We start from the raw sequence: 115,343 nt of genomic DNA on the forward strand, positions 1-115,343 counted from the left end.
ATGCTAAAGTTTGCTTTTCCTGTAGTTGTTGTTTTAAAGTTATTATCTCTTGCATTGTTTGGTAAATAGAACCCACCTTTAATTCTTACGCGTTTATTAAAGTTTTTAAAACCAGGAATTGTAGCTTCAATCTTATTACGAATTAAATCGTAGTTATTAGTTAAATCTATCCAATTTGTGGTTGAATTCTTTAAAGTAACATTAGCCAAATTTGCTACAATGGCAGTTTCACTCATTAATTCTTTAGAACAGGGTTTTAGGTGTCCTTTAGATTGATGCACAACACCCATTGAATTTTCTACAGAAACAAATTGTGCTCCAGAAGTTTGATAATCTTTTTCTGAACGTCCTAAACAAGGTAAAATCAGTGCTTTTTTACCCGTGATTAAATGACTTCGATTTAATTTTGTAGATACTTGAACTGTTAAGTTACAGTTGCGCAAAGCATCTGCGGTAAATGTGGTATCTGGAGTTGCAGAAATAAAATTTCCTCCCATTCCAAAAAATACTTTTGCCTTTTTTTGAGACATCGCTTCAATTGCTTCAACAACATCAAAACCATATTTTCTGGGAGCTTTAAACTTAAATTCTTTTTCTAAACTGTCTAAAAAAGAAGCTTTCGGTCTTTCCCAAATCCCCATAGTTCTGTCTCCTTGAACATTTGAATGTCCACGAACAGGACAAGTTCCTGCACCTTTCTTTCCGATACTTCCTTTTAAAAGTAGAATATTTACAACTTCACGAATATTATCAACGGCATTTTTATGCTGTGTTAAACCCATAGCCCAACAAATAATCACTTTATCATTATTGATAATGAGCGATGCAGCTTCTTTTATTTTTTCTATGGATAGCCCAGTTTGTGGTATTAAATAATCAATCGAATAGGTGTCTAAATCTTTTAGTAAATCATCAATGCCAGCTGTTTTTTCTTGGATAAATTGATGATTAAATACAGAATTTGGTTCAGCATCTTCTTTTTCTTTCATCAATTTTAAGATGATTTTTAATAAAGCAACATCACCATTTATTTTTACTTGTAGAAATAAATCTGTTAAATCTTGCCCCTTTCCAAACCATTTTAGAGGGTTTTGTGGATCTTTATAATTCATTAAACCCACTTCTGGAAGTGGATTAATAGTCATGATTTTTCCGCCTCTTTTTTTCGTTTCGCTTAAAGCAGTTAACATTCTTGGATGGTTTGTTCCAGGGTTTTGCCCAATTACAATTACCAAATCTGCATGATTAAAGTCATCTAGCGTAACAGATCCTTTTCCAATTCCTAAAGTTTCAGAAAGCGCAGCTCCACTCGATTCATGACACATATTAGAGCAATCTGGTAAATTATTAGTTCCGAATTGCCGTACAAAAAGTTGATACAAAAATGCGGCTTCATTACTTGTTCTTCCAGAGGTATAAAAAATAGCTTCATCAGGAGAGTTTAACGTATTTAATTCTTCAGCAATTAAATGAAAGGCTTTACTCCAAGAAATTTCTTCATAATTATTTTTTCCTTCTGGGAGATACATTGGATGTGTAATTCGTCCGCTTTTTCCGATTTCATAATCTGATAATTCAGATAATTCTTGTATCGAATTTGTAGCAAAGAATAACGGAGTAACTTTATTTTTAGTTGCTTCTTCAGCGACTGCTTTTGCACCATTTTCGCAATATTCAGCTAAAAAAGCTCTTTTCTCATCAGGATCTGGCCATGCACAACCGGGGCAGTCAAATCCATTTTTTTGATTTAAATTTTTTAATAAACTAATGCCTTTTACGATGCCAACCTCACTCTTTACGTGCGTTAATGCAGATAAAATTGCTTTAATACCCACAGATGTTTCAGGAACTTTTGTTAATTGAATTCCCGTTAATTTTTCTGGTGGTTGTTCTTTAGGGTTTTTAGACATGATGACCGATTTATGTTTTAACAAAGGATGGGTTTGAGTAAATAGTCATTTTTTGCTCCCTAGTAAACCCGATTAAACAGATTCCAAACTCTTTGGCAAAGTCAACGGCTAAGGAAGAACAAGCTGAAACCGCAACAATTATTGGTATTTTTGCGATGAATGCTTTTGAAACAATTTCGTAAGAAACGCGTCCACTTACAAAAAGGTAATGTGCCTGTTTTAAATAGTCTTTAATCAATAAATCTCCAATGACTTTATCAACGGCATTATGTCTTCCAATATCTTCTTTAATCGTTAAGAATTCTTGTTTTTTATTAAAAATAGAAGCAGCATGACTACCTCCAGAATTTTTAAAAGTATTTTGAAGACGATTCATTGTTATAAACATTTCATGTAAAATCTCACTTGAAAATGAATTAATTTGAACTAATTTTTCTCCTTCAACTTTTATGTCTTTGAGCTCTTTTTTACCACAAATTCCGCAAGAAGAAACTGATAATAAAGTTCTTTTATTGAGGTAACCTTTTCCTAATAAATCTTTTGAAATCGTAACGTTTATGATAGAAGTAATGCCACTATTTTCTTTGTCAATTTGAAAAGTTAAAGTTTTTTTACTCTTATAAATATCTTCCGCAAATAGCAAACCTCTTATTAATTCTTTATCATTATCAGGTGTCCTCATGACAACCGTGTATGGTTCATTATTAATATTTATTTGCAATGGAGCTTCTAAAACCAAAACATCTTGAGTAGACATCTGTGTGTTTTGATTAATTTTTATTGCCTGATATGTAATCGTTTGCATGAATGGAAAGTTACGCTTTCTATACAAACTTAATGAAAAAAATAGTTGTTAAAAAACAAAATTGCTGAATGTCTATTTGGGACTTCTTTTTTGAGGTCTTAAGCGTAAAAGAATTATGTTTTTTTGTTCTGCACGCCATCCAGTTTTTTTACAACAAATAACCACTAATTTATTGTTTTTAAGCGTGGTGAAAAATAAATAAGAATTACCACCATCTTTAATTTTTGTTTCTTTCCTAATTTGATTAACAGTTTTCGGGAAGTTTCTTATCGTAATATTCGCTTGGTCATCGGATAGAAAATTTTTGATTTTCTTTTTATGATATGGAATAACATTTTCAACTTTAAAAACTCTTCCAGGGAAATCAATTATTTCGTTTGATGTGTATAGATGTGAATGTTGATGTACTTTAAATACATTTAATTGTTTTGATACTTGATGAAATGCGCCAGATTTTAAAATGGCTGCATTCGGTTCATATAAATAGGAGAGTGGTGCCGAATAATTTGAAGTTACGGTTTCTTTTAATTTAAAATCAAATCTTTGAAAGTCTTCTTTTCGAATGTTGATTGTCTTTATTTGAATCTCTTCTTTGTAGTTTTTTTCTAATAAAAAAAGTACTTCTTTCACTTCGTTTTGCAGAGCAATTATATGCACCTCTTTTACAAAATTTAATTCTGAGATAACACTCGAAATATCTAATATTGGGGAGTTTTTTAATAGAATTTGTGCTGTTTTTGTGAATAAAAAATCAATATTTTCTGGTACATTCGGTAGACAATCTTTTAGTAAAAAAACTTTTCCCTTCACCTCATTTCTTCTTGAAGGGTCTATATAAATGCAATCAAAAGTTGTGTCTGTATTTTTTAAAAAAGTTATGCCATCATCACAAACTGTCTGAATGTTTTTTATGTTTAATTGTTGATAATTGTGTTTTACAATTGTTGATAGGTCTTCGTTAATTTCACAGTGAATTACCTTTTTAAATTGCTTAGAAAAATAGCAACAATCAACTCCAAAACCACCAGTAATATCAATGATGGCATTTCCAGAAATAAATTTTGATTTGTAATCTGCAGTAATTTCTGATGATGTTTGTTCAATGCTGAGTTTTGGCGGATAGTAAATATTTTTAGCAGAAAACCAAGTTGGTAACTTTTGTTCAGATTTTTGTTTTGCAATAATCTGATTTGCCAATTCTTGTATAGAAATCAAATCAAAAGGGCTCCCTTTTAAAATCAGTTTAGTGATGTTAGATTTTAAATTGTTAGCAATAAATTGCTGAACTTTCGGATGTAATATGGCAGTATTCAAAGATTTTCTAAATATCTTTTGTGATAGATTTTACAATTTTATTATCTGACAAAAACTCTTTTAAAATCACTTTTAAGGCCGTGTATAAGGGAATAGCAGTAATCATTCCAACGACTCCAAAAAGTAATCCACCGATAATAATAATTAAAAATATTTCTAAAGGATGGGATTTTGTTGTTTTTGAAAAAATAAGTGGTTGACTCACAAAATTATCAATGAATTGAGCAATTAAATACCAAAACATAATCCATAATGAGGTCGATAATATTTGGGTTTGAAAATCTAATCCAATATTACTTGTCATTGATAAAACAAACATAATAACAGCACCAATCATTGGACCGACGTAGGGAATTAGGTTTAATAACGCACACAAAAAGGCAATAACTACGCCATTCTGAATATCAAAAGACAATAATATAATTGTGTACAACACAAATAAAATTGTAATTTGAAATAGTAATCCAATAAAATATCTTGAAAGTAAATCATTAATGGTTTCTAGAGACTTTGAAAACCTTCCTTCTGTTTCATTGGGTATAATTGTCATTACACCTTTTTTTAGTAATTGGCTATCTTTCATAAAAAAGAAAGAGATAAATAAAACAGAGAATAAACCAACACTTAAAGATCCAACAGCACCTAATACAGAATTTAATAAATTAGGAATTTCTTTAAATTGAGACATAAAATCAACCTCCTTTAATTCACTTAGAACATCAATTCCTTTTGACGAAAAATAAGCTGTAGTTTGACTAAATATTTGTTGAACATTTTGCTGTAGTTTATCGACTTCTAGCAAGGATAAACTTTTTCCTTGTTCTGCAACTAAAGGTATAAACATAACAATTAAACCTGTTAAAAGGCCTAACATTAAAGCCATTGTAAATATTACAGCGATGGTATTTGGGAATTTTAGTTTTCTTCTTAAAAAAAGAATAATGGGTCTTGCAATTAAAGATAAAATTCCTGCAATAATTATGTAAACGATTACAGATTGAATTATGTACAGAAAGTAAACAAATAGTAAAATTCCTAAAACAATTCCTATGGCTCTTAAAATTCCGTTTGCGATGGTTCTTGAATTCATTATTTATAGGCTTTTACGTCTCCCATACTTAATTTGTTTCCACTAGAAAATGCATGATTTGTAGGCAATAAAGTGCCACTTTCTGTAAGCTTCCAATCTTCCCAAGTCGCTGAGATTCCATTCAATTTCATACTTGGCACAAACATTTTAAAACTGTTAGGAACATAATTAGTATCTAAAACCCAAAGATAAGAATCTCCAGGGGTTGTTCCTCCAGTTGTATATTTTACTAAAAGAGCCTCTTGGGTATCTACTTTTTGAATACTCCTAATAATTCCGTTTTCGAATAGTTTATGCGGTGCAACTAGCCAAAAAGAATCGTTATTAAAAATATCCCAAGCTTTTTTTACAAGCGAGGAGTCCGCAATTTCTTGTTTTTTATTATGGAAATAAACAGCACTATTTTCTCTATTTCTTGTATGTAAATTTACGCGAATAGTATCCCAAGTAACTTCTGCTATATTTTTTTCTTTATCCCATTTAAAATGTCTTCTACCTCCAAAACTCCATTCTAGATATCGTGTTTTTCTATATGCTTCGTGATGGATAGCTTTTAGAATTTTAGAAGCAAGTTGATCTGCTTTTGGATTATATGCTTTTACATCTCCCAGATTTAACTTCATTCCAAATAAAGAAAGTTCATGTTTTGTGGGTAGTTTTATGCCTGCTGAAGTATTTTTCCATTCAGACCATGTTGCAGAAACACCACCCATAGGAATTATGGAAGTCCACATTTTAAATGATGTTGGAAAATAGTTTTCGTTTAAAATCCAGAGGTAAGAATCTCCTGGAGTTGATCCCCCTGAGGTATAGGTGATTAAAAGAGCATCTTTATCATTATACTTTACAATACGTCTTTCCGTACCAGCATCAAAAATTTTATAGGGTGCAACCAACCAAAAAGAATCATTATTAAAAAAATCACTTGCTTTTTTTAATAATTCTTGATTTTCTACTTTTTCATTATCAATAAAAATTTTAGATTCGGAAGGCTTACTGGTGTGTAAAATGACCTTATTTTTATCCCAAGAAACTTCAACAATGTTTTCTTGTTTGTGCCATTTATAAAAGTGTTTTCCTCTAAAACTCCATTCTAAAGTTTCCGATTGTAAAAAGGCATCATTGTTTAATGCATTCAACATTCTAATGGCTAAAGCATCTGCTTCTTTTCCTTTTTCTCCTTTAGGTAAAGGTTCGTGGTTTACGAAATAATAAATTCCGAGTGCTATAACTAATAGCAGTAAAAGAATTCCAATAAATTTAAAAAGCTTCTTCATTTTTTTACATTAAAAAATCTGAAGCTAAAATATCATTTTTTAAATGAAGAAACTATTTGTTCTACTCATAATAATCTAATATGTGTTTTTATGACCTCCGTTTTTATATTATTCTCGAATTTAAGTTTTTAAAAATCTGGAAAAATAGTTGTAAATTTTTTAGGATTTTCTTTGGTGATAGAAATTGTATCTTTTGTAAAAGGATGTATAAAATCTAGTGCAGATGCATGTAAATACAAACCTCTTCCGTTTAAAACAAGTCCTTCCTTAAAATATTCTTTGTCTCCTAAAATCGGATTTCCAATGGAAGATAAATGTTTTCTAAGCTGATGTTTTCTGCCAGTCTTTGGGCTAAGTTTCACCAAATTTAAAAAAGTGAAGCGTTTAGAAACTACCGTTCGCAAAACATCAAATTGCGTTAATGCTATTTTTTCATCAATATGAAAATTCATTTCACCATTTTCTTCCATTTTCCCAATCGTAATTGCAAAATATGTTTTTTGAATTTCGTTATTTTTAAATAATGCACTTAGTGCATTTATGGATGAACTTGTTTTTCCAATTAATAAAAGCCCACTTGTTGGATAATCTAATCTGTGAATTGGTTGCGGTCTTACAGCATCGAGTTGATTGCTTTTTTTTAAGTTTTGAGTTAATCCATTTGCTATGGTTACAAACTTATTTCCACTAACTAAAATACCTGCAGGTTTGTAAATAATGGCTAAATAATCATCTTCAAATAAAACTTCTAAATTTAGCTGTAATCTCTCAAAAATTGGTGAATTTTCAGCTTCAAAAAGCTCAATTTTTTCCCCGCCAGAAATATATTTTGAGGTTGTTGCTAAAACTCCATCAATAAAAATAAACTCTTTTTTAATAGCCTTTTTAATACCCGATTTTGTGGGAATAGTTTTAAAAACACCAACTCCATATTCTTGAAAACGAATCGGTTTTTCTTGTTTAATTGCATAATGAGTTTCCGCTAATTGCATTATTTAGCAAATAACTGACTCATATCCTTAAAAGCTTTAAACTCTAGTGCATTTTTTTCGGGATCAGTAAAAAACATTGTTGCTTGTTCTCCTACCTTTCCCTCAAAACGAATGCAAGGTGCTATTTCAAATTTTGTATTTTTAGCTTTTAATTGATTTGCTAAAGAATGCCAGTCTTCCCAAGTTAAAACGACTCCAAAATGCGGTACAGGAACATCGTGTCCATCAACAGGATTGGAAATTCTCTCTGGGTTAAATCCATCTTTCTGATGAATAACTAATTGATGTCCAAAGAAATTAAAATCTACCCAATGTTCAGAACTTCTACCTTCTTCACAGTTTAAAATATCTCTGTAAAACGTTCTACACTTTTCTAAATCTTGCACTGGAATTGCTAAATGGAATGGTTGTATCATTAGTTTAATTTAAAATGTTTTTACCATATTTATTTAAAAGTGAGTTTATTTGACTTTGTTTAATTATAAATTGATAATCTCCTAACTCATCAAGTGCTCTTTCTGCGTGATTGGAACATCTTTCTGAAGTTAAAACTATTGTTTTGTCTATAATTTTAAAGTCGATAAATTCTAAGGAATTAAAAGGCAAACTGTTCAAACAATTTTTATAAAGTTCTATTGTTTGGTTTAATCTATTTTTATCCTGCTTTGAAACAACTTCGTTGTTGATTTTTAATATATAGCTTTCTATTTCTTTTCTTTTTTCGCTTGAAATTAAAAGGAGTAATTCTTTTTTACCTTTTTTACTAAAAATGGAATCTAAATAAATCCGATGACCATTTGATAAATCATAATTATAAGTAGTTGAGAAAAATTCGCAATATGCACCACAGCCATCTGCATTTAGAGTAACGGAATACATTTTTTTATTAAGTGTGTTTATACTGTACGTTAAATCAGAAAGTATAGGAATAGAATTTTCTTTTGTTCCCCAAACGTTTTCAAAAATACTTTTGTGCTCTTTATTGATGTCTATATCAAGAAAATCTTTAAAAATTTCAGAATTTATTTTTTTAGTTATATGTAAAGGTTTACCTACTAATAAAGGAAAATCATATTTTAATTTTGGAGAATTTGGTTTTGTTTCCTCAATTTTTTTTACACTAAAATTTTCATCAGAACTACAACTGAAAAATATTAGAATTAAGAGTAAGTTTAAAATGTTTTTAATCATAGTTTCTATTTATAAAACCTAAAAACCAACAGCCGTGTCATCTCCGCGTTTATCTGCTCCACCCTCTAATTTTCCTTCTGGCAATATCAAAATAGCAGAAACTTTACCAATAATTTTAGAAGAAGTTTCGTCAATTAAATAATTAAGGTTTTTTAACTCCGCAATTACTTCTTTATTAAAACTATTAGGTTCCATTTTAATAACATCTGGTAACCATTGATGATGAAATCTTGCAGCATTTACAGCCTGCTGCATTCCCATTTTATATTCATGCACGTTTAGAATAGTCTGTAAAACAGATGTGATAATTGTTGATCCTCCAGGAGTTCCTACAACCATAAAAAGTTTTCCGTTTTTTTCTACGATTGTTGGTGTCATAGAACTTAACATTCTTTTTTCTGGAACAATTTCATTGGCTTTTGCACCAATTAAACCAAACATATTTGGCACACCAGGTTTGCTAGAAAAATCGTCCATTTCATTATTAAAGAAGAAACCTAATTCAGACGAATATAATTTGGAACCATAAGCGCCATTTAAAGTTGTTGTTACGGAAACCGCATTTCCAAATTGATCTACAATAGAGTAATGTGTGGTTTCATCACTTTCAATAATTTCGACATTACCATGAGAAACTTCAGAAGATTTAGTAGCTTTTTCAAAAGAAAAATTAGCCATTCTTTTTTCAGAGTATTCTTTAGAAATTAATTTTTGTTGCGGAATTGTTACAAAATCAGGATCACCTAAAAAGTAACTTCTGTCTGCATAAGCGCGTCTTTCTGCTTCTGTAATTACTTGAATTGACTTTGCACTATTATGCCCAAATTCATCCAAGTTAAAAGGCTCAATCGCTGTCATAATTTGAGCTAAACAAATACCTCCACTAGAAGGAGGAGACATAGAAATTACTTTTAAATCGTCATACTTAAAAGTAACGGGAGTTCTCCATTTGGCTTCATATTTAGATAAATCTTCTAAGGTTATAATTCCTCCGTTTTCTTGAATAAATTTCACCAAACGTTTTGCAGTTTCACCATTATAAAACTCCTCTTTTCCGTTCTGTTGTATTCTAGTTAAAGTTTCTGCTAAAGCAGGATATTTTATTGTGTCATTTTCTTGCCATTTTTCACTAAAAATAATAGAATCTTTATTCGCTTTTAAAAATAATGGTTGAAAGTATTTAATTCTTTTTTCTTGCTTTTTGGTAACGATTACACCGCGTTTTGCTAATTCAATTACTGGTTTTAGTATTTCTTCAATAGAAAGTGTTCCAAATTTTTTATGTGTTGCAAAAACTCCTGCAATTGTTCCAGGAACACCTACAGCCATTGCTCCAAGTGTACTTTTTCCTTTAATTACATTTTCTTTTGCATCCAAATACATGTTTTTGGTTGCAGCTAAAGGTGCTTTTTCTCTATAATCTAAGGCTCCAATTTCTCCGTCATTTTTTCTATAGACCATAAAACCACCACCACCAAGATTTCCTGCAAAAGGATATGCAACCGCTAAAGCTAATTCTGTACCAACCATTGCATCAAAAGCGTTTCCTCCTTTTTTTAAGATATCCGAACCAATTTTAGAAGCTTCTTCTCTGGCGGCAACAACCATGGCTTTTTGAGTTACCAATCCTGTTGTTTTTTCCTTATTTATTGCTGTTTCACAGTTTATAAGTAATAAAGATAGTGCGATAAGTAAACTGATTTTTCTCATAATTCTAATTGATTTCTTGAAGTTTTTGTACCGTAAAATTTTGTAAATCTTTAAAGAAAATGGTAAAGTCATTTTCAAATTCTTGATGTAAAATAGTTAAATCTTCGATGGCTAAATTCATTTGAGATTTTCCTTTTGTTCTGGTATTCATTCCGTTTAAAACACGTTCTATACCATCTTTAAATTGATAATTGAAAAGGATGTTATACTGAATCATGTATTTAATGAAATTCTGAGATTTTAAAGGCAATTCAGGTGAAATTTCATAGAAAAATTTATTAATGGAGTCTGTGTAAATATCTAATGGGATTACTGAATAATCTGCCCAGTTTTTTGCTAGAAAATAATCATAAAAAATATCTATAATTACACCATCGTAGTGCCTGTAGCGCTCGTGTAATCGTCTTTTACTTTTTCTAACAACTTCATGAGCGTCTGTAAATGTATCTATTTCTCTGTGCAAAAAAACACCTTGCTGAATTTCTTCCGAAAATCCATCGTAATTATTACCTTTAATATGATCTGCAATAAAATTTCCAATCATAATATTGGTATTGTTTTCCGATAAGTAGAGATGCGCTAGAAAATTCATTCGTTAAAAGTAAACAAAAAACAATAAGAGAGTAAAAAAAATATAAACTCTTTATTTCCTTTTAGAGACCAAAAGTTCTTCTAAACCAATTTTTTCTGGACGATAAGAATTTACAATATGATCACTTGGGTAGCCAAAAGAAAGGCCACAAACTAATTCATATCCTTTTGGCACATTGAAATGTTTATCTACTGGTTCTCTCCATAAATTTAAAGCTCCTTGTGCGCAAGTCCCTAAACCTTTACTCGTGGCGGATAACATTAAGTTTTGCATAAATAAACCTGCATCAACTAATGAAGTATACCCCATTTTTGGGTCTACAAAAATCCAAATACCAACAGGAGCATCAAAAAAAGTAAAGTTACGCGCCAAACTAGCAGCTCTTGCTTTTTTATCCTCTCTTTTTATACCAAGTACTTTATACAAACCAAAACCAGTTTTTACTCTTCTTTCTTGAAAAATTTCTGGATATTTACCTTGTATGGTCTTATACACTTTATTCACATTCAGTTTATATTTATGGGCAGTGTAAATTTTGCTGAATATGTTTAGTTTTCTTAATTTTTGGCCAGTATTGTACTTAAAAGTAAGATCTTCTCCTATTTTTTTTAGTATATCACCTTTTGCAACAACAACTTTAAAAGGTTGTGTATTGGAGCTTGAGGGAGCCTCTAAAGCTTCTTTTAGAACTTGATTGATAATTTCATCAGAAACGGGTGTGTTTTTAAAATCTCTAATACTTCTTCTGTTTTTATTTGTTTCCTCGAAAGTCACTGGCTAAAAGTTTAATTATTGTTAAAAGTAACTAAAAAACCACAACTAAAAAGTTGTGGTTTAGAGTATTAAATATGTTTTTTATTTTAATTATTTAACATTACAGGCATTACCAACATAGTAACTTTTTCCCCTTCATCTGTGCCGTCAATAGGTGTCAAGATTCCTGCTCTGTTTGGCAATGACATTTCAATTAAAACATCATTAGAACTTAAGTTGTTTAGCATTTCACTTAAAAAACGTGAGTTAAAACCAATTTGCATGTCATCTCCTTGGTAGTCGCAGCTCAATCGCTCATCCGCTTTGTTAGAAAAATCTAAATCTTCCGCAGAAATATTTAATTCTGTTCCTGCCATTTTTAATCGAATTTGGTGTGTAGTCTTACTAGAGAATATAGAAACACGTCTTACAGAGTTTAAAAAAGAAGCTCTATCAACTGTTAATTTATTTGGATTTTCTTTAGGAATTACAGCTTCGTAATTAGGATATTTCCCATCAATTAAACGACAAACTAAAACCACGTTATCAAAAGTGAATTTTGCATTTGCGTCATTATATTCAATTGTAACTTCGCTATCAGAACCACCTAAAATTCCTTTTAATAAATTTAAAGGTTTCTTTGGCATAATAAATTCTGCTGTCTGATCTGCAGTAACATCCGTTCTCGTGTATTTCACTAATTTATGAGCATCCGTAGCAACGAAGGTTAAGCTTTGTGAACTAAATTGAAAGAAAACACCACTCATTACCGGGCGTAAATCATCATTTCCTGCAGCAAATATTGTTTTAGAAATTGCCGTACCTAAAATATTTGCAGGAACCACTGTTTTACTTGGTGAAGGTAATGAAACTGCTTTAGGGAATTCATCTCCGCTAAAATAAGCCATATCATACTTCCCTTGATCAGAACTAATTTCAATCGTATTATCACCTTCTGTTTTAAATGTTAAAGGTTGGTCTGGAAAGGTCTTTAAAGTATCTAATAACAAACGTGCAGAAACCGCAATAGAAGCAGAACTATCACTTTCTACATCGACTACAGAACTCATTGTTGTTTCCAAATCTGATGCAGAAACTTTTAATTGATTTTCAGATAACTCAAACAAAAAGTTATCTAAAATTGGTAATGTGTTGTTGCTATTTATAACGCCTCCTAAAACTTGTAATTGTTTTAATAATTGAGAACTGGATACAATAAATTTCATGTAATATTTTTTCTTAATGTGTTCTACAAATATATTCTAAAAAAGTGACTTTAAAAATTATTTTATTAACAGGTTATGAGCATTTTGTTGATGATTTTAGAAATGTTATATTTATGTTAATTCATTCATTTTTATGGATAAAAAACTACATTTGTTTTCACGACTAATTTTAAAATATGAAGAAATTTTTACTTTCGATACTAGGTTTTTTATTAATTTCTGTTTCACTATTTGCTCAAAGTCCCCAAAAATTAACATCAAATAAGATTTTTGAGAAAATTCAAAAACTCAATTTTTTAGGAACTGCGTTATATATTGCTGCACACCCAGATGATGAAAATACACGATTAATTGCTTATTTAGCAAATAGTGTAAAAGCGAGAACAGGTTATTTGTCTTTAACTAGAGGAGATGGAGGACAAAATTTAATTGGTCCAGAAATTAGAGAATTGTTAGGTGTCATTAGAACTCAAGAATTGCTTGCAGCAAGAAGAATCGACGGTGGAGAGCAGTTTTTTACAAGAGCTAATGATTTTGGGTATTCTAAACATCCAGATGAAACACTAAAGATTTGGGATAAAGAAAAGGTTTTGAGTGACGTTGTTTGGGCAATTAGAACGTTTAAACCAGACGTAATTATCAATCGTTTTAATCATGAAACTCCTGGAACGACTCACGGTCATCATACAAGTTCTGCGATGTTAAGTGTAGAAGCTTTTGATTTGGCCAATGATAGCACTCAATACTCAGCACAATTAAAACATAGTAGTTTATGGAAGCCAAAACGTTTGTTTTTCAATACGTCTTCTTGGTTTTACAGAGATAAAAAAGCGTTTAAAATCGCTTCTAAAGATTTTATAAAATTTGACATTGGTGTATATTATCCTTTAAAGGGTTTGTCTAATAATGAGTTAGCTTCTATGGCAAGTAGCCAGCATTTGTGCCAAGGTTTTGGCAGGATTACCACAAGAGGAGAACAATCTGAATTTTTAAAATTTTTAAAAGGAGATACTTTAAAAGATAAAAAAGATATTTTTTCAGGAATTAATACCACTTGGAATCGCATTAAAGGCGGTGGAGAGATTGGAGCTATATTATATGAGGTTGAAGAAAAATTTGATTTTGTAAATCCGTCTAAACACATTCCAAAATTGTTGGAAGCTTTTCAAAAAATTCAACTTTTAGAGGATTCCCATTGGAGAAAAATTAAAGAAAAACAAATCAAAGAAATTATTGAAGCATCTGCAGGGCTTTATTTAGAAGCTTCAGCAAACGCTTCTAGCGGAGCACCAAATTCAAAAATAGACGTCAATTTTGAAGTATTAAATAGGAGTGAAGCTTTTATCATTTTATCCTCAATCAAATCTAAAATTGATGAAAAGTCAATTGTAAAAGAGGTGAACTTATCTAATAATAAAAAAATAAATTTTAAAGAGACGATTACTTTAAATACAAATCAATACTCTGATCCTTATTGGTTACGAGAATCTTCTTCTTTAGGAACTTATACAGTTAATAATCAAATATTAATTGGTAGTCCAGAAACACTAAGGCCAGCAAAAATGGATTTTAATTTGGTTATAGAAGGAATTCCGATTACCATCACTAAAAATGTAGTGAGAAGATATGCTGAACGTGATAAAGGTGAAATTTATGAGCCTTTTGAAATGATGCCTTTAGTTACCACAAAACTAAAAGACAAAGTACTTATTTTTTCCGATGAAACTGTAAAAAAAATAAGTGTTGTGGTAAAAGCGGGAGCGAATTTTACTTCTGGCAAAGTAAGCCTTCAAGTTCCAGAAAATTGGCAAATATCACCTAAAGAAATTGTATTTAATATTGCTCAGAAATATGATCAAGAGACAGTTGATTTTTTGGTCACACCGCCAAGTAATGAATCTGTTGGAAAATTAAAAGTAGTTGCCATTGCAGACGGAAAAGAGTATTCAAAAGAATTAATAGAAATAAATTACAATCATATTCCTAAACAATCTGTGCTATTAAACTCTGAAGCGAAAGTAGTTCGTTTAAATATTGAAAAAGTAGGTAATGAAATAGGTTATATTAAAGGTGCAGGTGATGCTGTTCCAGAAAGTTTGCGTCAAATTGGATATACCGTTGTTGAGATAAAACCATCAGAAATTAATGCAGAAAATTTAAAAAAATATGATGCAATTGTTTTAGGGATTAGAGCTTATAACGTTGTGAAAGAATTAAAATTTAAGCAAAAATTCCTATTAGATTATGTGAAAAAAGGGGGTAATATGATCGTGCAATATAACACCAATAGAAGAGTGAACGTAGACCCTCCGTATCCATTGAAACTTTCCAGAGATAGAGTTACAGATGAATTTTCTGAAGTGACTATTTTAGATGAAACGCATGAATTGTTGAACTTTCCAAATAAAATTACAGCGGAAGATTTTAAAGGTTGGGTGCAAGAACGTGGTTTGTACTTTCCTAATGCTTGGGATGAAAATTTTACAGCTATTTTATCTATGTATGATAAAGGAGAGTTGCCAAAAAACGGAAGTTTATTAATTGCAAAATATGGTGAGGGAAATTATATTTATACAGGTTTAAGTTTCTTTAGAGAATTGCCAGCAGGCGTTTCTGGTGCATATAAATTATTTGCAAATATGTTGTCTGTTGGGAAAAAGAAATAGTTTTAATTAGCGACTTTATATTCTTATTTTTTGGACTATTATGAAAGATAATAAGTAGTAATAATCTATTAGAAGTAATTATAGACTTTAGCTTTAGTAGCGGTGTTAAAAATAAACAGTAATTTATAAGCAAACAATTCAGTTAATATATATTCTTAATTTATGAATCAAGAAAAATACACCTGGAAAAAAGAATATTCATTCGTTCTAATAGCGAATGTAATTTACGTGATCATTTTCTATTTCATTTCAAATTATTTCACATCATAAGCTATGGGAATTTCAAACAAGTTGCATTATATAGATTGGATTATTTTGTCGGTTACACTCGTTTTTATTGTTGCTTATGGAACCTATATTACAAGAAAAAATGCGAATGTACAAGACTATATAAAAGGAGGGAATGACTCTAAGTGGTGGACTATCGGTTTGTCTGTAATGGCAACTCAAGCGAGTGCAATTACGTTTTTATCAACTCCAGGACAAGCATTTCACAGTGGCATGGGGTTTGTTCAATTTTACTTTGGTTTGCCGATTGCTATGATTATTATATGCGTTGTTTTTATTCCTATTTATCACAAGTTAAAAGTATATACAGCATATGAATTTTTAGAAGGTAGGTTCGATTTAAAAACAAGAAGTTTAGCCGCAATTTTATTCTTAATTCAGCGCGGCCTGGCTGCAGGAATAACCATTTTTGCGCCTGCAATTATTTTAAGTGCAGTTTTAGGTTGGGATTTATTGACTTTAAATATTATCATTGGATTTCTAGTAATTATATATACTGTTTCTGGCGGGACTAAAGCCGTAAATGTGACGCAAAAACAGCAAATGATTATCATTTTTACAGGAATGTTAATTGCGTTTTTCATGATTATGAGTCAACTTCCTGCAAATATTACCTTCAAAAATGCATTAGAAATTGCTGGAGCGAGCAATAAAATGGAAGTGTTAGATTTTTCTTTTGATTTAAGTAATAGATATACAGTTTGGACAGGTGTTTTAGGAGGGACCTTTTTAATGCTTTCCTATTTTGGAACAGATCAAAGTCAAGTTCAACGTTATTTGTCAGGTAAATCTGTTAGAGAAAGTCAATTAGGTTTAATTTTCAATGGATTGTTAAAAGTGCCAATGCAATTCTTTATTTTGTTAATTGGAGTTATGGTTTTTGTGTTTTATCAGTTTAACCCTTCACCATTAAACTTTAACCCTGGTGCTAATGAAGCAATTGAAAAATCTATTTATGTTGAAGAGTACCAGCAATTAAAGCAGGAGCACATCAATATTGAAAATAATAAAAAAGCACTTTTTGCTGATGGTTTTCAAATTGAAGAAAAAGAACAAATTCAAGATTTAAATACGAGAGATTTAGCCTTAAAAGCAAAATCAAAAGTAATTATTGATAAAATTGATAAAGAAAATACACTGGATAAAATAGAGTCAAATGATAAAGATTACGTTTTTATTCACTTTATATTAAACAATCTGCCAAGGGGGTTAATTGGGCTTTTATTGGCGGTAATTTTGTCGGCAGCAATGTCTTCCACTGCATCAGAACTAAATGCTTTGGCCAGCACTACGGCCATGGATCTATATAAGCGAAATATAAAAGAAGAAAAGAGCGATGAGCATTTTGTAAAAGCATCTAAATGGTTCACATTAGCTTGGGGTATTATTGCCATTTCTGTTGCTTGTGTGGCAAATTTATTTGATAACTTAATTCAATTGGTAAATATTATTGGTTCTATTTTTTATGGAAATGTTTTAGGTATTTTTTTATTGGCATTTTTCTTCAAAAAAGTAAACGGAAATTCGGTTTTTAAATCTGCTGTAATAACTCAAATCCTAATTTGTTCAATTTATTATTTTGGAATTTATAAATTAGAGTCACAGGATTTAGAACCTGTCGTTAGTTATTTATGGTTAAATTTTATAGGTTGCATTTTAGTCTTATTTTTTTCATTGGCATTTGTTTTTAAATCGATTAACAGACAAAGTAAAATTACTTTAATAGTTACATCTCTAGTAATTTTTAAAATTACATATGATATTTTAAATGATGTGTCTTTAAATATAATTCACGTACTTTCTTTAATCGTTTTATTTTTCTTTCTAGGTTTTTTCAGTATTGATAAAACAATATTGAATGAAAAATAACAATATTAAATGGGGAATTATTGGCTTAGGCAAAATTGCACATAAATTCGCCACAGATTTAGCGTCTACAGAAAATGTAACGTTAGTTGCAGTAGCTTCAAGAAGTCAGCAAAATGCAGAGGAATTTGCAGAAAAATATCAAGTAAAAAAAGCATTTAATTCTTATTTAGATTTGGCAAAAGATCCAACAATTGATGCTGTTTATATTGCCACTCCACACAGTTTTCATAAAGAACATACGATACTTTGTTTGCAAAACAAAAAGGCAGTTTTATGCGAAAAACCATTTGCTATGAATTTGCGAGAAGTAGAAGAAATGATTGCTATTGCCAAACACAATAATGTACTGTTAATGGAGGCTCTGTGGACTTTCTTTTTGCCTCATTTTAGGTATGTTTTAGACATCGTTAAAAATAAAAAGTTCGGAAACTTAAAGAATTTAGAAGCAGATTTTGGCTTCTACACTCCTTACAATACAGAAAGTAGATTGTTTAAAAAAGAGGTCGGCGGAGGTAGTTTGTTAGATATCGGAATTTATCCAATTTTTGCAGCATTATCTACTTTGGGAAAACCAAAAAAGATAGAAGCGGCAGCTACTTTTTTTAAAAACGGGGTAGATTCAAGTTGCTCAGTAGTATTTGATTATGGTAGTGCGAAAGCACATTTAAAAAGTACATTATTAGAAGAAACACCCACTGAAGCTGTTTTTACTTTTGAAGATGCCATTCTAAAATTAAACACTCGTTTTCATGAAACACCTTATGTAACTATTTATAAAAACGACAAAGAAGAATTTCTTGATTTTAAATATAAAACTATTGGTTATAGTTTTGAAGCGGAACATTTTAGCCAACTAATAAGAGAAGAAAAAAAAGAAAGTAATATCATGACTTTTGAGTTTTCTAAAGACTTAATAGCTACTTTAGATCAGGTTAGAGAAATTATTGGTTTGGAGTATTAGAATAAAAGGGAGAATATATAAGGATCTAATCTCCTGAAATGGTTTGCTTTTCTAGTGTTGTTAGCGAACTTTATTTTTGAGTCAAAAATAATGAAAAGTCACGATGTTATAAACTAAAAAAATCTCAAGTGTCAACTTGAGATTTTAAATATTTAAAAGTAAAGAAAACAATTTTACATTGCTCCCCACTCTTTAAGAGATTCAGTATTCATTTTTATATATGCATCATTTTTGGACGCCTTAGCACCTTCTAAAGATTTTTTAGCAGTCGCAATTGCTTTATCTTTATCACCCATTTTTGCATAAATTAAAGACTGTTGCCTTAGTTGCCAAAAGCCAGGTTTCTCAATCATAGACATGGCTTTTTCCATCCATTCATTAGCTTTTTCAATATCTTTATCTTGCTGGCTATAATAGATTGCAGCATTATAATAATCTCCAGATTTAGGAGATGCAGCCATCACAGCATCAATAGTTTCAGAAACCAGTTGATCAGTAGGAACTTCAAGTTTAATTCCAACATATGTTTTTTCCCAAATAAGTCCAATTACGACAGATGTACTTGTTACGTCATCGAAAGAAATAGTGAATGACTCAATATTCATCGGCATAGACTCAACTTTTACGGTAGTTTTTGCAGCTATTTTATTATCGTCCCAATCTCTTGGAACACCGCTTTTATCCGAATCAGAATAAAACATTACTTCCCAAGTATCTTTGTTTGGTACAGAATACAATCCGTAAGAGCCCGCTTTTAATGTTTGTCCATCTATGGTTACATCAGAACTAAAAGTTACTTTTGTGTTTGCATTTGCACCAGTTCTCCATGTTTTTCCGTAACTAACTAGATCACCAAAAATAGTTCTTCCTTTTACTCCAGGTCTGGAATATTCTATGTCAATATCTGTCAATCCTACCCTTTGAGATACCTTACCTAGAGGACTAGGAGCAGGTGTTGTTATTTTTAATTCAACAACAGGTTCGGTAACTGTTTTTACAACTGCTTGTTCATTTTCTTTACAACTAGTAAGAGAAAGCACTAGTGCGAAAATAAAGATATTTAAAATTTTAAAAATTGGTTTATTCATGATTAGTTTAAATTTTTCATAAAGTTACAAATTCAAAAAATGACAATTGTTAACAAAACCTTAAAATAAGGGTTTGTATCTTTGTGCTTTATTTAAAATAATGAAGAAATATATATCAGAATTTATTGGAACCTTCTCTATGATTTTCTGTGGAACGGGAGCAATGACAGTCAATGAAGTTACGGGAGGTAATGTTACACATGTAGGAATTGCAATTACTTGGGGATTAATAGTTATGGCGATGATTTATGCTTTTGGAGAAACTTCTGGAGCCCATTTTAATCCTGCTGTGACAATCGCTTTTGCTTATGCAAAAAAGTTCTCTTGGAAAGAAGTTCCCCAATATATAAGTGCTCAAGTTTTGGGTGCTTTTGCAGCCAGTTTAATTCTATGGTTTCTGTTTCCTGCGAGTGAAATTTTAGGAGCCACTATTCCAACTGTAGATGTTTGGCGTGCTTTTGTGCTAGAATTATTATTAACCTTTTTCTTAATGGTTGTAATCATAAATGTTTCCACCGGAAGTAAAGAAATTGGTGTAGTTGCTGGTATCGCGATTGGAGCAGTTGTTTTGTTAGAAGCCATGTTTGCAGGTCCAATTACAAACGCTTCAATGAATCCTGCACGTTCTATAGCTCCAGCAATTGTTTCGGGTCATTTAGAGCATCTGTGGATGTATATTGTAGCTCCAATTCTAGGAGCTTTGTTAGCAGTAGTTTCTTGTAAATTAGTAAAAGATGAAAACTGTTGCGATGAGAAATGTTAGTATTTTAGGTTGTGGTTGGTTAGGTAAATCATTAGCAATCTACTTGTTAGATGAAGGATATTCCTTAAAAGGATCTACGACAAGGGAAGAGAAGTTAGAACTTTTGCAAGTCAATAATATTGAACCTTTTATTATAGATATTAGTTCTTTTGAAGAATTTGACGACTTTTTACAGTCAGATATTTTGATTATTGCGATTACCTCTAAAGATATAGATGGGTTTGAAAATCTAATTGCTCAAATTGAAAATTCTAGCATTCAAAAAGTAATTTTTATAAGTTCTACTTCAGTCTATGCCAGGTTAAATAAAGTAATGACTGAAGAAGATGAAGTTTTAAAAACACCTCTAACAGCAATTGAAAATCTATTTAGAGAGAATACTTTTTTTGAAACTACTATCATCCGTTTTGCAGGTTTATTTGGTGATGAAAGACATCCATCAAATTGGTTTAAGAACGGACGTAAAATTCCACAGCCAAAGGGATTTGTGAATATGATTCATAAAGAAGATTGTATCGAAATTATTCATGAAATCATTGCTCAAAATTGTTGGAATGAAATCTTTAATGCCTGCTCTAATCATCATCCAACCAGAAGAGAGTTTTATATAATGGCAAAATTGAGTGCTGATTTTGAGGTTCCTGAATTTGAAGAAAATGAATGCTATGAATGGAAAATTATAAGCTCTAAGAAAGTTCAAAAAGTTCTAGGCTACAAATTTGTTCATGACGATTTATTAAACATTTAGTATTATCACTTCAATTAATAAGAATAATACGTAATTATTTAGTGTATTTTTTTCTTCTTAAATAATTAAAAACGAATCCGAATACAAACAAAACAATTAGTGGAAGAATTACATTTAAAAATTGCCATAAAGTTCGCTCTTTAAAAGCTTTTTGTTTGTCTAGAATTTTGATTTTTAATGTTTTGTTTCTGAGTTGGAGTAAGCCAATATCATCTAATAAATAATCAATGGTATTTAAAAGAAAATCTTTATTTCCAAATTCTTGATTGGTCCACTTATCTCTGTTTAGATCAAAAGGTTGAATTTTTGATTCATCATCTTTTAAAATTTGATTTTTTCCAACATCACCATCAGAAATTACCACCATTTTATTTTGGATTGCATTTTTTTTATAAAGAGGAGTCTCAAAAGGTTTTATACGATTCTTATAGGCTGAATTAAAATCACCTTCCAGCAAGACAGCAAATAGTTGATTCCCGTCATTATAATCAGTTTCTACAACTTTATCAGCAATAGATTGTAATTCAATAAAATTAGGAGTACCTATTTTTTTAGTTAATAAAGAACTCACCAATAAAGGTGTTTTTTTAATGTTATTTTTTAGAGTATCTATCTGATTTGCAAATCGTAATCTAACAGGAACAATATTTTTTGTAATTGCATGGTCTGGGTTCCCTCTAACTAAAGGATGATAAAACCAATCTAAATTTTGAAATTGTGTTTGATTGCCAATTTTACCTGTAGCTAAGGAAATTTTGGCGGCATATAGATCTTTAATTAAAGATGTATTTATTCTTACTCCATATGAAAATAGTAGATCTGTTAGATTTAAATCTCTCGGATATGCTAACATTTTACCATTTGCAAATAGACTATCTTGATCTGCCTGCACATTGTCTAACATCCACAATGTTTTTCCACCATTTGCGATAAACTGATCTAAAGTAAATTTTTCTTGTGCAGTAAATTTTTGAGTAGGTTTCGCAATAATTGCTAGATTAAAAGATGTTAAATCTTTTAGAGTTTGTTGTGGATTTGTGGCTACAGAATCCAATGTAAACTTTGCTAATCTGTATTTTTTTACAACTTCACTTAATAAATTATATTGATACATGTCCTGTAATTCGCCATTGCCGGTAATAACGGCCACTCTTTTCTGCTTTTTTTGCGTGATGGAGTGCATCGCATTCGAAAAACTATATTCTAAATTTTCAATAGCTTTTTGCAATTGCTCATCTTGCGAGGCAACAATTGTATTCGGTAATAAAGAGACGAGCGTTGATTTTTTTTCAAAAGAAATTTCTGCCCATGGGAAAATAATTGCTTCAGATAACTTTCCAGCTTCTTCTACAGTTAATTTACTTGGCAGCATACCGCGTTTAATTAATTCTTCGCGTTGTTCATCTGGAGCTTCAAAATTGATTTTTATGTTTGTGTTTTCGGCAGATAGCTCCTCTAAATATTGACGCGTTTCTACTTGTAATCTTTTAAATTCTGAAGGAAAGTCACCCTCTAGATATACAGTAATATAGAGTCTTTTGTTAATTTTAGAAAGAACTGAGTTTGTGGTTTCGGATAAGGTGTAACGTTTGTCTTGGGTTAAGTCGAAACGTTTATAGAATGATTGATTAATGAAGTTCAAAACAATCAAACAAAGCATTAGAAATACGCTATTTTTAACATTTTTATTCATCATCTAATTTAGTTTTAGTTATGAATAAAAAGAAAAGAGTAACACTAACAAAATAGAGGATGTCTCTTGTGTCAATCACACCTCTAGAAATACTTTTATAGTGTTCTTTAATTCCTAGTTTTTGAATGGTTAGACTATTATTTTCGAATGAATCAGCCACCGCGTCAAAACCATTAAAAAGAAAAAATGTGATAAAAACACCAAGAATAAACGCTACAATCTGATTTTTTGATAAGGTGGATGTAAACAAGCCAATTGCTGTGTAAGTCGATGCTAAAAATAGTAAACCAATATAAGCACCAATTGTACTGCCAAAATCAATATTTCCAATGGGGTTTCCCAATTTGTAAACGGAATAAATATAGATAAAAGTTGGAATAACGGCGATGACTAACAAAAGCATAGATGCTGTAAATTTTCCTAAAACAATTTGCCAATTAGATAGTGGTTTTGTCTTTAAAAGTTCAATGGTTCCTGTGTTAAATTCATCAGCAAAACTTTTCATGGTTATTGCTGGGATTAAAAAAAGAAAAAGCCAAGGAGCTAAATAAAAAAAAGGAGTTACATCAGCAAAACCAGCATTTAATATATTAAAATCGTCATTAAAAATAAATAAGAACAAGCCATTAATCAACAAGAAAACACCAATAACTAAATACGCAATTGGAGATGCAAAAAACGAATTGAATTCTTTTTTTAAAATGGTTTTCAATGTATAAATGTTTATGCGTTTATTGTTTTAAAATACCTTTATTATTTAAAGCTAGATTAGAAATAAGATTAATAAAAGCTCTTGATTCAGAGAGATTATTAAGTTTTTCTCTATCAATAAATTCATTAATTTCTTTATTAGTTCTTAATCCAAAGATAGCTGTCGCATTCTCTAAATTCAATTTTCTTAAAGTTAGTCTTTCTGTTTCTAAAACCGGAAATAACGTAAAATTAAAGTTCATATGATATTTTAAACTTATTTGTTATCTAAACTCCAAGCTTCTGGCTTATCATTAAAAAATGTTTTGGTTGTTGCCCATACATTTTTAAAAAGATCAGAATTTCTATAATCTTCTAAATTTTGTTCTTTTTCCCAGTGAGAATAGGTGAAAAATATTTCTGGGTTTGTTTTATCTTGGTATAATTGCAACAATTTACATCCTTCAGAATTTTTTATGAATTCTTTCTTTGATTCAAATATTTCTTCAAATTTTTTAATATGTTTTGAGTGAAAACTCATTTTAACAATTCTAACAAACATAGGGCTATAATAAAGACGTGTATTCTGGTTTAGTTTCTGTAAAAAAATCAATGATTATTGGATCTCTATAACTTAACCCTAATAAAGTTGAGGCGCCACCAACTGTGTTTAAATTACTTCTGTAAACAGCAATTTCTAGAAAGCCAGCAGAATTAAAAATTGCTAATTTATTTCCATCAAATTGTCTAGAATCTTTGGAGTTAATTCCAGTGATTTCATTGTATTTATTAAAGATCTTTGTAAAAGAATAACGAGAAGCATTTACTTTATAATTACGCCCTTTCCCAATATCATTAAACATTTTTTTACTGATGTTTGTAATTACATTTCCATAATTATCAATGTATAAAACACCTGCAATAATTTGTGTTTGTTTTTGATTTACTTTCGGTTGAATTTCAATTAATTTTTTAAATTCAAATGTTTCCTTACCAATCACAGTTAAATTTCCTCCACGTGCAATAAAACAAGCAACTTTCACAAAAACATCTAAAACAGGAAAACTGCTTTCAATTCTATCGTGAATATTGATTTCTACAATTTTTGTAGGTTGAATTTCTGAGGCAATCATTGATATAATTCCATTGTCTGGACAGACAAAGAAATGGTTGTCTAATTCAATAGCAATATGTTTATTATCTATACTCAACTCAGAATCTACACCTACAATGTGTATTGTACCTTCAGGAAAACTTTTGTAAGAATTTTTTAAAATATAGGCCGTCTCTGTAATGTTGAAAGGCGATATGTGGTGTGTAATATCTACAATTTTAGCATCAGCAAGCTCAGAATATATAGCACCTTTTACAGCCCCAACAAAGTGGTCTTTCGTTCCGAAATCTGTAGTTAATGTAATAAAAGACATTAATTTTTTGCTGTTAATTAATTGTGTAAAAGTTATTCATTAATTTAAGCAAATCTAATCATTTTAGAAAATTTATTAGCTATTTTTAGTTGAAATATAAATGTAATCAATTAATAAAAAATAATCATTTGAACGAACGCAATATAGAACTTACAGAAATTAGTCCTAAAGAATTTTTTGGAGCGCAAAACAGCACTATAGAACAATTAAAAAAATACTTCCCAAAAATTAAAATAGTTGCCCGAGGCTCTAAATTAAAAATTTATGGAGATCCAGATGTTTTAGATGAATTCGAAATTCGTTTTGAGCGTTTAATAAAGTATTTTAATAGATATAACAAGCTGGATGAGAATAGTATTGAACGTATTTTAACATCAACTGGAAATGAAGAGAAAACAACTGCAGCAATAAAGGCAAAGGATGTTTTAGTGCATGGTGTTAGTGGAAAGTTGATTAAACCACAAACTGAAAACCAGCGTAAAATGGTCGCTTTAATGGCTAAAAATGATATGTTGTTCGCTGTGGGGCCTGCCGGAACAGGTAAAACATATACAGCAGTTGCTTTAGCCGTAAAGGCCTTAAAAGAAAAAGAAGTAAGAAGAATTATTTTAACAAGACCTGCGGTTGAATCTGGTGAGAATTTAGGTTTTCTTCCGGGAGATTTAAAAGAAAAATTAGATCCTTACATGCAACCGTTATATGATGCATTAAGAGATATGATTCCGTATGAAAAATTAGATTCGCATTTAGAAAAAGGAATCATTCAAATTGCACCTTTGGCATTTATGAGGGGAAGAACTTTAGACAATGCATTTGTAATTTTAGACGAAGCTCAAAATACGACCCACAATCAAATGAAAATGTTTTTAACAAGAATGGGTAAAAGTGCAAAGTTCATAATTACTGGAGATCCAGGGCAGATAGATTTGCCAAGAAAACAAATTTCTGGATTAAAAGAGTCTTTATTAGCATTAAAGGATATTACCGGAATTGCTCAAGTGTACCTTGATGATAAAGATGTTGTAAGACACAGATTAGTTAAGAGAATTATTTCAGCATATAAAAGTATAGAAACAGAATGATTAAGATAAAAGAAAGTGAATTAGGCTTGCAAGATTATTTCTATATTGGTTGTTTGTACCTCATTATTTTAGGGATTGTGAGTCATGCCATTTTCTATGGGATTTTTGGAGTATCCTATTTAAATTATACAACTATTTTAGATGCGTTAATTTCACCTATAAGCTTGTTAACTAATAATTGGAAAATTTCTATATTTCTAGTTTTAATGTTTTGGTTGATGCATATGTATTTTACAAAATGGATGTTTAAATTTTATGCATATTTAAGAGTTAAAAAGTGATAACAGCAAGTCCAATAGCAGAGAATTTAAAACAAATAAAAGTCTTAGAAAAGAAGAAATAATAATCTATAAAAAAGACTATTTTTGCCAGAATAACAACACAACAAAAAATGAATACAATCAACGAAACTAATTTCAATTTTCCCAATCAAAAATCTGTGTATAAGGGAAAAGTAAGAGAAGTTTATAACATTAATGATGAACTTTTAGTAATGATTGCCTCTGACCGACTTTCAGCTTTTGATGTTGTGTTACCGCGTCAAATACCATTTAAAGGTCAAATTTTAAATCAGATAGCGACTAAAATGATGAATGATACTGTTGATATTGTTCCTAACTGGTTGCTAGCAAATCCTGATGAAAATGTTGCTGTAGGTCATTTATGTGAACCTTTTAAAGTTGAAATGGTAATTCGTGGATATTTATCGGGTCATGCAGCTCGTGAGTATACAGTAGGTAAAAGAGTTTTATGTGGCGTAGAAATGCCAGATGGATTAAAAGAAAATGATAAATTTCCTAATCCAATTATTACTCCATCAACAAAAGCTGAGAATGGTGAGCATGACGAGGATATTTCTAGGGAAGATATTTTAGCTAATAAAATTGTTTCTGAAGAAGATTATCTCGTTTTAGAAGATTACACAAGAAAGTTGTTTCAAAGAGGAACAGAAATTGCGGCAAAAAGAGGACTGATTTTAGTAGACACAAAATACGAATTTGGTAAAACTAAAGAAGGTAAAATTGTTTTGATTGATGAAATTCATACTCCAGATTCTTCACGTTATTTTTATGCTGACGGATATGAGGAAAGACAGCACAAAGGTGAAAATCAAAAGCAATTATCTAAAGAATTTGTACGTCAATGGTTGATCGAAAATGGTTTTCAAGGAAAAGAAAATCAGCAAATTCCAGCAATGTCAGAGGCTAAAATTTCAGAAATCTCTAACAGATATATAGAGCTGTATGAACAAATTACAGGAGAAAAATTTGTGAAAGCAAGTACCGAAGATGTATTAGCTAGAATTGAAAAAAATATTATTGATTTTCTTGCTTAATGAAGGCGGTAACCATAAAACAACTTAAAGACGAATTAACTCACAAATCAGCTAGTGAGTTAAAAGAGTTATGTTTGCACTTATCGAGATTTAAAAAGGAAAACAAAGAATTACTTACCTATTTATTGTTCGAGTCTCATGATGAAGATGCATACATACAATCTATAAAGGATCAAATGGATGTTCAGTTTTCTGAGATAAATACAAATAGTTTTTTTTACATCAGAAAAAGTGCTCGTAAAATTTTATCCCTCACAAAAAAGTTTATCAGATATTCTAAAAAGAAAGAAACAGAAACTGAATTATTATTGTATTTCTGTAAAAAATTAAGGGACTTTAAACCTTCAATAGAAAGAAGTCAGCGTTTGCAAAATGTTTTTGATTCACAAGTAAGATTAATCAAAAAAGCTATAGAAAAATTGCATGAAGACTTACAATATGATTATCAATTAGAATTAAATGATTTGTTAAATAATGAATAAAGAAAGACCGAAATTACCAGATTTAATAAATGCTCAAACAACTAAAGTAGAGGCTTTTCAAAATTCAATTATCCGACCCGTAATTAAAATGCAACATCATTTAATAATTGCATTTTTTAAACAGTATCTTCAGAAAAGAAAAATAGATATTTCTTCGTTATCAGAAGAAAAGAAAAAATTGAAAATCAAATCTATTTTTGAAAAAGATATAAATTTTAAGAATTTAATTTTAGGTATTATTATCGGTCATTTTTCAGTGGAAGAGTATCTTTCTTACACTCAGAATTTAACAGAATTTAATAGAAGAGTGATACAAATTATAATACAAAGACTTCAAGATAGCCTTTCAGAAATATAAAACTTATCGGTTATTACTGAAAGTAGTAATCACAAAACTCTTATTTACTCTTTTCAGCTAACAACTTTTTTTGATACTTTCCTTGAACAACGTCAACAATGACTAAAATTGCAAGTACAAAATAGAAAGTTGTTTTACTCATTGGTACAATTTCGTTACCAAAAAGTTTAATATGTGCTAAATGGCCGCCTTCTGTAACAAGCATAATTCCAACAATAAAAAGGATAAATAGCCCTAGAACTTCATACATTCTGTTTTTTGCTAAGAAAGTTGATATTCTATCCGCCAAGAGTAACATTAACAATCCACTAATTACAATTGCAATTGCCATTACAATAAAAGCAGTGGTAGCACTTTCTATTTCGCTCGTAAGACCAATTGCCGCTAAAATTGAATCAAAAGAAAAAACCAAATTCATTAAAACAATACTTGTAATAACTGCGTTCGAAGATTTTTTTCGGTTTAAGTCGCCTCCAACTTCGTGATCTAAATCTATTGCGCTAATCATATGCCAAATTTCTTTAATAGCTGTGTAAATAATAAATCCACCACCGATTAAGACGATGATGCTATGACCATTAAAAGCAAATTTCACAACATCTTTTATTCCTCCTGATAAAAAAGAAAAAGGTTCTTGAAAAAAATCAATGATAGAAACCAACACAAATAAGAGAACAATTCTTAATACAATTGCTATTAAGATTCCTGTTTTTCTCACTTTTTTTTGATTCGCTGTTGGTGCTTTTTTTGACTCTAAAGAAATATAAAGTAAGTTGTCAAAGCCAAGAACTGCTTGTAATAAGATCAACATTATTAAAGTAAAAATAACTTCTAACATGATTTTTTTTTAGGATTAATTAATTCAATTTTTTAGGATTTTCAAATATATTTAAAGAAATTAAATGATACCATACTTCTTACAAGAAATATTTCCAAAGTATTCTAATACTAACAAAAGCAATTAAAATAGCTGTGGCCTTTTTTAATTGAATAGGAGTAAAAAATTTATTACTCATTCTACTACCAATTTGTCCTCCAATAAAAACAGTTATTAATAATATTGAAGTTAGATTCCAGTCGATTTCAAAATTTGGATTAGAATACTGGCCTAACAAACCAGCAATAGAGTTTACCAAGATAAAAACACTTGCCGTTGCTGCTATTTTTTTAGGAGTATCCCAATTTGTGAGATGTAAAAGAGGAGCTAGAAATATACCACCTCCAATACCTACCATTCCAGAAATGAATCCAATAACACCTCCAAAACTAGCATTTTTTATGGGTTTTGGATTTATATTTTTTTTATCCGAAGAAATAATTTGTTTAGAGATCCACATGGTAATTGCAGCAAATAAAAGAGTAAGTCCTAATAAAATGAAAAAGAATTCTTCACTTATCTTTATTTTTCCGCTTATATAAGCAAAAGGAATACTTAAAAAGACTAGAGGAATTATTTTTTTCCAATTCAATTTTTTTTCGTGATGGAACAAGAGTACATTCCCTAAAACAACAATGATGTTGCATAATAATGCTGTTGCTCTAATTTGAGTAAAAACGATTCCGCTTAAAGCCAAAATAGCTAAGTAGCTAGATCCGCCTCCAAAGCCGACTGATGAATACAATATGGCGACAGCAAAGAATAACATAATGATATGCCAGTATTGCATAAAGGTTTCAAAAATCAAAAAAAGTTGTTTATGTTTAAGTTTGCTACTAAAAAACCTTTTGTTTAATTGTGATATAAAAAAGGCAGAATTAGATAGATAAATGTATACAATTTTATTTAAATTGCTGAAAATAAAAACCAATGATGAATAATAATATTTCAGAAAATAAAAAAAAGTACTGGAAAAAAAATTTAAAATATGTATCAATACTACTTAGTATTTGGTTTTTGGTCTCTTTTGTTTTTGGTATTCTCTTATTCGATGAGCTAAATATGATTCGATTAGGTGGTTTTAAACTTGGTTTTTGGTTTGCACAACAAGGCGCTATTTATGTTTTTGTAATACTCATTTTTGTTTATATAAAATTGATGAATAAGTTGGATAAAAAATTTGGGTACAATAATTAATTTATAATAAAAAATATAATGAGCATTCAAGTTTGGACATGGATTTTAGTAGGAATTACATTTGCATTATACATAGGAATTGCAATTTGGACCAGAGCAGGATCAACAAAAGAATTTTATGTGGCTGGAGGTGGTGTTTCTCCTTTAGCAAATGGATTAGCGACTGCAGCAGATTGGATGTCCGCAGCATCTTTCATTTCAATGGCAGGTCTTATTTCGTTTAACGGCTATGACGGTTCTGTATATCTAATGGGTTGGACAGGAGGTTATGTTTTACTAGCGCTATTGTTAGCACCATATTTAAGAAAATTTGGAAAATTTACAGTCCCAGATTTTATTGGAGATCGGTATTATTCTAACGTAGCAAGAAGTGTAGCTGTATTTTGTGCGCTTTTAGTTTCATTTACTTATGTAGCTGGTCAAATGCGTGGAGTAGGTTTAGTATTCTCTCGTTTTTTAGAAGTTGATATCAATACAGGTGTAATTATTGGGATGATAATTGTTCTTTTTTATGCTGTTTTAGGAGGAATGAAAGGAATTACATATACACAAGTTGCACAATATTGTGTGTTGATTTTTGCTTTTATGGTGCCTGCAATTTTTATTTCAATTCAAATGACAGGTAACCCAATACCTCAATTAGGTTTTGGAGGAATGGATGAAGGTGGTGTTTACCTTTTAGATAAGTTAGATGGTTTACACAAAGAATTAGGTTTTGCAGAATATACATCAGGAAGTAAATCAACGTTAGATGTTTTTTTTATTACAGGTGCACTAATGGTTGGTACTGCAGGGTTGCCACACGTAATTGTTCGTTTTTTTACAGTAAAAAGAGTTGCAGATGCAAGAAAATCTGCAGGTTGGGCATTATTGTTTATAGCCATTTTATACACAACAGCACCAGCAATAGCTGTTTTTTCAAGAACAAATTTAATTGAAACTGTAAGTAATAAAGAATATGCAACCTTACCTGATTGGTTTGGTAATTGGGAAAAAACAGGACTCATAAAGTTTGATGACAAGAATAACGATGGGTTAGTTCAGTATTTAGCAGATACTAAAAAGAATGAACTAATAGTTGATAAAGATATTATGGTTTTAGCAAACCCAGAAATTGCACAATTACCAAATTGGGTAATTGCTTTAGTTGCAGCAGGAGGTTTAGCAGCTGCTTTATCTACTGCAGCTGGGTTGTTATTAGTTATTTCATCATCAGTTTCTCACGATTTAATTAAGAAAATGATAAATCCAGACATTTCTGAAAAAGGAGAATTAGTAGCAGCAAGGTTATCAGCAGTCGTTGCAGTATGTGTGGCTGGTTATTTTGGTATAAATCCACCAGATTTTGTTGCAGCAACAGTAGCTTTGGCTTTTGGTTTGGCAGCAGCATCCTTTTTTCCAGCAATCGTTTTAGGTATTTTTAGTAAAAGAATGAATAAAGAAGGTGCAATTTCAGGAATGTTAGTAGGTATTTTATTAATGCTTTTTTATATGATGAAATTCAAATTCGATTGGTTTGGTGGTGGAGGTAAAGCAGATTGGTGGTTTGGAATTTCACCAGAAGGATTTGGTACAGTGGCCATGATTACTAATTTTATTATTTCTCTTATTGTTTCTAGGTTTACACCAGAACCACCAAGTAAGGTTAGAGAAATTGTCGAAAACATAAGGATCCCAAGTGGGGTAAATGAAGCACAACATCACTAAAAAGATTTAAAGTTTTGCTTTTTGTTGGTAAAATAACGTTATCAGTAGAATAAATAATAGATGAAGATTTAGTTTTAAGACATTAGAGCTTTAAATAAAGTATAAAAAATGAGTAATTATCACATTAAGCATCTAGAGGAATATTATCAAGTTTATAGAAAATCAATTCGTGAACCAGAAAAGTTTTGGGAAGAAGTAGCAGAAGAACACTTTTTATGGCGAAAAAAATGGGACAAAATTTTAGATTGGGATTTTTCTAAACCAGAAATTAAATGGTTTCAAGGCGCTCAACTAAACATCACAGAAAATTGTATTGATAGGCATTTATCAACAAGAGGAGGTAAAACAGCTATTTTATTTGAGCCAAATGATGTTAAAGAAGCAGCGGAACACATTACTTATAGACAACTGCATCAAAGAGTAAATCAATTTGCAAATGTTTTAAAAGAAAACGGAGTAAAAAAAGGAGACAGAATTTGTATTTATGTTCCTATGATTCCAGAATTAGCAATAGCAACATTAGCTTGTGCTAGAATTGGAGCTATACATTCTGTTGTCTTTGCAGGGTTTTCATCAGTGGCATTATCCACTAGAATTAATGATTCTGACTGTAAAATGGTAATTACTTCAGATGGTTCTTACAGGGGGGCAAAAACAATTGATTTAAAAGGAATTGTGGATGAAGCTCTAAAAAGTTGTTCGGGAGTTGAAACTGTTTTGGTGGCAAAAAGAATAAATTCTGATATTAATATGAAAGAAGGACGTGACAAATGGTTACAACCTTTATTAGATAAAGCATCAGATATATGTGAAGCAGAAATTATGGATGCAGAAGATCCATTATTTATTTTGTATACTTCAGGTTCTACAGGAACTCCAAAAGGAATGGTGCACACAACCGCTGGATATATGGTGTATACAGCATATACTTTTAAAAATGCATTTCAATACAAAGAAAATGATGTCTATTGGTGCACTGCAGATATTGGATGGATTACTGGACATTCTTACATTGTTTATGGCCCTTTGGCAAACGGAGCAACCACTGTTATGTTTGAGGGAGTGCCAAGTTATCCAGATTTTGGACGCTTTTGGGAAATTGTAGAGAAGCATAAAGTAAACCAATTTTACACTGCGCCAACAGCAATTAGAGCATTGGCAAAACAAGGAACAGAATTGGTAAATAAATATGACTTATCAACTTTAAAAGTTTTAGGGTCTGTAGGTGAACCCATAAATGAAGAAGCATGGCATTGGTATAATGATAATGTAGGAAAAAAGAAAAGTCCGATTATTGATACCTGGTGGCAAACAGAAACCGGAGGTATGATGATCACACCTATTCCCTATGTAACGCCAACAAAACCGACATATGCAACGTTGCCTTTTATTGGGATTCAGCCAGCAATAATGGATGAAAAAGGAAAAGAATTAAAAGGAAATCAGGTGGAAGGAAGGTTGTGTATTAAATTTCCCTGGCCGAGTATTGCCAGAACCATTTGGGGAAATCATAAACGATATAAAGAAACTTATTTTTCTGCTTTTGATAACATGTATTTTACTGGTGATGGGGCTTTAAGAGATGAAGTGGGTTATTACAGAATTACCGGTAGAGTAGATGATGTAATTATTGTTTCTGGACATAATCTAGGAACAGCACCTATTGAAGATGCAATTAACGAGCACCCTGCAGTTGCCGAATCTGCTATTGTAGGTTTTCCGCACGATATTAAAGGAAGTGCATTATATGGCTATGTAATTCTTAAAGATACAGGAGAAGGCAGAAATCAGGATAATCTTCGAAAAGAAATTAATCAAATCATTACAGAACACATCGGACCGATTGCGAAATTGGATAAAATTCAGTTTTCAGAAGGATTGCCAAAGACACGTTCAGGAAAAATTATGAGACGTATTTTACGTAAAATCGCGTGTAATGAAATGGATAATTTGGGGGATGTATCTACCTTATTAAACCCTGAAGTTGTGCAAAGTATTATCGATAATAGACTTTAGTTTTTTTAATTTTTCCTAAAAAAGAAGCGCAGTATTGAGTGGTTCTGAATTTTTGAGATTAAGTAGATATGATTGTTAAAAGTAAAATAGTTTTAAGTAAAAAGTTAGTTTTGAAAAGGCAGATCATAAAGTTAAGAATGAAAAATAATTATTGCTTAATACTACTTTTTTTAGGCCTCTCTTTTTCTTGTTCAAAAGAGATGAAAGATGCGAGTACCCGTTTTAGTCTTTTAAGTTCTTCCGATACAAATATTGATTTTAAAAATGTAGTGAAGGAAAATGCAAACTTTAATTTTTTGAATTACACTTATATCTATAACGGTGCTGGAGTGGCAGTAGCAGATATTAATAATGACGGCTTGGAAGATTTATTTTTTACTTCTAATCAAGGATTAAATAAGTTATATCTAAATCAGGGAGATTTGGAGTTTAAAGATATTACTCAAAAAGCAAAAATTGCAGACCAAACAGGATGGACTACAGGTGTGACTGCAATAGATATTAACAATGATGGTTGGTTAGATTTTTATGTTTGTAAATCAGGATCTATAAACAGCCACTCAAAAAGAAGAAATAAGCTATTTATCAATCAAAAAAACAACACTTTCAAGGAACAAGCCAAAGCTTATGGCCTGGATCATTTCGGGTTTTCTACTCAAGCCTATTTTTTTGATTTTGATAATGACGATGATTTGGATATGTATCTTGTAAATCATCGTAAAGATTTTTCAATTAAAGAAGCTAAAGAGCCCTTTAATTCAGATCAATTATTTAGAAATGATGGTGCTACTTTTAAAAATATCACAAAAAAAGCAGGGATTTTAAATAAAGGATGGGGTTTAAGTGCTTCCATTGGGGATTTTAATAATGATGATTTGTTAGACGTTTATGTTGCGAATGATTTTTTTGACCCTGATTATTTATATATAAATCAAGGTAATGGAACTTTTAAAGACGAGGCATTAAAATATTTTAACCACATTTCTACCAACAGCATGGGGTCTGATTTTGCTGATATTAACAACGATTTAAAACCAGATTTAATTGTTTTAGATATGATGGCGGAAGACCATATTAGAAGCAAAGAAAATATGGCAACGATGAGTATTTCTAATTTTCATAATTTAGTAAAAAAAGGTTATCATTATCAATATATGTCTAACGTGTTACAGTTAAATAATGGTGACAATACATATAGTGAAATAGGACAGCTTGCCGGAATTTCGAAAACAGATTGGAGTTGGGCGCCATTAATAGCGGATTTTGATAATGATGGTTTTAAAGATGTATTTGTGACTAATGGAATTCAAAATGATTTAACAAATCAAGATTTTAGAAATCAAATGAAAACCAATGTTAGAAACCGTAAAAGAGTTTCTCTAGATGCTGCTAAAAAAATAATTACTTCAGAGAAATTAAGTAATTATATCTTTAAAAATAATCAAGACCTAACGTTTAAAAATACCACTAAAAGTTGGGGCTTAGATGCTAAAATAAATTCTAATGGAGCAGCATATGCAGATTTAGATAATGATGGTGATTTAGATTTAATTATAAATAATCAAGGAGAAAAAGCATCTATTTATAAAAACAACACAAAAAATAACTATATCATTTTTAAGCTTAAAGGACCAACAACTAATCCTTTTGGTATTGGAGCAGAAATCACTGTTTTTTCAGAAAACTTGCAACAAACTAAAAAACAATTTTTGAGTAGAGGTTTTCAATCTTCAGTAAGTGCTCAGCTGCATTTTGGATTAGGGAATAAAACTAAAGTAGATAGTGTATTTATTGATTGGGGAAATAATACTACTGAAAAATTAAAAAATGTAGAAGTTAATCAAACTGTAATCTTTAACATTGAGGGTGCTACGAATTTTGTTAAAAAGGATGCCATGAACTCAAGATTATTTAAACGAATAATTCCAACTGATATTGGTATCAATTATAAGCAAAAAGAAAATATTTATGATGATTTTAAATTACAGTTATTATTACCACAAAAACAATCTGAAAAAAGTTCAGCGCTTGCAGTTGGAGATATCAATAATGATGGTTTAGATGATTTCTTTGTTGGAAATGCTAAAGGTGAAAAAGGAGCTATATATTGTCAAAGTAAAGATGGAAAATTTATAGAAACAAATCAAAAATTATTTGAGTTAGATAAAGATTTTGAAGATACAAATGCGAAATTTTTAGATGTAGATAGCGATAATGATTTAGATTTATATGTAACTTCTGGAGGATATGATGTTAAAGAAAATAGTCCACTTTTACAAGATAGATTATATCTTAATAATGGAAAGGGAAAATTCACAAAAACAAAACTTCCAAAGATAACTTCAAACTCTAAAGCGATTGCATTTTCAGATTTTGATAAAGATGGTGATATTGATATTTTTATTGGAAATAATGCGAAGCATGGCCAATATCCTTTATCGGAAAACTCCTATTTTTTAGAAAATGAAAAAGGAAAATATAGCAATAATATTGAGGGTAAATTTGACAGTATTTCTGATTTAAGGATGATAAACGATGCTATTTTTTCAGACTTTGATCTCGACGGAGATGAAGATTTAATTGTTGTAGGGGAGTGGATGTCCATTACTTTTTTTGAGAATAAAAACAATCAATTTTATAAAAAACATATAGATGGTGTCACCAATATTAGTGGATGGTATCAATCGATAACACCTACTGATATTGATGCTGACGGTGATACAGATTATATTATTGGAAATTGGGGAAATAATAATAAATTTCATCCAAATAAGCAAAAACCATTGCATATTTATGCTGGTTATTTTGACGAGAATACTAGTTTTGATATTGCTTTAAGCAAAGTTTCAAAAACAGGAGATTTACTTCCCGTTCGTGGTAAAGAATGTTCTACGGAGCAAACGCCTTTTTTAAATCAGAAAATTAAAACATTTAAGGAATTTGCAGCAGCTAACATGTTTGAGATTTATGGCTCTGAAAAATTAGAAAATGCACATCATTTTATAGCGCAAGACTTTTCTTCGTTCATTTTAAAAAATAATAGAGGAGGTATGTTTGAAATTAAAAAACTGCCAAATGAAGCGCAATTTTCACCTACTTTAGGTGCTTCAATTATAGATATAAATAATGATGGATATCTAGATGTTTTTGGCATCGGTAATGTGTATGAATCAGAAGTAGAAACCATAAGATATGATGCCTCAAAGGGATATGTTTTATTGGGGGACCGAAAAGGAGGTTTTACTTTTTGCAATGATTCTAGTTATTTTAATAATATGGAGGCAAAAGCAATAGAAAAAATTAGCATTAATGGTGATTGGCATTTTATCATTTTAAATAAAAATGCTGAGCTAACTATTTTAAAAGTTAATTAAACAAAGGTATTCTTATATCCATCTTTTTGTTATTATGTCATGTTATCTAATATGGCATATAAATTGACAATAAGGAATCAATCATACTCTAAAAATAATATTATTAATGCAGCATCTTAACGATACAAAACAAGATAAAAATAAACCCAAAATTTCCATTCTAAAAGCTTTTAAAACGATCATTTGGCCAAAACGAAAGTTGGTTTTTATAGGATTAATATTAATAGTTTTAAGTCGATTGTCTAGTTTGGTATTGCCATGGAAAAGTAAGGCGCTATTGGATGAGGTGATTCCAAATAAAGATTATGACCAATTATATCAATTGTTATTTATTGTTGGACTGGCAATTTTAGTGCAATCAATCACTTCTTTTTTATTAACCAGAATTTTAAGTGTACAAGCACAGTTTTTAATATCAGAATTAAGAGCTCAAGTTCAAAAAAAAGTATTGTCTTTACCAATCAGTTTTTTTGATAACACAAAATCTGGTGCATTAGTCTCTAGAATTATGAGCGATGTAGAAGGTGTCCGAAATTTAATAGGAACAGGCTTGGTTCAATTAGTTGGTGGGACTATTACAGCCGTAATTTCAATGATTTTATTGATTCGTATTAGTCCTTCAATGACATTTTTTGTGTTAGTTCCTGTTGCTATTTTTGGAGTTGTAGCTTTAAAAGCATTTAAATATATACGGCCTATTTTTAGAAACAGAGGTGTAATTAATGCAGATGTCAAAGGGAGATTAACCGAAACCCTTTCTGGAGTTCGAGTTATTAAAGCTTTTAATGCAGAAGAACAAGAAAATATGGTTTTTGAAAAAGGGGTAGATAAATTATTTCAAAATGTAAAGAAGAGCTTAACGGCAACTGCTTTAATGACTAGTTCTTCTACTTTTTTATTAGGACTTGCTTCTACAGGAATTATGGGTATTGGTGGTTATAAAATTATGACGGGTGAATTAACAGTAGGAGATTTTCTATCCTTTACATTATTACTTGGTTTTATGATTGCGCCCATAGTTCAAATGAGTAATATTGGAAGTCAGTTAACGGAGGCGCTTGCAGGTTTAGATCGAACAGAAGAGCTTATGAATATGAATGCAGAAGAAGACGATGCGGGAAGAACAATTATTTTAGAGGATGTCAAAGGAGAAATTATTTTTGATGATGTATCTTTTTCTTATGAAGCAGGAAAAGAAGTACTGAACAATATCAATTTTAAAGTCCCTTCAGGATCTGTAACGGCTTTAGTTGGTAGTTCAGGTTCTGGTAAATCTACGATCGCTGGTTTGTCAGCTACGTTTTTAAACCCGAAATCAGGTAAAATTACAATTGATAATCAAGACATGTCCAAAGTAAAATTATCTAGTTATCGTAAACATTTAGGCGTTGTTTTACAAGACGAATTTTTATTTGAGGGCACTATCCAAGAAAATATTTTATTTCCTAGACCTAATGCAACTGAAAAAGAACTACAAAATGCAGTAAAAGCAGCTTATGTGAATGAATTCACAGATCGTTTTGAGAATGGATTAGATACCTTAATCGGAGAAAGAGGTGTTAAACTCTCTGGTGGTCAACGTCAAAGATTAGCCATTGCAAGAGCAATTTTAGCAGATCCGAAAATTATAATTTTGGATGAAGCAACCTCTAGTTTAGATACCGAAAGTGAATCTTTAATTCAGAAAAGTTTATCGGAATTAGTAAAAGATAGAAGTACTATTGTAATTGCGCACAGATTAAGTACTATTAAACAAGCAGATCAGATTTTAGTTATTGAAGCCGGAAGTATTGCAGAGAGAGGTACGCATGATGATTTGATAAAGGCGAAAGGAAGATATTTCGATTTATATACGTACCAGGCTAAAATTTAAATATTTAGATGTACTATTTTTATAAATATTTAGAAAAAAACAATTTTAGAACTATTTGGAATCAATACACTTAAGCATATGAAAAAAGCACTTTTATTATTAATTGCAACTATTATTTTTTCTTGTAAAACTGAATCTAAAAGAGACAATAAAGTTGATGTTACTCTTGAAGTTAAAAGTGAGGTTTTTCCAATGGAATTAGGAAAAGTCTTCCAGAAACACGGAGGTATTAATATTTGGAGGAAAGCACAAATATTATCTTTTAATAAGGGAAAGGAAATTCATACTGCAGATTTACGTTCAAGAAAAACAGTAATTAATACACCAAAATATTCTTTAGGTTTTGATGGAATGGAAGTTTGGTTAAGTGAAGACAAAAAAGGTATATTCAAAGGAAATCCAGCCTTCTACTACAATTTATATTTTTATTTTTATGCAATGCCTTTTGTGTTGGCAGATGATGGAATTATTTATGAAAAAGTGGATGATTTAGTTTTTAAAGGGGTAAAGTATCCTGGATATAAAATTTCATACAAAGAGAATATAGGAACTTCTCCTGATGATAATTATATAGTGTATTACAACTCTGAAACCTATCAAATGGAATGGCTAGCATATACAGTTACTTTTAGCTCTAAAAAGCCAAATGATTTATTCCATATGATTAGATATAATAAATGGGAAGTTGTAAGCGGATTGGTTTTTCCAAAAGAAATTACATGGTATAAAATGGATGAAAGCGGCTTGCCGACTGAACCTGAAAAGCCAGCAACAAAATTCACGCTGCCACTTCTAAGTCAAGGTAAAATAGGAGCCTCTTTTTTTGAGAAACCAATAAAATAGTTCGGAGTTTTCAGTGGCAGTATAAGGTGGGGAAATTAAGTTGATTCCAAATGTGTATTAATTTTATCATACACAGAACGATAATAATCATGAAACTTTGGCAGCAAAACGTTTTCTAGGCTTTTTGTTTGATTTAATACGTTCAAATCCCACAATTCTAAACCATCAACTTCTTCTTTTTGCATCGTTAAAGTCGAAATATTAACCTTTAATTCGGTTATAAATACATGATGATGCTCATTGTCTTGGATTCCATTTTCATGAGAAACTTGATGAATTCTAGTACCTATTTTGATGAGGTCTTTTTCTCCTATTTCTATCCCAATTTCTTCAAAAACTTCTCTTTTTGCACCTTCTACAATATCTTCACCAGCTCCAATGTGTCCAGCAACGGAAATATCCCAAATTCCGGGAAACACCTTCTTTGTAAGCGCTCTTTTTTGAAGTAATATTTTTCTATCCGAGGTAAAAAACCAAATATGAGCTGTTGCATGAAACCAGCCGTTTTTATGGGCTTCAGATTTTAATGCTGTTTTTCCTGTTGATTTTCCGTTAGGTGTTAAAATATCAATTAATTCATCCATTGCAAAAGAAAACATCATTTCGATAAAAAAAAAGACCAATTGATTTTTATCGAAATGATAAGATTTTATTATTCAAAATAAGAAAAAGTTTCTCCGTTTTTGATGTTTAATAAGGTTTCATAAATCATTTTAATTACATTTTCTACATCATTCCTATGCACCATTTCTACTGTGGTATGCATGTATCTTAAGGGTAAAGAAATTAATGCAGAGGCAACACCACCATTACTGTAAGCAAAAGCATCTGTATCTGTTCCTGTTGCTCTTGAAAGAGCTGAACGTTGAAAAGGAATCTTATTCGCTACAGCGGTTTCTGTAATTAAATCACGTAATTTCTGTTGCACAGCCGGCGCATAAGCAATAACTGGGCCTTTACCCATTTCTAAAAGACCTTCTTTATTCTTGTCGATCATAGGTGTAGTCGTGTCATGCGTTACATCTGTTACAATTGCTACATTTGGTTGAATAGTTTGTGTAATCATTTCTGCACCGCGTAGACCAATTTCTTCCTGCACAGAATTGGTAATGTACAATCCGAAAGGTAATTCTTTTTTGTTTTCTTTTAATAGACGAGCAACTTCGGCAATCATAAAGCCACCCATTCTGTTGTCCAAAGCTCTACAAACAAATTTATCTCCATTTAAAATATGAAATTCATCTGGATAAGTGATAACACATCCTACATGTATGCCTAAATCTTCAACCTCTTTTTTTGTGGTGCAGCCTGTATCTATAAAAATATTGTCAGGTTTTGGAGCCTCTTCTTTTCCTTTATCTCTTGTGTGAATTGCAGGCCAACCAAAAACACCTTTTACAATGCCGTTTTTAGTGTGAATGTTTACAATTTTACTTGGTGCAATTTGATGATCTGAACCTCCATTTCTAATCACATAAATTAAACCATTATCAGAAATATAATTTACATACCAAGAGATCTCATCTGCATGACCTTCGATTACAACTTTGTATTTTGCATCAGGATTTATTACACCAACTGCAGAGCCGTACGTATCTGTAATGAAAGTATCCACATAAGGCTTAAGATACTCCATCCAAATTTTTTGACTTTCCCATTCATAGCCTGTAGGAGCCGCATTGTTTAGATATTTTTCTAAAAATGTAAGTGAGCTTTTATTTAAAATTGTTTCTTTTGCCATTTTTATAATTTTATTAAAATGTTGTTAAATAGACGCGCATTATTGTTATATGACATACTAATTGTCATGTTAAATCATGTGTAAAAGTAAAACGTTTTTTCTACTATTCTCAAAAAATTATCATAAAAAGTGTAACAAATTTTAGAACTTTTATACTTATCAATGAAACTTATGGAAAAACTAAAAATATTTAAAATTAAAATCAATTTTGGTTATTTTATGACTTGTCCTCCTTTTCACTTTAAATTTGAAATGGGGTATTAGTTTCCAGAATTCATAGATAGATTTTTAAATTATTTAAGGCAGTATCAGGTGGTTTACTGAATGCTTATAAAAATAATATTAGAAATGTAATTATCAAAAATGTATTCGATTTATAAGATTATGATAATATAAATATTACTTTTGGACATAAAGTAGGACAATTAGATACATAAGGTTTAAAGGCATAAAATTTAGAGAGCAACTATAATAAAACAAAAAAAATGAAGCTAGTAATAGAAAATTTAACGAAGACGTATAAGAATGGTGTAAAAGCTATTGATAATTTAAGTATTGAAATAGGAACAGGAATGTTTGGTTTGTTAGGGCCAAATGGTGCTGGAAAATCATCATTAATGAGAACAATTGCAACGTTGCAAAGTCCAGATTCTGGTTCAATTACTTTTGGAAATATCAATGTATTGGAAGATAATATGTCTTTGCGTAAAGTGTTGGGATATTTACCACAGTCTTTTGGTGTTTATCCTAAAATGTCTGCGGAAGATTTGTTAGATTATTTTGCAACTTTAAAAGGAATTGCAAACAAAAGTGAAAGAAAGGCAATTGTAAAAAAGGTTTTAGAAATTACAAATTTATATGATGTAAGACGTAAACATGTTGCCGGGTATTCTGGCGGAATGAAACAACGTTTTGGAATCGCTCAGTTACTTTTAAATAATCCAAAATTAATTATTGTAGATGAACCAACAGCAGGTTTAGACCCGGCTGAAAGACATCGTTTTTTAAATGTTTTACGCGAAGTTGGCACAAATTGCACCGTTATTTTCTCTACTCATATTGTTGAAGATGTAAAAGAATTGTGCAATGAAATGGCAATTTTAAACGGAGGAAAAATTCTAAATCATACAACTCCGCAAGAAGCTACGAAGGAAATTGATGGAACCATTTGGACAAAAATTATCAATAGAGAGGATTTAGAAGAGAATGAAGAAAAGTTTGATATTTTATCTTCGAACTACAACCAAGACAATACATTAAATATTAGAGTGCATGCTGCAGAAAAACCTTCAGAAGAATTTATAGCGGTAAAACCACAATTAGATGATGTTTATTTTATTGCATTAAAGCAAGATGAACCGGAGTTAGTTTAACGTTTTGAAAAAATAATAATTTTAAAAATTAAATTCTCTAACTACATAATTATGTTTTCAACTATTTTCAAACAAGAATTAAAATATTGGTTTAATAGACCTGCTTTTTACATATATTTATCCATCTTTTTGTGCTTGTCTTTCTTTTTATCAGCAGCTACTGCTGGTTTATTCGATTCAATAACTGCAACTACTGGTTCATCAAGAATTGTAAACTCTCCAATCGGTGTTAATGGTTTATTAAATGCGTTAACGGTTTTTATCTTTTTCCTTTTCCCATCTATTATAGGAGTTTCTATATATAGAGATTATAAAAGTGAAATGCATACCATTTTGTATTCCTATCCTTTTACAAAATCTAATTACCTATTTGCAAAGTTTTTTAGCGGTATCGTTGTGGTTTCTTTAATTGTTTTATCAATTTCTTTAGGAATGATAATTGGATTTAGATTTCCTGGAACAAACCCTGAAATTGTTGGTTCATTTCAAATCGTAACCTATTTAAAAGCCTATTTAATATTTATTTTACCAAATATTTTATTGTTTGGCGCCATTGTTTTTGCTGTGGTAACTTTTTCTAGAAATATTGCTGCAGGTTTTATAACTATTATTGTTTTGTTATTCATTCAAGGTGTGGTAGAAAGTATACTTTCTGAGCCAGAACAAAGAGGTTTATTAGCTATTTTAGATCCTTTCGGTTCTGGAGCTGTAAATTATTACACAAAATATTGGACGCCTTCAGAACAGAATGAATTACAACTGCCTATTAAAGAAATGATTATATACAATCGTTTACTGTGGTTAGCAGTTGCTACTTTAATCTTTGGATTGGTTTATCGATTTTTTACATTTAGTCAAAATGCCATCTCTTTTTCATTTAAAAAATCAAAAGGTGAGAGAATGACCAAGACAAATTTTAGTGGAATTACAAGAATTGTTTTGCCTAAAGTTGTTTATGATCATTCATTTTTTCAAAATTTTAAAACGATGTGGAAGTTATCTAATATCGATTTTAAATACATTGTAAAAAGTTGGCCGTTTATATCCATTGTTCTAGTTGGTTTAGTTTTAATGTTAGTTGGCTTGTCTGAAATAGGAAATATTTTTGGGACTGCAACTTTACCAGTTACTTGGAAAATGTTGAACATTGCAGGCGTTTTTTCGGTTTCTATAAATATTTGTACTTTTTTATACGCTGGTATGCTTGTAAATAGAGCTAAGATCGCAAGAGTAAATCATTTAGTAGATGCCACCGCAATTCCAAATTGGACTTTATTATTTTCTAAAGTAATTGCTTTAGTAAAAATGCAAATTGTTCTTTTGGCAGTAATTTTGATTGCAGGTGTTTTATTCCAATTGTATAATGGCTATTATAATTTTGAGTTTGGGCATTATTTACAAGAATTATTTCTACTAAGTATTTTAGGGTATGTAGTCTGGGCTTTCCTATCAATTTTTATTCAGACTTTAATTGGTAATCCATATTTAGGATTGTTTATTTTATTGGTAATTTCTATCGGTATGCCATTTTTGTCATTGGCAGGTGTAGAGCAATCTATTTTTAAATATAATCAGGGGCCTGGATTTAGTTATTCCGATATGAACGGTTACGGAATTTTAACGCCATTTCTAGTATATAAAGTCTATTGGATTCTTTGTGGTTTAGTACTTCTAGTAATGTCTGCCTTATTTTGGGTTCGAGGAATACCCGCTTCCTTTGCAGAAAGATTATCGTTAGCAAAGTCAAGGTTTAAAGGTGGTTATGCTGTTAGTTTAGTGGTTTTTTTAGTTGCTTTTTTCAGTTTAGGATTTTCTATTTATCAAGAAACCGGTTCTAAAGGAAAAAGAACTTCTTCGAAAGAAGCAGAATTAAGAAGAGTAGAGTGGGAGAAGAAATATAAAAGATTTGAAAATTACGAACAACCAAGAGTCATTGCAGTTAATACAACTATGGATATTTTTCCAAAAGAAAGATTATTTAAGGCGTCTGCAAAAATCCAAATGGTAAATAAAACGGCGAATGCGATAGATAGTGTTTTCTTAAATCATAATTCATTAAAAAGTACATTTGAATTTAGTAAGCCAAATAAATTAGTTTCAAAGGATACTATACATAACTTTGATATTTATTACTTTGAAAACAAAATAATGCCTGGAGATACTTTAGAATTGGCAGTAACTGTAAAAAGTAATAAAAATACATCTTATAGAGGAAGATCTCCAGTTAGAGGAAATGGTACCTTTATCAATAATTCTTCTTTATTTCCTACGCTAGGCTATTCAGCACAAGGAGAATTAAGAGACGATAAAACGCGTAAAAAGTATGATTTATCTAAAAATGATTTACGTCCTCATCCGTCAGATTCAGCAGCTTTAGGTGATACTTATATTTCCAAAGATTCAGATTGGATTAATTTTGAAGCAACAGTTTCAACTTCAATAGATCAAATTGCAATTGCTCCAGGATATCTGCAAAAAGAGTGGATAGAAAATGATAGAAAATATTTTCATTACAAGATGGATAGTAAAATCCTAAACTTCTATGCCTTTAATTCTGGTAGATATGAAGTGAAAAAAGAAATGTTTAAAGGAATTAGTTTAGAAATTTACTACCACAAACCACATACTTTCAATTTAGATAGAATGATGAAAGGTATGAAGGCATCCTTAAATTATAATTCAGAAAACTTTAGTCCTTATCAATTTAGACAAGCAAGAATTATTGAGTTTCCAAGAACAGGAGGAACGTTTGCACAAGCTTTTGCAAATACAATGCCTTTCTCTGAAGGAATTGGCTTTATTGCAGATGTAGATGATGAAGATGATGATGGAGTTGATTATCCTTTTGCAGTTACTGCTCACGAAGTTGCACATCAATGGTGGGCGCATCAAGTAATAGGAGCAGATGTTTTAGGGGCTACAATGTTGTCTGAAAGTATGTCTGAATATGTGTCTTTAAAAGTGTTAGAGCATGAACATGGAAAAGCAAAAATGAGAACTTTTTTAAAGGAAGCTCTAGATGGATACTTATTACAAAGAACTTTAGAACGTAAACGTGAAAAACCGTTAATGTATAATGATGGTCAAGGCTATATACATTATCAAAAAGGGTCTATGGTTTTATATGCTTTGAGCGATTATATTGGAGAAGAAAAAATGAATGGAGCAATTAAGAAATTTATTAATAAAGTGAAATTTCAAGAACCTCCTTATACAACTTCTATTGAATTCGTAAACCATTTAAAGGAGGCTACTCCAGACTCTTTACAATATGTAATTAAAGATATGTTCGAAACCATTACTTTGTATAAAAACAGAATAACAGATTCTAAAGTAACTGAATTGGAAAACGGAACTTATCAAGTTGATATAGAGTTTGAAGTTGCTAAATATAGAAATAATGAAAAAGGAAAACGTTATTATGGAGAAAAAGTAGGGGACACTTTATCTTATAAAACAGATAAAATGAAAAAGCCAATTTTATCTGTTCCTTTAGCAGATTATATAGATGTTGGTATTTTTACAGAAGAAGAAGTTCAAGGAAAAATGAAAGAAAAAGTACTTTATTTGAAGAAACATAAAATTACAGCAATCAATAATAAGTTAACAATTATTGTTGAAGAAAAACCAATGGAAGTTGGCGTAGATCCTTACAATAAATTGATTGATACACAATCTGATGATAATCGAAGAAAATTCTAGATGGATGACGAAACAAAGGAAGACAACAATTGCCTCCGTTGCTTTTTTAACAGTGGTTGTATTACATATATTAGGGCTGCTATTTAGTCAGAAAATAGCTTTTTTAAGCAAGCCTTTTTTGATTACAACTTTAGTAATTATTTATTTAGTAGCTGTCGAAAAACCAAATTTTTGGTATGTTTCAGCCTTGTTTTTTTCTTTTTGGGGAGATGTTTTGTTGCTTTTTAAAAATCAGTTTTTTATATATGGATTAGCTTCTTTTTTATTGGCTCATATATTGTACATCAAAATAACAGTTTCATTTATCAAGAAGGTTAACTTCCAAAAGATTTTGGTGGCTTGTTTGCCTTTTGTAGTTTTTTTGTTTTCTTTTTTATTTGTGATAATGGATAATCTTGGAGAAATGAAAGTTCCTGTCATTATTTACGGAATTGTAATTTCTTCTTTTGGAGCAGTTTCTTTTTTGAATTATACACAAGAAAAGAATACGGCAAGCTTATGGCTTTTTCTAGGAACTATTATTTTTATCATTTCTGATAGTTTAATTGCTCTTCATAAATTTTATGAGCCAAAACAATTCTATTCAATAACTATAATGCTGACTTATATAGTTGCGCAATATCTAATTTGTAAGGCCATAATTGCTATAACTTCAGAACAGGATTAAAGAAATAATTTAATTATTAAAAGTAGAATTATAACAAGCTTATTAAAATAATAAATGAAATGAAAAATGGACTTTTAGTATTAATAGCTGCAGTTTTATTTCTCTCTTGTGGAAACCAGAAACAAGTCGAATTATATTTTTTGGATGAATATGTTTTGTCAGATTCTATCAGATTTAAAAACACTCTTATTGGCGGCTTATCAGGGTTAGACTATGCAAATAATCAATATTATTTTGTGGTTGACGACGCTAGGAACCCCAGAGTTCTATCAGGAGATATTACTATTTCTAATTATGAAATAAAATCAATAGGCTTTAAAAATATCATTTTTTTAAATGATACCGCAACTAAATTTTACAGTGAAAATGCTTTAGATCTAGAATCTATTTTTTTTGATGAACAAACAAATGAAATTAATTTAGTAAGTGAGGGCGCTATTCGGAAAAATAAACTTCCTTCAGTTTTTAAAATTGATGAAAATGGAGCTTTTTTAGAAAGTTTTCCATTACCAAAGAACCTATCAGATTTAAAAGTGATAAAACATAATGCTGCTTTTGAAGGCTCTTCAAAGAGTATTGATCATAAAGGATTTTGGACGGCTTTTGAAGCACCTCTAAAAGATGATGGTGCAGAGCCAACTTTTACAAAAACATCATCACCAATCAGAATTACGTATTTTGATAAAAAGTCTAAAAAAGCCACAAAACAATATGCTTATCAGTTAGAGCATATTACAAAACCATCAAAAGGAGACATCAATTTAAATGGTGTAACCGCAATTTTAGAGTACAAAAAAAATCACTTTTTTGTTATTGAAAGAACGTATCAGAATGGTTATGGAAGTTATGGGAATATTATTAGAATATTTGAAGCTATTATTGATGAAAAAACAACAAATATTTTAGAAATTGATGCATTAAAAACAACAAAATTTAGACCTCTTAAAAAAAGATTAATTTTTAATTTTGAAGATGTAAAGGAGAATTTAACATCTGGAATTATAGATAATATAGAAGGTCTTACTCTAGGTCCAAAATTGCCAAATGGAAATCAATCTTTAGTTTTGGTTGCTGATGATAATTTTCAAAGTTTTGGTAAGCAATTAAATCAATTTATTTTGTTAGAGTTACAAATAAATAAATAATAGTATTTTAGCTAACTTAAAAGTTACATTTTGCTGAATTTCACTAGATATAAAAGATATTTTTTAAATAATCAGTTTCAGAAGATTCTCATAGAAAAAGAGAGTAACAGAGTTGTTTCACAAAAAGAAATAAAGACTGTTGGAATTTTAACGACGGATGAAATTTCTAATTGGGTAAATGTTAAAGAAGAGGTAGAAAAATTACTGAATCTTACAAATGCTAAAATCTATAGTTTTAGGTCACATAAAAAACATCATGAAGTTTCCTATGAGCACTTTTCTGAAAAAGATTTTAGTTGGAATGGAAATATCAATCAACCAAATCTCAAGAGTTTTATAGATGAACCTTTTGATTTGTTAATAGGTTATTTTAATAAGAAAAACCTCTATTTAGAGAATGCAGTTTTACAATCTAAAGCTACTTTTAAAGTAGGCATTTCTAAAGTAAATCAGAAATTATATGATATTGAAATTGCAGAAGTTCCAATTAAAACAGATAAGTTTCTTTTAGAGCTAAAGAAATACTTGAGAATATTGAAAAAAATAAAAAATTAAACTTCAAACGTAAAGTTGTGTTTTCCTGTTAAGAATTTATTATTTCATTTTAATATCAACTTGAATAGCGTAAATTTACCCTTGTAAAAAATAAAAATAATGCAAAGATTTATTGGCACAGGTGTTGCTTTAGTTACCCCATTTAAAGACGATTTGACTTTAGATATTGAGGCGCTTATTAATTTAGTAAATTTCAATATTGAAAACGGAATAGATTATTTAGTGATTAATGGCACAACTGCTGAAAGTGCTACAATTTCTGGTGAAGAAAAGGATCAAATTATAGACGTTATTATAAAAACAAATAACAACCGTTTGCCTTTAGTTCTGGGTGTTGGTGGTAATAATACTTTACAGGTTGTAAAAGAATTACAAACAAGAGATTTCTCGGGAATAGATGGTATTCTTTCTGTTGCTCCATATTACAGTAAGCCAACGCAAGAAGGTTTTTATCAGCATTACAAAGCACTCGCAAGTGCAACAGATTTACCTATAATTTTATACAATGTTCCTGGTAGAACAGCAAAAAATATGGAGCCATTAACTACCCTGCGATTAGCGAACGATTTTGCTAATATTGTAGCTGTAAAAGAGGCAGGAAACAACCAGCAGCAATACAATACTTTATTGAAAGAAAAACCATCAGATTTTTTAATTATTTCTGGAGATGATGATTTGGCTTTAGGAGTGGCTTTAGCAGGTGGCTCAGGAGTTATTTCTGTAATTGGACAAGCTTTTCCAAAAGAGTTTTCGACGATGATTAACCATGGTTTACAAGGAAATAATAAAGAAGGATATGAAATTCATTTTAAAATGATGGATATTGTGGATTTTATCTTTGAAGAAAATAATCCTGCAGGAATTAAAACAGTACTACAAGAATTAAATATTTGTTTAAATAATGTCCGTTTACCATTAGTAAAAGCCAGTTCAGAATTACAGACTAAAATAGCAAACTACATAAAAAATAGTAAGCTTCCTATTTTAAATTGAAGGGAATTACCGTTATAGTATTTGTTTTAAATTGATGAAAATTGTATATTTGATTACACTTAAATGATTTTAAAGCCATTTATTATGTTAAAACCTTTAATAGAAGAAGTATTAAATAAACAAATTATTGTTGAGGCTCAATCATCTCAAATATACCTGGCAATGGCTTCTTGGTCAGAAGTATTAGGTCTTGAAGGGGTTGCTAAATTCATGTATTCACATTCTGATGAAGAGCGAGCTCATATGTTAAAAATTGTAAAGTTCATTAACGAAAGAGGAGGACATGCAATAGTTCCTCCATTAGACTCCCCACCAACTCAGTTTGGTACCATTAAAGAAATGTTTCAAGATTTGTACAAACATGAAGTAAAAGTATCTGCTTCAATAAACGATTTGATAGAAGTTTGTTTGCTTGAAAAGGATTACGCAACACATAGTTTTATGCAATGGTACGTTACTGAACAAATAGAAGAAGAGGCTATGGCAAAAAATATTCTTGATAAAATACATTTGATTGGTGATGATAAAGGAGGATTATATTTATTTGATAATGATATAAAGCTTCTGGTTAACCAACAGGTAAATTAATGTTAACAAACTTTTAGTATCATTTTATATGTAGATTAATCTTTTTTATTGGTAATTGCAGCGTGTAATTTTCAGTGTAAAAAATCGTTTTATTTATCCATAATTAATTAGTAGTTTTGCCCGATGCAAAAAATTAAAAATTTAGCGTGTTTATTGGTGTTTAGTCTTTTGTTATTTTCTTGTGGAGAATATCAGAAAGTTTTAAACAAAGGAAGTATTGAAGACCAATACAAAATGGCCGTAAAAATGTACGAAAGCAAAAAGTACAGTAAAGCGTTGCGTCTTTTTGAAAAAGTGAAACCTGCCTATCGAGGGAAACCTCAGATGGAACGACTTCAGTTTATGATTTCACAATCTGATTTCAACGAAAAAAACTATAGTAATGCAGGTTATTATTTTGATCGTTTTACAAAAAATTATCCTAAAAGTTCCAAAAAAGAGGAGGCTGCATTTATGTCTGCGTATAGTTATAAATTAGCATCACCAGTTTTTAGTAAAGATCCCACAGATACCAATAAGGCATTAGAAGCTTTCCAAAGTTTTATTAACACGTATCCAAATTCATCAAAAATTGATGAGGCAAATCAGCATTATAAAGAAATACGCTACAAATTACAGCGTAAGTATTTCGAAATTGCAAAAACTTATTACACTACCGCAGATTATGATATGAGAAATTATAAAGCTGCGATACGAGCTTTTGATAACCTATTATCAGATTACTTAGGTTCAGAGTTTAAAGAAGAAGCTTTGTATTATAGATTAAAAGCGGCGCATGATTTTGTTTTGAAAAGCACAGATAGAAGAAAAATAGATCGTATTAAAGATGTTATTGAAGCTTACGAAAAGTTGAAAAGAAACTATCCAGAATCAAAATTCATGGAAGAATCTAATGAAATGTTTGCAACTTTATTAACAGAGCAAAAAAGAGTAAATAGTATTTTTGTTAAAATAGAAAAATTGGCAAAAGAAAAGGAAGAAGAGAATTCAAAAGAGAAATTATAAATTATGGATTATAAAGATACAGAAGCAGCTACAAGTACAATTACTTATAACAGAAATGAGATTGAAGCTCCTACAGAAAATATTTACAAAGCTATCTCTATTATTGCTAAAAGAGCAACGCAAATTAATTCTGATGTAAAGAAGGAATTAGTAGATAAATTGGATGAGTTTGCAACTTATAATGATAGTTTAGAAGAAGTTTTTGAAAACAAAGAACAGATAGAGGTTTCTAAATTTTATGAACGTTTACCAAAACCAACTGCAATGGCTGTTGAAGAATGGTTGCATGATAAAGTATACTTCAGGACTCCAGACAGCGAATAATGTCTGTTTTAAGTGGTAAAAAGATTCTTTTAGGCATTACAGCTGGAATTGCCGCTTACAAAACGGCTAGTTTAGTCCGTTTGTTTATAAAATTGGGCGCAGATGTTAAAGTAATAATGACACCTGCGTCTAAAGATTTTATAACACCTCTTACACTTTCTACACTTTCTAAAAACCCTGTTCATTCAGCTTTTTTTGATAAAAAAGATGAAAATGAACTATGGAATAATCATGTTGACTTAGGTCTTTGGGCAGATTATTTTTTAATCGCTCCTGCAACGGCAAATACACTTTCTAAAATGGCAAATGGAACTTGCGACAATTTATTGTTAGCAACATATCTATCCTCAAAATGCCCAGTATATTTCGCACCAGCAATGGATTTAGATATGTATTTACACCCTTCTACAAAAGAGAGTTTAAATAAATTACAAGGATTTGGTAATACTATAATTCCGGTTGCTTCTGGCGAGTTAGCAAGCGGTTTAGTAGGTGAAGGAAGAATGGCTGAGCCAGAAGATATTCTAGCTTTTATTGAAAATGATTTACTTTCTGCGCTTCCACTTCGTGGAAAAAAAGTATTGATAACTGCTGGTCCAACTTTTGAAGCAATCGATCCTGTACGTTTTATCGGGAACCATTCTTCAGGGAAGATGGGGTTTGCAATCGCACTTGCAGCTGCCAATTTAGGAGCAAAAGTTATTTTAATTTCTGGTCCAAGTAATCAAGAAATAGAACATTCTTTTATAACAAGGATTGATGTCGTTTCTGCTGATGATATGTACAAAGCTGCGCATCAATATTTTAATGATGTTGACGTTGCTATATTATCTGCAGCTGTTGCAGATTATAAACCAAAAAATATTGTAAATCAGAAAATAAAAAAGGTAGATTCTACGTTAAATTTAGAGTTAACAGCTACAAAAGATATTTTAGCGTCATTAGGTGAAATTAAGAAGCATCAGTTTTTAGTAGGTTTTGCATTAGAGACCAATAACGAAATTGAATATGCAAAAGGCAAGATTCAGCGTAAGAATTTAGATGCAATTATTTTAAACTCTTTACAAGATAAAGGTGCTGGTTTTGCTACGAACACAAATAAAATCACTATTATTGATAAAAATTTGAATGTAAAACCATTCGAATTAAAATCGAAAGCTGCTGTTGCTAAAGATATAATTAATGAAATTATTTTAAGAATCGGTAGTGAAGATCATTACAAATAAGTCAATTAACCTATTTGAAAGTTTTGTATTTTGATTCTAAATGTCTAAACACCAAAAAATATAACATGCGTAAACTTATTTTTCTTTTTGCCTTATTTTTGATGAGTGTTCATATCAATTCGCAAGAGTTAAATTGTTTGGTCAATGTAAATTACGAACAAATAGGAGGTTCCAATAGACAAGTTTTTACAACGTTACAAAATTCTTTAACGGAGTTTATCAATCAAACAGAATGGACGAATAGAACTGTAAAACCTGAGGAAAGAGTTGATTGTGCTATGACTATTATTATAACTGCTAGAGAGAATAATACATTTACAGCCACGTTGCAAGTTCAATCTACAAGACCCGTTTTTGGTTCTACTTATACGAGTCCTATTTTAAATTTAAAAGACAACGATTTCTCTTTTAAATATAATGAGTTTGATCCTTTAATTTATAACAAAAACTCTTTTGATAGCAATTTAATTTCTACGATAGTTTTTTATGTATATACAATTTTAGGTGTTGATGCAGACACGTTTTCTAAATTCGGTGGAGAAACCGAATTAAAAGAAGCACAAAATGTAATGTTACAGGCTCAACAAAGTGGTTTATCTTCTTGGCAGAATGTGGTAGGTAAACAAAATCGTTTTTTATTGATAGACAATTTGTTGTCTTCAAAATTAAAAGTATTCAGAAATACTTTGTATGATTATCATATAAAAGGGTTGGATAATTTTGCAAGTAATAAAGAGTTTGGAAAGCAAGCTTTAGAAGATAGTGTTTTGAAAATTCAAAATATTTTTAATAAAACTGTTGGGAATTACTTAATTAGAGTCTTTTTTGATGCAAAAGCAGATGAAGTTGTAAGCATTTATTCTGATGGCCCTAAAACAAGTAATGCTTCACGTTTAACAGCTGCGCTTAGAAAAATTTCTCCAAATAATAATTCTAAGTGGAGAAAGATTGAATAGCATTTTTCTTTATTTTTTTTGAATTTAATTCACTAATTTTAAAGTCTAAATTCAGCGAATTTGTTAACCTCTATATCTATACATAACTACGCATTAATCAATCAATTATCTATCGATTTTTCTAATGGTCTTTCTATTATTACTGGAGAAACTGGTGCAGGTAAATCTATACTTTTGGGGGCTTTAGGTTTGGTTTTAGGAAATAGAGCAGATTTATCTTCTTTAAAAGACACTTCTAAAAAATGTATAGTAGAAGCAAAAGTTGCGATTGCTAATTATGATTTAAAAGATTTTTTTGAAAAGGTAGATTTAGATTACGAGGATACCACTATTTTAAGAAGAGAGATTTTACCCTCAGGAAAATCCCGCGCTTTTGTAAATGATACCCCAGTTACTTTATCCGTTTTAAATCAATTACGTTCAAAGTTAATTGATGTGCATTCTCAGCATCAAACTATGCAATTGTCAGATGCTAGTTTTCAATTCATGGTTTTAGATGGTTTGTCCAAAAATTCAAAAAAAGTTGCTTCTTATAAAAGAGGAGTGCAGCAATTACATCAACATAAAAAGGAGTTAGAGGAGCTTGAGAGTAATCAAAGAACAATCAATTTACAATACGATTATAATCTTCATTTATTAAAGGAGTTAAAGGATGCTAACTTGCGAGTTGATGAACAGAAGAACTTAGAAGAGAAGCTAGGAAAATTAAATAATATAGAAGATATTAAACTCAATCTATCCGAAGCTTTGAATCTTTCTGTAAATGAGGAAGTTGGAATACAAAATTTACTAAATATCTTAGAAAATAGGGTGTCTAAAATTGCACCTTTTTCTAAAGAGTATCAGGACTTATCAGAAAGAATTACCAGTGTAAAAATAGAGATTGATGATATTATTTCTGAATTAGAAACTGCTAATGAAAACGTTGAATTTAATCCAAATGAAGCAGAAGAAATCAATGACAGATTGCAGTTGATTTATAATTTACAAAAGAAACATTACGTAAATTCTAACGAGGAATTAGTAATTATTTTAGAGGATTTATTAGAGAAAGTAAGTCAAGTGGAGAGTGCAGATGAAGACATCAATCAAAAGAAAAAAGAAATTCACAATGTTTCCGAAAAATTGGATGTAATTGGACTAAAGATCTCTAATGCTAGAAAAAAAGTAATTCCGAATTTAAAAAAGGAATTAGAGAGTTTATTATCAGATTTAGGAATGAAAAATGCTCGTTTTTCTATCAATATAAAATCAACCTCTCATTATTTTTCAAACGGAAAAGATGAATTAGAATTCTTTTTTTCGGCGAACAAAGGGGGTAATTTCGGGGAACTTAAAAAAGTGGCTTCTGGTGGAGAATTGTCAAGAATTATGCTGGCTGTAAAGAGAGTGCTCTCAGAAAACACACAATTACCCACCATTATTTTTGATGAAATTGACACAGGCGTTTCTGGTGAGATTTCTAACAAAATTGCTGCAATTATGCTGCAAATGAGCAAGCACATGCAAGTTATTTCTATTACACATTTACCACAAGTTGCAGCGAAAGGAGACAATCATTACAAGGTTTATAAAGAAGAAATTAACAATGTCACTACTACCAATTTAAGACAATTAACTGCTGAAGAAAGAATTGTAGAAATAGCGGAGATGTTAAGTGGAAAAGAGATTTCTGAAACTGCAATTACACACGCGAAAGAGTTATTAAATTAAGATTATATTTGCAGCGAAATAACAATCAACTAAATACTAAATATTAACAATTTATAAGTATGTCATATAATTTATTAAAAGGAAAAAGAGGTATTATTTTTGGAGCTTTAAACGAGCAATCCATTGCTTGGAAGGTAGCAGAAAGAGCGCATGAAGAAGGTGCTACATTTGTATTAACAAACGCACCAATAGCCTTAAGAATGGGAGAGTTAAATGCTTTAGCAGAAAAAACAGGTTCTCAAGTTGTCGGGGCAGATGCAACTTCTATGGAAGATTTAACAAATTTGGTTGAAAAATCGATGGAAATTTTAGATGGTAAAATTGACTTCGTTTTACACTCAATTGGTATGTCTGTAAATGTTCGTAAAGGAAAACATTACACCAATCCTAAATACGATTTTACCACAAAAGGCTGGGATATTTCTGCAGTTTCTTTTCATAAAGTAATGAATGTTTTATATAACAAAAACGCCATGAGTGAGTGGGGTTCAATTGTTGCCTTAACATATATGGCTGCACAAAGAGTGTTTCCAGATTATAATGATATGGCAGATAATAAAGCCTATTTAGAAAGTATTGCGCGTAGTTTTGGATATTTCTTCGGTAGAGATTATAAGGTGCGTGTAAATACAATTTCACAATCTCCAACACCCACTACAGCAGGAAGTGGTGTGAAAGGTTTTGATGGCTTTATTGAATATGCTGAAAAAATGAGTCCGTTAGGAAATGCTACAGCTTTAGAATGCGCAGATTACACGATTACTATGTTTTCAGATTTAACCAAGAAAGTAACATTACAGAATTTATTTCATGATGGAGGATTTTCTAATATGGGAGTAAGTGATCCAGTTATGGATAAATTTGTTGGGGAAGAATAAAACTTAAATTTTATTTTTTCAAACTATATCCTGCTTTTTACTACATCTACTTTAAGAAAAATATAGAAGGTTAAGAATATCATCGGGTATTCTAATGGTTTCAATCTGAGCTAAGCTTATTTGGTAGCTTATCGAGAATAAAAAAACAAGCACATTTTTTAAATAATGATTATAAAATGCAAATCAATTTAGATTTGCATTTTTTGTTTAATTTAGCTAAAATTTATTCTTCATGTTAGGATTAAGAACTACGATCTTTAAAGTATCTAATTTGCAAAAAGCAAAAATGTGGTATTCAAAAGTATTTGAGTCTAAGCCTTACTTTGAAAATCAATTTTATATTGGTTTTAATATAAAAGGATATGAATTAGGTTTGCTTTTAGAAGAAAACCAATCAGAGAAATCTGATAATATTTTATGTTATTGGGGAGTCGATAATATTGAAGAGAAATTTTTATTTTTTTTAAATTGTGGGGCTCTTGAGCACGAAAAACCAAATAATGTTGGTGGAGAAATAATGGTAGCTTCTATTAAAGACCCTTGGAATAATGTAATAGGAATCATTTATAATCCAGAATTTAAATTGCCTGAATAATTGATATTATCTTTCTCCATAATAATCCCAGTTTTCAATCGTCCACAAGAAATAGACGAGTTACTAGAAAGTCTAACTAAACAAGATTTCTCTGGTGATTTTGAAGTTTTAATTATTGAAGATGGTTCTGCTCAAAAAAGTGACATTATTGTTGAGGAATATAAAAATCAACTTGATTTAAAATATTTTTGTAAAGAAAATACTGGAGCAGGAGCGAGTCGTAATTTTGGAATGCAACAAGCATCAGGAAATTATTTCATTATTTTGGATTCAGATGTTATTGTTCCTCCACAATATCTATCAGAAGTAAAAAAAACCTTAAAAATAAATTTTACAGACGCTTACGGCGGTCCAGATGCCGCACACAAAAGTTTTACTTCATTGCAGAAGGCAATTAATTATTCTATGACTTCTTTCTTAACAACGGGTGGAATTCGTGGAAAAAGATCTACTATTACAAAGTTTCAACCAAGAAGTTTTAACCTAGGCATGTCTAAAAAAGCTTTTGAAAAAACTCAAGGTTTTTCTAAAATGAAAAATGGAGAAGATATAGATTTAACTTTTCGACTTTGGCAATTAGGTTTTGAAACACAACTCATAGAAAAAGCATTTGTATATCATAAAAGAAGAAGTACAATAAAGCAATTTTTTAAACAAACTTTTGGTTTTGGAACGGCAAGACCAAAACTAAATAAAATGTATCCAGAAACTGCAAAACTAACTTATTGGTTTCCTAGTTTATTTCTAATTGGATTAGATGCAAGTGTTTTTTTAGCAATTTTTGGGTATTACTTTTTAGTGAAAACTTATTCGGTTTATTTCTTAATTTTACTATTTGATTCCTTTTTTAAAAATGGATTAAAGGTTGCGATATTGTGTATAATAACTTCTTTTACACAATTTCTAGGCTATGGCTTAGGTTTTTTAGAATCCCAGTTTTTTAATAAAAAGTAATTTTTTTGTACTAAATATTATAGCTATTTAACTCTTAATTGATAATCAGTTCGAAATTACTCAAATATAGGTATATCATTCTGTTGGATACAGCAGTCTTTACTATTTGTTTAGGGATTTTTTTCTATAGGAAGCAAAGTGTTATGAATAGAATTCAATGTTTTTATTCGTAAATCATTTAAAGAGTTTTCTTTAGTTATAAATTTTATAACCTTATTCTGATTCGGAATTAAATCAAAGAAATTATCAGAAAAATGACCTTTTCCTTTTGAGAATAAAAACATATCTTTTTGTAGGACATCACTTGTTAATATAATTGAAAAACCATTTTTTGTTTTCGAAACCACTTTTTTAATAATGCCTTTTGGTAAGTTTAAATCTTTGGGTTTCGTAAAGAAAAACACTGATTGTTGATTATTAAATTCAGTAATTAAAACGGAAGATTCACTCTTAATACTTTCTAAAGAAAAATTAAAATATGGTTTGCTACTATTTTCTAAAACTTGAATTTCTTTAGAATCTTTCCAAATCTCTTTTCCATAAAAATCAATTAAGGTTACTTTTAAATTTCCTTGAATTGGATTAAAAGTATCATTTATAACAAAAGTTTTTACCTTATTTTTTTCAATAGTTGAAGAGATTAAGAGATTTTTAAAAGCATTTTTTGCTTTATATTGTAAGGCTTTCCATTGTCCGAAATAATCGATACTAGACCAGGAAATTGCAGGCCAACAATCATTTAACTGCCAATATAAACTTCCCATATTAGTTGGTTTTGCTCTTCTGTGCGCTTCAATTCCCATGACAATTCCTTTAGCTTGTAATAGCTGACTTACATAAACGTAATCTTCTTCATTTTTGGAGATCTTATAATTACGGTTCATGTACTCTTCGATTAATTGAAAACCTTTTGCATGTTTTTGATGCAATTTTATTGCATCCGTTTTTAAGTTTATTGTATCATTTTGATTGATGTAATTGATAGTTTCAAAGCTTGGAAACGATTGAAACCCAAATTCACTCATAAATCTTGGCACATTCTTTTCAAAATGTTCAAAAGGATAGCCATCATGCCAAACCCACCAATCATGCGCATCACCTTCCATTTGATATTTCGGATTTCCTCTACCATATTTTGGTGAAGTTTCCCAATAATTAGTTTCGCTTAATTTCGCGACAGATTTAGGTAAAATAGTATCAAAGACGGCTAAGTAATCATTCCATATTTCTTCTTTTTCTTTCTTCGTTCTTTTGGCTTGCCATCCCCAACGTCTCCAACCTTCAGCATTCTCGTTATTTCCGCACCACAAAGCAATTGAAGTATGATTTCGTAATCTTTTAATTTGCTGTTCCGCTTCTTCTTTAACATTTGCTAAAAACTCAATACTTCCTGGATACATCGCGCAAGCAAACATGAAATCTTGCCAAACTAAAATTCCTTTTTCATCACAGATATCATAAAAAATATCATTTTCATAAATTCCACCTCCCCAAACTCGCAACATATTCATGTTAGATTCAACTACATCAGATAATAATTTTTCATAATGTTGATTGGTAACTTTATTCTGAAAACTGTTTTGTGGAATATAATTTGCACCCTTCATGAAGACAGGTTTTCCATTCAATTCAAAATAGAAAGATTCACCTATAGTATCTTTTTTAGCGATTAATTTTATCTTTCTAATCCCTTTTTTAACAGATTTTTCATCTTTTATTTTGCCATCAGAAATCAATTGAAAATTGAAATTATACAAATATGGATTTCCCAAATTGTGTGTCCACCATAATTTGGGGTTTATGATTTCAATGGGAACCTTATAGGTATGTTTTCCTTTTTTTAGAGAGATATTTGACGAAATTATTTCCTTGTTAATTTTTGTGAATAGTTGTATGTTCCTGTCATCCTTGCTTTCTATAATGATTTCAACCGATAAAAGTGCTTTATCCTTGTCAATTTCTTTTTGTCTGATGTAAATATTTTCAAATTTTAAATCATCCCAAGCTTTTAAAGTTATGGGTTTCCAAATGCCTAAAGTGTTTAGTTTTGGTCCCCAGTCCCAACCATATTGAAACTGTGCTTTTCTGGTATAAATTCTTTTTCCTTCAGGTAATTTATATTTTGAATTTAGTTTTGCGGGGTTTTCAATACTACCTGTATTCTCAAATACTATTTTTAATTCATTTGATTTATACATTGGTATATCTTTTAATGATATCGTATATCTTTTAAATGCGTTGTCTGTATTTAATTGATAATTTCCATTAATGTAAATCTTTGCATAAGTATCTAATCCTTCAAAATTGAGTTCAATATTTTTTTTGTTTAAAATTTCTTCAGACAATGAAAAATTGGTTTTATACTCCCAATCCTTTTTAGAAACCCATTGTACCTTTTCTTCATTGGTTTTTATAAATGGATCTTCAATAACTTTATGAGAAAGTAAATCTGTAAATATATTTCCAGGAACAGAAGCAGATTTCCAATCTAAAGTATTAATTCCCTTAAATTGCCAATTTGTATTTAATTCTATTTTTAAGGGTAAATCTTTTTCTAGAGTACTGCATCCAAAAAGAGCAAGTATTAAAAAGCCAACAAATATCCTACGCATTTTTAATCTCATATAAAATTTTTAGAATAGTTTCTACATCTGAAACAGTTTGTTTTGTGTTATCAAAAAACACGTTTGAATTCGATATTTCTTTAGAAGCAGAAGTATGAACTTCCTTAAACCCACTGTCTTTAAATAAATTAATATTTTCGATGCTAATTCCACTTCCAGGAAGAATAATCAATTTGTTTTTTGCTAATTGTTGAAGTTCTATTAATAACTCAATTCCTTTTTCAGCATTAGGTTGCAAACCAGAGGTTAAAATTCTATCTACACCTAAATCAATTAATTGTTTTAAAGATTCTTTTGGATTTGTAACACAGTCAAAGGCTCTGTGAAATGTAAAAGTCAAAGGCTTAGAAAGTTCAATCAATTCTCTTGTTCGTTCAATGTCTATGTTATTATTTGCATGCAGGACACCAGAAACTATTCCAGCACAACCTCGGTCTTTGCATTGAAGAATGTTTTCTTTCATGATTTCAAATTCGGCATTAGAATAGTTAAAGTCTCCACTTCTAGGACGTATTAAAACCTGAACTGGTATACTTAAACTGTGCATCACTTTTTTAAGCAAACCGTGAGAAGGTGTAATGCCGCCAATAGGCAATTCACTGCACAATTCTATTCTGTGTACTCCAGCTTTTTGAGCGTTCATAGCAGATTGATAGGAGTTGGCACAGATTTCTAAAATCATAGTTATTCGATTATGAGTTCATCAATAAACAACCATGCTTTATGACCCGCACCTTGTTGACCTTCTGGAATGATACCGTAGTTTTTTATAATGATTTCTATTCTTGTAACAGAAATAGATGTTGTTGCAAAAGAATAATTGACTAATAATTTGTCTTTTTCCTCTATTTTACGAATATCATTTATTGTTTTTCCGTCTTCAAGTTGAAAACTAAACCCTATCTCCTTGGGTGCATAAATCCATTGTCCGTTACCATTGTAAAATCGTGTTGAGATGGTATTGATGTTTGTTGGACTGTCAAATTCTATGGTAATCTCAATATCCTCTCCAGAAAAACCTAGCCATTCTTTATCTCCATAACGTTTATTGTTGCCAGAAATACCGTTTATTAGGGCTTTTTTACCGCCAGTATTATAGGCTGGGTGCGGTTCTTTATCAATTGATATTTTGGCACCCACACCTTTGTGTAGATTAATTTTTTGATTAAAAATATCTCCTAAAGCAGTGTTTTTTGAATCAAGAAGTACTGCTTTAATAGTCATAGATGAATCTACAGGAATTGGATTTGAATATAATTTCGAAGGAGCTGATTCATCTATTGAGTAATATATGGGATAAGTTGAAGAAATAGTGCTCAATTCGTAACTTAAACGGCCAGCTTTATTTTTTAAGTCACCTTTTACAGCATAAATAGGATTAGCGTAATTTACGTCTAGTTGGTCTAATCTTTTTTGATACTGAGCTAGTCTACTAATGAAATCTATATAATTTTTATTTTCAGGTGAAGACCATACCACTTCACTTAGTGCAACGACTCTGGGAAATGCCATGTATTCTAACTGTTTTTCAGTTTGCATATATTCTGTCCAAACATTTCCTTGTGCACCTTGTACATACCTAGATTCATCTTTTGTTAACTCCTCTGGTATTGGATTAAAATGATATACTTTTTCTAAGGGAAGAAAACCACCAATAGCTAAAGGTTCGTTTTCATTGTCTGATTGGTAATGATCAAAATAACAGTGAGAGCTAGGTGTTAAAATAACATCATGGCCTTCTTTGGCCGCCTGAATAGCTCCGCTGGTTCCTCGCCAAGACATTACGGTTGCATTAGGTGCCAAACCACCTTCTAAAATTTCATCCCAACCAATAATTTGTTTTCCTTTGGAATTGATATATTTTTCCATTCTCGCAATAAAATAACTTTGTAAACCATACTCGTTTTTTAACTTTTTTTCTTTTATGATTTTTTGACAATGAGCACATTTTTTCCAATTTGTTTTTGGAGCTTCATCCCCCCCAATATGAATATATTTTCCGGGAAATAATGCTACAACTTCGTCTATCACATCTTCTAGAAACTTAAAAGTACTTTCTTTTGGGCAATATACTTCATCAAAAACACCCCATTTGGTGGCCACTTCTACCTGTTCTCCAGTACAGCCTAATGCTGGGTAGGCCGCAATAGCAGCTTGAGAATGACCGGGCATTTCAATTTCAGGAATAATGGTTACCTGCCTTGTTTGAGCATAGGCAACCACCTCTTTAATTTGTTCTTGAGTATAAAATCCACCATACTTTTCTCCGTCAAATTGATGAGGCTGCTCATTATAATGCCCCACTAAAGTTTCATTTCTATATGCAGCTATTTCTTGAAGTTTTGGATATTTTTTTATTTCTATTCTCCATCCTTGGTCTTCGGTTAAATGCCAATGAAAAGTATTCATCTTTAGTCTAGCAATTAAATCAATATACTTTTTGATAAAATCAATAGAAAAAAAATGTCGTCCAACATCTAAGTGCATTCCGCGATATTTAAATTGAGGTTCGTCTCTAAGTTCTAAACAAGGAATGGCAATAGCTAGATTATTAGATTTAATAGGCAGTAATTGCAGTAAACTTTGCACTGCATAGAAAGCTCCTTTAGAGTTTTTTGATACAATTAAAATATTATTTTCTTGAATTTTTAATTTATATCCTTCCTCATTAGTTATAGCATCATCAATATTAAAAACGATTTCTTTTGCCTCTTTATGTGGAGCAAAAGATAATTGATAATTCTCCTCTATATAAAGTTTAAAATAGTTTGAAACTTCACTTAATTTAACATCTGAAATAAAACGAATATCTTCATCTAAGATAAAAACTCCTTTGTTTATTTGTTGGAATAGTGGTTTTGGTATAATCCCAATTTCCACTATTTGATTATCCTCTTGGGTACAGCTAAAAAAAAGAGGAATAATTAAAAACAGTAAATAATATGAATGTTTCATTTTTAGTATCTTCGAATCATAAAAATAAGAATCTCAGACCAATGAAGTTTAAATACTTTCTATTATTTTTTTTTACCATGGTTTTTTTATCATGTAAAAACAAAGAAATAATCAATGTGGCAGTAAAAACAGCTCCTTTAATCTCTTATGTAAACCCGTTTATTGGCACTGGTGGTCACGGACATACATATCCTGGAGCAACTATGCCCTTTGGAATGATGCAATTAAGTCCGGATACGCGCTTGGACGGTTGGGATGGATGTTCTGGGTATCATTATTCTGACAATGAAATCTATGGGTTCTCGCACACGCATTTGAGTGGAACTGGAGTTTCTGATTATGGAGATATTTTATTGATGCCAACAAATAAACTAGTTTTTAACAATGGTGCTGAAGGAGAAGAAGGCTATAAATCGAAATTTTCTCACAACAAAGAAACTGCTGAACCAGGTTTCTATAAAGTACATTTAGATGATACTAATATTGATGTTGAGTTAACAGTTTCTAAAAGAAGCGGAATTCATAAATACAACTTTCCTTCATCAGAGAATCAATTTGTGATTTTAGATTTATTGCATAGAGATAAGGTTTTAGATGCAAAAATCAATAGAGTTTCAGATACAGAACTTTCTGGTTATCGTTTTTCTGAAGCGTGGGCAACAGATCAACGTTTGTTTTTTTCAATAAAAACATCTCATTCTTTTTCTGACATTTTGCAATCACCAGCAAAACAAGGCATGACTGGAGCACAAAAGATAGCATTAAATTTTTTCAATCCAAAAAACGAACCGATAATTATTAAAATAGGAATTTCTGCAGTTGATATTGAAGGTGCAAAAAGGAATTTAAAAGGTGAAATAGGAAATCGAACCTTTGAACAAGTAAAAAAAACTGCACAAGATTTTTGGGAGAAACAATTAGAAAAAATTGTTATTGAAGATAAAAGTGATGATTATAAAACTAATTTTTATTCTTCAATGTATCACGTTTCTATTGCTCCAAATCTGTATCAAGATGTTGATGGAAGATATAGAGGAATGGATATGAAAATCCACGAAGCCAAGGATTTCGACTATTATACAGTTTTCTCACTATGGGATACTTACAGAGCTGCGCATCCTTTATATACAATTATTGAACAAGAAAAAACAAACGATTTTATAAATACTTTTTTAGCAAAATATGATGAAGGAGGAATCATGCCGATTTGGGACTTAGCTGCAAATTATACTGGTTGTATGATTGGATATCATGCAGTTCCAGTAATTGCAGATGCATATCTTAAAGGAATTCGTAATTATGATACAGATAAGGCTTTGGAAGCAATGAAACACTCTGCAACTCGTGATAAACTAGGATTACAATCGTATAAAGAATTCGGATTTATTCCTGTAGAGAAAGAATCAGAATCAGTTTCTAAAACATTAGAATATGCTTTTGACGATTGGACCATTGGTCAGATGGCAAAATCAATGGGTAAACAAGTAGATTTTGAAATCTACTCAGCACGCGGGCAATATTATAAAAATGTTTTTGATCCAACATCAAAATTTATGAGGGGCCGTTTTAGAAACAAATGGTTTGCACCTTTTGATCCTTATGAAGTAAATTTTAATTACACAGAAGCCAACTCATGGCAATATAGTTTTTATGTTCCACAAGATATTTCTGGATTCATGAATTTGCTTGGAGGAAAAAATGTGCTAGAAGAACAGTTGGATAAGCTCTTTGTTGCAAAGAATAAAACTTCAGGGCGTGAACAAGTAGATATCACAGGTTTAATAGGACAATATGCGCACGGAAACGAACCGAGCCACCATATGGCTTATTTGTATAACTTTGCAAATAAACCCTTCAAAACTCAGGAAAAAGTTCGTCAGATTTTAACAGAATTGTATACGAATACTCCCGATGGAATTTCAGGTAACGAAGATTGTGGACAAATGAGTGCATGGTATATTTTTTCTTCTTTAGGTTTTTATCCTGTTACTCCTGGTTCTAATCAATATATAATTGGTTCTCCTTTATTTGAAAAAGCGACTATTAATCTAGAAAACGGAAAATCATTTACAGTTGAAGCTAAAAATCAATCTTCAGAAAATAAATACATCAAATCTGCAACATTGAATGGTGATACTTATGAATATTCTTATATCAACCATCAAGATATTATGAATGGTGGAAATTTGGTTCTCGAAATGACAAACAAGCCAACGAAATGGGGCACCGAAGACCAGTTTATTCCTTCAACAAAAATTGATGAATATTTAATCGTTGCAGCTCCTTTTATAGCAAAAGGAGAAATTGCTTTTAAAGGGAGTACAGCGGTTACTCTGAAGTCAGTAGATAAAAAAGCAAAAATATTTTATTCCTTAAGTGATGAATTTACGGAATATTCTATCCCTTTTTTAATTTCAGATAAAGTAACTTTAAAAATATTTGCTCAAAAAAATGACAAAAAAAGTGCTATCATTGCTACTAATTTTCACAAAATAAACCCTAACATTAAAATTGATTTGAAAACTGATTATGCAAATCAGTATAATGCAGGTGGAAAAAATGCTTTAATTGATGGCATTTTTGGTGCAAAAGATTTTAGAACAGGAACTTGGCAAGGCTATTTTGATACAGATTTAAATGCAATTGTAGATTTAGGGAAAGAAACGTTAATACAGACTATAAAAGTATCATTTTTAAAAGATCAAAGAAGCTGGATTTTTCTTCCAAAAGAAGTAGAATTTTATACTTCTATTGATGGTTTAAATTTTGAGAAACATAGGAAATGGGAGTTTAAAATTCCAGAAAATACGGATGAGGTGAAAGTTGAAACCGTTCAAATATCAAAATTAGGTAAAGCTAGGTTTATAAAAGTAATTGCAAAAAAAATAGGCAAACTTCCAGAATGGCATTTAGGAGCGCAACATAAAGGTAAAAGTTGGTTATTTGTGGATGAAATTCAAATAAATTAATTCAAATGAAAAGAAGAAATTTTATTAAAAAAGCGTCAGCAACCGGATTAGGTTTGGTGACAGTTTCATCATCAATAATTAGTTGTGATGAAGAATCAGGTAAAAAAGAATTGTATGGAGCAACTTTAAAACCACAAAGACCAGTCGTCATTGCAACCTGGAATACTCCTTTGGCTGTGGAAACAGCAGCCAAAATTCTAGAGAATGGAGGTTCTGCTTTAGATGCGGTAGAGTATGGTTGTAGGATTGAAGAAGCGAATGAAAAAAACCAAACTGTTGGTAAAGGAGGTTTACCTGATAGAGATGGAGATGTAACATTAGACGCTTGTATTATGAATGATAAAGGCGATTATGGAGCAGTTTTAGGTGTGAAAAACATTACGCATGTTATTTCTTTGGCAAGAAAGGTAATGGAAGATACACCACATGTAATTTTAATTGGTGATGGAGCAGAAAAATTTGCTTATGAAAAAGGTTTTGAAAGAGAAAATCTATTAACTGAAAACTCCAAAAAAGCCTGGGAAAAGTGGAAAGAAAAATCAGAATATAAGCCTATTATTAATAAAGAAAATCATGATACAATTGGGATGTTGGCTATTGATAAGAAAGGAAATATTTCTGGTGCTTGCACAACGAGTGGATTGGCTTATAAAATGGCAGGTAGAGTTGGGGATTCTCCAATTATCGGAGGTGGATTGTTTGTAGATAATGAAATTGGAGGTGCATCTGCAACAGGATTAGGTGAAGAAGTTTTAAAAACTGTAGGTAGTTTTTTAATTGTAGAATTAATGAGGCAAGGAAAAACGCCTCAAGAAGCATGTGAAATAGCAATTGACAGAATTGTAAAAAAGCCAAATAGTAATTTCAATAATTTTCAAGTAGGTTATATTGCAGTAAATAAAAATGGAGAAACTGGCGCATATTCTATTCACGAATGGTTCAGTTATAATTTGTTCAAAGCAGGGAAAAACGTAAATATTAAATCAGATTATTTTAAAAAAGTATAAATTATGACGACAACATCAACGAATAAATCATACAAAAGTGCTTTTGTATTTTTAACGACTTTATTTTTCCTTTGGGGATTTATAACTGTATTAGTGGACAGTTTAGTGCCAAGATTAAAAGATGTTTTTGAGATGTCTTATGCAAAAACAGTTTTAGTTCAGTTTGCTTTTTTTGTTGCATTTTTTGTTTTCTCTTTACCAGCTGGTTTTATGCTGTCAAAAATTGGTTACAAGAAGGGAATCGTTTTAGGCCTGTTAACAATGGCTTTAGGTTGTTTATTATTTTATCCAGCAGCAGAATATAGGACCTTTTCAGTTTTTTTAATTGGTTATTTTACACTTGCTGGTGGAATTACAATTTTACAAGTGGCTGCCAACCCTTATGTTGCTTTGTTAGGTAGTGAAGATGGCGCGAGTAGTAGATTAAATTTATCGCAAGCCTTCAATTCTTTAGGTGCTACAATTGCGCCCGTAGTTGGAGCTTTATTCTTATTAAGTGATTCAGTAAAAACATCCGAAGAAATTAATCTTCTGAATGAAATTGGTAAAACGAAGTATTATGTGAATGAAGCAGCAACTGTGCAAACTCCATTTATATTCATTGCTTCTTTCATATCGATTTTAGCTGCTGTTTTTGCCTTTATAAAATTACCTAAAGTGATGCAAGATACTCCAAAAGGAGGGTACTTTACCTTATTAAAAAATAAAATGATGATGTTAGGTGCATTAGGAATCTTCGTTTATGTTGGTGCAGAAGTTGCTATTGGTAGTTTTTTGGTGAACTATTTCTCTGATATGAATTTAGCAACGATCGTTTCTCAAAATGAAACCATGATGTATATCGCGAATACGATTGCAAGTACTTTTAATAAAACATTCACAGATTCTGACCCTAAATCGCTATTAGGTATTTTTGTAATTTTCTATTGGGGAGGAGCAATGATTGGTCGTTTTGTTGGTGCCTATTTGACAAGAATAATGGCTCCAGGAAAAGTATTATCAATTTTTGCAAGTCTAGCAATTGCTATGATTTTAATTTCAATTAATACGACAGGTTTGGTTTCTATGTGGTCTATTTTAGCTGTTGGATTATTTAATTCCATTATGTTTCCAACCATTTTCACATTGTCTTTAGAAGGCTTAGGAGATTTAAAAGCACAAGCTTCTGGTTTGTTGTGTATGGCAATTGTTGGCGGTGCAATTATTCCATTTGCTTTTGGTAGTTTGATAGATGGTTTTGGTTTTAAAACTGCATTTATTTTAACGATTCTTTGTTATGGATATATTTTGTTTTACGGACGATTTAAGAATAAGAGCACTTCGTTAAAAACCTAAAACTTATAGACTTTATTATTGAGTAGCGATATAAATAAATCATTGAACTTGTTATCGATTGCTTATAATTTTGGATACTAACTTTAATATCTATATATTTCACATTATTTTATCTCAATTATCGTAAGAGAACTATTTTTTATTAATAACCTTTATGCTTAATTTGATTATGAAAAACATAATAAAGTTTTTAACTATTTCTGCAATACTACTGTTCGTAAATAAATCTATTGCACAAAACGGATTAGAAACTCAATTTAATATTGGAATACCTGCAAATATCGCCGCTAAAGAAATATCCAATTACACCATGTCTTTAGACTTAGCTTATTTATTTACAAAAGGACTAGGGAATCCAAGTAAAAATAGTGAAGGAGAAATTATTAAGATGAATAATAATCCAATTCATTCTAAAACTGTGCAGTATGGAATTTCTGCAGGTTATTTACATGCATTTAATGCTGAAAACATGGAAGATTTAAAGTTAATACCGATAGCAGCAGCTTTACGTATGTACTTTTTTAATATAGTATCTATAGGAGGTGCTTTTGGCTATGCGGTTGGATTAGACTCAGAAGTTTCAGATGGTGGAGGATATATGGAAGCTTCTCTTGGTTTTGGCTCACCCAAAAGGGCATTACTATTTACAGTTAAAGGAGTTAATTTAGAAGGTGGACCTAAGTTTGAATTATTTACAGCTAATCTTGGGATAAGATTTCAGTTTTAATCTTTGCAGCTATTCTTACTTTTAATTACCCTGAATTAATCTCAGGGACTTCAAGATGATATCAAACAATTTATGCAACTATGGTTAAACTTGTTTATGAACTTTTAGAATTGTTATAATTTTTTATAAAATGGTTTTAATGCTCATGGAAAAGGTTAGTTTCGTTCTGATGTCTTCTAATCAGGTTTAGAGAAACTAGCTTTTTTAATAGAAAATGAATAAGTAAAAAGACCTGTGTTAAATGAAAAAAAACCGAAGCAACATTGCTTCGGTTTTTAATTGTATCCATTAGTGTTTTTTATTTCTTCTTTTTTTGCGCAGCTTGCTGCTCTTGTGCTTGTTTCATGGCAGAATCAATTTTTTGACGAAATTTACTTTTTGCTTTTTCAGGACGTTTTTTGTTTTCCTCTATTTGCGCGTGAATTTTATCTTCATCTATGACGTAGTGCTTAATTACTAACATAATTGCAATTGTTAACAAGTTAGAAATAAAGTAATACAAACTTAAAGAACTTGCATAGTTGTTAAAGAAAAACAACATCATAATAGGAGAGAAGTAAATCATGTACTTCATCATTTTACCCATATCTGGCATTCCTTCTTGTGCTGGTGCTTGCATGTTTGCTTGCTGACTCTGATTCATTTTCATATAGAAAAAGATGGCAATCGAAGCTAGAATTGGAAATAAACTCACATGATCTCCATAAAATGGAATTGAAAAAGGAAGCTGGAATACTGTATCGTATGAAGATAAATCTGGAGCCCATAAAAAACTTTCTTGTCTCAAAGATAAGTTTGTTGGAAAGAACTTAAATAAGGCAAAAAATACAGGCATTTGTAATACTGCAGGTATACAACCCGACAACATACTAACTCCCGCTTTCCTTTGAATGGCCATGGTTTCTTGCTGACGCTTCATGGCGTTTTCTTTTCCTGGGTATTTCGCATTTAAAGCAGTTAATTCAGGTCTTATGACTTTCATTTTTGCGCTTGATAAATACGATTTATAAACTAAAGGAGACATAAAAATACGAACGACAATGGTCATTAATATAATAATTAAACCAAAATTCCCCATAAAGCCTTGCAAGAAATTAAATACAGGGTAGAATAAGTTTCTGTTTAAGAAACCAAAAATTCCCCAACCTAAATCTGCTATTTCGTCTAACTTGGTTCCTGCGAACTCTTCTCCACTTAATAGATTATAATCACTTGGTCCATAAAACCATTTCATGTTATAATTTAACTCACCAGCTGTTAAAACTAAAGGTGTTTTTAATTCGAATTTTTTAGTGAAAACGGTATCAATTTTTTCGTCTTTCACTAAGTCAGTAGCACTAATTGTAGCACTGTTAAACGGAGTGTCCGTTAATAAATTACTCGTGAAGAAATGTTGCTTGTAAGCAACCCAAGCCAAATCATTTACATTGTCCTCTATATCAGCCTTGAAGTAATCAACATCATTTTCTGACTTGTAGTAGTATTCTGTATACATCGTATTTTCTGTACGAATACTTTTTTCGTGTCTGTAGCCAGTTAAAGACCAATCTAAATTAATCGAATTTGAAGAATTAATAATAGAACTTAAACCTTGAGATCGGACAGAAAAATCAACCAGATATGTTTTAGGCTTTACTTCATATCTGTATTCTAAAAACTGATTATCAGAAACTTTTAGTTTCATAGACAAAACAGAGTTATCCCCATTTTTCGATAAACTTGGTGCAAAAAATAAATCTTTTGTATTCAGAATTCTGTTATCTGTGGTTCCAAAATTGATGTTAAAAGATGCGTTATTATCCTTTATCATATATAACGGAAGCGAATCATGTGTTTTATAATTTTTAATTAAAGCCTCAATAATTTGTCCACCTCTATTATCAATGGTCAATTTCACCAATTCATTTTCTATTACAGAATTTCCATCAGAACCATTAATAGCGCTTAAAGCAAAAGCACCTAATCTGTTTTTGGCTGCTAGTTGTTGCAAAGAATCGTTAACGATGGCTGGTGTAATATCGGTAAATGCATTTTTAGTGCTACTGTTATTTGATGAATCTGTTACTTGTTCTATAGTTGTACTTTTTGGTTCAACTTCAGGGGCATTTGTATAAAAATACCAAAGCATAATTCCTCCAAGAAGAATCATTCCTATAAAAGAATTAAGATCGAATTTTTTTTGTTCCATGGGTTAGTTAAGTGTCAATTTGTCATTTTATCAAGAAATACTAAGTATAAAAAGGAGACAAATGTAGTTAAAAAGCAGATTTAATATCGTTTTTACTGCTCTAAATTTAATACTTGTTAATAGTTCAAGAAGCATTCCTTCTTTTACTGAACATAATTTTATTGAAGGAATTATTTTTTAGATTGTTTAAGAGCAGCTTTTATAAAATTCACAAATAAAGGATGAGGTTTTAAAACCGTACTTTTATATTCCGGATGATATTGCACACCTACAAACCAAGGATGACTTGGAATCTCAATAACTTCTACCAACCCAGTTTTTGGATTTATACCAGCAGCCTTCATTCCCTTAAGTTCAATTTGTGCTAAATAGTCATTATTAAATTCATAACGATGTCTGTGGCGCTCGCTAATCATTTCGGATTGATAGGCTTTGTATGTTTTTGACTCTTTAACAAGTTTACAATCCCAAGCACCTAAACGCATAGTTCCGCCTTTTTCAGTAACACTTTCTTGGCTTTCCATTAAATTAATAACAGGGTTTAAACAATCACTTTTCATTTCTGTAGAAAAAGCATCTCTTAGTCCTAAAACGTTTTTAGCAAACTCAATTACCGCCATTTGCATTCCTAAACAGATACCGAAGAAAGGAATATTATTTTCTCTCGCATACTGAACGGCTTTAATTTTACCATCAATTCCTCTATCTCCAAATCCAGGAGCCACTAAAATTCCATTAACGCCTTTCAGTTTTTTCTCGTAATTACTAGGAGTTAAACTTTCAGAATGAATCCATCTAACATTTACTTTGGTTTCATGAGATGAACCAGCGTGTATAAAAGCTTCTGTAATAGATTTGTAAGAGTCTTGTAACTCAATATATTTTCCAATCAATGCAATTTCAACTTCAGAAGTAGGATTTTTATGCTTCTGTAGAAAATTATTCCAAGTTATTAATTTAGGTTCTTGTTTTGACGTTAAGTTCAATTTCTTTAAAACGACAGTATCTAAACCTTCATCTAACATTAAATTAGGCACATCGTAAATGGTCTCTGCATCTATAGATTGTATCACATCTTCTTGCTTCACATTACAAAATAATGCTAATTTTCTTTTGATATCATCAGAAATTTGATGTTCTGTTCTACAGACTAAAATATCTGGACTTACACCACTTTGCATTAACATTTTAACAGAGTGTTGTGTAGGTTTTGTTTTTAACTCACCAGCAGCAGCTAAATAAGGTACTAGTGTTAAATGAATGACAATCGCATTCTCATTACCTTTCTCCCAAAGTAATTGTCTTACAGACTCAACATAAGGTAAAGATTCAATATCACCAACAGTTCCACCAATTTCTGTAATTACAATATCGTAATCTCCAGTTTCACCTAAAATTTGAATTCTATGTTTTATTTCGTCGGTAATATGAGGAATAACCTGAACTGTTTTTCCTAAAAATTCACCTTTTCTTTCCTTATTTATGACAGATTGATAAATTTTACCCGTAGTAACATTATTTGCTTGGCTTGTAGGAATATTTAAAAAACGCTCATAATGACCTAAATCTAAATCAGTTTCAGCACCATCGTCAGTTACATAACATTCCCCGTGTTCATAAGGGTTTAATGTGCCTGGATCGATGTTAATATATGGATCTAATTTTTGAATGGTTACGGAAAAGCCTCTTTCTTGGAGCAATTTAGCTAAAGAAGCTGCAATTATCCCTTTTCCAAGTGATGAAGTTACGCCTCCTGTGACAAAAACGTATTTAGTAGTACTCATGGTTAATTTAGGTTTGGGCAAAAGTACTAACTCTTGTATTTATCACAAATAAAAAAGGATAAAAACATTAAAAAAAATACTAGATTATATTTTCGAAAAAAATATTTTAATTTTTTTTGAAATACTGTTTGTCAAAAATAAAAACAGTTGTATATTTGCCCACGCTTTTAATGAGGTAAGCTTGTAAAGCAAAAAATAATATAGAAGACAATTAAAAATACATAATAATGCCAAAAAGAACGTATCAACCATCAAAGAGAAAGAGAAGAAACAAACATGGTTTCATGGAAAGAATGGCTTCTGCTAATGGTAGAAAAGTATTAGCTCGAAGAAGAGCAAAAGGAAGAAAAAAAGTTTCTGTTTCTTCTGAAACTAGACATAAAAAATAAATGATTAACAATTGTTAATATATAAGGTGTTACTTTTTTAAGTAACACCTTTTTTTATACCCAAGCACTAGCTATTTTTGTAAAATTAAACAACACAACAACTTACAATGCCAAAAAGAAAAGACCTTAATTCCATACTCATTATTGGATCTGGACCGATTGTTATTGGTCAGGCCTGCGAATTCGATTATTCGGGATCACAATCTTTACGATCTTTGCGTGAAGACGGAATAGAGACTATTTTAATTAACTCTAATCCTGCAACAATTATGACTGACCCTTCTATGGCAGATCATATTTATCTGCTACCGTTAACAACAAAATCAATTATTCAAATTTTAAAAGAGCATCCACAGATTGATGCAGTTTTGCCAACGATGGGTGGTCAAACAGCATTAAATTTATGTATTGAAGCTGATGATAAAGGAATTTGGGAAGATTTTGGAGTAAAATTAATTGGTGTAGATATTGATGCTATTAATGTTACTGAGGATAGAGAACAGTTTAGAGAGTTAATGTTGAAAATTGATGTGCCAATGGCGCCTCAAGCAACAGCAACATCATTCTTAAAAGGAAAAGAAATTGCACAAGAATTCGGTTTTCCATTAGTAATTCGATCTTCATATACCTTAGGAGGAGCAGGGGCATCTATTGTTTATAAGCCGGAAGATTTTGATGAGCTATTAAGCCGAGGTTTAGAAGCATCACCTATTCATGAAGTGATGATTGATAAAGCCATGATGGGATGGAAAGAATATGAGCTAGAGTTATTACGAGATAGAAATGATAATGTAGTAATTATTTGTTCTATTGAAAATATGGATCCAATGGGAATTCATACAGGAGATTCTATTACAGTCGCTCCAGCAATGACACTGTCTGATAAAACTTTTCAGAAAATGCGTGATATGGCCATTCATATGATGCGCTCTATTGGTGATTTTGAAGGAGGTTGTAATGTTCAGTTTGCAGTTTCTCCTGACGAAAAAGAAGATATTATTGCCATCGAAATTAATCCACGTGTTTCGCGTTCATCCGCCTTAGCGAGTAAAGCTACCGGTTATCCGATTGCAAAAGTTGCCACAAAATTAGCTATTGGATATTCTTTAGATGAACTAGAAAACGGAATTACAAAATCTACATCCGCTTTATTCGAGCCAACTTTAGATTATGTAATTGTAAAAATTCCGCGATGGAATTTTGATAAATTCGAAGGTTCAGACAGAACTTTAGGATTACAAATGAAATCTGTTGGTGAGGTAATGGGAATTGGACGTTCTTTTCAAGAAGCATTACATAAAGCAACTCAATCTTTAGAAATAAAAAGAAATGGTTTAGGTGCAGACGGAAAAGGCTACACAGATTATAACCAAATTATAGATAAATTAACAAACGCAAGTTGGGATCGTGTCTTTGCGATTTATGATGCTATAGCTATTGGAATTCCTTTGAGTAAGATTTATGATATCACAAAAATTGATATGTGGTATTTAAAACAGTATGAAGAGTTGTTTCAATTGCAAAAAGAAATTTCTACACATACAATTGAGACTATAGAAAGAGATTTATTATTAGAGGCTAAACAGAAAGGTTATGGAGATAGGCAAATAGCTCATATGTTGAGTTGTTTGGAAAGTCAGGTTTACGCAAAAAGAGATGCTTTAAAGATACAGCGTGTTTTTAAATTAGTAGATACATGTGCTGCTGAATTTAAAGCAAAAACCCCGTATTATTACTCAACTTTTGAAAATGAAATTGAAACTGTTGATGGCGAAATTATTATTGCAAACGAAAGTATTGTAACAGACAAGAAGAAAATAATAGTTTTAGGTTCTGGTCCAAATAGAATTGGACAAGGAATTGAGTTCGATTACTGTTGTGTTCATGGAGTTTTAGCAGCTGCAGAATGTGGTTATGAAACAATTATGATTAATTGCAATCCTGAAACGGTTTCTACAGATTTTGATACTGCTGATAAATTATACTTTGAGCCTGTTTTTTGGGAACATATTTATGATATTATTCGTCATGAAAAGCCAGAAGGAGTTATTGTTCAGTTGGGTGGGCAAACTGCATTGAAGTTAGCTGAAAAATTAACTAAATACGGTATTAAAATTATAGGTACTTCTTTTGAAGCATTAGATTTAGCAGAAGATAGAGGTAGTTTTTCTACATTGTTAAAAAATAATAATATTCCGTATCCAGAATTCGGAATTGCAGAAACTGCGGATGAAGCTTTGGTTTTAGCCGATGAGTTGGATTTTCCGATTTTAGTAAGGCCTTCATATGTTTTAGGGGGTCAAGGAATGAAAATTGTAATCAACAAAGAAGAGTTAGTTGAGCATGTTGTAGATTTATTAGGCAGAATGCCTGGTAATAAATTATTGTTAGATCATTATCTAGATGGCGCAATTGAAGCTGAAGCAGATGCAATTTGTGATGCTGATGGAAATGTTTACATTATCGGAATTATGGAACATATAGAACCTTGTGGGATTCATTCAGGAGATTCTAATGCAACCTTGCCTGCTTTTAATTTAGGTGAGTTTGTAATGCAGCAAATTAAAGATCATACATATACAATTGCGAGAGAATTAAAGACTGTCGGATTGATCAATGTTCAGTTTGCTATCAAACATGATGTTGTTTATATTATAGAAGCAAATCCTAGAGCTTCTAGAACCGTGCCTTTTATAGCAAAAGCCTATAAAGAACCGTACGTAAATTATGCAACGAAAGTAATGTTGGGCCACAATAAAGTGACTGATTTCGATTTTAATCCACAATTGGATGGATATGCAATTAAACAACCAGTTTTCTCATTTAACAAGTTTCCGAATGTGAATAAGAAACTAGGACCAGAAATGAAATCTACAGGTGAAAGTATTTTATTTATCGATAGTTTAAAAGACGATGAATTTTACAACTTATACTCTAGACGTAAAATGTATTTGAGTAAATAAAACTCAATTTTCATATCAAAAAAAAGCGCCCTCTGGGTGCTTTTTTTTGATATGAAAATATAGCGTATAAAATTTTTTTCTTAAAAAATTTTATGGATGAAGAACTATTTTATCAATTTTTTTTAAAAAAATATATGAAGGAATTTTTTCTTAACAATAAATTCAGCAAGAACTATTTAAAAGTTCGTGATTATTAATTGTTCACATAGGTATTAATGTGAATAATTTTAAATTTTAGTAGTAGTAAAATAATTATATTTTTTTCTTTCTAGTTTGCAAAACAAAAGTTGCATTAAATCCGAAGTGAAAATTACCATCTTTTGCATTGAAATTGTTTTTAGTTTGACTAATAAAAGCGTCTTCTGCAAAACTTCTTGCATTTGTAATTTGAAATTGCAATAATAAATGACTTAATTCCCAATTAACACCAACCATAAAAGCATTATAAGTATCAATTGTTTTTAAAGGATTTACCACATAAAAATATTCTGAGACAATAGAAGCATGGCTACCAATTTTATGTCTTCCCCCAAAACCAGCGGCAAACTGATTATTTGGACTTTCGGTTAAAGAGCTAGTTTGTTTGTGAATAAAAGTAGGTGTAATTTGGAAAGAAAACTTAGAATTAAACTTTCTTGCCATTAAAAGTTGACTTGTAAATGCATATTTATCTGAAGAATTAGTAATTGGTTGATATAAATTATCAACTATATTTTTTATGCTTCTATGAGAAAAGCCTTGTAATAAAGTGATGCTTATCAACCCTTTATTAGAATTTTTAATTTGCCTTAAAAGCTTATATTTTAGAAAGCCGTCTAAAACTTCATCATGATTGGTATACCCTAAACCAAAAGTGAAACTATCAGAAAAAGCATAATCTAAACCATAACGTGTACTAACAACATCAGCTAAAAAACGTTGTCCTTCAAAATTAGGAATGTTCCAATATCTATTGTAGATAGATATTTCTAAAGTGCCCTTTTTTCTTGTCTCTATTGAATGTCCTAAACCAATTCTTGTCGTTTTGAATGTGGCAATTTCGTAAATTGGCTTGTCTGGAAATTCTTTGTATAATTTGTCTAATAAACCTTGTCCGTTTATAGAAGAATTTAAAAAAACAAATACTATTGTAAGGAATTGAAATATTATTTTATTCTTCATAAGGCTGGTATTGAAATCTAAATTTTATAGAAATGGTTTTGGCAATATTACTGGATAAAATTGGCGGAATTTTAATTTGAAAATCATTTACTAAAATATCAAAATTTCCTGATAAAATATAATTGTTATCTATGCTTTCGATGGTGGTTTTAAGGTCTATTTCTTTTGTAATTCCATGTATAGTAATTTTTCCACGAATAATTTTTATTTGTTTTTTTTGGTTTTTTTTATCAAAATCAATAATTTTTCCAATAAAGTTTGCTTTTGGGTACATGTCTGATTCAATATAACTTTCGTTAAAATGTTCATACATTAAATCCTTTTTAAAAACAAAAGCACGCATCAACATACTTATGGCAAGTTCTTGTTTTTCAATGTCTAAGATACTTAAAACCTGATTATTTTTAGCTTCAATGTTTTCAACAGAAGTGTAGGAAAAAAAAGAAATTTGACCTTGTCTAGCAATAAATTGTTGGTGTTCTTGTCCAAAATCTACAAAATAAAAAAACAATAAAAATAGTGGAATTAATTTATTCATTTGGTATTAAATCTATTGAGCAATTTAATAAAATTACGTCTTTTAAAAAACCTTTACAAATTCCTTTTACACGTATTTTTTGATGCTTTTTTAGCTGTTTTATTTTTCTTTTTTGGTTTGGGTTTACATCGCAAATTACTCCAAAATTTTCAGTATTACTATTTAATATAATTGTATTTCTATTGTTTAAAAACATAATTTCTTTTATATGCCCAGTAACTTCTATAATTTTATCTGCATATAAGCTATCAGATCTTTCTTCATCTGCGATATATGCCTTTATTAGGTCTTTTGTCGAAATAGAGAATTCTGTATCATTATTATCTAGATTTTTTTCTGAAGATTTTAATAAAGGAAGAATGTATGCGTACGTATTAATAATAATTAATAGAATGAGGATTAGAAAAAAAAAATTGTTTTTACTTTTCATCTTTACTATCCAAAGAAAAGAAAAATTATCTTTTTTGTAGGTAAAAATCTTTGTAAAAAGGAAAAAAATAGGTTTCAAGAGGAAAAATTAATGACAGAAAGAAAAGAATATATAGTATATTTCAACTTTCTTAATAACTATGAAAAAAGACAAACTTTACTTTTTAACTTTTTTATCTATTGCAATCATCTTTTTAGTTGTGGCTTTAATTGCATCACAATATTTTATTAAAGTTAGCGCAAATCAATTAATTGAAGTACAAGTAGAGTCTAGTAAAAGAGAAGCTGGTGAGTTTGCAAAATTGATTGATTTTCAGTTGTCATCGGGATTAAAAAGGGAGGAAGTTGTTACTAATATTCAAGAAATTATAGAAAATTCTGATATAGATACCTGGTTTATTAGTGTGTTTAATTGGAGCGGAGAAGAGGTTTGTCACCCAGATAAAACGAAAGTGGGTGAGCAAGTGAATTCTAATGAAACATTATTATCCTCATTAAAAGAAAAGAATAATTCTGATGATTTGTTTGATTTGTTGATGGGTAAAAGTAATACGTCAACTTCAGAAATCATCCACATTTCTCCAATTAAAAACTCTGATTTAATTATTGCTGCAAATGTCAATATTAAAAGCATTTCACTGCAAATGAGTGCATTAAAATCCAACTTTTATCTCATTTTTTTAATTATGGGTATTCTAGTAATTATATTTTCTTTTATCGCGGTTAGAGTTATTGGTAGTGCTTATGAGAAACAATTAGAATTAAAAAATTCTTCATTAACATCAGAAGTAGTAAACCTTTCTAAATTAAATATAGATTTGGTTTCTTATAAAGAGAAAGTTGCAGTAATACCTGAGCAAAACACAATAGAAGAATCTTCAGAAAATGAAAAACAAAGAATTCTTACCTATATAAGAAATGAATTAGTGCCTATATCTATTAAAGACATCGCCTATATTTATACAGAGAACACAATTACCTACGTTGTTTGTTTTGATGATAAGAAATCAACCACAAATATGAGTTTGGATGATATGTATACTTATTTAAACCCTACTTTGTTTTTTAGAGCAAACAGACAATTTATTATTAGTATTAGAGCTATTGATAAAATTATAAGATATGGCAATAGCCAACTTAAAATATTGCTACAATCTAAAACATCCGAAGAGATTATAATCAGTAAAAACAAAGCTGCAGAATTTAAGCAGTGGTTAAATATATAGTTCTTTTTGGTGCAACTAAGTGAAGGGTTAAATTACTTTTCAAGGCTTTATTTTCCTTTTTAAATAATTTATTCCCCTTTTATAAAGGTTCATAGTTTGTATTTTTTTTTATTTTAGTTACTTTGGTAAAGAATTTAAAACTACTAATATGAAAAATAACCTAAAATTTTATAAAACGTTTTTATTAATAATATTAGTTGTGCTCATTTCTTCTTGCTTAACAAATGTTGATGAAGAAGAGGTTTTAGACCCTGATGCTCCAGACCTTTGCGCGGATATTACTTTTTCAGTGGATGTCAAAAAAATTATAGATAATAATTGTATTACGTGCCATAGTTCAGGAGGAGGACAATCACCAAACTTAGAGACATATAATGGTGTGAGTGCAAATGCAGACATAATAAAATCTGAAGTTGTCAGTAAAGAAATGCCAATTGGAGGTTCATTAACAAATGAGGAAATTGCAGCAATCAGTTGTTGGGTAGATGCAGGAGCTTTAAATAATTAATAGTTAGAAATGATGAATAGGGGAAAAATTATTATCGTAATCCTAATTTTTGCAATTCTCGGTGCGTTTGTTGGTTATAAAATATATAATAGACCACATATTGATGTTGCAGAAACATTAGCAGATATTAGTATTTCTGCCAATGAAATTTTATCTGAATTTGCTGCAGATGAAACAACGGCAAATACTAAATTTTTAGACAAAATTGTAGCCGTTAAGGGCGTGATTTTGGAGACTAGAATTGAAAAGGAGAAAGGAATCATTACCTTGAAAACCAATGATGATTTTGGCAGTATTTTATGTCATTTATCTGTAAAAGCAACAAAAAAAATGGATAAACTAAAAGTTGGGGAAATCGTTATTGTTAAAGGGATTTGTACAGGCTATTTAATGGATGTTATTTTAGTAAAGTCAGAAATTACAAATTAATTATAAAAGTCAGAAATTATGAAACTACTTTATACAATTTTGTGCTGCTCATTCTTTGTAGCAGTAACCAACAGTCAAGACCGATATTTAACAAAAAATGGTGCTATTAACTTTTATTCTAAAGCACCAATGGAAGATATCACAGCAGATAATAATCAAGTATTAAGTATTATTGATGCCTCAAAAGGTAAAATGGCAATTCAAATACTAATGAAATCATTCTTATTTGAAAAAGCGTTAATGCAAGAACACTTTAATGAGAATTATGTGGAGTCGGATACATATCCAAAAGCCACTTTTAAAGGGACTATTTTAAATTTTGATACTATTAATGCAACTGCAAGTAAGCAGCAAGTAAAAGGGATGTTAACCATTCATGGGGTTACTAAGGAAATTACAATTGATGCTAATTTCACAAAAACAGATGCATTGATTTTAGTAGATGGCAATTTTATTATTGAAGTTGATGATTTTAACATACAAATTCCCGCAGTAGTTGCTAAAAATATTGCTAAAAAAATAAAAGTGAGTTTCGACTTTAATCATAAACCTTACAAGAAGTAGACCAATCATTATGAAAAAATTATTCGCTATTTTTCTAATTTCGATAAGTATATCAGCATACAGTCAAGACGATTTGTTAGATATTTTAAATGAGGAAACTCCAGAAAATGTCACTGAAGATATTGTGACAGCAACGTTTAAAGGGACAAGAATTTTAAACGGACATTCCATACAAAACAGGAAGGATAAAGAGTTAGAATTTATAATTTCGCATAGATTTGGAGCCATTAATTTAGGATTCGATGAACTTTTTGGGTTAGATCAATCTAATATTCGTTTTGCATTAGAATATGGGGTAACTGATAATTTAACCATGGGTTTAGGAAGAAGTAGTTTTGAAAAAACTTTTGATTCTTTTTTTAAATATAGTTTGGTAAAACAAAGAAAAGGAGCAAATTATTTCCCTTTAGCTATCTCACTTTTTGGAAGTATTGCAGCAAAAACACAAGATGAACAATTTCCTCTGATAAAAAGAACTTTTTCTGAAAACCTATCCTATGTAGGTCAAGTTTTAATTGCAAGAAAGTTCAACTCCTCTTTTTCAATGCAATTAACACCAACGTTTATTCATAGAAATACGGTTAGAGTGGAAGAAGATCCACATAGCATTTTTGCATTGGGTTTTGGAAGTCGAATAAAACTGAGCAAACGAGTTTCATTGAATAGTGAATATTACCTTGCATTTGATGAATCTACATCTATAAATGCTAAAAATTCTTTGGCTTTTGGTGTAGATATTGAAACTGGAGGACATGTTTTTCAGTTAATTTTATCAAACGCAATTACCATGATCGAAAAAAGTTTTATTGCCGAAAACACTGGAGATTTCTTCGGAGGAGATATTCACTTTGGTTTCAATATTTCAAGAACCTTTTAATTTTTTAAATTTCATTTTGAAGAATGAATGATTGAGATTTTTTTTCATAATTTAAAATCCTTTATTTTTAAATTATGAAAAGTAAAAGTCTTTATGATCTATTCCTTTTCCAAAAGAGTGATTTTTGAATTACTATTTTTGAATAAATGTAAATATGTTTCAACTTTAAAAACTGAACTACTAAAACGAGAAGTTCTATTTCTACTTTCTTCTTGCCTTTTTATACTTCTTGCAAACCGTCTAATTTCGTCTTTTGTAGTTAAAATAATACCAGGGATTAAAGTACTTTTTCCATGATCATCTTTTGCAACCATCGTAAAATAAGAAGAATTACAATGCTTTTTTTCACCAGTTCTAATATTTTCAGATTCTACTCTTAAGCCTACAACCATTGAAGTTCTTCCTGAATAATTGATAGATGCTTTTAGGGTAACTAATTCACCCACTTCAATTGGGTGTAAAAAATCAACTTTATTTACAGAAGCTGTTACACAATAATTTCCAGAATGTTTGGAAGCGCATGCAAAGGCAATTTGATCCATTAAATTTAAAATATGACCTCCATGTATTTTTCCGCTAAAATTAGAATGTGATGGTAACATTAACTGTGTAATTATAACTTGAGATTCATTAATGTGCTTAAATTGCTTTTTTGTTTCAGACATACTTCAAAAATACAATTCTTTTTTTTTGGATGAGTTTAAAAATTTACTAGAAAGGAATAATTTTCAAGTAAAATTATTCCTTTTTAAAAGTCATTATTTCGCTTTTACCGTTATTTTATTGCAAGAAAGTATGGATGTTATTTTATTTGTTTTGAAATTGATAGATTATTTTATTAAATTCACAAAACTATTAAAAACTTATAAAATATTACCATTATGAAAACAACATTACTTTTATTTTTTACTTTTATTTCTTTTGGGCTGTCTGCTCAAACAACACACAATTTAGGTTGGTCATTCAATAGTGCTAATCAAGAAATCACCATTGATGTTGGTGATACTGTAGTTTGGACTTGGGAAGGCTCTGGAACTCATAATTTACTTAAATTAACTGGGCCAGAAACTGGATTTGGTATTGATGCGGTGAGATATGCTGCAGGGCATTCATATTCTTATACATTTACTACAGCAGGTGTTAATACTTACGAATGTGCTCCTCATCCTGCCAGTATGTTCGGTAAAGTAACAGTAACAGGAGCTACAGCTGGAATTAGTGATAGCCAATTATTAAATTTTAGTATGTATCCAAATCCAGTTTCAGATCAGTTAATTATTCAATTACCAACTGGTTCAGAAAAAGCGGAGGTTGGTGTTTTTGACTACACAGGAAGATTAGTGAAATCGAAAACGATCACATCAAATAATAATAGTATAAATGTTCAGAAATTATCAAATGGAATCTATATGATTAGAGTGTCTTCTAATGCTAAAATTGGAGCACAACAATTTATTAAAAATTAAATATTTTTTTACAAAATTAAAAAGCCGATTGTGAAAACAATCGGTTTTTTTTATGCCTTTTTTAAGTTAAGTTTGTAGTCAGATATTTTCCAAGCAAAAAAACATGAATTATATACTTTTTGATGGTAGTGTTAGAAATTCACTACTACCTTTTACTTATACCAAACCTGTAGCAGATATTCGTATTGGAATTTTAACCATTAGAGAAAAATGGGAAAAATATTTAAGCCTAACAACCACAACAGTAACAGAAGAATATTTAGAGGAAAAATATCCAATGGTGGAATTGGAACAGAATGTTTTAATAAATGCTTCCTTTTGTCCAACAAAAAGTTTGGTTGAAAAAGTGAAAAACTTATCAAAAAATGAGGCCATTTTTAAAGGTGAAGATGTCATTGCTTTTTTTACATCTGATTCTCAAGAAGAAGTAAATTTTGATGACTATACTCAAATTGAGTTTGATGAAGACATTCTTCAAATAAAAAATACTTGGGATATTTTTTCATTAAATGACAAAGCGATTCAAGAAGATTTTGAATTGATTACAGAAGGAAGAACTTCAGAGCCAATTCCGGCAGGTGTTCAATACATAAATAAAGAAAACATATTTATTGAAGAAGGAGCAAAGCTTACATTTGCTTTTTTAAATGCAACTGATGGACCGATTTACGTCGGTAAAGATGCAGAAATTATGGAAGGTTGTGTTGTACGAGGAGCTTTAGCAATGTGCGAACATTCTGTATTAAAATTAGGAACAAAAATTTATGGAGCTACCACTTTAGGACCTTATTGTAAAGTAGGAGGTGAGGTAAATAATTCAGTTCTAATGGGATATTCTAGCAAGGGGCATGATGGTTTTTTAGGGAATTCTGTTCTGGGAGAATGGTGTAATTTAGGCGCAGATACAAACAATTCGAATCTTAAAAATAATTATGCAGAAGTAAAATTATGGAATTATGAAACCGGCCGTTTTGCAAAAACAGGATTACAATTTTGTGGATTAATGATGGGTGATCATTCTAAATGTGGCATTAATACAATGTTCAATACAGGGACTGTAATAGGGGTTTCTGTCAATATTTTTGGCCCTGGATTTCCTAGAAATTTTGTACCATCTTTCAGTTGGGGAGGCGCGTCAGGGTTTACAGAGTATAAAACCAATAAAGTTTTTGAAGTTGCAGATGTTGTTATGAAACGAAGAAATTTAGTTTTTGATGCTATAGAGGAACGAATTTTAAAGCACGTTTTTGAGGAAACTAAACAGTATAGAAATTATTAAAAAGTATTTAAATTTTATTTACATAAAGTAACTTCAACATCTATACCGCTAAAAATAGCTACTCCAGTCAATTCTTCTACGAATTGATCATCTGTTAAATCATTAATACTAACACCCGGGTTTGCAGCTGCAATATCTAATTTAATGCCTTTCCTGTGGTGTCCCCAACCATGAGGAATGCTAATTACACTTTCGCAAATTTCATCATTTACATCTGCCGTAATTCTTACAGAACCAACTCTAGAAGTTATTTCTACTAAATCTCCGCTAGTAATGTTTCTTTTCATGGCATCATTTGGATGAATTATGAGATTACAAATATTAGACCCCTTCATTAAACTTTTACTATTATGCATCCAGCTATTATTACTTCTAAGGTTTCTTCTTCCTATTAAGCTTAAAGTATTTGATATGGTTTTTTTACTTTTTAATAATTTATTAATTTCGTGAATATAGATATCGGATAAAAGTCTAATTTTTTTATTTTCGAATAATAAAACATCTTCTATTCTAGGTTTTAAAGAACCTAAATCTATGCCATTAGGATGTTGTTTAAGTTTTTCTAAATCTAAATTATAACAGCCTTTTTTTAGGCCACTATCTAATAAATAGTTTAAAGTTAAATTTTTAAACATTCCTATTTGCTGAAGTGTTTGGTCTGTCTTTTTGTGCTTTTTTAGTAGTGAAATGGTTAATCTTTTAAAAATATCAAAATCATACAAAGCATCTTTAGATTTTGCTATAATGGGTTCGCTATATTTTGTAGTATTCCTTATGGCTAAATTGTTAAAAATATAATCATAATGTGAAACTTCTAATGCTGTTGCTGGAGGTAAAATATAGTCAGCATTTTTTGTGGTTTCATTTAAATAGATATCCACGGAAACCATAAAATCTAAACTATCGATAGCTTTTTCTAATTGTTTTCCATTAGGTGTCGATAAAACAGGATTACCACAAACCGTAATAAGTGCATTAATTTTAGATTCTTTTTTATTGAAAATTTCTTCAGCTAAAGTACTCACGGGCAATTCACCGTTAAATTCAGGTAATTTTCTAACGGTAGATTGCCATCTATTAAATTTTAAAACTGGTTTTTTGGTATTTACAACTCTAATTGCAGGTTTCGGGAACATTATGCCTCCAGGTGTATCAAAATTACCACTTAAAATGTTTAATATATTTATTGCCCAAATACTTAAAGACCCATATTCTACAGTACTTAAACCTAACCTTCCGTATATCGAAGCAGATTTCGCGTTGATAAAATCTTTAGTAATTAAAGATATTGTTTCATTTTTAATACCTGTTTTTGCTGCAACATAATCTAAATCTAAATTTTGTAACAAAGCTTTTAACACGCTTAATTCTTTGGTTGAAACATAGTTTTCTAGATGATTTAATGTAATCAGTTTCTCATCTAAAATTATTTTAATCATTGCTAATAATAGCCAAATATCTGATGCTGGTTTTATAAAATGATGTTCACTGGCTTTTTTTGCGGTTTCACTAAAACGAGGGTCAATAACTACTACTTTTCCTTTTAGCTTAATATCTTTTATTAATTTTCTTGCATTTGGTGCAGTCATCATACTTCCATTAGAAACCATTGGATTTCCGCCTAAAATTAGCCAATGATGCGTTCTGTGTAAATCTGGTACTGGTAATAAATTTGAATGCCCAAACATAGTTGCAGCTGCTAAATGATGTGCTAGTTGATCTGCAGAGGTTGCAGAAAATACATTTTTTGATTTTATAGTTTTGTAAAATAGAGGAGCACCAAGAATAGTTCCTAAATTATGTACTGAAGGATTTCCACTGTAGATTGCGATAGCATTTTTACCATGCTGTTCTTGAATTTGATGTAATTTTTCTGAAACCTCATTAATTGCTTGATCCCATGAAATTTCAATCCAATTTTTACCTACCTTTTTTAAGGGTTTCTTTAATCTATTAGGGTCTTCGTGAATATCTTTTAAACCTATGGCTTTTGGGCAAATATGACCTTTGCTAAATGGGTCTTTTTTATCACCAGATATTTTTTTAATTTTGTTTTTTTTAAGTATGATTTCTACACCACACATTGCTTCACAAAGATGACAAGTTCTATATTTTGTAATTTCAGACATACCCTAAATTTAAGGTAAATAAATCACAAAAAAAGACAGCCAAAATAAATTTATTTTAGCTGTCTTTTTTTTAAGAAAGAAATTCTATTAATTTCTTTCAATTACGTCACCAGAACCCACAGATTTACTATCCACATCTTTAGGGTTTCCTTTGTAATAAATATTTCCAGAACCCACTACTTTTGCTTTAATTTTAGTTTTAACGGTAGCTTTTATACTTCCAGATCCCGCAATATTTGCATTTAGAATATCAGTATTTAGTTCATAGGCCTCTATACTTCCAGATCCCGCAATTGAACATGTAAATTCATTAGATTTTCCAAATAATTTAATGTTTCCAGAACCACCAATTGATGATTTCATTTCATCAGTATCAACATGTAAAGTAATGTTTCCAGAGCCGCCTAAAGAAACTGCTAAATCCTGGTTTTTTATGATGCCTTGATTTGTGATGTTTCCAGAACCACCCAAAGAAATTTTGTCTAAACTTTCATAAGTAACCGTAATCGTTAACTTTTTGGTAGTTCTTACATTTATGTTTTTTTCATATTTTATTTTTAAAGTATTATTTTTTACTTCAGTTATTATGTGAGGGATAATGTTTTCTTCACCTTCAATAGTTATTTTACCTTCTTTTCCTTTTACAAGAATTATGTCAAAAGAACCACCAACAGAAAGCCCATCATAACCTGAAGTAGTTCTGTTTAAAGTAACAATATTTCCATTTCCTTTAATTTTTTTACTATTTCCCCACCAATCTTGTGCATTGATAGATACAGTAATTGTTAGGAGTAGTAATGTAAGTGTAGTTTTTTTAAACATAATTTATATTTTTAAGTTGTCTTGGTTTGTTAATTTTCTTTGATGGAAACGCCACCATATTGAGAGTTAATTTTTATACTAGAATCCGAATTTCCTTTTCCGAATTTTCCTTCATAATATTTTTTAGATGATTTAGAAATTTTTTTGTAAAATTCTATGTTGTCCTCATTTCTTTTAAAACTAGCATATTGTAAATTTAATTCAAAGTTGAACACCGCATCTTGGTCTACATTAATTCTAATGCCTGCGTATTCTCCATCAATATTTACGCTTTCAAAATCTTTTACCAAACGTTTTACAGAAATAGCGCCATAATCAGTGTCAACTTTTAAATTCTTTCTAATAGTTCCAAAACGCATACTAACGTAATCTGATTTTCCATTTACATTCAATGCTTCATCAATGGTAATTGAACCGTAATCAGCATTAAAATCAATATCCTCAATTTTTTCAAATTTTAAAGCAGAGTAATCTGCATTTACTTTTAAAGTTCCTGAATTTTCAATAGTAATTTTAGAGTAATCTAGATCAAGATTACCACTTTTCATAAAAACTACATTAGATGCTGAGCAATAATCTAAATTAATACTATTATTTTCTGCTGATAATTCACCGATAGAAATTTTCCCATAATCGCAGTTAATGTTTGCTGTTCCAGATAAATCACTTAAAAAAATACTACCATAATCATTATCTAAATCGGCATCATTGGTTTTAGGCATTTTTATTATGTAGTTGATTTGAAAATTTAAATTGTTATTTTTTTTCCAAAAAGACCACCTGTTTTTTTCTTTTTCAAATTTTGTAATTGCAGACACAAAATTAAGAGATGATTCAAACTCCACGTCAATACGTTCAAGCTTTTCTTTAACGCTATCTACATCATCTCCTTTTACGGTAATAGTAACTTCAATTTCTACTCGCTTTTTATCCCAAGTTGTAATGTTTAAATTTCCATAACTATTCTTAATATTGAGTTTAGCATCAGTACTTACTTTAAATTCTTTTTTAATTATTCTACTTTTTTCATGTTTTTTGTCATCAACATGGGCCGACGCAATTAACGGAATAAGCAAGAATAGAAGTACAGTTTTATAGATAGATTTCATTGTTTAAGGTTTTAGTATTTTTAATTTGCTCTATTCGGTTCAGTACATTTTCTAAAATTTCTAAACGTTTTTGATAGTTCTTTATCATCGCATTTATAATTAGTTTAGAGTTACTGCTATTATTTAATTCTGTCATAAAGCTTTTATAATCGTCTTCAAGTTCTTCTAATTGTTCTAAAGCTTCTTCAATAACTGATTCTGTCTCTAGGTTTCTGTTTTTTTCAATAGTTTTTAATTCTTGATGGATTGTAGAAACAAAATAGTTTTGAACTTCTTCCATTTTAGGTGATACATCTGCCAGATCTAACTGTTGTTTTTGATAATTGTTTCCCATCCAAAAGCCAAAAACTAAAACAACCGAAGCTGCTATGGATAACCATTTCCAAGTAGGTTTTTTATGATTTTGTGCAGGTTTGTTTAATCTTTTTTCAAAGCGCTTTTCATGCCCTAATTTTGGCTCATGAAAATCAAAATCATTTTCAGAAAAAAAATCATGTAATTTATCTTCCATACGCTTGAGTTTTTATGCTTTCTGTAAGTAATATTTGCTTCAATTTTTTCTTTGCTCTAGAAACGGTAGTTCTCACGTTCTCATTTGTATAATTTAAAATTTGTGCGATTTCTTCATAATCATAACCTTCAATTAAATTAAGGGTGAGTACTAATCTATAATTATCTTTTAAGCTTTGTAAGGTATTTAAAACATTTTTAGGATTTAAGCCTTTATAATCGATTACTTCATCTGTAATTTTATCATTGGTAATAACTTCCATTTTTACTTCTTGATACCGATTGTTTTTTTTTAACTGTGTTAAACTTTTATTAATCACAATTCGTTTTAACCAGGCACCGAAAGTTACTTCACCTTTAAATGTATGCAATTTTGTAAAAGCCGTTAAAAAAGCTTCTTGCATAATGTCTTCAGCTTCAAAATTATCTTTTAAAATTCTATGTGCAGTATTATACATTGCTTGATAGTAAGCTTTATATAAATCTAACTGCGCATTTTTATCCGATTTTTTGCAGCGTTTTATAAGGTTGGTTATATGTGGTTGACTAGTTTCCAATAAAACGTTTCTATATGAAAGACTAAACTGTTTATGCGTTGTGACAGTTTTGTGAAAATAAAAATAGTCTTTTTAAAGAGAAAGTGATTAATTCAATATTTTAAAGACTTTCCAGTATGGAGTTGACATTATTTTTATCTTCTATTTTAAGCAAACTCCATTGCAAGTCATAGCAAATTGTTTCTCCAATTTTTAATTTCTTTTCAGGACTCAAACATTCTAATTCGCTAAATAAATGATTTCCAAATATGGTTACAGAAGTTCCTCCATCTGGATATGAGTTTTTATCATCAAAATTAAATTTTTCTATAAATAAAGTTTTGTGTAAATACCCAGCAATCCAATTCTTAGAATCTGCACCTACTTTTTGAGGTAAATTGTCAGATGATTTTAATTTTAAAATAGCACTATTTAGGGCTGCGTTTATATGAGCATTATTCTTTGCATCTGGCCACTTAGGTATTAAAAAACCGTTTTCAAATATACTTTTTTTATTGATGGGTAAGTAGCTAGTATTCGGTGTTTTAATTTTAGATAAACTCCAAATAGTTAGTGGAATTTCTTCAATAACTTTATTTTTAGCAGCAGTTTTTTTTGTCAATTTTTGTTGAATTTTAACTTTTGTTCCATTTTCTGACATTGTAATAATTCTTTCTAATTGTATCCCTAGTAATTCACTCAAAGGACTCTTTAGAATAACGCCGTTTTTTAAGAAAGTAACCTCATAAGAACTCGCATTTAGAAATGGATCTGGTACGTGTCTGCTGCCAGTTAAAATATTAAAATATTCTTCAGAGCATGGTAAAACTCTATTGCCACCAAGATTTGGAGCTTGGTTCGTATTGTTTTCTTGAAAGTAATTTCCAGCATTAAATTTAATACCTTCAAGTTGCTCATTTTCATAAAACATATTTGTTCCGTCTAAGAAACCATAGTGCATAATTCTACCAATTTCTGGTACTACTAAAATTTTAATAGTTGAATTTGAAATTTCTATTGTTTCTTTCCAGCCTTTATATGATATATTCTTTATTTTTATCTTAGACATATCTTTTGTTTTAGTTGCAAAAATGATAAAAAAAAATGAAGTAATTAAATTCTATTTACCAATGGCACAACAATTGTCTTATTTAAATGAGATAATGAAGGGTTTAATTTTAAACAATTGGTTATCAATTAATTATAATTAAAATAGTGATATTGGTTTTTATTGATTCAATAAATCAATGTCACAATGACAGATATACAGAAAATGAGCAAAACAAAGATTATAAAGTTAGACAGTTTGTCGTTTCAAAACATCATGAACGAAGATGCTGAATTAATCCCATTAATGACGCCAGAAGATGAAGAAATCATCAATAAAGAGAGCGTTCCTGCAATGTTGCCAATTCTTCCGTTAAGAAATACCGTTCTATTTCCAGGAGTTGTAATTCCTATTACGGCCGGAAGGGATAAATCCATTCAATTAATTAAAGATGCCAATAAAGGTGATAAAATAATTGGAGTAGTAGCACAAAAAAATGAAGAAGAAGAAGACCCTGGTTTAAAAGATATACATACAACGGGTGTTGTGGCACAAATTTTACGTGTGTTAAAAATGCCTGATGGAAATACAACTGTTATCATTCAGGGAAAAAAACGTTTTGAAATTGATCAAATTATTCAGGATGAACCTTATTTAAAGGCAACTGTAAAAGAAGCTGTAGATGATAGAAGTATTGAAGACAAAAAAGAGTTCGATGCAATTATAGATTCTATTAAAGAACAAGCTTTAGAGGTTATTAAGGAAAACCCAATGTTACCTTCAGAAGCTTCATTCGCGATTAAAAATATTCAATCCAATTCGTTTTTAGTCAATTTTATTGCTTCTAACATGGATTTAAGTGTAATGCATAAACAAGTAATTTTAGAAAAAGACAATCTAAAAGAACGAGCTTTATTAACACTCAAAAACTTAAACAAAGAGCTACAGAAATTACAATTACGTAATGACATTCAATCTAAAACACGTGAAGATTTAGATCAACAACAACGTGAATATTATTTAAATCAGCAGTTAAAAACGATTCAAGAAGAATTAGGAGGCGTTTCTAATGATGAAGAATTGGAAGAAATGCGCAAGCAGGCCAAAAAGAAAAAGTGGACTAAAGAAGTAGGAGAGACCTTTGATAAAGAACTGGCTCGTTTGCGAAGAATGAATCCACAAGCTGCAGAATATGGTGTGCAAAGAAGCTATTTAGAATTATTATTAGAATTACCTTGGGGCATTTATTCTGAAGACAAATTCGATTTGAAGCATGCTACCAAAGTTTTAGATCGAGATCACTTTGGTTTAGAAAAAGTAAAAGAAAGAATTATAGAACACTTAGCTGTTTTAAAATTAAGAGGTGATATGAAATCACCTATTATCTGTTTATATGGCCCTCCAGGAGTTGGTAAAACTTCTTTGGGGAAATCTGTTGCGGAAGCTTTAGGGCGCAAATATGTTAGAATGTCTTTAGGTGGTTTACGTGATGAAGCAGAAATTAGAGGACATAGAAAAACTTATATTGGCGCAATGCCGGGTCGTTTAATTCAGAATTTAAAAAAATCAGGAACTTCAAACCCTGTTTTTGTGTTAGACGAAATAGATAAATTAGGTCAAAGTCACCAAGGCGATCCATCTTCAGCGATGCTAGAAGTATTAGATCCTGAGCAAAATGAGGCTTTTTATGACAATTATTTGGAAGTTGGTTATGATTTATCGAAAGTACTTTTTATTGCTACAGCAAATAATTTAGGTCAAATTCCTTGGGCTTTGCGTGATAGAATGGAAATTATAAATGTTTCTGGTTATACAATTGAGGAAAAAATAGAAATCGCCAAAAGACATTTATTACCAAAACAATTAAAAGAACACGGTTTAACAACTAAAGATATTAAGTTAGGAAAAAAACAAATTGAACAAATTGTTGAAGGTTACACGCGTGAGTCAGGAGTTCGTGGTTTAGAAAAGAAGATTGCAAAAGTGGTTCGTTTTGCAGCTAAATCTATCGCACTAGAGGAAGAATATGATATCGCTGTATCTTCAGAAAAAATAGAAGATATTTTAGGAACCCCAAGAAATAGAGATAAATTTGAAAATAATGATGTTGCTGGTGTAGTTACAGGTTTAGCATGGACGCAGGTTGGAGGTGATATTTTATTTATAGAATCTATTTTATCAAAAGGAAAAGGAACACTTTCTATTACAGGTAATTTAGGAACTGTAATGAAAGAATCGGCAACAATTGCATTACAATATATAAAATCCAATGCGGAAGAATTTGGTATTAAACCAGAAATTTTAGAAAAGTACAATGTCCATATTCACGTTCCTGAGGGAGCAACACCAAAAGATGGGCCTAGTGCAGGTATCACCATGTTAACCTCTTTAGTCTCCTCTTATACACAACGTAAAATTAAGAATAAATTAGCCATGACTGGCGAAATTACCTTGCGTGGAAAAGTATTACCTGTTGGCGGAATTAAAGAAAAAATATTAGCTGCTAAAAGAGCAAATATTAAGGAAATTATTTTGTGCAAGGACAATGAAAAAGATATTTTAGAAATAAAAGAGAGCTATTTAAAGGGCTTAACTTTTCATTATGTAACCGACATGAAAGAGGTCATAGAATTGGCGCTCACAAAACAAAAAGTAAAAAACGCTAAGAAATTAGTCTAAATTTAAAAGCCTCCTAATTGGAGGCTTTTTTTATTTTAATAAAAAAGTGTGGAAAATTTATTTAAAAAAATCTTTAGATTTTTCCCAGTAAACATCCATCTCAGTTAAGGTCAAGTCCGAAAGTTGTGTACCATCATCCTTGGCAGCTTGTTCTAAATATTGAAAACGATTTATAAATTTTTTGTTCGTTTTTTCTAGAGCATTTTCAGGATTTACGCCAATAAATCGAGCGTAATTAATCATGGAAAACAAGACATCTCCAAATTCTTTTTCAATGTCTTCTTTATTTTCCTTCTTTATTTCTTCATTTAGTTCAGAGAGTTCTTCTTGTACTTTTTCCCAAACTTGTTCTGGTTTTTCCCAATCAAATCCAACACCTGCAACTTTATCTTGTATTCTATTCGCTTTTACAATGGCGGGTAGACCTTTAGGAACGCCTTCTAAAACAGAGTTTTTACCTTCCTTTAGCTTTAATTGTTCCCAATTACGTTTTACATCTTCCTCATTCTCCACTTTTACATCCCCATAAATGTGAGGATGTCTATGAATTAATTTATCAGAAATAGAGTTAGCAACATCCCCAATATCAAAAGCATTTTTTTCACTTCCAATTTTTGCGTAAAAAACAATGTGCAAGAGAACATCTCCTAATTCTTTTTTAATTTCTTGCAAATCATTATCAAGAATAGCATCAGCCAATTCATACGTCTCTTCTATTGTTAAATGACGTAAACTTTCTAATGTTTGTTTTTTATCCCAAGGACACTTCTCACGAAGTTCGTCCATTATATCTAACAAACGATTAAAAGCTGCTAATTGATCTTTTCTTGTATTCAAAATGATAAAGTGATTATGCTTCTTCAGCTTTTTCTTCAGCAATCTCTTCTTTAATTGCAGAAAAGTCTAAACCAGCATTTACTAGTAAGTTAAACCACTGAATTACTTTTTTTATGTTAGAAGTGTATACTCTTTCATCATCATAATTTGGCAAAACTTCAGCAAAAAATGCCGCTAATTTTTTACCACTTTCTTTGTGAGAAATTGCTTCTGTACCTTCAGTTTTTTCAAACATAGATTTAAAGATTTCTAATAAAGGTACATCTTCTTCAAACGTATAAATTGCAATGTTTTCTAACAAACTTACATTTTGAGTTGAGTTAATTGCCAAACGTTTTTTGTCTGTCAAAGACTCAACGATAATTGAATTTTTAGATTGTGATATTACTTGAAATAAACCAGGTTTACCAGTAACCGAAATAATTTTACTAAATTCCATATGTATATTTTTTATGTCTTTGAAAGACTATTTACCTTTTTTTAAATTAGGAAAGCGCATTCTATAATCAGCATTAATTTTTCCTTTAGAAATATTTTCTAATTTCTTTTTGATTAATCTTTTTTTAAGTGTTGAAAGTTTGTCCGTAAATAATACTCCTTCAATATGATCAAATTCATGTTGAAAAACTCTAGCAGCCAATCCTTCTAAAACTTCTGTATGTGTTTTAAAATCTTCATCTTGATATTCTAAGGTTACTTTTGGCTGACGATATACATCTTGACGGACATCTGGTATACTTAAACAACCTTCATTAAATACCCATTCTTCACCTTCTTCTTTTAGAATTTTAGGATTGATAAAAACTCTATTAAACGTCTTTAAAACTTCCCTTTCTTTTTCATCTAAATCTTCATCTTCAGCAAAAGGAGAAGCATCAATTAAAAATAAACGAATTGATTTTCCAATTTGTGGAGCCGCCAAACCAACACCAGAAGCATTGTACATGGTTTCTTTCATATTGATAATTAATTCCTTTAGATTTGGATAATCTATGTCAATCTCGATGCCTGTTTTTCTAAGAACGGGATCTCCGTAAGCAACAATAGGTAAAATCATTTTTGTCTTTTTAATTACTGCAAAAATACAAAGTTTGTAACTTGAATAAAACTATTTATTATATAAAAATGACTGAAGAATGATCGTTGCGCTTATTTCATCAACTAAAGCTTTGTTTCTGCGCTGGTTTTTATTCAAACCACCATCAATCATTGTTTGAAAAGCCATTTTAGAAGTAAAACGTTCATCCACTCTTTGCACTGAGATTTGTGGTATTACTTTGGATAGTTTTTTTAGAAAAGGAAGGATTAAGGCTTCACTTTCACTATCAGAGTTATCCATTTGTTTTGGTTTTCCAACTAAAAAAAGCTCTACTTTTTCTTTAGAGGTATAGTCTTTTAAAAATAAAATTAATTCCTCAGTATTTACTGTCGTTAAACCAGAAGCAATAATTTGTAGTTCGTCTGTAACTGCAATTCCTGTTCTTTTTTTTCCAAAATCGATGGCTAAAATTCTTCCCAATCTGTATACTATTTATGCAAAAATATAGTTTATACTTTTAATAGTAATAATTAAAGAGAATATTATCAAGAAGTTCGTTGAAATTAGTTCTTGGATTTTAAACAAAGAAGAAATATATGTTTAAAAAATGTATATTCGCCTGAGATTTTACAGATAAATTTATATTTGCAAAAAGTAAAGTTTAAAATGAAAGAAATTAGAAAAATTATAGAATCAGCTTGGGAAAATCGTGATTTATTAAAAGAAGAAAAAACTATTAGTACAATTCGAAAAGTAGTTGATTTATTAGATAAAGGTGAATTAAGAGTTGCAGAGCCCATTGAAGATGGATGGCAAGTAAATGAATGGGTTAAAAAAGCAGTTGTTTTATATTTTCCAATTCAAAAAATGGAAACTTTAGAAGCTGGTATTTTTGAATATCATGATAAAATTCCTTTAAAAAGAAACTTTGCAGAAAGAGGAATTAGAGTGGTGCCAAATGCTGTTGCCAGACATGGTGCATATATTGCTTCGGGAACTATTTTAATGCCAAGTTATGTAAATATCGGTGCTTACGTGGATAAAGGAACGATGGTGGATACTTGGGCTACAGTTGGTTCTTGTGCACAAATTGGTAAAAATGTTCATTTATCTGGTGGCGTAGGAATTGGTGGTGTTTTAGAACCATTACAAGCTGCACCAGTAATTATTGAAGACGGCGCTTTTATAGGGTCTAGATGTATTGTTGTTGAGGGAGTGAGAGTAGAGAAAGAAGCTGTTTTAGGCGCAAATGTTGTGCTAACAATGAGTACTAAAATTATAGATGTTACTGGAGTTGAGCCTATAGAAATGAAAGGAAGAGTTCCAGCAAGATCGGTTGTAATTCCTGGAAGTTATACTAAGAAATTTGCAGCAGGAGAATACAATGTACCATGTGCATTAATTATTGGAAAAAGAAAAGAAAGTACCAACAAAAAAACTTCTTTAAACGAAGCATTGCGCGAATATGACGTTGCTGTTTAAGATTTGAAAAGGCTATGACAAAGATTACTGCTATTATCCCCACTTTAAATGAAGAAATTCATATTTCTAACGCTATAAAATCAGTGAGCTTTGCTGATGAGATTATTGTAATAGATTCTTTTAGTAAGGATAATACAGTAGCGCTGGCAGAAAAGCATAATGTGAAAATTATCAAACGTAAGTTTGATGATTTTTCTTCTCAAAAAAACTTTGCAATAGACCAGGCTAAATATCCTTGGATTTATATTTTAGACACGGATGAAAGAGTTACACCAGAAGTTGAAAATGAGATTCTGGAAGCCGTTAAAAACCCAAAAGATTTTGTTGGTTTCAATGTGCGAAGGACTTTTTTCTTTTGTGGAAGTAAAATTAATTACGGAGGTTGTCAAAGAGATAAAGTGATTCGTTTATTTTTAAAAGAACATTGCAAGTATTCTGGGGTTGTTCATGAAAGAATAGTTGCAAATGGAAAAGTAGGTTTTTTTAAAAATAAGATAGATCATTATTCTTACAAAAGCTATGATCATTATATTTCCAAAATGAATCATTATGGCCAATTAAGAGCTCAGCAATTTTTTGAAGAAGGACGAACAGTAAATCTATTTCATATTCTAATTAAACCACCTGCGCGGTTTTTTATTCATTATATTGTTAGGCTTGGGTTTTTAGATGGATTTCCTGGTTTTGTTTTTGCAAAAACGCAAGCATACGGAGTTTTAACAAAATACATAAAGCTTTGGTTGTTAAATAGAAATGCCACTAATGAGCGATAATTTTAAGCAAAATATTTCTATAATTATTGTAAACTATAAAAGTTGGAAGCCATTAGAGTTATGCCTAAAATCAATTACAGACATTTCTTTTCATAATTTGAATATTGAAACTATTGTTGTAGACAACTGTTCAAACGATAATTATTTTAGTGTTTTTCAATTAAAATTTCCAAGTGTTTCTTTTTCTCTAAATTCTGGTAATAATGGTTTTGCAAATGCTTGTAATTTGGGCGCTAAAAAAGCATCAGGAGAATTTTTGCTTTTTTTAAATCCTGATACGATTATAAACAAAATGGCCATTGAAAAAATGCATAATTATTTATTAGAAAATTCTAATATTGGTTTAGTTTCTTGTTTGCAAAAAAATAGTGATGGTTCTTATGAAAAAAGCTTTCGTTTTTTTCCTTCGTTTAAAACAATATTTGGTATTGTTAGAGCAATAAATGGGAAACAACTTCGTAAAAATATTATCAGAAAAAATAATATATTATTTCCAGATTGGGTTTCTGGAGCAGTTGTTTTAATTTCTATAAATTGGTTTGATAAAATACAGGGATGGAATGAAGATTATTGGATGTATTTTGAAGATGTAGATTTGTCTAAAAAAGTTGCTGATTTAGGAGGAGAGATTGCATTATTAGAAAATGTAGAAATTATACATAATCATGGTGGTTCTTCTAGAATTAATATTAAAACTGCTGCCATTACAAAAACAGAAGTATTAATATCAAAACATGTTTATATTTATAATCATTTTAAAGGATTCCAGTATTTTTTAATTCAATATTCTGTCATAACCACTGTTTTAATAAGTAAACTTATTTTGGGTATTTTTGGATTTGTATTTTTTTATAAACCAAAATTAAAACTAGAATCAAAAATATTAGTAAATTTAATAGAGTATTATTTAAAATCCATACTTAATAGAACTTGGCTAAGTTTTAGGTCAACTAATTTTAAATAAAAATTTTTATAATGAAAACAAAAAGTATAATAATTGATGTAGTTTTTACTTGGGTAGATGGTAAAGATGAAAAATATAGAGACAAGCTATTAAATTATATTCCTAAAGAAAAATCTAAAAATAATGAAGTTAGGGCTTTAAGTCAAGTACATGAAATTGAGTATGCAGTAAAATCAATTATAAAGCATGCTAAATTTGTTCGTAATATTTTTATAGTAACAGCAGATCAAACACCAGATTTTTTAAAAGATAAAGAAGAGGCTTCTAAAAAATATCCAAATGTATTTGTTATAAGTCACGATGTTATTTTTGAAGGTTATCATCAATATTTACCAACTTTTAGTTGTTTACCCATAGAATCTCTCTTATACAAAATACCTGAATTATCAGAACATTTTTTATATGCAAATGATGATTTCTTTTTGTTAAGAGAAGCAAAAATTTCTGATTTTTTTATCGATGGAAAACCTGTAATTAGAGGAGAATGGACTTCTTTTTATGAAGATATTTGGTATAAAAAAGTACAAAGTGGTTTTTATAATCTTATTAGAAAAGAAGATAAAATAAAGAAATGGGGATTTAAAAAAGGGCAACAAACGATTGCTAAAACTTTAGGTTTTAAAAAATATGTAAGATTAGACCATACTATTGCGCCTCTTAAAAAATCTACTTATGATAATTTTTATAAAAAATTTCCTGAATTATTAGATGTAAATATTAAGCACAAGTTTAGGCATCACGAGCAGTATACAAACCAGTCCTTAGCAAATCATTTAGAAATACAAAAGGACAATTATATTTTGAAAGAAGATTATCAATTAGTGTATTTTCAAAATTATAATAAACCTTTATGGTGGCTTAAAAATAGACTTAAAAAAGCTGAAAAAGATAAAAGTAAACTTTTCCTTTGTATGCAAGGATTAGATTTATGCCCCCAAGAAAAATTAATTTATATAAAAAATTGGCTTTCTAATAAATACGATTAATTCATCTACGTAAATAACACATCTAAAATATTACTTTTCTGTCTTTTTATTATTAAAATACAAATATTTAGTAGTATGATAATAAGCAGATAAAAGACTATCCATTTGCTTTGTAAGATTAGGTTTTTCAGTCTTTATATCTTTAATTCTATCATCTTCTAAACTGTAAAGACTAGCTTTCTTAGAAACGTTCGTTTTTTCATAATAATAACCATCTTTTATAACACCAACAGCTTTTTCTCCTTTACTTTGACTATGAACAAGTGCAGCAGTATTTATGTTAGTACTATCTAATAAATCTCTTCCTAAAGTGTAATTTGTGTAATCTATTTTCGCTAAACTTGTAGCTGTAGGAAAAATATCTACTAATTTTGCGTATTTGTCTATTTCTTGAGCTTTTGTATATTTTGGAGCATGAATAAAAAACGGAACATGATGTACTTGGATTCCTAAATCATCTTCATTATTTTCTAAAAAATTCAACTTTTTCATTCCCCCTCTATGATCACCAAAAAAGACAAAAATAGAATTTTCATAATAACCTGATTCTTTTGCCCTTTCTAAAAAGCGAGCAACATTAAAGTCTAAATAACGAATTCCATTCAGCTGTCCCAAAGATCTAAATCCCCCTTTAAGCAGAGTTTCTTCTTTAATTTCATTTTCTAAAATAGGTCTAAAACTTTCTTTATTATCAGGTATAGTGAAAGGCATATGATTTGTTGCTGTTTGAATATAAGCAACAAAAGGTTTTCCTTTTTCGTGCAATTTTTTTAACTTTTTATCAGACTCTTTAAATAAGTCGTAATCGTCAATACCCCAAACATCAGCTCTGTTGTTCTCTTCAAAACTTCCTTCTTCATAAATTTTTAAGTCTTTAATATTTGACTGAAAAACGCCTCTAATATTTGCCCAGTTTGCAGAGCCTCCCAAAAAATATAACTTTTCATAACCTTTGTATTGATCAAAAATAATTCGTTGGTCTATAATCATAGGGTTTCTTGAAGCTGTTTTTACATCTTCAATATCCGGTAAGCCAGTAATACTTGCAAAAACGCTACCTGCTGTTCCTGGTTTATGAACATAAAACTTAGAAAAACTTAGACTTTCTTTAATGATAGAATCCATTTTTGGTGAACTATTTAAGGGATTGCCATAGTAACTCATAGTTGCAGTTCCAGTAGATTCTAACATTACAAAAACAACATTAGGTTTTTCTTTGTAAGGCTCTTTAAAAATTATTTTTTTAGTGAAATTTATAGTATCTAAAGGTAGATTCAAATGTTTTGCAATTACTGGGTAATACAGCTTAAATTTCTCAATATCTGCACCTTCACTCCTAAAAGCAAAGCTATCAAAGAAATATAAAACAGGGTTTAAGGCAAACTGATTTACACTGTTTTTTTTAGAGAAAAAAGCTTCACTCCAGCGCAAGGGATAATACGTTATGCTATTATAAATACCAAAGGAAAAAAGCAGAATGGTTAAAATAAAAAATAATGCTTTTAGTTTTTTAATTATTTCTTGAGATGTTTTAGAAAATAAATCATACACAAACATGGTATATTTATATATGATAAAAGATAAAATGGATAATCCTAAAACACCTTTGTATACAGGATAACTTTCAAGCAATACCTGACTAGATATTTTAAAATTACTTAAAAAACGAAGAGAAGAAGCATCTAAGCGAATTGCTAAATATTCATAATACCCAAAATCGAAAAGGTAAAATAGCGTCAAAATTAAGTAGGCTAATACCAGATAAATAGCTGCTATTCTTTTGTAAACGCTATTTTTAAAAAAACGATAGTTGGAAATTAAAACGATTAAAGCTAAAGGGAAAAAAGTAAGAATAGCTAATTTTAAATCAAAACGTATACCTAACGAAATAGCTTTTTGTATTTCTTCAGTAGGAATATTTTCTAGATCCGCAAAAAATAGATAGAAAAAACCTCTAAAAAAAACGACAAAAACAAAAAGAGAAAAAACATTTGTAAAGATGTATTTTATATAATTTGGAATTTTTTGAAACATGGATTTTATTGAGTTACAAAGGTAATATTTTTAGAATTACTTTGAATAAACAAATTTTAAAAACAAAGATATTATCAGAAGCTTTAAGTCAATATGAGAGGGAGGACTAGCATAATTTCTTCTCAAATTATAGATTTTAGAGTTTTAGTTAAATTTTCAAAGAAACAAAACAACATTTTATTAAAATGATCAATTTAAAAAGAGAAGTTTCAATTTCTTTTTTATTACTCTTAAATTATTAGGAATCCTAAAAAGCTATTCTTTATAATTTAAAAAGTATCTCATGAGAAATAATAGATAATTATAATACCAAGGGATAATCCTTTTAATAAATAGTACAACCAATTTTGAAAGATGTGTATTATATAGTAAATTTGCTCCAAAATAAAATGAATACAAATCATCTAAAATTAGCTACAGATATAGGTGTAAAATATTCAGGTTTTAAGACCATAATTCATGCAAAAACAGTTGTTTAAAGAAGCAATTTCATCAGAAATATTTAGGGTAATATCAATAGCATCAAAACAAATAGAAATTGAGAGTTATGTAATTGGTGGTTTTGTGCGCGATTTTTTCCTAAAAAGAGGATCGGCAAAAGATATTGATATAGTAGCAATAGGCAGTGGAATTGATCTGGCTATAAAGGTTTCTCAATTACTACCCAACAAACCGAAAGTGCAAGTTTTTAAAACGTTTGGAACAGCAATGTTGCGTTTTAAAGATGTTGAAATTGAATTTGTTGGGGCAAGAAAGGAATCATATTCGGATGATAGTAGAAATCCAGATGTAACCGAAGGAACCTTGCAAGATGATCAAAATAGACGCGATTTTACAATCAATGCATTAGCGTTAAGTTTGAATGATGAGAATTTTGGCGAGTTATTAGATCCTTTTAATGGAATTAAAGATTTAGAAAATAAAATTATAAAAACTCCTCTAAATCCTGATATAACCTATTCTGATGATCCTTTAAGAATGATGCGCGCAATTCGTTTTGCAACACAGTTAAATTTTATAATTGAAGACGAATCCCTTTCATCAATAGGTGAAAATGCTACTAGACTTGAGATAATAACAAAAGAGAGAATTGTTGATGAATTGAATAAAATCATGTTATCAAAAAAACCATCAATTGGTTTTCTATTATTAGAAAAAACAGGTTTATTATCACAGATTCTTCCTGAATTAATTGCTTTGAAAGGAGTGGAAGAGGTTGAAGGTCAAAAACATAAAGATAATTTTTATCATACCTTAGAAGTTGTAGATAATATTGCTGAAAACACAAACGATGTTTGGTTAAGATGGGCAGCTTTATTGCATGATATAGGCAAAGCACCTACTAAAAAGTTTAGTAAAAAAGTGGGTTGGACCTTTCATGCGCATGAATTTGTTGGCTCTAAAATGGTTCATAAATTATTCAAACGTTTAAAAATGCCATTGAATAATAAGATGAAGTTTGTTCAGAAAATGGTATTGCTAAGTTCGCGTCCAATTGTATTAGCCTCAGAAGTTACAGATTCTGCTGTAAGACGTTTAGTTTTTGATGCAGGTGAAGATATTAATTCTTTAATGACACTTTGTGAAGCAGATATAACAACAAAAAATCCAAAGAAGTTTAAACGGTATCACCATAATTTTGAGCTAGTAAGAATTAAAATTAAAGAAGTAGAAGAGAGAGATAAAGTTAGAAATTTTCAACCACCAGTTACTGGAGAAGAAATTATGAAGGCTTTTGATTTAAAACCTTGCAGAGAAATTGGTCAAATAAAAGAAGCGATAAAAGAAGCCATTTTAGATGGTGAAATTCCAAATGAACATGAGGCTTCCTATAGTTTTATGATTGAAAAAGGAAAGCAGTTAGGGTTGTAATTAGCCTAAGCTTTGCATTGAAACCAATTTAAAGTACTCTCCTTGTATAGCGAGCAATTCTTCGTGTTTACCTTGTTCAACGATTTTACCCTTTTTGAGGACCAAAATTTTATCTGCTTTCTGAATTGTAGAAAGCCTATGAGCAATCACTAACGAGGTTCTGTTTTGCATCATTTTTTCTAAAGCAATTTGTACCAGTTGTTCTGATTCTGTATCTAGAGCAGAAGTAGCTTCGTCTAGAATCATAATCGGTGGATTCTTTAAAACTGCTCTAGCTATAGATAAACGTTGTTTTTGTCCTCCAGAAAGTGTGTTTCCACTATCACCAATATTGGTATTGTATTTTTCTGGTAAATTTTGAATAAATTCATCCGCATTTGCAATTTTAGCTGCTTCCATTATAGCTGTGTAAGAGGCATTCGGAGTTCCTAACTTAATATTATTCGCAATAGTATCATTAAATAAAATAGAATCTTGAGAAACAATTCCCATTAAAGCTCGTAAAGATGTTTTTGTAACATCTTTAATATTGCTGTTATCAATAAAAACATCTCCTTTATTAACATCATAAAAACGAGTAATTAAATTTGCTAAAGTAGATTTTCCACTTCCAGATTGACCAACTAAAGCAACAGTCTCTCCTTTGTTAATAGTTAAGGAAAAATTTTTCAAAACATATTGTTTCTTATATTTGAATGAGACGTTTTTAAACTCAATTTTACCTATAAAATCCTCTTTTATAATTGCATTGGGTATATCTTTAATGTCATTTTCAGTATTTAAAACAGTCATTATTCTTTCTGCAGAAGCTTCTCCTTTTTGAATATTGTAAAATGTGGTCGTTATTAGTTTAATAGGATTTAAAACGGTGTAAAATAATACGATGTAGCCAAAAAATTCATCTGGTTGTAAGGGACTTGTTTTAGATAAAACTTCTGTTCCACCATACCAAAGAATTGCAATAATAGTTGCAGAACCTAAAAACTCACTCATTGGTGAAGCTAATGTTTGACGGTGAAAAACGCTGGTCATTAATTTCCTAAAACTTAGTGTAGAGTTATTGAATTTACTTTCAATGACTCTCTCTGCATTAAAGCCTTTAATAATCCTTAATCCTGTTAATGTTTCTTCTATAAAGGATAAAAAATTACCAGTTTCTTTTTGAGCTTTTACAGAGTTTGCTTTTAGTTTTTTACTAATTGATGAAATTATAAAACCAGAAACAGGCAGTAAAACAAAAACAAAAAGTGTTAGTTTTACACTCATAAAAAGCATAATTGTTATTGATATAATAACAGTTAAAGGCTCTCTGATAATAACTTCTACGGATGTTAATATAGAGTTTTCTACTTCCTGCACATCTGAAGTCATACGTGCAATGATATCTCCTTTTCTCTTTTCTGAAAAATAGGAGATAGGTAGTTCTACAATTTTATTATATAATTTATCTCGTAAATCTTTTACAATTCCTGTTCTTAAAAAAGTAATTACATAGGAAGCTAAATATCTAAATAAGTTTTTTAGAAAAAAAAGTGATAAGGCGAGCAAACAGATGAAAATAAGTGTGTCAATTTCACCCGTATTTTCAATTTTTTGAGAAATTAAATGATAAAAACTTTCTTTTAAAAAGTCACCAATTTTTGTAATTCCTTCATAGGTTGGTTTATTGGTTATTTTTTTATCTGTACCAAAAAGTATTCCTAAGACAGGAATAAAAGCGAGAACAGATAAAACATTAAAAACAGCATAAAGAATATTAAATAAAATATTTAGAACAGTATATTTTCTATATTTCTTTTCATACTTTAAAATGTCTTTGAAATAAGCCATTAATTCAGTTTCATTTCTTTAATAATTCGTTGAATCTTTGCATCTAATTCAGCTTCAACTCCATCAGCATTTTTAGCTAGATCTAATTCAGTATTTACACTAAAATAGAACTTTATTTTTGGTTCCGTACCACTTGGTCTTGCTGCAATTCTTGTTCCTGATTCTGTTTGATAAATGAGCACATTAGATTTTGGTAAATTAATGTTTGTTACGTCACCAGTAATTAAGTTTTTTCTCGTGGATGCTTGGTAATCAGAAAGAGATTCTACTTTTTCTCCATCAATTTCCGTTAATGGATTATTACGCATATCACTTAACATTTGCTGAATTTCTGCAGCACCATCCATTCCTTTTTTGGTGATAGCTATTAAGTGTTCTTTATAAAATTTATGATGTACATAAATATTAAGTAGTTCTTCGTAAAAAGAACTTCCATTTTGTTTTGCATACGCAGCTATTTCACAAGCTAAAAGAGTGGCAGTAACGGCATCTTTGTCTCTTACGAAGCCACCAACCATATATCCAAAACTCTCTTCTCCACCCCCTATAAAATCTAATTCAGGAAAATCTTTAACCATTTTTGCAATCCATTTAAAACCTGTTAAACCAACTTTGGTTTCAACATTATAACTGGAGGCAAGATCATTTACCAATTCAGTAGAAACGATCGTAGATCCAATAAATTGTTTACCATTAATTTTCCCTTCTTCTTTCCATTTTTTTAACAAGAACTGCGTCATAACAACCATTGTCTGGTTACCATTCATTAATTTTATATTTCCATCAGTATCTCGCACAGCAACACCTAATCTATCACAATCTGGGTCTGTTCCAATAACAATATCAGCACCAATTTTATTCGCTAAATCTGTCGCCATTTTTAAAGCCTCAGGTTCTTCTGGATTTGGTGATTTTACAGTTGGGAAATCACCGTTTGGCACTCTCTGCTCTTCAACAATATGAACGTCTGAGTAACCAGCTTTTGCTAATGCATCTGGCACGGAAACAATGGAAGTTCCATGTAAAGAAGTAAAAACAATTTTTAAGTTTTTTCTATCAATTTTATTAGACAAAGATCCATTTTTTACAGATTCTTCAATAAAAACAGCATCAACTTCTTTTCCAATAACTTCAATTAAATTTTCGTTGGCATGAAAATTGATTTCAGAAAAATCTAATGAGTTTACTTTACCAATAATTCCACCATCATGAGGAGGCACAATTTGCCCACCATCTGCCCAATATACTTTGTAGCCATTATATTCTGGCGGGTTGTGAGAGGCTGTTAAAACGATACCAGCATCACAATTTAAATGACGAACTGCAAAAGATAATTCAGGAGTTGCTCGCAAATCTTCAAAAAGAAAAACTTTAATGTTGTTCGCAGATAAAACATCGGCAACAATTTTCGCAAACTTCTTACTATTATGTCTGCAATCGTAAGCGATAACAACACTTAGTTGTTCTTTTTTTATATTTTCTATCAGGTAATTAGACAAACCTTGGGTTGCTCTCCCTAAAGTATACTTATTAATTCTATTGGTTCCGGCGCCCATAACTCCTCGCATTCCGCCAGTACCAAATTCCATATCTTTATAGAACCTGTCTGCTAAATCATCAGGGTTATTGTTAATTAATTCTTGAATTTCTGTTTGGGTTTCAGCATCAAAAGTAGAGTTTAGCCATTGTTTTGCTTTGTCTAAGATGTCTTGCATAGGTTTAAAATTAAGTAGGTTAATTGAAACACAAATATACTATTTAGAAATTGAGTTTTTCTTTAATAGTATAGTGTTTTTCAGTGCTTTTTGCTTTTATTATGAGTTCTCCAATAAAACCAGCTAAAAATAATAAAGTCCCTAAAATCATGGAAGTTAGTGCAATATAAAACCAAGGATTGTTAGTAATTAAAATAGTTTTAATACCATTATAGACTTTATACAGCTTGTAAATACCAATATAAAATGCAGATGTTGTTCCAAAAAGAAACATGAATGTACCCCAAAGACCAAAAAAGTGCATTGGTCTTTTTCCAAATCTGGATAAAAATGAAATGGTAATCAGGTCTAAAAAACCATTTACAAAACGATCCATACCAAATTTTGTTACTCCGTATTTTCTCGCCTGGTGCTGAATAATTTTTTCACCTATTTTTGTAAAACCTTCATTTTTAGCCAAAACAGGAATGTATCTATGCATTTCTCCACTAACTTTAATTGCTTTTATAACTTCGTTTTTGTAAGCTTTTAATCCGCAATTAAAATCGTGTAATTTTAATCCTGAAGTTTTTCTAGCTGCGGCATTAAATAATCTTGAAGGAATATTTTTGGTAATAACATTGTCATATCGTTTCTTTTTCCAGCCAGAAATTAAATCGAAATTTTCATCTACAATTAAATTGTATAATTCAGGAATTTCTTCAGGATTATCTTGTAAATCAGCATCCATAGTAATTACAACGTTTCCTTTTGCTAGTTCAAAACCTGCATCTAAAGCTTGCGATTTTCCATAGTTTTTTTGAAAACGAATTCCTTTTACTGCTTTATTTTTTTCTGATAATTGCTCAATAACTTCCCAAGAGTTATCTGTACTGCCATCATCAATAAAAATAATTTCATACAAATAACGATTGGATTGCATAACCTTTGCAATCCAATCGTGTAATTCTTGTAAAGATTCGTCTTCGTTTAGAAGCGGAATTACTAAAGAAATTTCCATGTAATATTTTTTAAAGAGGTAAAGTTACTAGTTTTAACTTTATACTTTTTTTAATAAGTCTCTTCTTCTGATTTCTTCATAATTGCAGAAATAATTGCAGAAAAAATAAATCCAATAAAAGCAGAAGCGGCTAGCATGATTGCAGAAGAAATTGCAGGTGTTTGAAATTTTTCTGTCATTGCCATAGATGCATCAATTTGTTCTTCAGATAAGCCTGCGTCAACCCAAGCTTGCCTCTGGAATTCTAAAGCTTGTTGTTGAAAATCTGGTTCTATAAAATTCATAAAAAGCAAAATATATACAACAGTGATCAGCGCACTTATCATAGTGATTCCCATACCAATTTTAACACCCTGACCCCATGAAATAAAACCGTTACTATTTTGTTTATAAGCATTAATTCCCATTACAATTAGAACAATCATAGCGACTGCACCAACGATACTGTTAATCCAATTTAATTCTAATAAACTTCCTGTTGCATATAAGGCTAGGTGAGAAATAACACTTATTATACCTAGATAAAGACCGTTATTCAAAATGATACTTTTACTGCTTACTTGATTTTCCATACTTTTTTAAAATTAGTTAGTGATACAAATATATTAATTTCATCTAGTTTAGACCTTAACTTTACCAAAAGTTAAAAAATAGACAAAAAAGACAAAACATCTAATTAGTACTCAGCATGTTAAAAATGTTACTTAAAATTTACTATTTTTTTTATAGATAAAATAAAAATGTGTTGTAAATTTGCAGCGGCAAGTCCTACACAACTAGCTCCCTTTGAATCCTCCAGGGCGGGAACGCAGCAAAGGTATTAGGTTGTAGCAGTGTGATGTAGGTAGCTTGCCATTTTTTGTTTCTTAAATTCACATCAGAATCGTATTAGATTCATATTTCAAAAATTCGCTTTCCTTTATTTCCTTTAAATTTATTTTTCGTTAATTCGTAATTTATAAGTAGAAGTTAATTTTATGTCTAAAGTTATATTAGTTACAGGTGCTTCATCAGGAATAGGAAATTCGATTGCATCTTTTTTGCAGGATAGAGGTTATAAAGTTTTTGGAACAAGTAGAAATCCTAAAAACGTAGAAAATTTTTCGTTTGAAATCATTGCTTTAGATGTTTTAAAAGTTGAAACGATTGAAAAGGCTGTTGCTCATATTATTAAAAAAGAAGGAAGATTAGATGTTTTAATCAACAATGCAGGAATGGGAATTACAGGTCCAATTGAAGACACTCCTACAAATGAAATTAGAGCAGTTTTTAATACCAATTTTTTTGGTGCTATTGATGTAATGAAAGCTGTTTTACCACAAATGAGAAAGCAGAAATACGGAATGATTTTAAATGTAACTTCAATTGCAGGTTATATGGGTTTGCCTTTTAGAGGTTTCTATTCTGCAACAAAAGGAGCTTTAGAAATTGTTACTGAGGCTGCAAGTATGGAAGTTAAAAACTTTGGAATAAAAGTGATTAATGTTGCTCCCGGAGATTTTGCCACCAATATTGCCGCAGGAAGATATCATACTCCTGTTTTTGAAAAATCTGCATACAAGCAAAAGTATCAAGCTAACTTAGATTTGATGGATTCTCATGTTGAAGGAGGTATGGATCCTCTAGAAATGGCCAAAACTGTTTATAAAATTATAAATACTAAGAACCCCAAAATACATTATAAAGTTGGTGGTTTTATGGAAAAATTTTCGATCGTTTTAAAGCGAATTTTATCAGATAGAATGTATGAAAAAATTTTAATGAATCACTACAAACTATAACGCTAGTTTTAGTTTTGAACAGAAATGTGGACTGCCTCAATTGGATGCAAATAAGTGTCTAATATTTCTACACTACATCCAGGTGAATTGAATTTAAATTTTATCCAACCATAATATTCCTTGTTGTCAAGGCCCATTTTTACAACATAGTAATTATCCAAGCTATTGTCAAAATATTTTTTGTAGGTTAAATTATTATGAAGAAAGAAATTAAAGTTTTGGTATGGATCATCAAATTCGTAAAAAACATCTAGTGCAACTTTTACACCATTGAAGTATTGATTTGTATTTTCGGATGTAAATGGTGGCTCAAAAATTACAGTATAAGGTTCTTGATTTTTTTTAGGAGATAAAATTTGGTTTTCATAATTATTTGTAGAAATTAATTTTATAGTGTGTTGGTTGAATTGTGGTTTGTTTCCGATATCTCTAATTTTTTCAGATATTATTTTAAAATCCACAATTCCGTCATTATTCATATCTATTTCAATAGGTAATTTACCTCCAAAGCAGTCATCAAAAAATATATAATTAGTATTTTCTATTTCTAAATTTTGTGCTGTGAATTCTAACCAAAACTTTCTGCTGTATACTTTTTTATCATGAGGATCTGTGAAGATTATGTTTCCTGTAAATTTTTTATCAAGTATCCATTCTCCTGTGTAAAATTCGGAAACGTTTATCTCAGTAATTGCAGAAACATCAACTTGTTTACCATCATAAAATTTAAAAGCACGTTTTATTTTTAAACAGCCATCTAACTTATTAAAAATAAAAGTAAATGTTTCTGTCTCACCATCATTACCAACCGACTGAGTATATTTAATTTTTACAACAGTTTCATTGTATGTGCCCTGCCAAAAAACAGGATTTGTTGCGTGCTGAATTACAACATTATCTTGTTCAGTAATTCCAATATTTGTATTGGAGCAATTATTAACTTCAGGTTCTTCTTGATCCTCAATTCCTGCTTTTGAGCTGCAAGAGAAAAGTAAGGTTGAAATTAAAATAATTAAGATGTGTCTTAGAAAAATCAAATATACTTTTTTGTAAAAATAAAGCTTTATTGCTCAGCTATTTGCAATAAATTGTTAAACATTTTTAAACTTTTTGTAAAAGAAATATAAAATAAAAATAGAAATATAGTTTTTTAAGTATTTTCATGGATAACTTTTATAAAACTTGCAGTTTAACGCCTAAAAATAAGAACCAAAGTTGTTATCTTTGTGCAAAATTAATTAAAAATTTTAAGAGATGAAATTTTTCATAGATACTGCAAATTTAGAGCAAATTAAAGAAGCACAAGCTTTAGGGATTTTAGATGGTGTAACCACAAATCCGTCTTTAATGGCCAAGGAAGGAATTACTGGAGAAGCAAACATTATTAACCATTACAAAGAAATCTGTGAATTGGTAGAGGGTGATGTTTCTGCGGAAGTAATTTCTACAGATTTTGATGGAATGGTAAAAGAAGGAGAGGCTTTAGCTGCATTAAATCCGCAAATTGTTGTGAAATTACCAATGATAAAAGATGGTGTAAAAGCATGTAAATATTTTTCTTCTAAAGGAATTAAAACGAACGTAACTTTAGTTTTTTCTGCTGGGCAAGCTTTATTGGCAGCGAAAGCAGGAGCAACTTATGTTTCTCCATTTATTGGACGTTTAGATGATATTTCTACAGATGGTTTAAACTTAATTGCAGAAATTCGTTTAATTTATGATAATTATGGCTTTGAAACTCAAATTTTGGCAGCTTCTGTGCGTCATACAATGCATATTATTGATTGCGCTAAATTAGGTTCGGATGTAATGACAGGGCCTTTAAGTGCAATTGAAGGGTTGTTAAGACACCCTTTAACAGATAGTGGGTTGGCTAAGTTTTTAGCAGATTATCAAAAAGGAAATTAATCAACACAGTTGGTTTTAGTATAAAATGTCATTTCGAGTTTTAAGTTCGGAATGACATTTTTTAAGATTAAAAAATGTATCCGAAAAAAGAACTCGCACAAATCGTAATTTCCGCTTGTTATCAATTTAAAATTGAGACAGTTGTAATTTCTCCAGGTTCACGCAATGCGCCTCTTACAATAGGTTTTTCTAATCATAAAGAAATAGAAACCTTAAGTGTTGTAGATGAACGATGTGCTGCTTTTTTTGCTCTAGGAATTGCCCAACAAACTCAAAAACCTGTTGCAATTTTATGTACTTCGGGTTCTGCGATGCTAAATTATTATCCTGCAATTGCAGAGGCATTTTACAGTAATATTCCGTTGGTAGTAATTTCTGCAGATAGACCAAAACATTTAATTGATATTGGCGATGGCCAAACAATCCGTCAGGAAAATGTTTTTGGAAACCATATTTTATTTTCAGCCAACTTAATTGAAAATCCTAAGTTTAAAACTCGAAATTCTCAATTAATTGGGGAAGCTTTACAAATATCAGTTTCGCAAAAAGGTCCCGTTCATATAAATGTTCCTTTTGATGAACCCTTGTACGAAACTGTAGATGTATTACAAAAATTTCATTTTCCTCATATTTCAATGAGTTCATTGGATAATTCTCATATTGATTACGAGAGTTTATCCAAAATTTGGAATGCAGCTGAAAAAAAAATGATTTTAGTGGGTGTGCATTATCCTGATACTGAATTACACAAGTTGATGGATTTTTATGCTGAAGATGAATCCGTTTTAATTTTAACAGAAACTACTTCTAATCTGCATAACGAAAAAGCTATTAATTCCATTGATCAACTTATCTTTTCATTAGATAAAAATCAGTTTAAAGAATTACAACCAGAAATCTTAATAACTTTTGGAGGAATGATAGTTTCGAAAAAAATCAAAAATTTTTTAAGAGATTATCAGCCAAAACATCATTGGAATATTGATGAGAAAAAAGCAATAAATACGTTCTTTTGCTTGTCAGAATTTATTCAGACAAAACCACTTGATTTCTTTTTTAATTTTCATAAGTATATATTAAAAAAGGGAAGTACGTATCAATCAAAATGGTTGACTATTCGTAATGAGAAAAGAGTAAAACATATTAGCTATTTGTCCAAAACAAAACATTCTGATTTTAAAGTATTTGAGCAAGCTTTAGAAAGTATTCCGAGCAATTGTCATTTACAAATAAGTAATAGTTCTATAATTAGATACGCACAATTATTTAGTGTCAAAGACACTATTAATGTTTTTTGTAATAGAGGAACGAGTGGTATTGATGGGAGCACTTCTACAGCAATTGGGGCTGCATTTTCTGAGAAAAATCAGACTATTTTTATTACTGGAGATCTCAGTTTTTTTTACGATAGTAATGCCCTTTGGAATAAAAACATTCCAAAGAGTTTTAGGATCATACTAATTAACAATTCTGGTGGTGGGATTTTTAAAATTATTCCAGGACCGAAAACCACTAATGCTTCTAAATATTTTGAAACTCCGCATTGTTTAACTGCAGAGTATTTGTGCAAAATGTATGAATTTGAGTATCAAAAAGCCTTTTCTACGGAGACAGTAAATGAGCAGCTAAATGGTTTTTATGAAGCATCAGAAAAACCAAAAATATTAGAAATTTTCACACCAAGTGAAGAAAATGATTTAATTTTAACAGCATATTTTAAATACATACAGTAATGGGTTTACAAGAGGATTTGCAAGAAGGAAAAGATAATTTACAAGAAGGAGAAAATAATTCGGAAGCGCAAGAGATGAATTTGCAAGAAGGAGAAAAAGTAAGCCTAATTATTGAGACTGAAACTGGTTTAGGTTATACTGTTTTAATCAATGAAGAATTTGATGGGTTACTTTTTAGAAGTGAAGTATTTCAAGATTTAGAGGAGAATATGGAAGTTACGGGTTACATAAAAAATATTCGTGAAGATGGTAAAATAGATGTTTCTCTAAGGCCACAAGGTTTTAGAAATGTTATTGATTCTGATGTAGATAAAGTACTTGCAAAACTGAAAGATAGTAGAGATGGTTTTATTTTAATTACAGACAAAAGTTCTCCAGATTCTATTCGTTTTCATATGAAAATGAGTAAAAAAGCTTTTAAAAAAGCTGTCGGAAATTTGTACAAACAAAAGCTAATCTTAATAAAAGAAGATAGGATAGAGTTGATTTAATTAAGTATTCAAAACCACTTTATCTGTTTTATTT

Annotated in this window: 101 protein-coding genes and 1 other RNA gene (1 of these 102 only partly in view); 55 read left to right on the forward strand and 47 right to left on the reverse strand. The window is 30.3% G+C overall.

Annotation, left to right across the window (positions count from 1 at the left end; genetic code table 11):
- The 12 genes from BLT88_RS05505 to dnaN form a co-directional block, all read right to left on the reverse strand.
- Positions 1 to 1,910: the 5' portion of an FdhF/YdeP family oxidoreductase gene (locus BLT88_RS05505; RefSeq protein WP_091953540.1), read on the reverse strand. 382 nt of this gene lie to the left of the window's left edge; 1,910 of the gene's 2,292 nt are visible here — the first part of the coding sequence; it begins with the start codon at positions 1,908 to 1,910; its stop codon lies beyond the left edge, outside the window.
- 10 nt (positions 1,911 to 1,920) lie between these two features.
- Positions 1,921 to 2,715 carry a formate dehydrogenase accessory sulfurtransferase FdhD gene (gene fdhD, locus BLT88_RS05510; RefSeq protein WP_091953542.1) on the reverse strand — a complete coding sequence of 265 codons (795 nt, stop codon included), beginning with the start codon at positions 2,713 to 2,715 and terminating at the stop codon, positions 1,921 to 1,923.
- Between the two features lie 72 nt (positions 2,716 to 2,787).
- Positions 2,788 to 4,029, reverse strand: coding sequence for a class I SAM-dependent methyltransferase (locus BLT88_RS05515; RefSeq protein ID WP_091953543.1), 1,242 nt, complete (start codon positions 4,027 to 4,029; stop codon positions 2,788 to 2,790).
- A gap of 7 nt (positions 4,030 to 4,036) precedes the next feature.
- Complete coding sequence (locus BLT88_RS05520; RefSeq protein ID WP_091953545.1) at positions 4,037 to 5,119, reverse strand: AI-2E family transporter; 1,083 nt, start codon at positions 5,117 to 5,119, stop codon at positions 4,037 to 4,039.
- A complete protein-coding gene (locus BLT88_RS05525; protein WP_091953546.1) occupies positions 5,119 to 6,396 on the reverse strand; it encodes a hypothetical protein in 1,278 nt (425 codons plus the stop codon). Before BLT88_RS05525 ends, BLT88_RS05520 begins: the two co-directional genes overlap by 1 nt.
- Before the next feature lie 128 nt (positions 6,397 to 6,524).
- Entirely contained in the window at positions 6,525 to 7,388 is an 864-nt protein-coding gene (locus BLT88_RS05530) for an RluA family pseudouridine synthase (RefSeq protein WP_091953548.1), read from the reverse strand.
- Entirely contained in the window at positions 7,388 to 7,804 is a 417-nt protein-coding gene (locus tag BLT88_RS05535) for a VOC family protein (protein WP_091953549.1), read from the reverse strand. The genes BLT88_RS05530 and BLT88_RS05535 overlap by 1 nt, the downstream gene beginning before the upstream one ends.
- Before the next feature lie 4 nt (positions 7,805 to 7,808).
- Positions 7,809 to 8,579 carry a hypothetical protein gene (locus BLT88_RS05540; RefSeq protein WP_091953551.1) on the reverse strand — a complete coding sequence of 257 codons (771 nt, stop codon included), beginning with the start codon at positions 8,577 to 8,579 and terminating at the stop codon, positions 7,809 to 7,811.
- A gap of 18 nt (positions 8,580 to 8,597) precedes the next feature.
- The gene (gene ggt / locus BLT88_RS05545) at positions 8,598 to 10,289 is read right to left on the reverse strand and encodes a gamma-glutamyltransferase (RefSeq protein ID WP_091955663.1); all 1,692 of its coding nucleotides are present in this window, start codon (positions 10,287 to 10,289) and stop codon (positions 8,598 to 8,600) included.
- A gap of 4 nt (positions 10,290 to 10,293) precedes the next feature.
- Complete coding sequence (locus tag BLT88_RS05550; protein ID WP_231960086.1) at positions 10,294 to 10,881, reverse strand: ACP phosphodiesterase; 588 nt, start codon at positions 10,879 to 10,881, stop codon at positions 10,294 to 10,296.
- Between the two features lie 51 nt (positions 10,882 to 10,932).
- Complete coding sequence (locus BLT88_RS05555) at positions 10,933 to 11,655, reverse strand: nitroreductase (RefSeq protein ID WP_091953552.1); 723 nt, start codon at positions 11,653 to 11,655, stop codon at positions 10,933 to 10,935.
- 86 nt (positions 11,656 to 11,741) lie between these two features.
- Positions 11,742 to 12,860 (reverse strand): DNA polymerase III subunit beta, encoded by a 1,119-nt coding sequence (gene dnaN, locus BLT88_RS05560; protein ID WP_036785362.1) that lies wholly within the window; start codon positions 12,858 to 12,860, stop codon positions 11,742 to 11,744.
- Positions 12,861 to 13,036: 176 nt separating this feature from the next.
- Here dnaN and BLT88_RS05565 point away from each other — a divergent pair, with 176 nt between their 5' ends.
- The 3 genes from BLT88_RS05565 (at position 13,037) to BLT88_RS05575 (ending at position 18,644) form a co-directional block, all read left to right on the forward strand.
- On the forward strand, positions 13,037 to 15,526 hold the full coding sequence (locus BLT88_RS05565; RefSeq protein WP_091953554.1) for a PIG-L family deacetylase: 2,490 nt from the start codon (positions 13,037 to 13,039) through the stop codon (positions 15,524 to 15,526).
- A gap of 273 nt (positions 15,527 to 15,799) precedes the next feature.
- Positions 15,800 to 17,683, forward strand: a complete 1,884-nt coding sequence (locus BLT88_RS05570) for a sodium:solute symporter (RefSeq protein ID WP_091953555.1) — start codon at positions 15,800 to 15,802, stop codon at positions 17,681 to 17,683.
- On the forward strand, positions 17,673 to 18,644 hold the full coding sequence (locus BLT88_RS05575) for a Gfo/Idh/MocA family protein (RefSeq protein WP_091953557.1): 972 nt from the start codon (positions 17,673 to 17,675) through the stop codon (positions 18,642 to 18,644). The genes BLT88_RS05570 and BLT88_RS05575 overlap by 11 nt, the downstream gene beginning before the upstream one ends.
- A 173-nt stretch (positions 18,645 to 18,817) precedes the next feature.
- Here the strand turns inward: BLT88_RS05575 and BLT88_RS05580 are convergent, their stop codons facing one another.
- Positions 18,818 to 19,732 (reverse strand): DUF2911 domain-containing protein, encoded by a 915-nt coding sequence (locus tag BLT88_RS05580; RefSeq protein WP_091953558.1) that lies wholly within the window; start codon positions 19,730 to 19,732, stop codon positions 18,818 to 18,820.
- 100 nt (positions 19,733 to 19,832) lie between these two features.
- On the opposite strand from BLT88_RS05580, the gene BLT88_RS05585 reads away from it, so the two are divergent.
- Both BLT88_RS05585 and BLT88_RS05590 read left to right on the forward strand, forming a co-directional pair.
- A complete protein-coding gene (locus BLT88_RS05585) occupies positions 19,833 to 20,495 on the forward strand; it encodes an MIP/aquaporin family protein (RefSeq protein WP_036785374.1) in 663 nt (220 codons plus the stop codon).
- On the forward strand, positions 20,467 to 21,243 hold the full coding sequence (locus BLT88_RS05590; RefSeq protein WP_231960087.1) for an NAD(P)H-binding protein: 777 nt from the start codon (positions 20,467 to 20,469) through the stop codon (positions 21,241 to 21,243). Before BLT88_RS05585 ends, BLT88_RS05590 begins: the two co-directional genes overlap by 29 nt.
- Positions 21,244 to 21,277: 34 nt before the next feature.
- On the opposite strand, the gene gldG is transcribed toward BLT88_RS05590, so the two are convergent.
- Genes gldG through BLT88_RS05615 form a run of 5 tightly spaced genes read right to left on the reverse strand, consistent with a single transcriptional unit; the run spans position 21,278 to position 25,053 of the window.
- On the reverse strand, positions 21,278 to 22,939 hold the full coding sequence (gene gldG / locus BLT88_RS05595; protein ID WP_231960090.1) for a gliding motility-associated ABC transporter substrate-binding protein GldG: 1,662 nt from the start codon (positions 22,937 to 22,939) through the stop codon (positions 21,278 to 21,280).
- Positions 22,929 to 23,648, reverse strand: coding sequence for a gliding motility-associated ABC transporter permease subunit GldF (gene gldF / locus BLT88_RS05600; RefSeq protein ID WP_091953561.1), 720 nt, complete (start codon positions 23,646 to 23,648; stop codon positions 22,929 to 22,931). Before gldF ends, gldG begins: the two co-directional genes overlap by 11 nt.
- Before the next feature lie 19 nt (positions 23,649 to 23,667).
- Positions 23,668 to 23,889, reverse strand: a complete 222-nt coding sequence (locus BLT88_RS05605) for a GNAT family N-acetyltransferase (RefSeq protein ID WP_197675655.1) — start codon at positions 23,887 to 23,889, stop codon at positions 23,668 to 23,670.
- A 14-nt stretch (positions 23,890 to 23,903) separates the two neighbouring features.
- Positions 23,904 to 24,188: a putative quinol monooxygenase gene (locus BLT88_RS05610; RefSeq protein ID WP_091953563.1), complete on the reverse strand. Its 285-nt coding sequence runs from the start codon at positions 24,186 to 24,188 to the stop codon at positions 23,904 to 23,906.
- A 4-nt stretch (positions 24,189 to 24,192) separates the two neighbouring features.
- Positions 24,193 to 25,053, reverse strand: a complete 861-nt coding sequence (locus BLT88_RS05615; RefSeq protein ID WP_036785383.1) for an S-adenosyl-l-methionine hydroxide adenosyltransferase family protein — start codon at positions 25,051 to 25,053, stop codon at positions 24,193 to 24,195.
- A 128-nt stretch (positions 25,054 to 25,181) separates the two neighbouring features.
- Between BLT88_RS05615 and BLT88_RS05620 the strand changes: the two genes are divergently transcribed.
- The 5 genes from BLT88_RS05620 (at position 25,182) to BLT88_RS05640 (ending at position 28,311) form a co-directional block, all read left to right on the forward strand.
- Positions 25,182 to 26,135 carry a PhoH family protein gene (locus tag BLT88_RS05620; RefSeq protein ID WP_091955668.1) on the forward strand — a complete coding sequence of 318 codons (954 nt, stop codon included), beginning with the start codon at positions 25,182 to 25,184 and terminating at the stop codon, positions 26,133 to 26,135.
- Complete coding sequence (locus BLT88_RS05625) at positions 26,132 to 26,416, forward strand: hypothetical protein (protein WP_091953564.1); 285 nt, start codon at positions 26,132 to 26,134, stop codon at positions 26,414 to 26,416. Before BLT88_RS05620 ends, BLT88_RS05625 begins: the two co-directional genes overlap by 4 nt.
- A 110-nt stretch (positions 26,417 to 26,526) precedes the next feature.
- Complete coding sequence (locus tag BLT88_RS05630; RefSeq protein WP_091953566.1) at positions 26,527 to 27,471, forward strand: phosphoribosylaminoimidazolesuccinocarboxamide synthase; 945 nt, start codon at positions 26,527 to 26,529, stop codon at positions 27,469 to 27,471.
- On the forward strand, positions 27,471 to 27,953 hold the full coding sequence (locus BLT88_RS05635) for a hypothetical protein (protein ID WP_036785390.1): 483 nt from the start codon (positions 27,471 to 27,473) through the stop codon (positions 27,951 to 27,953). Before BLT88_RS05630 ends, BLT88_RS05635 begins: the two co-directional genes overlap by 1 nt.
- Positions 27,946 to 28,311 (forward strand): glyoxalase, encoded by a 366-nt coding sequence (locus tag BLT88_RS05640; RefSeq protein ID WP_091953567.1) that lies wholly within the window; start codon positions 27,946 to 27,948, stop codon positions 28,309 to 28,311. The genes BLT88_RS05635 and BLT88_RS05640 overlap by 8 nt, the downstream gene beginning before the upstream one ends.
- Positions 28,312 to 28,351: 40 nt before the next feature.
- Here the strand turns inward: BLT88_RS05640 and BLT88_RS05645 are convergent, their stop codons facing one another.
- Together BLT88_RS05645 and BLT88_RS05650 are read right to left on the reverse strand one after the other, a co-directional pair.
- Positions 28,352 to 29,149, reverse strand: coding sequence for a TerC family protein (locus BLT88_RS05645; RefSeq protein WP_036785396.1), 798 nt, complete (start codon positions 29,147 to 29,149; stop codon positions 28,352 to 28,354).
- A gap of 79 nt (positions 29,150 to 29,228) precedes the next feature.
- The gene (locus BLT88_RS05650) at positions 29,229 to 29,978 is read right to left on the reverse strand and encodes a sulfite exporter TauE/SafE family protein (protein WP_091955669.1); all 750 of its coding nucleotides are present in this window, start codon (positions 29,976 to 29,978) and stop codon (positions 29,229 to 29,231) included.
- Positions 29,979 to 30,118: 140 nt separating this feature from the next.
- Between BLT88_RS05650 and BLT88_RS05655 the strand changes: the two genes are divergently transcribed.
- The 6 genes from BLT88_RS05655 to BLT88_RS05680 all read left to right on the forward strand — a co-directional run bounded on the left by BLT88_RS05655 (position 30,119) and on the right by BLT88_RS05680 (position 40,198).
- Positions 30,119 to 30,385 (forward strand): DUF4212 domain-containing protein, encoded by a 267-nt coding sequence (locus tag BLT88_RS05655; protein WP_231960092.1) that lies wholly within the window; start codon positions 30,119 to 30,121, stop codon positions 30,383 to 30,385.
- An 18-nt stretch (positions 30,386 to 30,403) separates the two neighbouring features.
- Positions 30,404 to 32,092 (forward strand): sodium:solute symporter family protein, encoded by a 1,689-nt coding sequence (locus tag BLT88_RS05660; protein ID WP_091953569.1) that lies wholly within the window; start codon positions 30,404 to 30,406, stop codon positions 32,090 to 32,092.
- Between the two features lie 108 nt (positions 32,093 to 32,200).
- A complete protein-coding gene (gene acs, locus BLT88_RS05665; RefSeq protein WP_091953570.1) occupies positions 32,201 to 34,108 on the forward strand; it encodes an acetate--CoA ligase in 1,908 nt (635 codons plus the stop codon).
- A gap of 137 nt (positions 34,109 to 34,245) precedes the next feature.
- Positions 34,246 to 37,482 (forward strand): VCBS repeat-containing protein, encoded by a 3,237-nt coding sequence (locus BLT88_RS05670; protein ID WP_091955671.1) that lies wholly within the window; start codon positions 34,246 to 34,248, stop codon positions 37,480 to 37,482.
- A gap of 106 nt (positions 37,483 to 37,588) precedes the next feature.
- Positions 37,589 to 39,355: an ABC transporter ATP-binding protein gene (locus BLT88_RS05675; protein WP_091953572.1), complete on the forward strand. Its 1,767-nt coding sequence runs from the start codon at positions 37,589 to 37,591 to the stop codon at positions 39,353 to 39,355.
- A 78-nt stretch (positions 39,356 to 39,433) separates the two neighbouring features.
- Positions 39,434 to 40,198 carry a DUF6503 family protein gene (locus BLT88_RS05680; protein WP_091953573.1) on the forward strand — a complete coding sequence of 255 codons (765 nt, stop codon included), beginning with the start codon at positions 39,434 to 39,436 and terminating at the stop codon, positions 40,196 to 40,198.
- 35 nt (positions 40,199 to 40,233) lie between these two features.
- Here the strand turns inward: BLT88_RS05680 and BLT88_RS05685 are convergent, their stop codons facing one another.
- The gene (locus BLT88_RS05685; protein ID WP_231960094.1) at positions 40,234 to 40,800 is read right to left on the reverse strand and encodes an NUDIX domain-containing protein; all 567 of its coding nucleotides are present in this window, start codon (positions 40,798 to 40,800) and stop codon (positions 40,234 to 40,236) included.
- 50 nt (positions 40,801 to 40,850) lie between these two features.
- Positions 40,851 to 41,939, reverse strand: coding sequence for a M42 family metallopeptidase (locus BLT88_RS05690; RefSeq protein WP_091953575.1), 1,089 nt, complete (start codon positions 41,937 to 41,939; stop codon positions 40,851 to 40,853).
- 485 nt (positions 41,940 to 42,424) lie between these two features.
- Between BLT88_RS05690 and BLT88_RS05695 the strand changes: the two genes are divergently transcribed.
- The 15 genes from BLT88_RS05695 to BLT88_RS05765 all read left to right on the forward strand — a co-directional run bounded on the left by BLT88_RS05695 (position 42,425) and on the right by BLT88_RS05765 (position 58,613).
- Positions 42,425 to 43,312 carry an ATP-binding cassette domain-containing protein gene (locus BLT88_RS05695; RefSeq protein ID WP_036785411.1) on the forward strand — a complete coding sequence of 296 codons (888 nt, stop codon included), beginning with the start codon at positions 42,425 to 42,427 and terminating at the stop codon, positions 43,310 to 43,312.
- A gap of 51 nt (positions 43,313 to 43,363) precedes the next feature.
- Positions 43,364 to 47,014 (forward strand): M1 family aminopeptidase, encoded by a 3,651-nt coding sequence (locus tag BLT88_RS05700; RefSeq protein WP_091953576.1) that lies wholly within the window; start codon positions 43,364 to 43,366, stop codon positions 47,012 to 47,014.
- 4 nt (positions 47,015 to 47,018) lie between these two features.
- On the forward strand, positions 47,019 to 47,681 hold the full coding sequence (locus BLT88_RS05705; RefSeq protein ID WP_157691143.1) for a lysoplasmalogenase: 663 nt from the start codon (positions 47,019 to 47,021) through the stop codon (positions 47,679 to 47,681).
- Positions 47,682 to 47,740: 59 nt separating this feature from the next.
- Positions 47,741 to 48,826, forward strand: coding sequence for an esterase-like activity of phytase family protein (locus BLT88_RS05710; RefSeq protein ID WP_091953579.1), 1,086 nt, complete (start codon positions 47,741 to 47,743; stop codon positions 48,824 to 48,826).
- Between the two features lie 30 nt (positions 48,827 to 48,856).
- Complete coding sequence (locus tag BLT88_RS05715) at positions 48,857 to 49,381, forward strand: hypothetical protein (RefSeq protein WP_036785436.1); 525 nt, start codon at positions 48,857 to 48,859, stop codon at positions 49,379 to 49,381.
- A 99-nt stretch (positions 49,382 to 49,480) separates the two neighbouring features.
- On the forward strand, positions 49,481 to 50,374 hold the full coding sequence (gene dapA, locus BLT88_RS05720; RefSeq protein WP_091953581.1) for a 4-hydroxy-tetrahydrodipicolinate synthase: 894 nt from the start codon (positions 49,481 to 49,483) through the stop codon (positions 50,372 to 50,374).
- A gap of 84 nt (positions 50,375 to 50,458) precedes the next feature.
- On the forward strand, positions 50,459 to 50,962 hold the full coding sequence (locus BLT88_RS05725) for a ferritin (RefSeq protein ID WP_036788133.1): 504 nt from the start codon (positions 50,459 to 50,461) through the stop codon (positions 50,960 to 50,962).
- Positions 50,963 to 51,085: 123 nt separating this feature from the next.
- Entirely contained in the window at positions 51,086 to 51,967 is an 882-nt protein-coding gene (locus tag BLT88_RS05730; RefSeq protein ID WP_091953583.1) for an outer membrane protein assembly factor BamD, read from the forward strand.
- Between the two features lie 3 nt (positions 51,968 to 51,970).
- Positions 51,971 to 52,291, forward strand: coding sequence for a DNA-directed RNA polymerase subunit omega (locus BLT88_RS05735; RefSeq protein WP_036785444.1), 321 nt, complete (start codon positions 51,971 to 51,973; stop codon positions 52,289 to 52,291).
- Positions 52,291 to 53,517 (forward strand): bifunctional phosphopantothenoylcysteine decarboxylase/phosphopantothenate--cysteine ligase CoaBC, encoded by a 1,227-nt coding sequence (gene coaBC / locus BLT88_RS05740; RefSeq protein ID WP_091953584.1) that lies wholly within the window; start codon positions 52,291 to 52,293, stop codon positions 53,515 to 53,517. The genes BLT88_RS05735 and coaBC overlap by 1 nt, the downstream gene beginning before the upstream one ends.
- A gap of 65 nt (positions 53,518 to 53,582) precedes the next feature.
- Positions 53,583 to 54,473, forward strand: a complete 891-nt coding sequence (locus tag BLT88_RS05745) for a DUF4835 family protein (protein ID WP_091953586.1) — start codon at positions 53,583 to 53,585, stop codon at positions 54,471 to 54,473.
- A gap of 60 nt (positions 54,474 to 54,533) precedes the next feature.
- Positions 54,534 to 56,186, forward strand: coding sequence for a DNA repair protein RecN (gene recN / locus BLT88_RS05750; RefSeq protein WP_091953587.1), 1,653 nt, complete (start codon positions 54,534 to 54,536; stop codon positions 56,184 to 56,186).
- Positions 56,187 to 56,245: 59 nt separating this feature from the next.
- Positions 56,246 to 57,064, forward strand: coding sequence for an enoyl-ACP reductase (locus tag BLT88_RS05755; RefSeq protein ID WP_091953589.1), 819 nt, complete (start codon positions 56,246 to 56,248; stop codon positions 57,062 to 57,064).
- A gap of 232 nt (positions 57,065 to 57,296) precedes the next feature.
- Positions 57,297 to 57,659 (forward strand): glyoxalase/bleomycin resistance/extradiol dioxygenase family protein, encoded by a 363-nt coding sequence (locus BLT88_RS05760; RefSeq protein WP_036785460.1) that lies wholly within the window; start codon positions 57,297 to 57,299, stop codon positions 57,657 to 57,659.
- Complete coding sequence (locus tag BLT88_RS05765; RefSeq protein ID WP_091953590.1) at positions 57,660 to 58,613, forward strand: glycosyltransferase family 2 protein; 954 nt, start codon at positions 57,660 to 57,662, stop codon at positions 58,611 to 58,613.
- 110 nt (positions 58,614 to 58,723) lie between these two features.
- Here BLT88_RS05765 and BLT88_RS05770 read toward each other — a convergent pair whose 3' ends face one another.
- From BLT88_RS05770 to BLT88_RS05780, 3 genes are read right to left on the reverse strand one after another with little or no spacing between them, the layout of a single operon-like run.
- Positions 58,724 to 61,225: a glycoside hydrolase family 2 protein gene (locus tag BLT88_RS05770; protein ID WP_091955673.1), complete on the reverse strand. Its 2,502-nt coding sequence runs from the start codon at positions 61,223 to 61,225 to the stop codon at positions 58,724 to 58,726.
- Positions 61,218 to 61,919 (reverse strand): copper homeostasis protein CutC, encoded by a 702-nt coding sequence (locus BLT88_RS05775; RefSeq protein WP_091953592.1) that lies wholly within the window; start codon positions 61,917 to 61,919, stop codon positions 61,218 to 61,220. The genes BLT88_RS05770 and BLT88_RS05775 overlap by 8 nt, the downstream gene beginning before the upstream one ends.
- 2 nt (positions 61,920 to 61,921) lie before the next feature.
- Positions 61,922 to 64,192, reverse strand: a complete 2,271-nt coding sequence (locus BLT88_RS05780) for a beta-N-acetylhexosaminidase (protein WP_091953593.1) — start codon at positions 64,190 to 64,192, stop codon at positions 61,922 to 61,924.
- A 41-nt stretch (positions 64,193 to 64,233) separates the two neighbouring features.
- On the opposite strand from BLT88_RS05780, the gene BLT88_RS05785 reads away from it, so the two are divergent.
- From BLT88_RS05785 to BLT88_RS05800, 4 genes are all read left to right on the forward strand, one after another.
- Positions 64,234 to 67,161 carry a GH92 family glycosyl hydrolase gene (locus BLT88_RS05785; RefSeq protein WP_091955674.1) on the forward strand — a complete coding sequence of 976 codons (2,928 nt, stop codon included), beginning with the start codon at positions 64,234 to 64,236 and terminating at the stop codon, positions 67,159 to 67,161.
- A gap of 5 nt (positions 67,162 to 67,166) precedes the next feature.
- The gene (locus tag BLT88_RS05790) at positions 67,167 to 68,168 is read left to right on the forward strand and encodes an isoaspartyl peptidase/L-asparaginase family protein (RefSeq protein ID WP_091953595.1); all 1,002 of its coding nucleotides are present in this window, start codon (positions 67,167 to 67,169) and stop codon (positions 68,166 to 68,168) included.
- A 3-nt stretch (positions 68,169 to 68,171) separates the two neighbouring features.
- Positions 68,172 to 69,503 (forward strand): sugar MFS transporter, encoded by a 1,332-nt coding sequence (locus BLT88_RS05795; RefSeq protein WP_036785475.1) that lies wholly within the window; start codon positions 68,172 to 68,174, stop codon positions 69,501 to 69,503.
- A gap of 169 nt (positions 69,504 to 69,672) precedes the next feature.
- The gene (locus BLT88_RS05800) at positions 69,673 to 70,230 is read left to right on the forward strand and encodes a hypothetical protein (protein WP_091953596.1); all 558 of its coding nucleotides are present in this window, start codon (positions 69,673 to 69,675) and stop codon (positions 70,228 to 70,230) included.
- A gap of 298 nt (positions 70,231 to 70,528) precedes the next feature.
- Here BLT88_RS05800 and yidC read toward each other — a convergent pair whose 3' ends face one another.
- Together yidC and BLT88_RS05810 are read right to left on the reverse strand one after the other, a co-directional pair.
- Positions 70,529 to 72,418 carry a membrane protein insertase YidC gene (gene yidC, locus BLT88_RS05805; RefSeq protein ID WP_036785479.1) on the reverse strand — a complete coding sequence of 630 codons (1,890 nt, stop codon included), beginning with the start codon at positions 72,416 to 72,418 and terminating at the stop codon, positions 70,529 to 70,531.
- A 170-nt stretch (positions 72,419 to 72,588) separates the two neighbouring features.
- Positions 72,589 to 74,202, reverse strand: coding sequence for a CTP synthase (locus BLT88_RS05810; RefSeq protein WP_036785481.1), 1,614 nt, complete (start codon positions 74,200 to 74,202; stop codon positions 72,589 to 72,591).
- A gap of 227 nt (positions 74,203 to 74,429) precedes the next feature.
- Between BLT88_RS05810 and rpmH the strand changes: the two genes are divergently transcribed.
- Positions 74,430 to 74,591, forward strand: coding sequence for a 50S ribosomal protein L34 (gene rpmH / locus BLT88_RS05815; protein ID WP_036785483.1), 162 nt, complete (start codon positions 74,430 to 74,432; stop codon positions 74,589 to 74,591).
- Between the two features lie 107 nt (positions 74,592 to 74,698).
- Positions 74,699 to 77,554 carry a carbamoyl-phosphate synthase large subunit gene (carB, locus tag BLT88_RS05820; protein WP_036785485.1) on the forward strand — a complete coding sequence of 952 codons (2,856 nt, stop codon included), beginning with the start codon at positions 74,699 to 74,701 and terminating at the stop codon, positions 77,552 to 77,554.
- Between the two features lie 252 nt (positions 77,555 to 77,806).
- Here carB and BLT88_RS05825 read toward each other — a convergent pair whose 3' ends face one another.
- Genes BLT88_RS05825 through BLT88_RS05835 form a run of 3 tightly spaced genes read right to left on the reverse strand, consistent with a single transcriptional unit; the run spans position 77,807 to position 79,683 of the window.
- Entirely contained in the window at positions 77,807 to 78,715 is a 909-nt protein-coding gene (locus tag BLT88_RS05825; RefSeq protein WP_091953598.1) for a DUF5777 family beta-barrel protein, read from the reverse strand.
- Positions 78,705 to 79,253 carry a YceI family protein gene (locus tag BLT88_RS05830; protein WP_091953599.1) on the reverse strand — a complete coding sequence of 183 codons (549 nt, stop codon included), beginning with the start codon at positions 79,251 to 79,253 and terminating at the stop codon, positions 78,705 to 78,707. The genes BLT88_RS05825 and BLT88_RS05830 overlap by 11 nt, the downstream gene beginning before the upstream one ends.
- Positions 79,246 to 79,683 (reverse strand): hypothetical protein, encoded by a 438-nt coding sequence (locus BLT88_RS05835; protein WP_157691145.1) that lies wholly within the window; start codon positions 79,681 to 79,683, stop codon positions 79,246 to 79,248. Before BLT88_RS05835 ends, BLT88_RS05830 begins: the two co-directional genes overlap by 8 nt.
- A gap of 139 nt (positions 79,684 to 79,822) precedes the next feature.
- On the opposite strand from BLT88_RS05835, the gene BLT88_RS05840 reads away from it, so the two are divergent.
- The 5 genes from BLT88_RS05840 (at position 79,823) to BLT88_RS05860 (ending at position 83,286) form a co-directional block, all read left to right on the forward strand.
- A complete protein-coding gene (locus BLT88_RS05840) occupies positions 79,823 to 80,908 on the forward strand; it encodes a LytTR family DNA-binding domain-containing protein (protein ID WP_091953602.1) in 1,086 nt (361 codons plus the stop codon).
- Between the two features lie 148 nt (positions 80,909 to 81,056).
- Positions 81,057 to 81,416, forward strand: coding sequence for a hypothetical protein (locus tag BLT88_RS05845; protein WP_091953604.1), 360 nt, complete (start codon positions 81,057 to 81,059; stop codon positions 81,414 to 81,416).
- Between the two features lie 9 nt (positions 81,417 to 81,425).
- The gene (locus BLT88_RS05850) at positions 81,426 to 81,845 is read left to right on the forward strand and encodes an OB-fold putative lipoprotein (protein ID WP_231960098.1); all 420 of its coding nucleotides are present in this window, start codon (positions 81,426 to 81,428) and stop codon (positions 81,843 to 81,845) included.
- Between the two features lie 18 nt (positions 81,846 to 81,863).
- Positions 81,864 to 82,409, forward strand: coding sequence for a YceI family protein (locus BLT88_RS05855; RefSeq protein ID WP_091953607.1), 546 nt, complete (start codon positions 81,864 to 81,866; stop codon positions 82,407 to 82,409).
- A gap of 10 nt (positions 82,410 to 82,419) precedes the next feature.
- Complete coding sequence (locus tag BLT88_RS05860; RefSeq protein ID WP_091953608.1) at positions 82,420 to 83,286, forward strand: DUF5777 family beta-barrel protein; 867 nt, start codon at positions 82,420 to 82,422, stop codon at positions 83,284 to 83,286.
- A gap of 98 nt (positions 83,287 to 83,384) precedes the next feature.
- Here the strand turns inward: BLT88_RS05860 and BLT88_RS05865 are convergent, their stop codons facing one another.
- On the reverse strand, positions 83,385 to 83,951 hold the full coding sequence (locus tag BLT88_RS05865) for an acyl-CoA thioesterase (protein WP_091953610.1): 567 nt from the start codon (positions 83,949 to 83,951) through the stop codon (positions 83,385 to 83,387).
- Positions 83,952 to 84,167: 216 nt separating this feature from the next.
- Between BLT88_RS05865 and BLT88_RS05875 the strand changes: the two genes are divergently transcribed.
- Both BLT88_RS05875 and BLT88_RS05880 read left to right on the forward strand, forming a co-directional pair.
- Entirely contained in the window at positions 84,168 to 84,752 is a 585-nt protein-coding gene (locus BLT88_RS05875; protein WP_091953613.1) for a T9SS type A sorting domain-containing protein, read from the forward strand.
- 103 nt (positions 84,753 to 84,855) lie between these two features.
- On the forward strand, positions 84,856 to 86,031 hold the full coding sequence (locus BLT88_RS05880) for a GlmU family protein (protein WP_091953614.1): 1,176 nt from the start codon (positions 84,856 to 84,858) through the stop codon (positions 86,029 to 86,031).
- Positions 86,032 to 86,045: 14 nt separating this feature from the next.
- Here BLT88_RS05880 and BLT88_RS05885 read toward each other — a convergent pair whose 3' ends face one another.
- The 6 genes from BLT88_RS05885 to BLT88_RS05910 all read right to left on the reverse strand — a co-directional run bounded on the left by BLT88_RS05885 (position 86,046) and on the right by BLT88_RS05910 (position 92,206).
- Complete coding sequence (locus BLT88_RS05885) at positions 86,046 to 88,160, reverse strand: molybdopterin-dependent oxidoreductase (protein WP_091953616.1); 2,115 nt, start codon at positions 88,158 to 88,160, stop codon at positions 86,046 to 86,048.
- An 87-nt stretch (positions 88,161 to 88,247) separates the two neighbouring features.
- Entirely contained in the window at positions 88,248 to 88,982 is a 735-nt protein-coding gene (locus tag BLT88_RS05890) for a head GIN domain-containing protein (RefSeq protein WP_036785512.1), read from the reverse strand.
- 29 nt (positions 88,983 to 89,011) lie between these two features.
- Positions 89,012 to 90,091, reverse strand: a complete 1,080-nt coding sequence (locus tag BLT88_RS05895; RefSeq protein WP_091953617.1) for a hypothetical protein — start codon at positions 90,089 to 90,091, stop codon at positions 89,012 to 89,014.
- A complete protein-coding gene (locus BLT88_RS05900; RefSeq protein ID WP_091953619.1) occupies positions 90,075 to 90,602 on the reverse strand; it encodes a hypothetical protein in 528 nt (175 codons plus the stop codon). Before BLT88_RS05900 ends, BLT88_RS05895 begins: the two co-directional genes overlap by 17 nt.
- Entirely contained in the window at positions 90,592 to 91,158 is a 567-nt protein-coding gene (locus tag BLT88_RS05905; RefSeq protein WP_091953620.1) for an RNA polymerase sigma factor, read from the reverse strand. The genes BLT88_RS05900 and BLT88_RS05905 overlap by 11 nt, the downstream gene beginning before the upstream one ends.
- A gap of 100 nt (positions 91,159 to 91,258) precedes the next feature.
- Positions 91,259 to 92,206: a hypothetical protein gene (locus BLT88_RS05910; protein WP_091953622.1), complete on the reverse strand. Its 948-nt coding sequence runs from the start codon at positions 92,204 to 92,206 to the stop codon at positions 91,259 to 91,261.
- A 186-nt stretch (positions 92,207 to 92,392) separates the two neighbouring features.
- Between BLT88_RS05910 and lon the strand changes: the two genes are divergently transcribed.
- A complete protein-coding gene (gene lon / locus BLT88_RS05915) occupies positions 92,393 to 94,864 on the forward strand; it encodes an endopeptidase La (protein ID WP_091953624.1) in 2,472 nt (823 codons plus the stop codon).
- Between the two features lie 57 nt (positions 94,865 to 94,921).
- Here lon and mazG read toward each other — a convergent pair whose 3' ends face one another.
- From mazG to ruvX, 4 genes are read right to left on the reverse strand one after another with little or no spacing between them, the layout of a single operon-like run.
- On the reverse strand, positions 94,922 to 95,701 hold the full coding sequence (mazG, locus tag BLT88_RS05920; RefSeq protein ID WP_091953625.1) for a nucleoside triphosphate pyrophosphohydrolase: 780 nt from the start codon (positions 95,699 to 95,701) through the stop codon (positions 94,922 to 94,924).
- A gap of 13 nt (positions 95,702 to 95,714) precedes the next feature.
- A complete protein-coding gene (locus tag BLT88_RS05925) occupies positions 95,715 to 96,140 on the reverse strand; it encodes a DUF5606 domain-containing protein (RefSeq protein ID WP_091953627.1) in 426 nt (141 codons plus the stop codon).
- 27 nt (positions 96,141 to 96,167) lie between these two features.
- Complete coding sequence (gene def, locus BLT88_RS05930) at positions 96,168 to 96,758, reverse strand: peptide deformylase (RefSeq protein WP_091953628.1); 591 nt, start codon at positions 96,756 to 96,758, stop codon at positions 96,168 to 96,170.
- 51 nt (positions 96,759 to 96,809) lie between these two features.
- Positions 96,810 to 97,220, reverse strand: a complete 411-nt coding sequence (gene ruvX / locus BLT88_RS05935; RefSeq protein ID WP_036785537.1) for a Holliday junction resolvase RuvX — start codon at positions 97,218 to 97,220, stop codon at positions 96,810 to 96,812.
- A 186-nt stretch (positions 97,221 to 97,406) separates the two neighbouring features.
- Between ruvX and BLT88_RS05940 the strand changes: the two genes are divergently transcribed.
- Genes BLT88_RS05940 through BLT88_RS05955 form a run of 4 tightly spaced genes read left to right on the forward strand, consistent with a single transcriptional unit; the run spans position 97,407 to position 100,945 of the window.
- Entirely contained in the window at positions 97,407 to 98,222 is an 816-nt protein-coding gene (locus BLT88_RS05940; RefSeq protein WP_091953630.1) for a 2,3,4,5-tetrahydropyridine-2,6-dicarboxylate N-succinyltransferase, read from the forward strand.
- A 14-nt stretch (positions 98,223 to 98,236) separates the two neighbouring features.
- The gene (locus tag BLT88_RS05945) at positions 98,237 to 98,995 is read left to right on the forward strand and encodes a glycosyltransferase family 2 protein (RefSeq protein ID WP_091953634.1); all 759 of its coding nucleotides are present in this window, start codon (positions 98,237 to 98,239) and stop codon (positions 98,993 to 98,995) included.
- On the forward strand, positions 98,985 to 99,959 hold the full coding sequence (locus tag BLT88_RS05950) for a glycosyltransferase family 2 protein (RefSeq protein ID WP_157691147.1): 975 nt from the start codon (positions 98,985 to 98,987) through the stop codon (positions 99,957 to 99,959). Before BLT88_RS05945 ends, BLT88_RS05950 begins: the two co-directional genes overlap by 11 nt.
- An 11-nt stretch (positions 99,960 to 99,970) precedes the next feature.
- Positions 99,971 to 100,945, forward strand: a complete 975-nt coding sequence (locus BLT88_RS05955; protein WP_091953637.1) for a hypothetical protein — start codon at positions 99,971 to 99,973, stop codon at positions 100,943 to 100,945.
- A 30-nt stretch (positions 100,946 to 100,975) separates the two neighbouring features.
- Here the strand turns inward: BLT88_RS05955 and BLT88_RS05960 are convergent, their stop codons facing one another.
- Positions 100,976 to 102,979: an LTA synthase family protein gene (locus BLT88_RS05960; protein WP_091953639.1), complete on the reverse strand. Its 2,004-nt coding sequence runs from the start codon at positions 102,977 to 102,979 to the stop codon at positions 100,976 to 100,978.
- A 459-nt stretch (positions 102,980 to 103,438) separates the two neighbouring features.
- Between BLT88_RS05960 and BLT88_RS05965 the strand changes: the two genes are divergently transcribed.
- Entirely contained in the window at positions 103,439 to 104,851 is a 1,413-nt protein-coding gene (locus tag BLT88_RS05965) for a CCA tRNA nucleotidyltransferase (RefSeq protein ID WP_091953641.1), read from the forward strand.
- Here BLT88_RS05965 and BLT88_RS05970 read toward each other — a convergent pair whose 3' ends face one another.
- Genes BLT88_RS05970 through BLT88_RS05985 form a run of 4 tightly spaced genes read right to left on the reverse strand, consistent with a single transcriptional unit; the run spans position 104,852 to position 109,968 of the window.
- A complete protein-coding gene (locus BLT88_RS05970; RefSeq protein WP_091953643.1) occupies positions 104,852 to 106,681 on the reverse strand; it encodes an ABC transporter ATP-binding protein in 1,830 nt (609 codons plus the stop codon).
- Positions 106,681 to 108,396 (reverse strand): phospho-sugar mutase, encoded by a 1,716-nt coding sequence (locus BLT88_RS05975; protein WP_091953645.1) that lies wholly within the window; start codon positions 108,394 to 108,396, stop codon positions 106,681 to 106,683. The genes BLT88_RS05970 and BLT88_RS05975 overlap by 1 nt, the downstream gene beginning before the upstream one ends.
- Before the next feature lie 43 nt (positions 108,397 to 108,439).
- The gene (locus tag BLT88_RS05980; protein WP_091953647.1) at positions 108,440 to 109,396 is read right to left on the reverse strand and encodes a glycosyltransferase family 2 protein; all 957 of its coding nucleotides are present in this window, start codon (positions 109,394 to 109,396) and stop codon (positions 108,440 to 108,442) included.
- Positions 109,397 to 109,446: 50 nt separating this feature from the next.
- The gene (locus tag BLT88_RS05985) at positions 109,447 to 109,968 is read right to left on the reverse strand and encodes a DUF4199 domain-containing protein (protein ID WP_091953648.1); all 522 of its coding nucleotides are present in this window, start codon (positions 109,966 to 109,968) and stop codon (positions 109,447 to 109,449) included.
- A gap of 187 nt (positions 109,969 to 110,155) precedes the next feature.
- On the opposite strand from BLT88_RS05985, the gene ffs reads away from it, so the two are divergent.
- Positions 110,156 to 110,254: signal recognition particle sRNA small type (gene ffs / locus BLT88_RS05990), an RNA gene on the forward strand.
- Positions 110,255 to 110,373: 119 nt separating this feature from the next.
- The gene (locus BLT88_RS05995) at positions 110,374 to 111,177 is read left to right on the forward strand and encodes an SDR family oxidoreductase (RefSeq protein WP_091953650.1); all 804 of its coding nucleotides are present in this window, start codon (positions 110,374 to 110,376) and stop codon (positions 111,175 to 111,177) included.
- An 8-nt stretch (positions 111,178 to 111,185) separates the two neighbouring features.
- On the opposite strand, the gene BLT88_RS06000 is transcribed toward BLT88_RS05995, so the two are convergent.
- Complete coding sequence (locus tag BLT88_RS06000) at positions 111,186 to 112,214, reverse strand: hypothetical protein (RefSeq protein WP_091953651.1); 1,029 nt, start codon at positions 112,212 to 112,214, stop codon at positions 111,186 to 111,188.
- 217 nt (positions 112,215 to 112,431) lie between these two features.
- On the opposite strand from BLT88_RS06000, the gene fsa reads away from it, so the two are divergent.
- The 3 genes from fsa (at position 112,432) to BLT88_RS06015 (ending at position 115,309) form a co-directional block, all read left to right on the forward strand.
- Complete coding sequence (fsa, locus tag BLT88_RS06005) at positions 112,432 to 113,085, forward strand: fructose-6-phosphate aldolase (RefSeq protein ID WP_036785574.1); 654 nt, start codon at positions 112,432 to 112,434, stop codon at positions 113,083 to 113,085.
- 74 nt (positions 113,086 to 113,159) lie between these two features.
- On the forward strand, positions 113,160 to 114,818 hold the full coding sequence (menD, locus tag BLT88_RS06010) for a 2-succinyl-5-enolpyruvyl-6-hydroxy-3-cyclohexene-1-carboxylic-acid synthase (RefSeq protein WP_091953653.1): 1,659 nt from the start codon (positions 113,160 to 113,162) through the stop codon (positions 114,816 to 114,818).
- A complete protein-coding gene (locus BLT88_RS06015) occupies positions 114,818 to 115,309 on the forward strand; it encodes a DNA-binding protein (protein WP_231960100.1) in 492 nt (163 codons plus the stop codon). The genes menD and BLT88_RS06015 overlap by 1 nt, the downstream gene beginning before the upstream one ends.
- Positions 115,310 to 115,343 lie beyond the last annotated feature (34 nt).

It is taken from the genome of Polaribacter sp. Hel1_33_78 (assembly GCF_900106075.1).
GTDB lineage: Bacteria > Bacteroidota > Bacteroidia > Flavobacteriales > Flavobacteriaceae > Polaribacter.

What these genes read in the sequence shown, in the direction of transcription:
- fdhD (WP_091953542.1), bottom strand. Translation starts at nt 2,715, where the DNA reads ATGCAAACGATTACATATCAGGCAATAAAAATTAATCAAAACACACAG.
- BLT88_RS05520 (WP_091953545.1), bottom strand. Translation starts at nt 5,119, where the DNA reads ATGAATTCAAGAACCATCGCAAACGGAATTTTAAGAGCCATAGGAATT.
- BLT88_RS05525 (WP_091953546.1), bottom strand. Translation starts at nt 6,396, where the DNA reads ATGAAGAAGCTTTTTAAATTTATTGGAATTCTTTTACTGCTATTAGTT.
- BLT88_RS05530 (WP_091953548.1), bottom strand. Translation starts at nt 7,388, where the DNA reads ATGCAATTAGCGGAAACTCATTATGCAATTAAACAAGAAAAACCGATT.
- BLT88_RS05535 (WP_091953549.1), bottom strand. Translation starts at nt 7,804, where the DNA reads ATGATACAACCATTCCATTTAGCAATTCCAGTGCAAGATTTAGAAAAG.
- BLT88_RS05540 (WP_091953551.1), bottom strand. Translation starts at nt 8,579, where the DNA reads ATGATTAAAAACATTTTAAACTTACTCTTAATTCTAATATTTTTCAGT.
- ggt (WP_091955663.1), bottom strand. Translation starts at nt 10,289, where the DNA reads ATGAGAAAAATCAGTTTACTTATCGCACTATCTTTATTACTTATAAAC.
- BLT88_RS05550 (WP_231960086.1), bottom strand. Translation starts at nt 10,881, where the DNA reads ATGAATTTTCTAGCGCATCTCTACTTATCGGAAAACAATACCAATATT.
- dnaN (WP_036785362.1), bottom strand. Translation starts at nt 12,860, where the DNA reads ATGAAATTTATTGTATCCAGTTCTCAATTATTAAAACAATTACAAGTT.
- BLT88_RS05565 (WP_091953554.1), top strand. Translation starts at nt 13,037, where the DNA reads ATGAAGAAATTTTTACTTTCGATACTAGGTTTTTTATTAATTTCTGTT.
- BLT88_RS05570 (WP_091953555.1), top strand. Translation starts at nt 15,800, where the DNA reads ATGGGAATTTCAAACAAGTTGCATTATATAGATTGGATTATTTTGTCG.
- BLT88_RS05575 (WP_091953557.1), top strand. Translation starts at nt 17,673, where the DNA reads ATGAAAAATAACAATATTAAATGGGGAATTATTGGCTTAGGCAAAATT.
- BLT88_RS05580 (WP_091953558.1), bottom strand. Translation starts at nt 19,732, where the DNA reads ATGAATAAACCAATTTTTAAAATTTTAAATATCTTTATTTTCGCACTA.
- BLT88_RS05585 (WP_036785374.1), top strand. Translation starts at nt 19,833, where the DNA reads ATGAAGAAATATATATCAGAATTTATTGGAACCTTCTCTATGATTTTC.
- BLT88_RS05590 (WP_231960087.1), top strand. Translation starts at nt 20,467, where the DNA reads ATGAAAACTGTTGCGATGAGAAATGTTAGTATTTTAGGTTGTGGTTGG.
- gldG (WP_231960090.1), bottom strand. Translation starts at nt 22,939, where the DNA reads ATGATGAATAAAAATGTTAAAAATAGCGTATTTCTAATGCTTTGTTTG.
- BLT88_RS05605 (WP_197675655.1), bottom strand. Translation starts at nt 23,889, where the DNA reads ATGAACTTTAATTTTACGTTATTTCCGGTTTTAGAAACAGAAAGACTA.
- BLT88_RS05610 (WP_091953563.1), bottom strand. Translation starts at nt 24,188, where the DNA reads ATGTTTGTTAGAATTGTTAAAATGAGTTTTCACTCAAAACATATTAAA.
- BLT88_RS05615 (WP_036785383.1), bottom strand. Translation starts at nt 25,053, where the DNA reads ATGTCTTTTATTACATTAACTACAGATTTCGGAACGAAAGACCACTTT.
- BLT88_RS05625 (WP_091953564.1), top strand. Translation starts at nt 26,132, where the DNA reads ATGATTAAGATAAAAGAAAGTGAATTAGGCTTGCAAGATTATTTCTAT.
- BLT88_RS05630 (WP_091953566.1), top strand. Translation starts at nt 26,527, where the DNA reads ATGAATACAATCAACGAAACTAATTTCAATTTTCCCAATCAAAAATCT.
- BLT88_RS05635 (WP_036785390.1), top strand. Translation starts at nt 27,471, where the DNA reads ATGAAGGCGGTAACCATAAAACAACTTAAAGACGAATTAACTCACAAA.
- BLT88_RS05640 (WP_091953567.1), top strand. Translation starts at nt 27,946, where the DNA reads ATGAATAAAGAAAGACCGAAATTACCAGATTTAATAAATGCTCAAACA.
- BLT88_RS05645 (WP_036785396.1), bottom strand. Translation starts at nt 29,149, where the DNA reads ATGTTAGAAGTTATTTTTACTTTAATAATGTTGATCTTATTACAAGCA.
- BLT88_RS05650 (WP_091955669.1), bottom strand. Translation starts at nt 29,978, where the DNA reads ATGCAATACTGGCATATCATTATGTTATTCTTTGCTGTCGCCATATTG.
- BLT88_RS05655 (WP_231960092.1), top strand. Translation starts at nt 30,119, where the DNA reads ATGATGAATAATAATATTTCAGAAAATAAAAAAAAGTACTGGAAAAAA.
- BLT88_RS05660 (WP_091953569.1), top strand. Translation starts at nt 30,404, where the DNA reads ATGAGCATTCAAGTTTGGACATGGATTTTAGTAGGAATTACATTTGCA.
- acs (WP_091953570.1), top strand. Translation starts at nt 32,201, where the DNA reads ATGAGTAATTATCACATTAAGCATCTAGAGGAATATTATCAAGTTTAT.
- BLT88_RS05670 (WP_091955671.1), top strand. Translation starts at nt 34,246, where the DNA reads ATGAAAAATAATTATTGCTTAATACTACTTTTTTTAGGCCTCTCTTTT.
- BLT88_RS05675 (WP_091953572.1), top strand. Translation starts at nt 37,589, where the DNA reads ATGCAGCATCTTAACGATACAAAACAAGATAAAAATAAACCCAAAATT.
- BLT88_RS05680 (WP_091953573.1), top strand. Translation starts at nt 39,434, where the DNA reads ATGAAAAAAGCACTTTTATTATTAATTGCAACTATTATTTTTTCTTGT.
- BLT88_RS05685 (WP_231960094.1), bottom strand. Translation starts at nt 40,800, where the DNA reads ATGATGTTTTCTTTTGCAATGGATGAATTAATTGATATTTTAACACCT.
- BLT88_RS05690 (WP_091953575.1), bottom strand. Translation starts at nt 41,939, where the DNA reads ATGGCAAAAGAAACAATTTTAAATAAAAGCTCACTTACATTTTTAGAA.
- BLT88_RS05695 (WP_036785411.1), top strand. Translation starts at nt 42,425, where the DNA reads ATGAAGCTAGTAATAGAAAATTTAACGAAGACGTATAAGAATGGTGTA.
- BLT88_RS05700 (WP_091953576.1), top strand. Translation starts at nt 43,364, where the DNA reads ATGTTTTCAACTATTTTCAAACAAGAATTAAAATATTGGTTTAATAGA.
- BLT88_RS05705 (WP_157691143.1), top strand. Translation starts at nt 47,019, where the DNA reads ATGACGAAACAAAGGAAGACAACAATTGCCTCCGTTGCTTTTTTAACA.
- BLT88_RS05710 (WP_091953579.1), top strand. Translation starts at nt 47,741, where the DNA reads ATGAAAAATGGACTTTTAGTATTAATAGCTGCAGTTTTATTTCTCTCT.
- dapA (WP_091953581.1), top strand. Translation starts at nt 49,481, where the DNA reads ATGCAAAGATTTATTGGCACAGGTGTTGCTTTAGTTACCCCATTTAAA.
- BLT88_RS05725 (WP_036788133.1), top strand. Translation starts at nt 50,459, where the DNA reads ATGTTAAAACCTTTAATAGAAGAAGTATTAAATAAACAAATTATTGTT.
- BLT88_RS05730 (WP_091953583.1), top strand. Translation starts at nt 51,086, where the DNA reads ATGCAAAAAATTAAAAATTTAGCGTGTTTATTGGTGTTTAGTCTTTTG.
- BLT88_RS05735 (WP_036785444.1), top strand. Translation starts at nt 51,971, where the DNA reads ATGGATTATAAAGATACAGAAGCAGCTACAAGTACAATTACTTATAAC.
- coaBC (WP_091953584.1), top strand. Translation starts at nt 52,291, where the DNA reads ATGTCTGTTTTAAGTGGTAAAAAGATTCTTTTAGGCATTACAGCTGGA.
- BLT88_RS05745 (WP_091953586.1), top strand. Translation starts at nt 53,583, where the DNA reads ATGCGTAAACTTATTTTTCTTTTTGCCTTATTTTTGATGAGTGTTCAT.
- BLT88_RS05755 (WP_091953589.1), top strand. Translation starts at nt 56,246, where the DNA reads ATGTCATATAATTTATTAAAAGGAAAAAGAGGTATTATTTTTGGAGCT.
- BLT88_RS05760 (WP_036785460.1), top strand. Translation starts at nt 57,297, where the DNA reads ATGTTAGGATTAAGAACTACGATCTTTAAAGTATCTAATTTGCAAAAA.
- BLT88_RS05770 (WP_091955673.1), bottom strand. Translation starts at nt 61,225, where the DNA reads ATGCGTAGGATATTTGTTGGCTTTTTAATACTTGCTCTTTTTGGATGC.
- BLT88_RS05775 (WP_091953592.1), bottom strand. Translation starts at nt 61,919, where the DNA reads ATGATTTTAGAAATCTGTGCCAACTCCTATCAATCTGCTATGAACGCT.
- BLT88_RS05780 (WP_091953593.1), bottom strand. Translation starts at nt 64,192, where the DNA reads ATGAAACATTCATATTATTTACTGTTTTTAATTATTCCTCTTTTTTTT.
- BLT88_RS05785 (WP_091955674.1), top strand. Translation starts at nt 64,234, where the DNA reads ATGAAGTTTAAATACTTTCTATTATTTTTTTTTACCATGGTTTTTTTA.
- BLT88_RS05790 (WP_091953595.1), top strand. Translation starts at nt 67,167, where the DNA reads ATGAAAAGAAGAAATTTTATTAAAAAAGCGTCAGCAACCGGATTAGGT.
- BLT88_RS05795 (WP_036785475.1), top strand. Translation starts at nt 68,172, where the DNA reads ATGACGACAACATCAACGAATAAATCATACAAAAGTGCTTTTGTATTT.
- BLT88_RS05800 (WP_091953596.1), top strand. Translation starts at nt 69,673, where the DNA reads ATGAAAAACATAATAAAGTTTTTAACTATTTCTGCAATACTACTGTTC.
- yidC (WP_036785479.1), bottom strand. Translation starts at nt 72,418, where the DNA reads ATGGAACAAAAAAAATTCGATCTTAATTCTTTTATAGGAATGATTCTT.
- BLT88_RS05810 (WP_036785481.1), bottom strand. Translation starts at nt 74,202, where the DNA reads ATGAGTACTACTAAATACGTTTTTGTCACAGGAGGCGTAACTTCATCA.
- rpmH (WP_036785483.1), top strand. Translation starts at nt 74,430, where the DNA reads ATGCCAAAAAGAACGTATCAACCATCAAAGAGAAAGAGAAGAAACAAA.
- carB (WP_036785485.1), top strand. Translation starts at nt 74,699, where the DNA reads ATGCCAAAAAGAAAAGACCTTAATTCCATACTCATTATTGGATCTGGA.
- BLT88_RS05825 (WP_091953598.1), bottom strand. Translation starts at nt 78,715, where the DNA reads ATGAAGAATAAAATAATATTTCAATTCCTTACAATAGTATTTGTTTTT.
- BLT88_RS05830 (WP_091953599.1), bottom strand. Translation starts at nt 79,253, where the DNA reads ATGAATAAATTAATTCCACTATTTTTATTGTTTTTTTATTTTGTAGAT.
- BLT88_RS05835 (WP_157691145.1), bottom strand. Translation starts at nt 79,683, where the DNA reads ATGAAAAGTAAAAACAATTTTTTTTTTCTAATCCTCATTCTATTAATT.
- BLT88_RS05840 (WP_091953602.1), top strand. Translation starts at nt 79,823, where the DNA reads ATGAAAAAAGACAAACTTTACTTTTTAACTTTTTTATCTATTGCAATC.
- BLT88_RS05845 (WP_091953604.1), top strand. Translation starts at nt 81,057, where the DNA reads ATGAAAAATAACCTAAAATTTTATAAAACGTTTTTATTAATAATATTA.
- BLT88_RS05850 (WP_231960098.1), top strand. Translation starts at nt 81,426, where the DNA reads ATGATGAATAGGGGAAAAATTATTATCGTAATCCTAATTTTTGCAATT.
- BLT88_RS05855 (WP_091953607.1), top strand. Translation starts at nt 81,864, where the DNA reads ATGAAACTACTTTATACAATTTTGTGCTGCTCATTCTTTGTAGCAGTA.
- BLT88_RS05860 (WP_091953608.1), top strand. Translation starts at nt 82,420, where the DNA reads ATGAAAAAATTATTCGCTATTTTTCTAATTTCGATAAGTATATCAGCA.
- BLT88_RS05865 (WP_091953610.1), bottom strand. Translation starts at nt 83,951, where the DNA reads ATGTCTGAAACAAAAAAGCAATTTAAGCACATTAATGAATCTCAAGTT.
- BLT88_RS05875 (WP_091953613.1), top strand. Translation starts at nt 84,168, where the DNA reads ATGAAAACAACATTACTTTTATTTTTTACTTTTATTTCTTTTGGGCTG.
- BLT88_RS05880 (WP_091953614.1), top strand. Translation starts at nt 84,856, where the DNA reads ATGAATTATATACTTTTTGATGGTAGTGTTAGAAATTCACTACTACCT.
- BLT88_RS05885 (WP_091953616.1), bottom strand. Translation starts at nt 88,160, where the DNA reads ATGTCTGAAATTACAAAATATAGAACTTGTCATCTTTGTGAAGCAATG.
- BLT88_RS05890 (WP_036785512.1), bottom strand. Translation starts at nt 88,982, where the DNA reads ATGTTTAAAAAAACTACACTTACATTACTACTCCTAACAATTACTGTA.
- BLT88_RS05895 (WP_091953617.1), bottom strand. Translation starts at nt 90,091, where the DNA reads ATGAAATCTATCTATAAAACTGTACTTCTATTCTTGCTTATTCCGTTA.
- BLT88_RS05900 (WP_091953619.1), bottom strand. Translation starts at nt 90,602, where the DNA reads ATGGAAGATAAATTACATGATTTTTTTTCTGAAAATGATTTTGATTTT.
- BLT88_RS05910 (WP_091953622.1), bottom strand. Translation starts at nt 92,206, where the DNA reads ATGTCTAAGATAAAAATAAAGAATATATCATATAAAGGCTGGAAAGAA.
- lon (WP_091953624.1), top strand. Translation starts at nt 92,393, where the DNA reads ATGACAGATATACAGAAAATGAGCAAAACAAAGATTATAAAGTTAGAC.
- BLT88_RS05925 (WP_091953627.1), bottom strand. Translation starts at nt 96,140, where the DNA reads ATGGAATTTAGTAAAATTATTTCGGTTACTGGTAAACCTGGTTTATTT.
- def (WP_091953628.1), bottom strand. Translation starts at nt 96,758, where the DNA reads ATGATTTTACCTATTGTTGCTTACGGAGATCCCGTTCTTAGAAAAACA.
- BLT88_RS05940 (WP_091953630.1), top strand. Translation starts at nt 97,407, where the DNA reads ATGAAAGAAATTAGAAAAATTATAGAATCAGCTTGGGAAAATCGTGAT.
- BLT88_RS05945 (WP_091953634.1), top strand. Translation starts at nt 98,237, where the DNA reads ATGACAAAGATTACTGCTATTATCCCCACTTTAAATGAAGAAATTCAT.
- BLT88_RS05950 (WP_157691147.1), top strand. Translation starts at nt 98,985, where the DNA reads ATGAGCGATAATTTTAAGCAAAATATTTCTATAATTATTGTAAACTAT.
- BLT88_RS05955 (WP_091953637.1), top strand. Translation starts at nt 99,971, where the DNA reads ATGAAAACAAAAAGTATAATAATTGATGTAGTTTTTACTTGGGTAGAT.
- BLT88_RS05960 (WP_091953639.1), bottom strand. Translation starts at nt 102,979, where the DNA reads ATGTTTCAAAAAATTCCAAATTATATAAAATACATCTTTACAAATGTT.
- BLT88_RS05965 (WP_091953641.1), top strand. Translation starts at nt 103,439, where the DNA reads ATGCAAAAACAGTTGTTTAAAGAAGCAATTTCATCAGAAATATTTAGG.
- BLT88_RS05970 (WP_091953643.1), bottom strand. Translation starts at nt 106,681, where the DNA reads ATGGCTTATTTCAAAGACATTTTAAAGTATGAAAAGAAATATAGAAAA.
- BLT88_RS05975 (WP_091953645.1), bottom strand. Translation starts at nt 108,396, where the DNA reads ATGCAAGACATCTTAGACAAAGCAAAACAATGGCTAAACTCTACTTTT.
- BLT88_RS05980 (WP_091953647.1), bottom strand. Translation starts at nt 109,396, where the DNA reads ATGGAAATTTCTTTAGTAATTCCGCTTCTAAACGAAGACGAATCTTTA.
- BLT88_RS05985 (WP_091953648.1), bottom strand. Translation starts at nt 109,968, where the DNA reads ATGGAAAATCAAGTAAGCAGTAAAAGTATCATTTTGAATAACGGTCTT.
- BLT88_RS05995 (WP_091953650.1), top strand. Translation starts at nt 110,374, where the DNA reads ATGTCTAAAGTTATATTAGTTACAGGTGCTTCATCAGGAATAGGAAAT.
- fsa (WP_036785574.1), top strand. Translation starts at nt 112,432, where the DNA reads ATGAAATTTTTCATAGATACTGCAAATTTAGAGCAAATTAAAGAAGCA.
- menD (WP_091953653.1), top strand. Translation starts at nt 113,160, where the DNA reads ATGTATCCGAAAAAAGAACTCGCACAAATCGTAATTTCCGCTTGTTAT.
- BLT88_RS06015 (WP_231960100.1), top strand. Translation starts at nt 114,818, where the DNA reads ATGGGTTTACAAGAGGATTTGCAAGAAGGAAAAGATAATTTACAAGAA.